107 protein-coding genes, 7 tRNA genes and 3 pseudogenes (2 of these 117 cut by a window edge) are annotated in these 115,343 nt (G+C 38.0%); 49 read left to right on the plus strand and 68 right to left on the minus strand.

Annotated features, from left to right (window positions below):
* Positions 1–936, plus strand: partial view of a valine--tRNA ligase gene (locus ACS604_RS12835; RefSeq protein ID WP_474771907.1) — the final stretch only. It extends 1,962 nt beyond the left edge of the window; the window shows 936 of its 2,898 coding nt (coding positions 1,963–2,898); its start codon lies off the left edge, out of view; the stop codon is at positions 934–936.
* A 90-nt stretch (positions 937–1,026) separates the two neighbouring features.
* The gene (locus ACS604_RS12840; RefSeq protein ID WP_474771908.1) at positions 1,027–2,796 is read left to right on the plus strand and encodes an NACHT domain-containing protein; all 1,770 of its coding nucleotides are present in this window, start codon (positions 1,027–1,029) and stop codon (positions 2,794–2,796) included.
* A gap of 80 nt (positions 2,797–2,876) precedes the next feature.
* On the opposite strand, the gene ACS604_RS12845 is transcribed toward ACS604_RS12840, so the two are convergent.
* Both ACS604_RS12845 and ACS604_RS12850 read right to left on the minus strand, forming a co-directional pair.
* Positions 2,877–3,893 carry a molecular chaperone DnaJ gene (locus tag ACS604_RS12845; protein WP_474771909.1) on the minus strand — a complete coding sequence of 339 codons (1,017 nt, stop codon included), beginning with the start codon at positions 3,891–3,893 and terminating at the stop codon, positions 2,877–2,879.
* Between the two features lie 128 nt (positions 3,894–4,021).
* Positions 4,022–4,927, minus strand: a complete 906-nt coding sequence (locus tag ACS604_RS12850; protein ID WP_474771910.1) for an AEC family transporter — start codon at positions 4,925–4,927, stop codon at positions 4,022–4,024.
* A 117-nt stretch (positions 4,928–5,044) separates the two neighbouring features.
* Between ACS604_RS12850 and ACS604_RS12855 the strand changes: the two genes are divergently transcribed.
* Complete coding sequence (locus tag ACS604_RS12855) at positions 5,045–5,929, plus strand: LysR family transcriptional regulator (protein WP_474771911.1); 885 nt, start codon at positions 5,045–5,047, stop codon at positions 5,927–5,929.
* 302 nt (positions 5,930–6,231) lie between these two features.
* Entirely contained in the window at positions 6,232–7,419 is a 1,188-nt protein-coding gene (locus ACS604_RS12860) for an ammonium transporter (RefSeq protein WP_016137075.1), read from the plus strand.
* A gap of 139 nt (positions 7,420–7,558) precedes the next feature.
* On the opposite strand, the pseudogene ACS604_RS12865 reads toward ACS604_RS12860, so the two are convergent.
* Positions 7,559–7,639 (minus strand): annotated as a pseudogene (locus tag ACS604_RS12865) (hypothetical protein); the annotation flags it as partial.
* A 79-nt stretch (positions 7,640–7,718) separates the two neighbouring features.
* Between ACS604_RS12865 and ACS604_RS12870 the strand changes: the two are divergent.
* Positions 7,719–8,427 (plus strand): annotated as a pseudogene (locus ACS604_RS12870) (phosphatase PAP2 family protein).
* Position 8,428: 1 nt separating this feature from the next.
* On the opposite strand, the gene ACS604_RS12875 reads toward ACS604_RS12870, so the two are convergent.
* From ACS604_RS12875 to ACS604_RS12900, 6 genes are all read right to left on the minus strand, one after another.
* Entirely contained in the window at positions 8,429–9,763 is a 1,335-nt protein-coding gene (locus ACS604_RS12875) for an ATP-binding protein (RefSeq protein ID WP_151964375.1), read from the minus strand.
* 30 nt (positions 9,764–9,793) lie between these two features.
* Positions 9,794–10,462 carry a DNA-binding response regulator PmrA gene (locus ACS604_RS12880; RefSeq protein ID WP_004789346.1) on the minus strand — a complete coding sequence of 223 codons (669 nt, stop codon included), beginning with the start codon at positions 10,460–10,462 and terminating at the stop codon, positions 9,794–9,796.
* Positions 10,463–10,476: 14 nt separating this feature from the next.
* Positions 10,477–12,126, minus strand: a complete 1,650-nt coding sequence (locus tag ACS604_RS12885; protein WP_238612599.1) for a phosphoethanolamine transferase — start codon at positions 12,124–12,126, stop codon at positions 10,477–10,479.
* Positions 12,127–12,306: 180 nt separating this feature from the next.
* On the minus strand, positions 12,307–13,632 hold the full coding sequence (locus ACS604_RS12890) for a DcaP family trimeric outer membrane transporter (RefSeq protein WP_474771912.1): 1,326 nt from the start codon (positions 13,630–13,632) through the stop codon (positions 12,307–12,309).
* A gap of 272 nt (positions 13,633–13,904) precedes the next feature.
* Positions 13,905–14,096 carry a hypothetical protein gene (locus ACS604_RS12895; protein WP_034591627.1) on the minus strand — a complete coding sequence of 64 codons (192 nt, stop codon included), beginning with the start codon at positions 14,094–14,096 and terminating at the stop codon, positions 13,905–13,907.
* Positions 14,097–14,169: 73 nt separating this feature from the next.
* Positions 14,170–15,429 (minus strand): MFS transporter, encoded by a 1,260-nt coding sequence (locus tag ACS604_RS12900; RefSeq protein WP_474771913.1) that lies wholly within the window; start codon positions 15,427–15,429, stop codon positions 14,170–14,172.
* 129 nt (positions 15,430–15,558) lie between these two features.
* Between ACS604_RS12900 and ACS604_RS12905 the strand changes: the two genes are divergently transcribed.
* The 4 genes from ACS604_RS12905 to ACS604_RS12920 all read left to right on the plus strand — a co-directional run bounded on the left by ACS604_RS12905 (position 15,559) and on the right by ACS604_RS12920 (position 18,617).
* Positions 15,559–16,185, plus strand: coding sequence for a lysophospholipid acyltransferase family protein (locus ACS604_RS12905; protein ID WP_474771914.1), 627 nt, complete (start codon positions 15,559–15,561; stop codon positions 16,183–16,185).
* Positions 16,186–16,251: 66 nt separating this feature from the next.
* Complete coding sequence (locus ACS604_RS12910; RefSeq protein ID WP_151964371.1) at positions 16,252–17,169, plus strand: patatin-like phospholipase family protein; 918 nt, start codon at positions 16,252–16,254, stop codon at positions 17,167–17,169.
* 104 nt (positions 17,170–17,273) lie between these two features.
* Positions 17,274–17,735: an NfeD family protein gene (locus tag ACS604_RS12915; RefSeq protein ID WP_004789340.1), complete on the plus strand. Its 462-nt coding sequence runs from the start codon at positions 17,274–17,276 to the stop codon at positions 17,733–17,735.
* A gap of 27 nt (positions 17,736–17,762) precedes the next feature.
* Positions 17,763–18,617: an SPFH domain-containing protein gene (locus ACS604_RS12920; protein ID WP_004789339.1), complete on the plus strand. Its 855-nt coding sequence runs from the start codon at positions 17,763–17,765 to the stop codon at positions 18,615–18,617.
* A gap of 74 nt (positions 18,618–18,691) precedes the next feature.
* Here the strand turns inward: ACS604_RS12920 and ACS604_RS12925 are convergent, their stop codons facing one another.
* The 3 genes from ACS604_RS12925 to prpF all read right to left on the minus strand — a co-directional run bounded on the left by ACS604_RS12925 (position 18,692) and on the right by prpF (position 21,382).
* Complete coding sequence (locus ACS604_RS12925; protein ID WP_474771915.1) at positions 18,692–19,060, minus strand: MmcQ/YjbR family DNA-binding protein; 369 nt, start codon at positions 19,058–19,060, stop codon at positions 18,692–18,694.
* Between the two features lie 59 nt (positions 19,061–19,119).
* Entirely contained in the window at positions 19,120–20,031 is a 912-nt protein-coding gene (locus tag ACS604_RS12930) for a polyprenyl synthetase family protein (protein WP_004789337.1), read from the minus strand.
* A gap of 163 nt (positions 20,032–20,194) precedes the next feature.
* Entirely contained in the window at positions 20,195–21,382 is a 1,188-nt protein-coding gene (gene prpF / locus ACS604_RS12935; protein WP_474771916.1) for a 2-methylaconitate cis-trans isomerase PrpF, read from the minus strand.
* 378 nt (positions 21,383–21,760) lie between these two features.
* Between prpF and ACS604_RS12940 the strand changes: the two genes are divergently transcribed.
* Entirely contained in the window at positions 21,761–23,140 is a 1,380-nt protein-coding gene (locus tag ACS604_RS12940; RefSeq protein WP_004789335.1) for an amino acid permease, read from the plus strand.
* Between the two features lie 80 nt (positions 23,141–23,220).
* On the opposite strand, the gene nudC is transcribed toward ACS604_RS12940, so the two are convergent.
* Entirely contained in the window at positions 23,221–24,000 is a 780-nt protein-coding gene (gene nudC / locus ACS604_RS12945; RefSeq protein WP_474771917.1) for an NAD(+) diphosphatase, read from the minus strand.
* Between the two features lie 288 nt (positions 24,001–24,288).
* Here nudC and ACS604_RS12950 point away from each other — a divergent pair, with 288 nt between their 5' ends.
* Together ACS604_RS12950 and ACS604_RS12955 are read left to right on the plus strand one after the other, a co-directional pair.
* Positions 24,289–25,812 (plus strand): cryptochrome/photolyase family protein, encoded by a 1,524-nt coding sequence (locus ACS604_RS12950; RefSeq protein WP_474771918.1) that lies wholly within the window; start codon positions 24,289–24,291, stop codon positions 25,810–25,812.
* A 4-nt stretch (positions 25,813–25,816) separates the two neighbouring features.
* A complete protein-coding gene (locus ACS604_RS12955; protein ID WP_079377804.1) occupies positions 25,817–25,957 on the plus strand; it encodes a DUF2256 domain-containing protein in 141 nt (46 codons plus the stop codon).
* A gap of 85 nt (positions 25,958–26,042) precedes the next feature.
* On the opposite strand, the gene ACS604_RS12960 is transcribed toward ACS604_RS12955, so the two are convergent.
* Positions 26,043–26,297 (minus strand): TIGR03643 family protein, encoded by a 255-nt coding sequence (locus tag ACS604_RS12960; RefSeq protein ID WP_174730585.1) that lies wholly within the window; start codon positions 26,295–26,297, stop codon positions 26,043–26,045.
* 310 nt (positions 26,298–26,607) lie between these two features.
* On the opposite strand from ACS604_RS12960, the gene ACS604_RS12965 reads away from it, so the two are divergent.
* A tRNA-Arg gene (locus tag ACS604_RS12965) sits at positions 26,608–26,680 on the plus strand.
* Positions 26,681–27,045: 365 nt separating this feature from the next.
* Here the strand turns inward: ACS604_RS12965 and ACS604_RS12970 are convergent.
* The 8 genes and pseudogenes from ACS604_RS12970 to ACS604_RS13005 all read right to left on the minus strand — a co-directional run bounded on the left by ACS604_RS12970 (position 27,046) and on the right by ACS604_RS13005 (position 33,362).
* A complete protein-coding gene (locus tag ACS604_RS12970; RefSeq protein ID WP_474771919.1) occupies positions 27,046–27,477 on the minus strand; it encodes a hypothetical protein in 432 nt (143 codons plus the stop codon).
* 211 nt (positions 27,478–27,688) lie between these two features.
* Positions 27,689–28,188, minus strand: a pseudogene (locus ACS604_RS12975) (hypothetical protein).
* A 43-nt stretch (positions 28,189–28,231) separates the two neighbouring features.
* The gene (locus ACS604_RS12980) at positions 28,232–28,684 is read right to left on the minus strand and encodes a hypothetical protein (protein WP_474771920.1); all 453 of its coding nucleotides are present in this window, start codon (positions 28,682–28,684) and stop codon (positions 28,232–28,234) included.
* A gap of 19 nt (positions 28,685–28,703) precedes the next feature.
* Positions 28,704–29,228 carry a hypothetical protein gene (locus ACS604_RS12985; protein ID WP_474771921.1) on the minus strand — a complete coding sequence of 175 codons (525 nt, stop codon included), beginning with the start codon at positions 29,226–29,228 and terminating at the stop codon, positions 28,704–28,706.
* A gap of 134 nt (positions 29,229–29,362) precedes the next feature.
* On the minus strand, positions 29,363–30,238 hold the full coding sequence (hchA, locus tag ACS604_RS12990; protein WP_013196940.1) for a glyoxalase III HchA: 876 nt from the start codon (positions 30,236–30,238) through the stop codon (positions 29,363–29,365).
* 208 nt (positions 30,239–30,446) lie between these two features.
* A complete protein-coding gene (locus ACS604_RS12995; protein WP_474771922.1) occupies positions 30,447–31,457 on the minus strand; it encodes an NAD(P)H-quinone oxidoreductase in 1,011 nt (336 codons plus the stop codon).
* 32 nt (positions 31,458–31,489) lie between these two features.
* Positions 31,490–32,386 carry an AraC family transcriptional regulator gene (locus ACS604_RS13000; protein WP_474771923.1) on the minus strand — a complete coding sequence of 299 codons (897 nt, stop codon included), beginning with the start codon at positions 32,384–32,386 and terminating at the stop codon, positions 31,490–31,492.
* Between the two features lie 157 nt (positions 32,387–32,543).
* Positions 32,544–33,362, minus strand: a complete 819-nt coding sequence (locus tag ACS604_RS13005) for an undecaprenyl-diphosphate phosphatase (RefSeq protein WP_016137097.1) — start codon at positions 33,360–33,362, stop codon at positions 32,544–32,546.
* 347 nt (positions 33,363–33,709) lie between these two features.
* Here ACS604_RS13005 and ACS604_RS13010 point away from each other — a divergent pair, with 347 nt between their 5' ends.
* Both ACS604_RS13010 and ACS604_RS13015 read left to right on the plus strand, forming a co-directional pair.
* Positions 33,710–34,510: a PaaX family transcriptional regulator C-terminal domain-containing protein gene (locus tag ACS604_RS13010; RefSeq protein ID WP_474771924.1), complete on the plus strand. Its 801-nt coding sequence runs from the start codon at positions 33,710–33,712 to the stop codon at positions 34,508–34,510.
* Positions 34,511–34,615: 105 nt separating this feature from the next.
* On the plus strand, positions 34,616–35,608 hold the full coding sequence (locus tag ACS604_RS13015; protein WP_474771925.1) for a fatty acid desaturase family protein: 993 nt from the start codon (positions 34,616–34,618) through the stop codon (positions 35,606–35,608).
* 42 nt (positions 35,609–35,650) lie between these two features.
* On the opposite strand, the gene ACS604_RS13020 is transcribed toward ACS604_RS13015, so the two are convergent.
* Positions 35,651–36,676: an AraC family transcriptional regulator gene (locus ACS604_RS13020; protein ID WP_474771926.1), complete on the minus strand. Its 1,026-nt coding sequence runs from the start codon at positions 36,674–36,676 to the stop codon at positions 35,651–35,653.
* A gap of 156 nt (positions 36,677–36,832) precedes the next feature.
* On the opposite strand from ACS604_RS13020, the gene ACS604_RS13025 reads away from it, so the two are divergent.
* Together ACS604_RS13025 and ACS604_RS13030 are read left to right on the plus strand one after the other, a co-directional pair.
* The gene (locus ACS604_RS13025; protein ID WP_474771927.1) at positions 36,833–37,531 is read left to right on the plus strand and encodes an NAD(P)H-dependent oxidoreductase; all 699 of its coding nucleotides are present in this window, start codon (positions 36,833–36,835) and stop codon (positions 37,529–37,531) included.
* 598 nt (positions 37,532–38,129) lie between these two features.
* The gene (locus ACS604_RS13030; protein WP_312824338.1) at positions 38,130–39,452 is read left to right on the plus strand and encodes an OmpP1/FadL family transporter; all 1,323 of its coding nucleotides are present in this window, start codon (positions 38,130–38,132) and stop codon (positions 39,450–39,452) included.
* 58 nt (positions 39,453–39,510) lie between these two features.
* Here the strand turns inward: ACS604_RS13030 and thrH are convergent, their stop codons facing one another.
* Positions 39,511–40,128 (minus strand): bifunctional phosphoserine phosphatase/homoserine phosphotransferase ThrH, encoded by a 618-nt coding sequence (gene thrH / locus ACS604_RS13035; RefSeq protein WP_003655338.1) that lies wholly within the window; start codon positions 40,126–40,128, stop codon positions 39,511–39,513.
* Between the two features lie 184 nt (positions 40,129–40,312).
* Here thrH and ACS604_RS13040 point away from each other — a divergent pair, with 184 nt between their 5' ends.
* On the plus strand, positions 40,313–41,047 hold the full coding sequence (locus ACS604_RS13040; protein ID WP_312824341.1) for a phosphoadenylyl-sulfate reductase: 735 nt from the start codon (positions 40,313–40,315) through the stop codon (positions 41,045–41,047).
* 171 nt (positions 41,048–41,218) lie between these two features.
* A complete protein-coding gene (locus ACS604_RS13045) occupies positions 41,219–42,604 on the plus strand; it encodes a WS/DGAT/MGAT family O-acyltransferase (RefSeq protein ID WP_005309889.1) in 1,386 nt (461 codons plus the stop codon).
* 27 nt (positions 42,605–42,631) lie between these two features.
* Here ACS604_RS13045 and ACS604_RS13050 read toward each other — a convergent pair whose 3' ends face one another.
* The 6 genes from ACS604_RS13050 to ACS604_RS13075 all read right to left on the minus strand — a co-directional run bounded on the left by ACS604_RS13050 (position 42,632) and on the right by ACS604_RS13075 (position 47,447).
* On the minus strand, positions 42,632–42,805 hold the full coding sequence (locus ACS604_RS13050) for a PA1571 family protein (protein ID WP_002116397.1): 174 nt from the start codon (positions 42,803–42,805) through the stop codon (positions 42,632–42,634).
* 139 nt (positions 42,806–42,944) lie between these two features.
* Positions 42,945–44,399: a ribonuclease G gene (gene rng / locus ACS604_RS13055; protein WP_004789319.1), complete on the minus strand. Its 1,455-nt coding sequence runs from the start codon at positions 44,397–44,399 to the stop codon at positions 42,945–42,947.
* Positions 44,400–44,506: 107 nt separating this feature from the next.
* The gene (locus ACS604_RS13060) at positions 44,507–45,067 is read right to left on the minus strand and encodes a Maf-like protein (RefSeq protein WP_474771928.1); all 561 of its coding nucleotides are present in this window, start codon (positions 45,065–45,067) and stop codon (positions 44,507–44,509) included.
* A complete protein-coding gene (gene mreD / locus ACS604_RS13065) occupies positions 45,055–45,546 on the minus strand; it encodes a rod shape-determining protein MreD (RefSeq protein ID WP_004789317.1) in 492 nt (163 codons plus the stop codon). Before mreD ends, ACS604_RS13060 begins: the two co-directional genes overlap by 13 nt.
* Positions 45,533–46,390 (minus strand): rod shape-determining protein MreC, encoded by an 858-nt coding sequence (gene mreC / locus ACS604_RS13070; RefSeq protein ID WP_252061251.1) that lies wholly within the window; start codon positions 46,388–46,390, stop codon positions 45,533–45,535. The genes mreD and mreC overlap by 14 nt, the downstream gene beginning before the upstream one ends.
* A 16-nt stretch (positions 46,391–46,406) precedes the next feature.
* Positions 46,407–47,447 carry a rod shape-determining protein gene (locus tag ACS604_RS13075; RefSeq protein ID WP_004789315.1) on the minus strand — a complete coding sequence of 347 codons (1,041 nt, stop codon included), beginning with the start codon at positions 47,445–47,447 and terminating at the stop codon, positions 46,407–46,409.
* Between the two features lie 133 nt (positions 47,448–47,580).
* Between ACS604_RS13075 and gatC the strand changes: the two genes are divergently transcribed.
* The 4 genes from gatC (at position 47,581) to ACS604_RS13095 (ending at position 51,643) form a co-directional block, all read left to right on the plus strand.
* Positions 47,581–47,895, plus strand: coding sequence for an Asp-tRNA(Asn)/Glu-tRNA(Gln) amidotransferase subunit GatC (gene gatC, locus ACS604_RS13080; protein ID WP_000107699.1), 315 nt, complete (start codon positions 47,581–47,583; stop codon positions 47,893–47,895).
* A 53-nt stretch (positions 47,896–47,948) separates the two neighbouring features.
* On the plus strand, positions 47,949–49,427 hold the full coding sequence (gene gatA, locus ACS604_RS13085; protein WP_224972432.1) for an Asp-tRNA(Asn)/Glu-tRNA(Gln) amidotransferase subunit GatA: 1,479 nt from the start codon (positions 47,949–47,951) through the stop codon (positions 49,425–49,427).
* Positions 49,427–50,896 carry an Asp-tRNA(Asn)/Glu-tRNA(Gln) amidotransferase subunit GatB gene (gene gatB / locus ACS604_RS13090; RefSeq protein ID WP_474771929.1) on the plus strand — a complete coding sequence of 490 codons (1,470 nt, stop codon included), beginning with the start codon at positions 49,427–49,429 and terminating at the stop codon, positions 50,894–50,896. Before gatA ends, gatB begins: the two co-directional genes overlap by 1 nt.
* Positions 50,897–51,064: 168 nt before the next feature.
* Positions 51,065–51,643 (plus strand): DJ-1/PfpI family protein, encoded by a 579-nt coding sequence (locus ACS604_RS13095; protein WP_474771930.1) that lies wholly within the window; start codon positions 51,065–51,067, stop codon positions 51,641–51,643.
* An 80-nt stretch (positions 51,644–51,723) separates the two neighbouring features.
* On the opposite strand, the gene ACS604_RS13100 is transcribed toward ACS604_RS13095, so the two are convergent.
* The 3 genes from ACS604_RS13100 to ACS604_RS13110 form a co-directional block, all read right to left on the minus strand.
* Positions 51,724–52,242: a hypothetical protein gene (locus ACS604_RS13100; protein ID WP_004789310.1), complete on the minus strand. Its 519-nt coding sequence runs from the start codon at positions 52,240–52,242 to the stop codon at positions 51,724–51,726.
* A 110-nt stretch (positions 52,243–52,352) separates the two neighbouring features.
* Positions 52,353–53,096 carry a hypothetical protein gene (locus ACS604_RS13105; RefSeq protein ID WP_474771992.1) on the minus strand — a complete coding sequence of 248 codons (744 nt, stop codon included), beginning with the start codon at positions 53,094–53,096 and terminating at the stop codon, positions 52,353–52,355.
* A 63-nt stretch (positions 53,097–53,159) separates the two neighbouring features.
* Complete coding sequence (locus ACS604_RS13110) at positions 53,160–54,224, minus strand: DUF1176 domain-containing protein (RefSeq protein ID WP_474771931.1); 1,065 nt, start codon at positions 54,222–54,224, stop codon at positions 53,160–53,162.
* Between the two features lie 121 nt (positions 54,225–54,345).
* Between ACS604_RS13110 and ACS604_RS13115 the strand changes: the two genes are divergently transcribed.
* Positions 54,346–55,095 (plus strand): DUF4850 domain-containing protein, encoded by a 750-nt coding sequence (locus ACS604_RS13115; RefSeq protein WP_474771932.1) that lies wholly within the window; start codon positions 54,346–54,348, stop codon positions 55,093–55,095.
* Between the two features lie 40 nt (positions 55,096–55,135).
* Here ACS604_RS13115 and sbmA read toward each other — a convergent pair whose 3' ends face one another.
* The 6 genes from sbmA to ACS604_RS13145 all read right to left on the minus strand — a co-directional run bounded on the left by sbmA (position 55,136) and on the right by ACS604_RS13145 (position 61,256).
* Entirely contained in the window at positions 55,136–56,332 is a 1,197-nt protein-coding gene (gene sbmA, locus ACS604_RS13120; protein WP_474771933.1) for a peptide antibiotic transporter SbmA, read from the minus strand.
* A gap of 237 nt (positions 56,333–56,569) precedes the next feature.
* Positions 56,570–57,805 carry a threonine ammonia-lyase gene (locus ACS604_RS13125; RefSeq protein ID WP_474771934.1) on the minus strand — a complete coding sequence of 412 codons (1,236 nt, stop codon included), beginning with the start codon at positions 57,803–57,805 and terminating at the stop codon, positions 56,570–56,572.
* A 204-nt stretch (positions 57,806–58,009) separates the two neighbouring features.
* Entirely contained in the window at positions 58,010–58,984 is a 975-nt protein-coding gene (locus ACS604_RS13130) for a patatin-like phospholipase family protein (protein WP_004789304.1), read from the minus strand.
* A gap of 168 nt (positions 58,985–59,152) precedes the next feature.
* Positions 59,153–60,628 (minus strand): alanine/glycine:cation symporter family protein, encoded by a 1,476-nt coding sequence (locus ACS604_RS13135; protein WP_151964350.1) that lies wholly within the window; start codon positions 60,626–60,628, stop codon positions 59,153–59,155.
* A 99-nt stretch (positions 60,629–60,727) separates the two neighbouring features.
* Entirely contained in the window at positions 60,728–60,895 is a 168-nt protein-coding gene (locus tag ACS604_RS13140) for a hypothetical protein (RefSeq protein WP_151823308.1), read from the minus strand.
* A gap of 157 nt (positions 60,896–61,052) precedes the next feature.
* Entirely contained in the window at positions 61,053–61,256 is a 204-nt protein-coding gene (locus ACS604_RS13145) for a hypothetical protein (protein WP_004789301.1), read from the minus strand.
* Positions 61,257–61,764: 508 nt separating this feature from the next.
* Between ACS604_RS13145 and ACS604_RS13150 the strand changes: the two genes are divergently transcribed.
* Positions 61,765–62,472, plus strand: coding sequence for a nitroreductase (locus ACS604_RS13150; protein ID WP_004789299.1), 708 nt, complete (start codon positions 61,765–61,767; stop codon positions 62,470–62,472).
* A gap of 25 nt (positions 62,473–62,497) precedes the next feature.
* Here ACS604_RS13150 and ACS604_RS13155 read toward each other — a convergent pair whose 3' ends face one another.
* Positions 62,498–63,712: a multidrug effflux MFS transporter gene (locus ACS604_RS13155; protein ID WP_474771935.1), complete on the minus strand. Its 1,215-nt coding sequence runs from the start codon at positions 63,710–63,712 to the stop codon at positions 62,498–62,500.
* A 127-nt stretch (positions 63,713–63,839) separates the two neighbouring features.
* Here ACS604_RS13155 and yccS point away from each other — a divergent pair, with 127 nt between their 5' ends.
* From yccS to ACS604_RS13175, 4 genes are all read left to right on the plus strand, one after another.
* On the plus strand, positions 63,840–66,014 hold the full coding sequence (yccS, locus tag ACS604_RS13160) for a YccS family putative transporter (protein WP_034596023.1): 2,175 nt from the start codon (positions 63,840–63,842) through the stop codon (positions 66,012–66,014).
* Positions 66,015–66,114: 100 nt separating this feature from the next.
* The gene (locus tag ACS604_RS13165; protein ID WP_004789292.1) at positions 66,115–66,690 is read left to right on the plus strand and encodes an SdpI family protein; all 576 of its coding nucleotides are present in this window, start codon (positions 66,115–66,117) and stop codon (positions 66,688–66,690) included.
* 155 nt (positions 66,691–66,845) lie between these two features.
* The gene (locus ACS604_RS13170) at positions 66,846–69,428 is read left to right on the plus strand and encodes a PepSY domain-containing protein (protein ID WP_474771936.1); all 2,583 of its coding nucleotides are present in this window, start codon (positions 66,846–66,848) and stop codon (positions 69,426–69,428) included.
* A gap of 115 nt (positions 69,429–69,543) precedes the next feature.
* Positions 69,544–70,329 (plus strand): YdcF family protein, encoded by a 786-nt coding sequence (locus tag ACS604_RS13175; protein WP_174729323.1) that lies wholly within the window; start codon positions 69,544–69,546, stop codon positions 70,327–70,329.
* A 367-nt stretch (positions 70,330–70,696) separates the two neighbouring features.
* On the opposite strand, the gene ACS604_RS13180 is transcribed toward ACS604_RS13175, so the two are convergent.
* From ACS604_RS13180 to ACS604_RS13215, 8 genes are all read right to left on the minus strand, one after another.
* A tRNA-Val gene (locus ACS604_RS13180) sits at positions 70,697–70,772 on the minus strand.
* Positions 70,773–70,838: 66 nt separating this feature from the next.
* Positions 70,839–70,915 (minus strand) — tRNA-Asp (locus ACS604_RS13185).
* 36 nt (positions 70,916–70,951) lie between these two features.
* Positions 70,952–71,027 (minus strand) — tRNA-Val (locus ACS604_RS13190).
* Between the two features lie 86 nt (positions 71,028–71,113).
* Positions 71,114–71,190: transfer RNA gene (locus ACS604_RS13195), tRNA-Asp, on the minus strand.
* Between the two features lie 47 nt (positions 71,191–71,237).
* Positions 71,238–71,314, minus strand: a tRNA-Asp gene (locus tag ACS604_RS13200).
* A gap of 24 nt (positions 71,315–71,338) precedes the next feature.
* A tRNA-Val gene (locus ACS604_RS13205) sits at positions 71,339–71,414 on the minus strand.
* Positions 71,415–71,620: 206 nt separating this feature from the next.
* Positions 71,621–72,124, minus strand: a complete 504-nt coding sequence (gene elsL / locus ACS604_RS13210; protein WP_004789284.1) for a cell wall-recycling L,D-carboxypeptidase ElsL — start codon at positions 72,122–72,124, stop codon at positions 71,621–71,623.
* A gap of 277 nt (positions 72,125–72,401) precedes the next feature.
* Positions 72,402–72,761 carry a YbaN family protein gene (locus ACS604_RS13215; protein WP_005309821.1) on the minus strand — a complete coding sequence of 120 codons (360 nt, stop codon included), beginning with the start codon at positions 72,759–72,761 and terminating at the stop codon, positions 72,402–72,404.
* Positions 72,762–72,864: 103 nt separating this feature from the next.
* On the opposite strand from ACS604_RS13215, the gene ACS604_RS13220 reads away from it, so the two are divergent.
* From ACS604_RS13220 to dapE, 3 genes are all read left to right on the plus strand, one after another.
* The gene (locus ACS604_RS13220; RefSeq protein WP_474771937.1) at positions 72,865–73,746 is read left to right on the plus strand and encodes a DUF1853 family protein; all 882 of its coding nucleotides are present in this window, start codon (positions 72,865–72,867) and stop codon (positions 73,744–73,746) included.
* Between the two features lie 122 nt (positions 73,747–73,868).
* The gene (locus ACS604_RS13225) at positions 73,869–74,012 is read left to right on the plus strand and encodes an entericidin A/B family lipoprotein (RefSeq protein ID WP_003655297.1); all 144 of its coding nucleotides are present in this window, start codon (positions 73,869–73,871) and stop codon (positions 74,010–74,012) included.
* Between the two features lie 125 nt (positions 74,013–74,137).
* Positions 74,138–75,274, plus strand: coding sequence for a succinyl-diaminopimelate desuccinylase (gene dapE / locus ACS604_RS13230; protein ID WP_474771938.1), 1,137 nt, complete (start codon positions 74,138–74,140; stop codon positions 75,272–75,274).
* A gap of 33 nt (positions 75,275–75,307) precedes the next feature.
* On the opposite strand, the gene ACS604_RS13235 is transcribed toward dapE, so the two are convergent.
* The 6 genes from ACS604_RS13235 to pilG form a co-directional block, all read right to left on the minus strand.
* Entirely contained in the window at positions 75,308–75,775 is a 468-nt protein-coding gene (locus tag ACS604_RS13235; RefSeq protein ID WP_004789275.1) for a hypothetical protein, read from the minus strand.
* Positions 75,775–80,277 carry an Hpt domain-containing protein gene (locus tag ACS604_RS13240; protein ID WP_474771939.1) on the minus strand — a complete coding sequence of 1,501 codons (4,503 nt, stop codon included), beginning with the start codon at positions 80,275–80,277 and terminating at the stop codon, positions 75,775–75,777. Before ACS604_RS13240 ends, ACS604_RS13235 begins: the two co-directional genes overlap by 1 nt.
* 147 nt (positions 80,278–80,424) lie before the next feature.
* A complete protein-coding gene (locus tag ACS604_RS13245) occupies positions 80,425–82,506 on the minus strand; it encodes a methyl-accepting chemotaxis protein (RefSeq protein ID WP_004789270.1) in 2,082 nt (693 codons plus the stop codon).
* 43 nt (positions 82,507–82,549) lie between these two features.
* On the minus strand, positions 82,550–83,086 hold the full coding sequence (locus tag ACS604_RS13250) for a chemotaxis protein CheW (RefSeq protein WP_005309806.1): 537 nt from the start codon (positions 83,084–83,086) through the stop codon (positions 82,550–82,552).
* A 59-nt stretch (positions 83,087–83,145) separates the two neighbouring features.
* Positions 83,146–83,508, minus strand: a complete 363-nt coding sequence (locus ACS604_RS13255; RefSeq protein ID WP_004789266.1) for a response regulator — start codon at positions 83,506–83,508, stop codon at positions 83,146–83,148.
* Positions 83,509–83,531: 23 nt separating this feature from the next.
* Positions 83,532–83,915 carry a twitching motility response regulator PilG gene (gene pilG / locus ACS604_RS13260; protein ID WP_000389061.1) on the minus strand — a complete coding sequence of 128 codons (384 nt, stop codon included), beginning with the start codon at positions 83,913–83,915 and terminating at the stop codon, positions 83,532–83,534.
* A 285-nt stretch (positions 83,916–84,200) separates the two neighbouring features.
* On the opposite strand from pilG, the gene ACS604_RS13265 reads away from it, so the two are divergent.
* From ACS604_RS13265 to ACS604_RS13280, 4 genes are all read left to right on the plus strand, one after another.
* On the plus strand, positions 84,201–84,836 hold the full coding sequence (locus ACS604_RS13265) for a hypothetical protein (protein WP_174740889.1): 636 nt from the start codon (positions 84,201–84,203) through the stop codon (positions 84,834–84,836).
* Between the two features lie 68 nt (positions 84,837–84,904).
* Positions 84,905–86,014, plus strand: coding sequence for an efflux RND transporter periplasmic adaptor subunit (locus ACS604_RS13270; protein ID WP_474771994.1), 1,110 nt, complete (start codon positions 84,905–84,907; stop codon positions 86,012–86,014).
* 15 nt (positions 86,015–86,029) lie between these two features.
* Complete coding sequence (locus tag ACS604_RS13275) at positions 86,030–89,128, plus strand: efflux RND transporter permease subunit (RefSeq protein ID WP_474771940.1); 3,099 nt, start codon at positions 86,030–86,032, stop codon at positions 89,126–89,128.
* Between the two features lie 59 nt (positions 89,129–89,187).
* Complete coding sequence (locus ACS604_RS13280; RefSeq protein WP_474771941.1) at positions 89,188–90,903, plus strand: proline--tRNA ligase; 1,716 nt, start codon at positions 89,188–89,190, stop codon at positions 90,901–90,903.
* A 54-nt stretch (positions 90,904–90,957) separates the two neighbouring features.
* Here ACS604_RS13280 and ACS604_RS13285 read toward each other — a convergent pair whose 3' ends face one another.
* The 4 genes from ACS604_RS13285 to ACS604_RS13300 all read right to left on the minus strand — a co-directional run bounded on the left by ACS604_RS13285 (position 90,958) and on the right by ACS604_RS13300 (position 92,863).
* On the minus strand, positions 90,958–91,299 hold the full coding sequence (locus tag ACS604_RS13285) for a YegP family protein (protein WP_132071626.1): 342 nt from the start codon (positions 91,297–91,299) through the stop codon (positions 90,958–90,960).
* A gap of 211 nt (positions 91,300–91,510) precedes the next feature.
* Positions 91,511–91,855: a zinc ribbon domain-containing protein YjdM gene (locus ACS604_RS13290; RefSeq protein ID WP_016137144.1), complete on the minus strand. Its 345-nt coding sequence runs from the start codon at positions 91,853–91,855 to the stop codon at positions 91,511–91,513.
* A gap of 91 nt (positions 91,856–91,946) precedes the next feature.
* Entirely contained in the window at positions 91,947–92,303 is a 357-nt protein-coding gene (locus tag ACS604_RS13295; RefSeq protein ID WP_353155972.1) for a DUF488 domain-containing protein, read from the minus strand.
* A 107-nt stretch (positions 92,304–92,410) separates the two neighbouring features.
* Complete coding sequence (locus tag ACS604_RS13300) at positions 92,411–92,863, minus strand: SRPBCC family protein (protein ID WP_312823448.1); 453 nt, start codon at positions 92,861–92,863, stop codon at positions 92,411–92,413.
* A gap of 214 nt (positions 92,864–93,077) precedes the next feature.
* Between ACS604_RS13300 and ygfZ the strand changes: the two genes are divergently transcribed.
* The 3 genes from ygfZ to ACS604_RS13315 all read left to right on the plus strand — a co-directional run bounded on the left by ygfZ (position 93,078) and on the right by ACS604_RS13315 (position 95,666).
* Positions 93,078–93,800, plus strand: a complete 723-nt coding sequence (gene ygfZ / locus ACS604_RS13305) for a CAF17-like 4Fe-4S cluster assembly/insertion protein YgfZ (protein ID WP_312823450.1) — start codon at positions 93,078–93,080, stop codon at positions 93,798–93,800.
* Between the two features lie 146 nt (positions 93,801–93,946).
* Positions 93,947–94,657 carry a DsbC family protein gene (locus tag ACS604_RS13310; RefSeq protein WP_005309781.1) on the plus strand — a complete coding sequence of 237 codons (711 nt, stop codon included), beginning with the start codon at positions 93,947–93,949 and terminating at the stop codon, positions 94,655–94,657.
* A 184-nt stretch (positions 94,658–94,841) separates the two neighbouring features.
* Positions 94,842–95,666: a tetratricopeptide repeat protein gene (locus tag ACS604_RS13315; protein WP_312823455.1), complete on the plus strand. Its 825-nt coding sequence runs from the start codon at positions 94,842–94,844 to the stop codon at positions 95,664–95,666.
* Between the two features lie 31 nt (positions 95,667–95,697).
* On the opposite strand, the gene ACS604_RS13320 is transcribed toward ACS604_RS13315, so the two are convergent.
* The 4 genes from ACS604_RS13320 to ACS604_RS13335 all read right to left on the minus strand — a co-directional run bounded on the left by ACS604_RS13320 (position 95,698) and on the right by ACS604_RS13335 (position 100,671).
* Complete coding sequence (locus tag ACS604_RS13320) at positions 95,698–96,621, minus strand: AEC family transporter (RefSeq protein WP_312823457.1); 924 nt, start codon at positions 96,619–96,621, stop codon at positions 95,698–95,700.
* Between the two features lie 55 nt (positions 96,622–96,676).
* Positions 96,677–97,786 carry an NADH:flavin oxidoreductase/NADH oxidase gene (locus ACS604_RS13325; protein WP_474771942.1) on the minus strand — a complete coding sequence of 370 codons (1,110 nt, stop codon included), beginning with the start codon at positions 97,784–97,786 and terminating at the stop codon, positions 96,677–96,679.
* A 9-nt stretch (positions 97,787–97,795) separates the two neighbouring features.
* Positions 97,796–99,970: a TonB-dependent receptor family protein gene (locus ACS604_RS13330; protein ID WP_474771943.1), complete on the minus strand. Its 2,175-nt coding sequence runs from the start codon at positions 99,968–99,970 to the stop codon at positions 97,796–97,798.
* A 134-nt stretch (positions 99,971–100,104) separates the two neighbouring features.
* Positions 100,105–100,671, minus strand: a complete 567-nt coding sequence (locus tag ACS604_RS13335) for a DNA-3-methyladenine glycosylase (RefSeq protein ID WP_474771944.1) — start codon at positions 100,669–100,671, stop codon at positions 100,105–100,107.
* 75 nt (positions 100,672–100,746) lie between these two features.
* Between ACS604_RS13335 and mutM the strand changes: the two genes are divergently transcribed.
* Together mutM and ACS604_RS13345 are read left to right on the plus strand one after the other, a co-directional pair.
* Positions 100,747–101,571, plus strand: coding sequence for a bifunctional DNA-formamidopyrimidine glycosylase/DNA-(apurinic or apyrimidinic site) lyase (gene mutM, locus ACS604_RS13340; RefSeq protein WP_032056688.1), 825 nt, complete (start codon positions 100,747–100,749; stop codon positions 101,569–101,571).
* A 19-nt stretch (positions 101,572–101,590) separates the two neighbouring features.
* Entirely contained in the window at positions 101,591–101,881 is a 291-nt protein-coding gene (locus ACS604_RS13345; protein ID WP_005309756.1) for a peptidylprolyl isomerase, read from the plus strand.
* Between the two features lie 10 nt (positions 101,882–101,891).
* Here ACS604_RS13345 and ACS604_RS13350 read toward each other — a convergent pair whose 3' ends face one another.
* The 3 genes from ACS604_RS13350 to typA form a co-directional block, all read right to left on the minus strand.
* Complete coding sequence (locus ACS604_RS13350) at positions 101,892–102,245, minus strand: gamma-glutamylcyclotransferase (protein ID WP_312823466.1); 354 nt, start codon at positions 102,243–102,245, stop codon at positions 101,892–101,894.
* 138 nt (positions 102,246–102,383) lie between these two features.
* Positions 102,384–102,815 carry a large conductance mechanosensitive channel protein MscL gene (gene mscL, locus ACS604_RS13355; protein WP_004789231.1) on the minus strand — a complete coding sequence of 144 codons (432 nt, stop codon included), beginning with the start codon at positions 102,813–102,815 and terminating at the stop codon, positions 102,384–102,386.
* A gap of 258 nt (positions 102,816–103,073) precedes the next feature.
* Complete coding sequence (typA, locus tag ACS604_RS13360) at positions 103,074–104,903, minus strand: translational GTPase TypA (RefSeq protein ID WP_004789229.1); 1,830 nt, start codon at positions 104,901–104,903, stop codon at positions 103,074–103,076.
* 176 nt (positions 104,904–105,079) lie between these two features.
* Between typA and ACS604_RS13365 the strand changes: the two genes are divergently transcribed.
* From ACS604_RS13365 to ACS604_RS13385, 5 genes are all read left to right on the plus strand, one after another.
* A complete protein-coding gene (locus tag ACS604_RS13365; RefSeq protein WP_474771945.1) occupies positions 105,080–106,438 on the plus strand; it encodes a uracil-xanthine permease family protein in 1,359 nt (452 codons plus the stop codon).
* Positions 106,439–106,501: 63 nt separating this feature from the next.
* Complete coding sequence (locus ACS604_RS13370) at positions 106,502–107,515, plus strand: methyltransferase (protein ID WP_013196891.1); 1,014 nt, start codon at positions 106,502–106,504, stop codon at positions 107,513–107,515.
* A gap of 21 nt (positions 107,516–107,536) precedes the next feature.
* A complete protein-coding gene (locus ACS604_RS13375) occupies positions 107,537–108,997 on the plus strand; it encodes an amino acid permease (RefSeq protein WP_004789223.1) in 1,461 nt (486 codons plus the stop codon).
* A gap of 266 nt (positions 108,998–109,263) precedes the next feature.
* Positions 109,264–110,469 (plus strand): RtcB family protein, encoded by a 1,206-nt coding sequence (locus tag ACS604_RS13380; protein ID WP_474771946.1) that lies wholly within the window; start codon positions 109,264–109,266, stop codon positions 110,467–110,469.
* A 3-nt stretch (positions 110,470–110,472) separates the two neighbouring features.
* Positions 110,473–110,631, plus strand: a complete 159-nt coding sequence (locus ACS604_RS13385) for a hypothetical protein (protein ID WP_474771947.1) — start codon at positions 110,473–110,475, stop codon at positions 110,629–110,631.
* Positions 110,632–110,756: 125 nt separating this feature from the next.
* Here ACS604_RS13385 and omp38 read toward each other — a convergent pair whose 3' ends face one another.
* Positions 110,757–111,827, minus strand: coding sequence for an outer membrane protein Omp38 (gene omp38, locus ACS604_RS13390; RefSeq protein ID WP_031949255.1), 1,071 nt, complete (start codon positions 111,825–111,827; stop codon positions 110,757–110,759).
* Positions 111,828–112,206: 379 nt separating this feature from the next.
* On the opposite strand from omp38, the gene ACS604_RS13395 reads away from it, so the two are divergent.
* The 3 genes from ACS604_RS13395 to ACS604_RS13405 all read left to right on the plus strand — a co-directional run bounded on the left by ACS604_RS13395 (position 112,207) and on the right by ACS604_RS13405 (position 114,580).
* Entirely contained in the window at positions 112,207–112,722 is a 516-nt protein-coding gene (locus ACS604_RS13395) for a GspH/FimT family pseudopilin (RefSeq protein WP_474771948.1), read from the plus strand.
* Between the two features lie 108 nt (positions 112,723–112,830).
* Positions 112,831–114,006: a thiolase family protein gene (locus ACS604_RS13400; protein ID WP_004789212.1), complete on the plus strand. Its 1,176-nt coding sequence runs from the start codon at positions 112,831–112,833 to the stop codon at positions 114,004–114,006.
* 130 nt (positions 114,007–114,136) lie between these two features.
* Positions 114,137–114,580 (plus strand): VOC family protein, encoded by a 444-nt coding sequence (locus ACS604_RS13405; RefSeq protein WP_009389331.1) that lies wholly within the window; start codon positions 114,137–114,139, stop codon positions 114,578–114,580.
* A 51-nt stretch (positions 114,581–114,631) separates the two neighbouring features.
* Here ACS604_RS13405 and ACS604_RS13410 read toward each other — a convergent pair whose 3' ends face one another.
* Complete coding sequence (locus ACS604_RS13410; protein ID WP_474771949.1) at positions 114,632–115,120, minus strand: DUF934 domain-containing protein; 489 nt, start codon at positions 115,118–115,120, stop codon at positions 114,632–114,634.
* A protein-coding gene (locus ACS604_RS13415) for a nitrite/sulfite reductase (protein ID WP_004789205.1) crosses the window boundary here: on the minus strand, positions 115,113–115,343 show its end. Its footprint extends 1,413 nt past the window's final position; the window shows 231 of its 1,644 coding nt (coding positions 1,414–1,644); the start codon falls outside the window, past its right edge; its stop codon occupies positions 115,113–115,115. Before ACS604_RS13415 ends, ACS604_RS13410 begins: the two co-directional genes overlap by 8 nt.

Genomic DNA, 115,343 nt, shown 5'->3' on the forward strand with positions numbered 1-115,343 from the left:
AACAAAATCTGGAACGCAACTCGTTTCGTTCTGATGAATGTTGAAGGTCAAACTGTTGGTCAAGAAGCTCGCCCTGATCTTTGGGAACTTCCAGAACAATGGATTATGAGCCGTCTGCAAAAAGCTGAAGCTGCTGTACATCAAGCGTTTGCAACGTATCGTTTAGACCTTGCTGCTCAAGCGATTTACGACTTTATTTGGAATGAATACTGTGACTGGTACGTTGAGTTAACTAAACCAGTTCTAAACGATGCAGAAGTTTCAGAAGAGCGTAAAGCTGAAGTACGCCGTGTATTGCTTGCTGTAATGGAAGCTTCTTTACGTTTGGCTCATCCGTTAATGCCATATTTGACAGAAGAAATCTGGCAAACGCTTGCACCAATGCTTGGTCAAGGTGGCCCAACGATTATGACTGCTCAGTACCCTATTCCTGAGCAAGCAAAAATCAATGAACAAGCTGAAGCAGATATGCAATGGCTTCAAGGTTTGATTGGTGCAGTACGCAACATTCGTGGTGAGTTAGGCTTAGGTAATGCGCGCTTGTTACCAGTATTACTTCAAAATACCTCTGACGCTGAACGTGAACAAATCATTCGTATTGAAGCATTGTTCAAAGCATTGGCTAAAGTTGAAAGCATTGAGTTCTTGAATAAAGACCAAGAGCCACCTTTGTCTTGCTCTAGCGTTGTTAGCCATGCATCGGTATTTGTACCAATGAAAGGTTTAATCGACCCTAAAGCTGAGCTTGCTCGTTTGCAAAAAGACTTGGATAAAATCCAAAAGCAACACGACCAAATCGCGGGCAAACTTGCAAACGAAGGCTTTGTGTCTAAAGCACCAGCAGCGGTTGTTGAAGGTGAAAAAGCGAAGCTTGCTGAGTTTGCTGCTCAGTTAGAAAAAGTTAAAGCGAATATGGAGCAGATTGCTGCGCTTTAATGCAGTAATTTGATTCAAAAAATCCCCTCAAATGAGGGGATTTTTATAGTATAAATATAAACAATTAAAACACTAATGGATCAATATATTATGGCTGAACCTGTCTCAATGGCATATGGAGCTCTAATCCTTAGACCACTCATTACAGAAATATGTAAAGACTTATATAGTTTGAGTACAACAAAAGGGAGATCTTTTCTAGCTTCTATCAACATAGAAACAGCATCTGACAAAATATTTTATAAAATTAATAAAATTTTAATGATCCGTACAATTTATGACTGTAAAAAACCACAACATATTTCGGAGTTTTATTACCCAGCAAAAGTAATACTACCTGATGAAACTATAAAAACCTTCAATAATATTAGAGAGGTTAATATTCAAGAAAATATTATTATTGAAGGAACTGTTGGACATGGTAAATCCATGCTAATGAGACATTTGACTCTAAGTGAAATTATATCAAAATATTCTCTGCCTATTTTTATTGAATTAAGAGCTATCCAAAAAACAGAAAGTTTAACAGAAGTTCTATGCACATATCTTAGTGATATTTTAGAAATTAATATTACAAAATCAAACTTTGATGATCTTGCTCAAAGTGGCAAAATTTCTTTATTTTTAGATGGATTTGATGAATTAAATAAAGAAATTATACCAAGCGTAATTACCCAACTGGAACAATGGTCAATTAAGTTTCCAAAAATGAAAATAATTTGTTCTAGTCGCCCATATAATGCACTTCAACATAGCCCTCATTTTTTATCTCTTACGCTAGCTCCTTACGATGAACAAGATAAATCCGGATTTATTCAAAAATTAACTAATGATTTAGATATATCAAAACAGCTAGTACAAAAAATTAATGAAAGTGCTGTTGGTTTAAGAGAACTTCTTAAAACACCGCTTATGATTACTTTATTTGTCATGACATATCAGACAAAGCTTCAAATAGCCTTATCAATATCTGAGTTTTATAGAGATATTTTTGATGTTTTAATGAATAGACATGATTATTTAAAACTACCATTTGAAAGATCAAGATATGTTGAAGCCACCCAATCAGAATTAGAAGATATATTTCAGGAATTTTGTTTTTATACGAAAAATAATGGCAATAAGATCTCTTTCGATAAGCAATATTTTGCAGAAGGACTTAGTGAAGCTTGTAAATTATTGGAATTAAAGTTTGACTATAATGATATTATTTCTGAACTCACGAAAAATATTTGCTTGATTTTAAAAGATGGAAATGAATATAGTTTTATTCACAAAAGTATACAAGAATTCTTTGTTGCCAATTTATTAAAAAGTTTCGCTCCTGAATTTTTAGAAAAATTTTATAAAGATATGTTTAACTATGAAAACTATAGTAAATTTGAAGTAGAGCTTAAATTTTTAAGTGAATTAGATAAATTAAACTATTATAAATTTCTTGTAACCCCGTCAATTATCAATTTTTTTGACGATATTAAATATAAAGAAAAAGGAATACAAAGCTTTTTACAAAGTATCTATATAGTAAATGATAAAGAACCAAATACCAATAAAATTATCATTTTACTTGATTTCAACTATGATAAAAATCATGCGTATGTTCATAATTTAATTATTCAATATTTGTTTCTTCTAATGATCCATAAAACTGATAATGTATCATCTTTAGAAGTTTTATGTAGTGACCAATTTTCTATTTCTGATTTTGAAATTGATGATTCATTAACTATGCAAGTTAGACAAGTAATGCTTTCTGAAAACCTTTTAGAAAAATCTTTCAAAGCTTTGGAAATCAAACTTCAAGAAGCAAATAGTTATATTAAATCAAAAACTCAACGCTCTTATAAAATAGCTAGATAAACACTATTTTAATTTCGTTCTCAAATTAGTATTTAGCCAATAAAATTCCCTTCTCCTTAAAAAGAGAAGGGGATAAAGTTTTAAAGCACCCCATGTCCCAACAATATCTCTACCCCACTCACTTTTTTCATATGCTTTAAGCGTTCCTTCTCCCACTTCAACTGCTGCTTTAGCTCAGCACAATCAGCATCTACAGCTTTATAAACATCACTAATATGTACATGCTCTGCTTTCAAATTCTTCGCTAGCTGAAAAGAATCTAAAATCTCATCAATTTGGCTTTCAAGCTGCTGACTTTGTGCATCTAAAGCCAGTTTATAAAACCGCAACTGCTCAGCAGATAGCTCTTTAGCACCTAGCCCTTTATTCTGTTCAAGCTGTAACTGGAGTTTGAGTAAATAAAACAAATCCTGCTTTTCATAGGCCTGACTTGCCTGTTGGAATAACTCAGTTTTTTCTTCTTTTTTTGTTTCATCTCGCTCACGGTCTGGGTGAATCATCGCGGCAATTTTTAAATAGACTGTTTTGAGTGACTGCGCTGCCATTTGCTCGGCTTGTTCACGTTTTTGTTGCTGTCTTTGCTGTTTGGCTTGTTCTCGCGCTTGTTGTTGCTCGGCCGCATATTGTTCAAAGTCTTCTTCAAGTTCTGCACTTTGCTCAGCACTTTCTTCATACTCAGATTTTATTGGCTGCACTTTTTTATTCTTTTTTACTAACTCTTGTGTATGTTGCTGATAAAAGGTATCGATTTGCTTCACTAACTCCAACTGTTCAGCAGATAGCATTTTGGAGCGCTTCAACATTTGTGCAAGCTGGGCAATTTTTTCATCTAGTTGTTGCATATCCGCTTTGGAAAACTCATGGCTATGCAACATATTCCAAAGTTGATCCAACTGCTGAAATAAAACCTCATGCAAATCGCCATACACAGGCATCAGTTTTTGCCGTATGTGCTGTTGAATCTCAGCTTGTGCATTTTGCCATGTACTCAGGCTAACTTTTTGCTGCTCTATTTTATCAATCAGGCGATTCAGTTTTTTCTGCTGTGCAGACGGTTCAGACCTTTGCCGCAAGCTGACTTTGAGATCAAAGGACATATTCATCCACCTGAAAAAGAAAAAAGTGTAGCAATAATCAGATGAGGAAGGTAGCAAAGGATTCCTTAAGTCAGAATCAGCTTATTAATTTTCAGAAAATAGAATGCGACTTAACTAAAGTTTATATCTTAAGAAATCCACCAAATCACTAATGGTAAAGTCACGGCGGCGCATAAGGTTTGAAAGCTAATTACGGCTGCCATGAGCTGACTATCGCCCCCCAAAACTTTGGTTAAAATGTATGAAGCAGAAGCAGTCGGTAGCGCAAAGAAAATGACTAAAATTTGTGTTTGCAAACTTGGTAAATCAAACCACATGCAGACCATATAAGCCAAAGCAGGTACTGCTAAAAGTCGAGCAAAAGTATCTGCCGCCAATACCACAATGTCTTTTTTAATTTGCATAAACTGTAAAGCTGCGCCAACACATAACAATCCTAGTGGCAAACTTGACACTGAAAAAAGCTTAATAAACTGAGTAAAGCCTTCCCAAATTGGGATATGAAGTGCATTGACTGCTGCCCCGACCACACACGATGCAATTAAAGGGTTTTTAAGAAGAGCAATCAAAACAGGTTTAATTGCCATGTGTTCTTTAGAGGTTAGAGCGAGCACTGAAATAATATTCACAAGTGGAATGCAAAGCGCCAATAAAATTGCCAGAATTGCCATTCCTTCACTTTTAAAAAGTGAAGTCACTAAAGCCAAACCAATATAGGTATTAAAGCGAACCATACTTTGTACATGCACACCAAAACGTGCAGGTGGTATGTGCCAAAACATTCGAAGTATGTATAAAAAGGCAGTCACTGCAAAAACCACAATCAACATCGCAATAATGGCTGTACTCAAACTTTGTAAGTCAATTTTCGCGGTCGATAGCGTACTGAAAAGCAAAGCGGGAAATAAAATATAGTAATTCAGCTTCTCTGCCCCCGCCCAAAACTCATTGCTAAAAAAACGATATTTTTTAAACAGGTATCCTGATGCAATTAATGCAACTAAAGGAAAAAGAGATAAAACAATGCTATTCATTTCTTTACTCGAGTTTTGTTGAGGCTTGCTTTTTTCGGCAATGACCTTGGCTTACTCATATATTAAAGTTAATGAAAACTCATGATAAAATGAGTTTTTACTCATAACAAATACAACATGACATTTACCCAGCTTGAAATTTTTGCACTCATTGCTGAACTAAAAAGCTTTACTGCTACAGCAGAAAAGCTGGGAATTTCACAGTCGGCTGTTTCTCATGCGCTTAAATCATTAGAACAACAATGGGGCATTAACCTAATTTCAAGATCCCAGAGTAATATTGAGCTGACTATGACAGGTCAGCAGCTTCTTACGCATGTAAAAGAGTTATTGAGTATTTCCGATACCTTAGAAAAAGAAGTGGCTGCAATCCACGGTTTAAATGAAGGCACATTACGTATCGGATCTTTTGGGGCTTCATCCTCTATTTATTTATTGCCTGAAATCTTAGAAACCTTTCGGCAACGCTACCCTAAAATCGAAATTTATATTGATGAAGGTGAAGATAAAGAAGTTGCTCAATGGTTATTAGAACGGCGCATAGAAGTTGGTTTTTTGATTATGCCAGATGAGCGTTTTGATACATTCCCCTTAATTGAAGACCGTTTTGTTGCCCTAATTCCAAATAGTTACCCACTCGCAGAGCAGCTCTACATTGATCCAGCACAGCTAGAAAACTGCCCTTTTATTATGACGATGGCTGGTAGTCGACATCAGGTCGAATTAATTTTAAAAAACTTTAATGTGAAACCAGACATCAAATTTTATGTTTCACAAATTCTGAGTATCGTCAGCATGGTTCACAATCAATTAGGGGTGTCTATTGTGTCTGATATGGTGATTACCAAAGAGTTACTTTCACTTTATCCAAATGTAATTAAGCGCCCTTTTAAACCGAACCTTAAACGTTCTATTGGTCTTGCAGTAAAAAACAAAAAACACATCAGTCCAGCCGTAAAGGCATTTATTGAAGTTGCCCAATCGGTTTGGTCAGATTATTAAATGATTAGGGATAATTTTTAAGAATTCGATAACGAACTTTTTCAGGTCAATTTTTAAGCGCATTAGATGACTTTTAACGTAAAAAGCGCTATTACTGCCCCATACTGACCAAATCGGCGCACCATTTATCGCCAAAAACCACTTTTCTAATTCAAATTGGTGCACTTATTGCATATTCACTTTTATGCAATTGAGTTTGTTTCGACAAACTTAGGTTTTTAGATTCCTTAAATCTATTTTGGTGCAATTTACAGACCCAGATTTGTTCCAAAATGGAATTTAGCACTTTTTTCGAGCATGCTATGCAAAATGTAGATCTATTTTTCTTATTACTTGGTGCAGTTTTGGTTCTTGCCATGCACGCAGGTTTTGCATTCTTGGAACTTGGTACGGTTCGCCATAAAAATCAGGTGAACGCACTGAGTAAAATTCTGACTGACTTTGCCCTCTCTGCAATCGCATATTTCTTTGTTGGCTACTACATTTCCTATGGTCAGCATTTCTTCCATGATGGTACAAGCCTCGCAAGTGATCATGGCTACAACTTAATGCGTTGCTTCTTTTTACTGACGTTTGCTGCGGCAATTCCTGCCATTATTTCGGGAGGTATTGCTGAACGCGCCAAAATGCGTTCACAAGCAATTGCGACACTCGCTCTAGTCGCGCTGGTTTATCCATTTTTTGAAGGCATGGTCTGGAATGGTAACTACGGTTTGCAAAAATGGTTAGAAGCAACTTTTGGTGCAGCTTTTCATGACTTTGCAGGTTCAGTCGTAGTGCATGCTATGGGTGGTTGGATTGCACTTGCTGCCGTGATTTTATTGGGTGCACGTTCTGGTCGTTATAAGAAGGATGGTCGTGTAAGTGCTCATCCGCCATCTTCTATTCCATTTTTGGCGCTTGGTTCATGGATTTTAATTGTAGGCTGGTTTGGCTTTAACGTGATGAGTGCGCAACGTGTTGATGCAATTTCTGGTCTAGTTGCCATTAACTCCCTCATGGCAATGGTCGGCGGCACCATTACAGCAAATGCGATTGGGAAAAATGACCCTGGTTTCTTACACAACGGCCCACTTGCAGGCTTAGTTGCAATCTGTGCGGGTTCTGACATTGTTCATCCAGTCAGTGCGCTTGTTATTGGTGGTGCAGCTGGTGCAATGTTTGTGTACCTATTTACCTACACACAAAACAAGCTTAAGGTTGATGATGTGTTGGGTGTATGGCCTTTACATGGCGTATGCGGCGCATTTGGTGGTATTGCAGTGGGTTTATTTGGTCAAAAATGGCTTGGTGGTTTAGGCGGTGTATCTTTTGCTTCACAGCTCATTGGTACAGTACTTGCGATTGCTATTGCGCTCGCTGGCGGCTTTATTGTTTATGGTTTACTTAAAGCAACTATTGGCATTCGTTTATCTCAAGAAGATGAGTTTAGGGGTGCAGATTTATCCATTCACAAAATTTCTGCAAACTCTGAAGAAGGTATGTTTTAATTCTGTGTAGGCATGACAGAGTCTTTTCCTCTGTAATAGCAAATAATATCAGTCAATTACGTTACTTTTGTTTCGGCATGAGTAGCGTCTAAAGCTACGCAAGACCAAAACCATTTCCATTCACAAAACCTGTTCCCTATTGATTACTATCCAAATAATTTGCAAAAACTTTAAACTTCTTATGCTCAACAGGTTGTGAATGGATATATCCATTCATCATTTTGATCACGAAATTAAATTTAGTTTAAGAACAATTTAAGTTTTATTTTATGTAATGCCTTCAACTCACATTCAAATTGATGTTGCATGGCAATGAATCAACAAAAACAATTTTTTCAACTTCAGCTTATTTTTCTTGCCCTTAGTTTTTTTATACTTTTATTCATATTTCCAGTGGGTGGGAACATTGATATGTACTTCATTCACCCTTGGATGGATTCAACGGGTCATTTCTTTAATCGAGACAATTGGTACCTTGTCAGGGTTAACCATGAAATCTTAAAACAAATCATTACCACTGTTTATGTGATCTTTTTATTTCTGTGGATCGCGTCATTCAAAGTAGAAAAATTGAAGCTTTATCGCTGGCAATATGGCTATATGTTTTTTGTGAGCATGATTGGTAGCGGTATAGTTGGCTTATTAAAATCACAATCTGCTCATGCTTGCCCTTGGAATATGGTTCATCCGACTGCTTTAAGTTATGTGTGGGACTTTACCTCTACGCATGGTCATTGCTTTCCAGGTGGTCACGCAAGTGCAGGCTTTATTTTAATGACAGGCTTTTTTGTTTATCGCCTTGAGCAACCTAAACGTGCCTATTTTTATCTCATCGCGGGTATTATCTTAGGCTTTCTAATGGGCTGGGGACAAATGATGCGTGGCGCCCATTTCCTTAGCCACAATTTATGGACTGGTTGGGTGGTTTGGGCAGTGAATATCTTATTTTATAGAATTTGTATTCACCGCTTTGAATTTGAAAAACGAATCAAACAAGAACTTGCTTAAATCAAGTTCTTGCTTCATGAATATGTAGAGCTTTTGGCAGTTTAACTAAAACAGAGAGTCCACCAAGCTCTAAGCTTCGATCTAGCGTCAAAGTTCCACCTAAACGCTGAGTCGCTCGGTCAACAATTGATAAACCTAAGCCACTACCCACTTCAAGGTGGTGGTGTACACGATAAAAACGTTTTAAAACTTTATCGTAATGTTCAGGGTCAATCCCTGCACCGCTATCTTCAATTTGTATACATGCATCGCCATCTGTAGCATTAAAGACTGAAATATTAATCATTCCTTCATGAGGCGTGTATTTGATTGCATTATCAATTAAGTTAAAAATAATTGAGTGTACTGTTGGCTCAATACTATGCATTTCAATTGGTTCATTACGGACAAAACCTAGGTCAATATCTTTTTGCATAGCTAAATTAACCAGCTGTTCAACACAATTTAAAGCGACATCATTAAGCTGAAAAGTTTTGGTCGGTTCAATCACACTTAAAGAGACATCTTGCTTAGCCAAAGCCAAGAGCTGTGTGACCAAATGCTGAATACGTGCTAATCCTTTACTCAAATTTTGCAAAGACTCGTGTTCAGGAAGCTGACTAATTAGAATTTTCGTTTGCAAATTTAGAGCTGTAACTGGGGTTCGAAGTTCATGTGCAGCATCGGCAATAAACTGTTTCTGTTCCATTTGAGCCTTTGATATACGCTCAAATAAACGGTTCATTTCATCAATAGTTGGCAATAACTCTTGAGGGTAGTCTGCAACTTCAATGGGTGTCAGTTCTTCCGAATCACGATGAGTTAGTTCATTTTTAAAGTCATCTATTGGCTTTAGCCCTCGACGGATAATTGCTGCTAGAGCAAAAATCGCAAATGGCAAAATAATTAAATATGGAATGAACATACTTCCAGCAAGTTCCCAAGCAAAAGCTTCACGAACCCGCTCTTGTTGACTGACCTGAATCTGGTAATCTTTTAAAGGTAAAATATAAGTTCGCACTACACCTTGGCTGGTTTTATGTGAATAAAAACCAGCTTGTGTAACTGGTGCAACCAACAGATGTAAATGGTGAGATAAATGAGCCTGATCTTTATAGGCCCAAATATCTACAAATAGATCTTCTTCATGATAAGTCTTATGAAAATCAAACTTACTACTTACCGTTTTCAATGGGTATTCAGCTGTTCGTTCTGCTAAATACTGCATTTGAGTATCTAAAATTTCATCAACTTCTTGAAGTGCAACCTTATAAGCACTAAAAATTAATATACAACCTAAGATGACACTGAAAATTGAGGTGCCCCAAATCAGTCGTTTTTTTAATGAATAATGCACTTTTATAAAGTTCCAAAATTGAAGCGAGGATTACCCTAAACGGTAACCCAACCCTCGAATAGTTCGAATAAAGTCTTTTCCAAGTTTAGCTCTCAAGTGATGCACATATACTTCAATCGTATTACTGGTCACTTCACTATCAAAATCATATAACTTATCTTCAAGATTTGCTTTAGAAAAGATTTTATTTGGGTGGCTCATTAAAGGAATAAGAATTGCCCATTCACGGTTCGACAAATCAATCCGCTGACCTTTAAAGGTTGCAATATGTTGTTCAACATTTAAAACCAGATCGCCATTTTGTAAAAGTTGCTCATGGTTCGTAAGCTGAGCTTCTACTCCTGTACGGCGCAATAGTGCATGAATACGGGCAAGTAACTCATCGAACTCGTATGGTTTAATTAAGTAATCATCTGCCCCGTGGTTTAATCCATCTACACGGTTTTGTAACTGGTCTCGTGCCGAAATAATTAAAACCGGAGTGACAGCTCTTTGACGGATTTGCTTTAAAACCTGCATGCCATCCATCATGGGCAAACCTAAGTCTAATAAAATGATATCAAACTTATTCTTGGCCAATTGAGCCAGACCATCTAAGCCATTATTGACCCACTCCACCTCAAATTGATGATATTGCAGCAACGTTATTGTTGACTCTGCAATCATAAAATCATCTTCAATCATCAAGATTTTTGTCATGTTCTAGGCTCGCTTTAATTCACATGGGCACAAGAGTGCAGCATATCCAGTTGAGGGTTGATGACCTGAGTTTTTACATCTAACAAACTTAATAAGCTTGGGAATAAATTATCCTGACTTAACTTTTGTTTCGTTTGTTGGCCTAAACAACTCACTTGTGCAAGATTGTGCTGCTTCCATTTATCAGAGAACCACATAATCATTGGTACATGTGTTTGTTGACTCGGTGCGATTGCATAAGGTGAACCATGTAAATATAAACCATGTTCACCAGTTGATTCACCATGATCAGATAAATACCATAAACCTGTTTGATATTTCGATACTTCTTTTAAATTATTAATCATCTGACTTAACACATGATCTGTATACACAATCGTGTCATCATAACTATTTAATAACTCTGTTTGAGAGCAGCCCTGTATCGCATTAGTATCACAAGTCGGTTTAAATGGTTGATATGCATCAGGTGCACGCTTGTAATAAGCTGGGCCATGACTTCCGACTTGATGTAAAACAATTAAACGTGGACGTGTATCTTCTTTAGGGATAGTAGCTAAATATTCATTTAAGCTATCAATTAAAATATCATCAAAGCATTCGCCATCTTTACACCATTTTTGCTTTAACTTTTCTGAAATTTGATATTGCTCAACCCGATCACATGCGCCTTTACAACCAGAATTGTTATCAATCCAAGTCACCTGATAACCCGCACGCTTTGCAATATCAAGTAACCCTTCACGATGACTTGCTAATTGCTCATCATAGTCAACACGTGGCATGCCAGAGAACATACATGGAACTGAAACAGCGGTTGCTGTACCACATGAACTTACTTGAGAAAAATTCAAAATATCTTGTTTAGAAAGCTCTGGATTCGTATTTTTGGCATAACCATTGAGTGAAAAACTTTCCGCACGAGCTGTCTCACCAACAACCAGCACCATTAATTTAGGCAGGTTCTTTTGTACTGCCTGAACTTGATGAGCATCTTCACCATATTTCACAAGAGGAAGATTTTTCTTAGGTGCCTTTTTATGATAATAAGACATTAAAGAAGAAATAGTGTTTTGAGGAGAAATCATGCCTTTTAAATCACGATGCTCTCTAAATATTGCTGCAAAATCCACATAATATGTAAAAAGCAGAATACCAACAATTGCAAAAGAAGCGATAATTGAACCGACTTTTTTCAACAATAAATGGGATACTTTTTCTCTTTTAAGCTTTACTTGAGTAATTAAAATAATAGGTAAAACAACAAAGAAAACGGTCCAAAGTCCAAAGCGTAATGAAACTAAATCAGAAACTTCAGATACATCTGTTTGTATCATATTTTGAATCTGATCAGGCGAGATGATTACACCTAAAGTATTTACAAAATAAGAGCTAAAACCACCAATGAAGACCAGCAAAATTGCAAAAAGTTTGGCCGTCCATTTCCAGTTTAAAATTTGTAAAAGCGCATAATACGCAGCAACGACAATAATCACTGTAGCAGCTAAAAATAGAATAGCCTTTACTCCAAAATATGGAGTTAAAAGATGTACTTTGTTATAAAAACCAATATTTAAAACTGCACCTAACCAAATGGCTATAATGAAATTAAACATAAACAGTGAAATCTGTTTATTTTTTAAGGTAGAAAAAAAATTCAGCATCTTGGGGGAACTACAATCTTTTTATGATGCTTTACTGTAGAAATTGAAACTTAAAAATGACTTAAATAAAAAATGATCTAATACATAAATCTTAAAAAATACTTATTTCAAAATTTTTCTAATAAAAAGAAGAGGTTAAATTTAACCTCGTCTTTTTTGATTTTTAACTAAATATTGTTCTTAGAAACTATATTTAGCCATTAAACCAACACGGTTATCTTTGTAAGACTTACCATCAAATGTATCACGCTTACCGTTAACGTATTCAACACCTAAATCAATTGGTTTAACTGGTGTATAAATCACGTTAAGCCATGCTTGTTGAACTTTTTCATTCCCTGCTGCATAGGCTTTAGCATAATCAGTACCATCATCAGCGAATTGAGCACCATATGCTAGTGTAGAACGCAAGTTAGGTAAGATCTTATATGTTCCACCCACTTGTACTGCTACAAATTTATTTTGCTCGATATCACCATCTACTACGGTATAAGCCTTGTTGCTACCATATAAATAATTACTATTACCTACAACATAAGATGCATCAGCAAAGAGTTTTAAAGGATCTGATACTTTAAAGTCAGTACCAACCGCAACACCCCAACCTGTTTGGTTGTCACTACCAGCTTTAGATTTATAGTTTTCAACTAATGCACGAGCTGAAGCAGAACCCTTACCATCTGCATAACCTTGAGTAATTTTAGCAGTTAGTACTGGTAAGCTATATTTAATACTGTCATTTACCCAAGCACCATCTGCATCTTTTTTACCAGTAAGACCAGTGCTATCACCTTTTTCAGCAGCTACAAACAATTGTGTTGTTGGTCCTAGTTTGTAGTTATAGCGTACTTGTGGAACACGAGTTGTACCACCACCAATGTTTGTCGAGAAATCGATCATTTCTGGTGCATGATTAGCCAAGAAGTTTGAAGTCGTTTGACCAAATAACCAGTTATTATATGTTACATAAGCATGGCGAACACGCAATGAACCGTTTGAGTCTGTTGTTGAACCAGCAAAGTCGACTTCGAGTTTACCACCGACTTTGGCATCATTTACTGGAGCAGTAAAATCTAAACCAAGACGTGTTGTTTTAGCAGTTGCACGAATTTTATCAGTTGCTTCGCCTTTTGATTCAGCTACTTTACCAAAGTCGTTATCCGCACCTTCAATAATATAGTTAGCATCGCCACGAACAAAACCATATAGGTTCACATCAGCGCCAGCTTTAGATTTAAATCCTGCTAAAGGTGAAACTGGTGCAGCAATTGGTTGCGCCTTAACTTCAGCGAGTTGAACTTGTTGTTGTTGCTGTACTTGCTGCTGTTGTTGCTGCACTTGGCTTTGTTGTTGAATTAAAGCTTTTAAAGCCTCAACTTCTTTACGAAGCTGTTGAATTTCCGCTTTGTCGGAAGTCGCAGCATGTGCCCCACTCATCATTAAAGCTGTAACTGTAAGCGCTAAACTTTTAACAACGAAAGATTTACGATTAAGGAATAGATCCATCAAAAACTCCAAAAATATATTTTATGTTGCCTATCCATGCCAAGTTGATTTACGCCATTAAATTAAGGGGCTAAAAAATCAACTCTCCTCCACTTTGGTTACATTAATTTTATTACCGCAACCAAAACCAATTTCAACGTTATGCAAGACCAAAACCAATAACCAAAGACATAAAAAACATACTTTGACTTACAGATTTTTACCCTAACTTCATGTTGTAACGAATCCTACACAACTCTCTTATCTTATAGAATGATTAAATCGTTATTTCATTATTCTTTTTTAGACTTTAGGCTAATATCCAATCTACTTGAACATTTTTCTACCCATTTTAATTGATTCACATGATTTTTCTTGTTAACGAAATCCATTTTTACTCCAGTTAGCTTCCATTTGCTACCCAAACAAGATGGCACAATTAATAGAGCATTTAAATAGCTAAAAACATACATTTTTAGAAACATAGACAAAGGTAGTAGATAATGACTAGATCATTCCTTAATCGATATTAAATTTCTTTATTTCATTTAGTTAACATTATTTTTCTTGTAGTTTTGCATGTTTCCAGAGAGAAATAGGGAGCAAAGTAACAGTGCCAATAATGACAATAGCTATCAAATAATAGAAATAACCGAAGGCATCTCCAAACACACCACTTAAGCTATAAAGCCCCCCACTCACAGTCGCCATGACTGAAACCTGAAAGGTGAAATCTGTACCTGCATATTCTTTTCGACTGTAGTGCATGACTAAGGTCAACATAACCACCAACAACATTGCCGAGAATGCATCCTCTAAAGCATTGATTGTATAGATAGCCCAGACATTGAGTTGAATTTTCTGCTCGTAAGCATAAGCTAAATAGGCATAAGCCGCTAAACTCATGATTTTAAATATTGAAAAAATAATTAAAGTGGTAGATCTCGAAAAGTATTTAAGCACTCCACCAGCTATTGCTGCCCCTGCCAGTGCTGCTACTGCACCGAGCATGGTGATATAAACACCAATTTGAGTAAAGCTTAGCCCCATATCGACCATTAAAGGTTTAAGTAATGGTCCAGCTAAACCATCTGCTACTTTAAAAGTAATAAGTACAACTAACCAAGAACGAAGCTCTTTATTTTGAGAGAAATAGCTCAAGTAGGCTTTAATTTTTATGACTAAATTTTGCTGGCTAGGTTTAAGTTGATGAACTGAATAAGCTGCATGTTTAGGTTCTTTAAATAATAAAACGGGTAAAGTATTTAAAAACACCAAGACCGCTAATAGTAAAAAAGTGGGTTGCCATGTTAACCAGTCTAAACACCAGAGTACGGCACCTCCCCCGACAATAAAACCGAGTCGGGAACCAATCACCTGAAATGTATTTCCCCAATGTTGTTGGTCATGCTGTAACAAATTGACGGCCAAAGCATCGGTCGCAATATCTTGTGTTGCTCCTGTTAAATTCATTAAAAGAAGCGAAATAAAAAAGGCGAATAAATAAAAAGGCTGATCTAAAGCCTGAATGGGGGAAAAAGACAAAATACACAGCACACCTACCGTCAAAAACTGCGTAGGTAAAATCCAACTACGATAGTGCCCTAAACGGGAAAGTGCATGTCGGTCAACCCACGGCGCCCAAAAGATCTTAATTGACCAAGGCAACATTAATAGACCAAAACCACCAATATGAGCGAGTGACACACCTTGCGCCCTTAAAATAACAGGTAAAGCATGCGTCATAAAACCGACAGGTAGCCCTTGTGCCCAATATAAGGAAAATAGCAAAAGATAAAGATTTTGCTGCCGAAACATATATACCTACTTTTTTATTTCTTTAATGAGGAATAACATCAAATGTCATGTTGTTCTTACATTTTGCCAATGAAGCATATATTTCAAAAGACTAAGATAAAACAAGGACAAGTTAAAATTTAAAAAAATATGGACCAATATTTCCCTAATTTACCTGATTTGGTACCCCAACGTGGTACTGCTTTAAGCCGAGCACTATTTAAAAAACTTTTTTTAGCGCAAGGTTGGACAATTGAAGGCGAAGTTCCTAATTTTCCAAAAGCAGTCGCGATTATTTCACCCCATACTTCCAATATTGATGGATGGTATGGCTTTCTTGCAATTTTCGGATTAGGTATCCAAATTACAGTATTAGGTAAAGATGCCCTTTTTAAACCACCATTTAAACGAGCTTTAGATTGGGCCGGAGTCATTCCGGTTAAACGTGATACAGCAAATGGACTGACTGAACAAGTTGTTTCTACTATTCAAAAATATGACAAAATCTGGATTGGAATGGCACCCGAAGGCACACGTAAAAAAGCAAAAAAAATGAAAAGTGGTTTTTATCATATTGCTGCAAAGGCTAATATTCCTATTGTCATGTTTTCTTTTGATTATGATCATAAAACGATTTATTGCTTAGGCCATTTGGACCCAAGTGGAAATTATGATGAAGATCTACAAAAGATTTTTGATCGCTATGAAGGGAAAATCTCCCCAAAAAACCGTAATTGGCTTGCGGAACCTTTACAAAATCTAGTGAAAAAAACCTAGCAAAAATTGATCGAATCTGGTCTTATGACCCCTCTTAATTTATCTCGACATAGATTATTTTTAAAGATGAAAATTGCTCAATTTGCCAGTATTGGATTTATCTCTCTAGCACTCTTTGGCTGTGATAAATTTAGCAAAACACCAACGCCGACTACCTCAATTAAAGCCCGTGAACCTGTAATTGCGCTTGCTTTAGGTGGCGGTGGAGCAAAAGGATTTTCACATATTGGTGTGATCAAGGTTTTAGAGTCTCATGGAATTAAGCCTAAAATTGTAACAGGTACCAGCGCTGGTAGCTTTGTTGGAAGTATTTACGCGAGTGGACAAACACCTTATCAATTGCAAAGTCTGGCTCTGAAATTACAAGAGTCTGATATCCGTGATTTAACGCTTAACCGTCAAGGCATTATTCTCGGGCAAAAGTTACAAGACTACGTTAACCGTAATGTTGGCAATAAACCGATTGAGAAATTCCCAATCCGTTTTGCGGCTGTGGCAACTCGTCTTGATAATGGTCAAAAGGCAGACTTTATTAAAGGTAATGCAGGCCAAGCAGTACGCGCCTCTTGCAGTATTCCAAATGTGTTTGTACCAGCAACTATTGGTAATCAAAAATATGTAGATGGCGGATTGGTGAGTCCAATTCCTGTTAAAACAGCTCGTGATATGGGAGCTGATATTGTGATTGCGGTTGATATTTCTGCGCGTCCGGCAGGTAATCGCCCAGCCAATATGTGGGGATTACTAGATCAAACCATTAATATTATGGGTCAACAAAGTATTAATGAAGAACTCAAGCAAGCCAATGTTGTGATTCAGCCTAAAGTGGGTCATTTAGGTACACTTGACCTCAAATCAAGTAATCAGGCAATTTTGGAAGGTGAAAAAGCTGCTCAAGCTCAAATTCGCCAAATTGAGAGTGCGATTGCAACCTTCAAAAAATCTCCAGCAGCATTTAAGCCAGCACCACGCTCTAAATTCTAATTGGGGTGGTTTTTTTCTATCCACATTTCCCATCATCTGCTACAGTGGTAAAAGTGATATTGAGTCACTTTTACTCACATAAATATATATAAAAGAGCAGATCTATGGAGTTCGTTGTACAACCTTGGCATTGGTTTGTATTGGGTATCTTACTTATTCTTTCTGAACTGATCCTCCCTGCCTTTGCTGCACTCTGGTTTGGTATTGCCGCCATTATGGTGTGCATTCTCTATTGGTTATTTCCAGATATTAGCCTCACAACACAAATTGTATTGTGGATAATACTATCAGTGCTATGCACCATTCTTTGGTTCAAATTTATTAAACCCTTATCGATTGATAAAACTAAAGCGGGATTACCCCGTGAAGCAACGATTGGTCAAATTGGAATGGTGATTCAAACTGGTCTAGACCATGATCAAATTATTGTTCGCTTTCCAATGCCTATTTTAGGGGCCGATGAGTGGAATTGTCGGAGCACCACTCCTGTTAAAGTGGGCGATCGAGTTAGAGTTATTGATATTTCGGGTAATGACTTAATTGTTCAAACCCACGGTACTTCATAAACATTAAAGATAAAGAGAGGGTATTTTATGCCAGTCGGTACTATTATTGTTTTAGCCTTTTTGGCTTTTGTTGCTGTTACCATTTTTAAAGGGGTCCGTATTGTTCCTCAGGGCTATAAATGGATTGTTCAGCGTTTAGGTAAGTACCATTCTACGCTAAATCCAGGGCTTAATTTTGTTATTCCCTATGTAGATGAAGTGGCTTATAAAATTACCACGAAAGATATTGTGCTCGATATTCCATCACAGGAAGTCATTACACGTGATAACGCTGTATTGCTTATGAATGCTGTAGCCTATATTAATTTAACTACACCGGAAAAAGCAGTATATGGTATTGAAAACTATACATGGGCTATTCAAAACCTTGTACAAACCTCATTACGCTCTATTGTTGGTGAAATGGATCTAGATGATGCATTGTCTTCACGCGATCATATTAAAGCTAAATTAAAAGCCGCTATTTCTGATGATATTTCGGATTGGGGCATCACCTTAAAAACAGTTGAAATTCAGGACATCCAACCTTCTCATACCATGCAAGCTGCTATGGAAGAACAGGCTGCTGCAGAACGTCAACGTCGTGCGGCTGTCACTAAAGCAGATGGTGAAAAACAGGCTGCTATTTTAAGTGCAGAAGGTCGTTTAGAAGCATCACGTCGTGACGCAGAAGCTCAAGTTGTTTTAGCTGAAGCATCTCAAAAAGCGATTTCAATGGTGACCAGCGCAGTCGGTGATAAAGAGATTCCAGTTGCTTACCTTTTGGGTGAACAATATGTTAAAGCAATGCAAGATATGGCGAAATCAAGTAATGCCAAAACTGTGGTTTTACCTGCTGATGTCTTGAATACAATTCGCGGTATTATGGGAAAGCATAATTAATTTCATTACTTCAAATAGGTAATTGAAATCAAAACGGTGACTATTATAATGTCGCCGTTTTTTTATGTTTTATATTATTTGTTTTTTAGTCTTTTCTGATCTTTCAATGGTAGCTTCTTTACGACCAAATCATAAGAATCATGAATTAAGTCTTGAAGTAAATCGCTTGTTAAATTCCTATGCGGCGTAATCGAAATCCAGTGTTTTTTATTCATGTGATAACCCGGAATAATAAATGAATAAAGCTCCTGATATTCCTGACTTTTATAAGGGTCACATTTGACATTAATCATTTTGACGCCTGCCACTTCCGTTGTCAGGATGAATATTTTTTCTAAGATTTTAAAAACTTCATACTCTGGCCCAAATGGGTGGGTCTGTTGGCTGAATGGAAGATTTCTCGCAATTTCAATTGCTTTTTGATGGAGTTGGTCACCATTCATTCTTATCTCCTTTATTCATTGAATATGAATATAAGCAGGATTATTAATTTAATTTTTTATTAGTTGGTACGTGCTAAAAGGAATTGTGAGATATCAACCAATTCTTTTGCATTGTCACCAAAATGAGCTAAGGCTTCAAAAGCTTGATCATGCAATTCTTTAGCATAAATCTGTGCTTGCTCAAGCCCCATTAAAGCTGGGTATGTTGATTTTTGAACTTGCTCATCTTTACCAGCAGTTTTACCCAAAGCTTCAGTACTCGAAGTAATATCGAGAATATCGTCTAATACTTGAAAAGCCAGTCCAATGGTCTGCCCATATTGGCGCAATTTTGGAATTGCTTGATCTGTTCCAGAGAAAATAGTGACTGCACCCATCATAATTGCAGCCTGAATAAGCGCACCAGTTTTATTACGATGGATATTTTCAAGTTCGTCTTGAGTAATTTGCTTGCCTTCAGATTGTAAATCTAAAACCTGTCCAGAGACCATTTTAGAAGTAGCTGTAGCTAAAATCTGAATTTGTTTTAATACAATTGCAGCATCGGTGCCCTGCCCTTGCTCATCGAACAAACGACTACCTAAAACCTCAAAAGCCATTGATTGTAAAATATCGCCTGCGAGTAAAGCAGTATCTTCACCAAATGCAACATGACACGTCGGCTGACCACGACGCAATAAATCATTGTCCATACAAGGTAAGTCATCGTGCGCTAGCGAATAACAATGAATTAACTCTACAGCAACCGCCGCACGGCGAGCCGCCGCAAAATTTGGATTTGGCTGTAAAGAAGCAGTGGCATAACACAAAGCTGGACGCACACGTTTTCCACCAAGCATGACTGCATGGTGTACTGCACTTTTTAAAGGCTCTGGAATTGAGAACGCGGCCAGTGTCGTCAATAAGTCTTGTTGAATACGTTGTTGAGCTTGTTTTAAAACATCCGCATTAACTTGAGAGAGTGATGACACAGTCGCCTCGATAAAATCAGTAGAGAAATTTTATTGAATGTAATGAAGCATTCATGCGCTACATCATACACGATTCACTGTGAAAAGTGGGTGATGAGTTTTTGAAGGCAAACGTAAAAAAAGCCTCTACATGATTGAGAGGCTTTTTCTTATTTAACGACTTTTAGAAGCTGTCACCTGGGACGCGTACCCAACCTTCCATTAACACACGTGCGCTACGGCTCATAATGGCTTTTTTAACGACCCATTGATCGTTAATAAGTTCCGCTTGAGCACCAACACGTAATGTTCCAGATGGATGACCAAAACGTACCGCTTCACGCTCACCACCGCCCGCAGCTAAATTTACTAAAGTACCCGGAATAGCGGCTGCCGTGCCAATCGCCACGGCCGCTGTTCCCATCATCGCATGGTGTAGTTTACCCATCGACAAAGCACGAACCAATAAATCAACATCACTCTCTGAAACACTCTTACCGCTCGATGCCGTGTAGTTTTTCGGTTTAGAAACAAAAGCAATTTTTGGTGTGTGCTGACGTGCAACCGCTTCTGAAATATCTTTAATTAAACCCATCTGTACCGCACCATACGCACGAATTTTTTCAAAGCGTGCCAGTGCAGCTGCATCACTATTAATATGATCTTGTAATTCAGTACCTTGATAACCCAAATCTTCTGCATTTAAGAAAATGGTTGGAATTCCGGCATTAATAAAAGTCGCTTGGAAACGACCAAGATCAGGAACATCTAATTCATCAACAATATTCCCTGTCGGGAACATATCGCCGCCTTCTTCGCCATCATCGGCTGGATCTAAAAACTCAATTTGAACTTCAGCAGCAGGAAATGTCACGCCATCGAGTTCGAAATCACCAGTTTCTTGAACTTGACCATTGGTGATAGGTACATGTGCAATAATGGTTTTTTGAATATTTTTTTGCCAGATTCGAACCGTGCATAAGCCATTTTCTGGAATACGATCTGCATCTACCAAGCCATTTGAAATCGCAAAAGAACCAACCGCAGCAGTCAAATTTCCGCAGTTACCACTCCAGTCTACAAAAGCCTGATCAATTGAAACCTGACCAAACAAATAATCAACATCATGATCTGGCTGAGTACTTTTAGCGAGAATAACTGTTTTGCTGGTACTCGAAGTGGCTCCGCCCATCCCATCAATTTGTTTTCCATAAGGGTCTGGGCTACCAATAACACGTAGTAAGAGCTGATCTCTTGCTTGTCCTGCAACTTGGGCTTTTTCTGGCAAATCATCAAGCTTAAAAAAGACACCTTTACTAGTTCCACCACGCATATAAGTTGCTGGAATTTTAATTTGCGGTACTGAGCTCATATCAACTGTTATCCTTACTATTATGTTCTTCTATATCAAAACAAGCATTCTTGTTTACCCTTCTCTGCATCTTAAATTGTTTTAAGGCCAAGAGATAGTAATCTGCTTTATACATCAATCGTATTGACGCGAGCATATTTTGAGAATTTAGCAATATGCTTGCAATGACTTAATCTAAGCAAAATCTATGAAAAAAAGTCTATATGAAATTATATTTTTTAGAGCACTTTTCACTCTATATTGAAATATTAAAAGTAAACCAATGATTTTAAATATATTTTAATATTACTTTTCAGTCACAGCTTATTAATTTGTAGTCTAGGCTAAAATAACTCCATCTATTAGAATAATTTACTTATTCATTGTGAGTGAAGACCTTTGACCAACGAATCTTCTACACTGCAACGAGGACTAAAAAATCGACATATCCAATTAATTGCTATGGGTGGAGCAATTGGTACCGGATTATTTTTAGGCTCGGCGCAAGTGATTCAATCTGCGGGACCATCCATTATTTTAGGATATGCCATTGGCGGCTTAATCGCGTTTTTGATTATGCGTCACTTGGGAGAAATGATTGTTGAAGAACCTGTTGCAGGATCGTTCAGCCATTTTGCGTATAAATATTGGGGGAAATTTCCCGGATTTTTAACCGGATGGAACTATTGGATACTCTACGTTCTGGTGGCGATGAGTGAGCTCACCGCGGTAGCCAAATATATTAATTATTGGTGGCCTCATATTCCAGCGTGGACTTCTGTCTTATTTTTCTTTGTCGTAATTACGGCAATTAACTTAACCAACGTCAAATTTTATGGAGAGTCCGAATTCTGGCTCGCTATTATTAAAGTTGCTGCGGTTATCTCTATGATTGTGTTTGGGCTTTATTTGCTATTTACAGCAGATGTAGGTTCAAGCATTTCATTTAGTAACCTTTGGTCTCATGGTGGATTTTTTCCAAATGGCTTTAGTGGCCTGTTCTATATGTTGGCTTTCTTGATGTTCGCCTTTGGTGGTATTGAGCTGATTGGTATGGCCGCAGCAGAAGCGAAAGATCCGAAAAAAACCATTCCAAAAGCAATTAACCAAGTCGTTTTCCGTATCTTGATTTTCTATATCGGTTCATTGGCAATCTTACTTTCATTAGTGCCATGGAACCAATTAGATCTTGGCGGTCTCGACAAAAGTCCATTTGTTATGATTTTTAGCCAAATGGGAATTGGTTGGGCTGCACACTTACTGAACTTTATTATCTTAACTGCTGCCCTCTCTGTTTATAACAGTGGGATGTTTGCAAATAGCCGTATGCTCTACAGTCTCGCTCAACAAGGGAATGCACCAAAAGTTTTTGCAAAAACCAATAAACAGGGGGTTCCTATTCCCGCTGTTCTGCTTTCTGCTTTATTAATCTTTGGTTGTGTTCTTTTAAACTACTTTGTACCTGAAGATGCCCTTGGACATCTTATGTATGTTGTGGTTGGTGCACTTGTTCTAAACTGGGCAATGATATCAATTACACATTTGAAGTATAGACGCTTTGTTAAGCACGCGAATATTAAGACATCTTTTCCAGCGTTATGGTCGCCATTTAGTAATTATTTAGTTTTAGCGTTTATTGCTGTGGTTCTCTATATTATGTGGACTCAAGGCTTCAAAGAGTCAGTAATGATGATCCCTATTTGGATTACGGCAATGCTCGTACTTTTTGACTATTTAAATCCTAAAAAGTTAGATTCCATTGAGAATCCTGAAGAATAAATAAATAAAAAAAGCCATTGTCTAGACAGTGGCTTTTTTTATTTAAGACTATAAGGTTAAAATCATACCTGGATGTCTGTTTAGAGCCACTGTTTCGTATCATCAGCTACAGGCTTGCCATGAATAATGTGCATTATCATTGCATGAGCAATACTGCCCTTAAATGGAATTTCAGGTAATTGATCAAATTTGAAAAACTGAGCATCGCTAAGTTCTTTCTCCTGAATTTCAATTTCGCCCGCTTCATATTCGGCTTTAAAGGCCAACATTAAGTTACTCGGAAATGGCCATGGTTGGCTCGCTAAATATTGAATATTCTTAATTTTCAATCCGACTTCTTCTAATGTTTCACGTCGAACAGCATCTTCTAGTGTTTCCCCTACCTCTACAAAGCCTGCGATTAAACTATACATCTGGGTTGTATTTCTGGCATTTTTAGCCAGCAAAATCTCGTTCTCTCCACGCGTAATGATAGTAATCACACAAGGGTTAACTCTAGGATATTGACTAAAATTACATGCTGGACAAGTCATAGAATATTCAGTCTTATGCTGCTGGGTTTTATGTCCGCAACGGCTACAAAACTGATGATTACGACGCCACTCTAGTAACTGAAAAGCACGACTTGCCTGTTCAAACTGCGGTTTAGTCCAATACTGCAAGAGTTGGCGAATAGGTATGAACTGATATCCATTTGGTATAGGTTCACCTTCTTGGAAATCTCTTGCTATTACTTGAGGATCTGATTGTATATGTAAATCATGTTCCTGCTGTTTAAGGTAAGGTAGATTAAAATCTGCATCAACCAAAAGTTGTTGTTGCTGAAAAATATAAGCAATAGGAAGGTTGTTGGTATCCATTTATATACTCGAGTGAAGAACCTTTCGACGGCCTCTATAGCTTCTTCAAAAGGATCAGACTTAAAACATATTTTTCAAAAATCTTACGCATATTAGCAAACACCTTCAATTTATTTAATTTGTATCTTTTTGATTAAAATCACATTTTATTCACACTCGTTATGCTTTTAAGTTATATCTATGATTTTATAGTTAAGTGACTATTGATGAACTTAGAAGCACTGCTTCACATAAAATTGATCTCTGAAAATTTAGACTAGTTTTAGTTCCATCTCATGAAGCAAAAATATGCGATTTGGTTTAATTCTAGGTGATCAATTAAATCACCAACTCGCAACGCTCAAATATTTAAACCAAAATGAAGACATTATTTTGATGGCTGAAGTACTTGAGGAAACATCTTATGTTGCTCATCATCCACAAAAAATAGTGCTGATTTTTAGTGCAATGCGACACTTTGCAAAAGAATTAAAAGCACAGGGCTGGAAAATCCTTTATCACACATTTAAGCGCGAAAGTCATATAAAAAAGTTAGTCGACTTTATTGCTTTGCAGCAGCAACACTTCTTCGCGAATGCTCTCGTCGTTACCCAATGTGGTGAGTATCGCTTACAGCATGAAATCGATACTTCATGGTCTAACTCACTAAAACTACCTGTTATTTGTTTAGAAGATGATCGCTTCTTTTGTGCCGTAGAACAATTCAAGCAATGGGCAAACAAATATAAAACGCTAAGGATGGAATACTTTTACCGAGAAATGCGCAAGCAAACTCACTATTTAATGCATGACCAACAACCCGTAGGCGGGCAATGGAACTTTGATCAAGCCAATCGAAAAGCGTGGTCAGGCAATCCACCTTTGCCAGCAAAATTAACCTTTAAGCATGATCAAATTGATATAGATGTTATTCAACTGGTCAAGAAAGAATTTTCTCAACATATCGGCAATCTCAATTCCTTTCTATGGGCAACAACCCGTCAAAATGCCTTACTTGCTTTAGACCATTTTATTTCTAACAACCTACCCCACTTTGGCGATTATCAAGATGCTATGGTTTATGGATCAGATTTTATGTTTCATAGTCTGCTCTCGCCTTATTTAAATTGTGGATTGTTATTGCCACAAGAGGTGTGCAACGCTGCTCAAACAGCCTATTACAACGGACAGGCCCCCTTAAATGCAGTAGAAGGATTTATTCGTCAGATATTAGGATGGCGGGAATATGTGCGTGGAATCTATTGGTTGTGTATGCCTGACTATAGCGATCAAAATACCCTTCATGCCACCACGCCGCTGCCACAATATTACTGGACGGGTGATACAAAAATGGCATGTATGGCCGAGTGTTTCAGAAATACCTTTGAACATGGCTATGCTCACCATATTCAGCGTTTAATGATTACAGGCAACTTTGCGCTTTTAGCAGGAGTAAACCCATCAGAAATTTGCGAATGGTATTTAGCTGTCTATGTAGATGCTTATGAATGGGTCGAATTACCAAATACATTAGGCATGGCCATGTATGCTGATGGCGGCATCATGGCAAGTAAACCCTATGCTGCATCAGGTAATTACATACATAAAATGTCAAATTATTGTCAGCACTGTACATATAACGTCAAAACCAAAACTGAATCAGACAGTTGTCCATTTAACAGCTTGTATTGGTATTTTATGAGCCAGCATGAGGCCATATTTCGTCAGAATCCGAGAATGGCTATGGTCTACAAAAACCTTGATCGTATGAAAGATAAAGCTTCTGTCATGAAGCATGCAAAGTTACTTATTCATCAACTTGATGAGCTTTAAGATCATGAAAAAACAGCATCTACCCCAGAAAATATGTGTCTATTGTCAACGCCCTTTTAACTGGCGAAAGAAATGGGAGCGTTGCTGGGAAGAAGTAAAATATTGCTCTGAAAGATGTAAACGACAGGCTCGCTCAAATAAGTAAATATTTCACGCGATTGTTTTAACTGATTCAACACTACTCTTCATTGTTGAATCAGTTGTATTTCAGTTGATTATATTTGATTGTCTTAAGCATATTTATACTGACGAGAACAGTAAGCTCGTTCAACTTCTGGTGAACGTAATTGCTGATGCTTGGTTTTACGCCCTGCCATACGTTTGCGCCAGAGTTTAAAACTATTAGTTTTCAGGTTGTATCTCATTAAACGAATAATTTCGCTTTCACTTAAGCCATACTCTCGCTCAATTGCTTCAAATGGGGTTCGATCTTCCCATGCCATTTCAATAATTCTAGATAAGTCCTGCTCATCAATTTTTTTCATGTTATGCCCTTTTAAATTATGCTGTAGCCAAATCTGATTCTTTAACAAACAACCTTTCGGTAATAGCTTCACTTACCCGATTGCTTGCCTTGAATGTTTTCGTGTTTTGCTTCAGATCATAGAAAGATCAACATGAATTTTTTGTGATTTTTTAGCTTTCTAAACTGTTTTTCTACAGATATAAGTGTTTGAAACCGTTGAATGGTTCAACTTTATCTTTATTGGCCACTCTGGCAAAAGTTTTATTAACTAAAACGTAAAAAAGCCATTGCCTTCACAATAGCTTTTTTGTTTATAATCATAAAATTATGCGCCCTTAGCTTAACTGGATAGAGCAGTTGCCTCCTAAGTGACCGACGTGGGTTCGAGTCCCGCAGGGCGCACATATAATCTACCAAATAGATATGCTAGTAATGATTATAGAAAAGGATCAATTAAAGTATACACATAGAACAAAGAGCTAAAAAGAATTACCCACCATCTTCTATAAACCTCGCCTGTACTACTATTAACATCTATAGCAAATACAAAGGTAAAAGTTCCATTAAACCAAGCATATAAGCAAAAAAAAGTTGATGAAACTATAACTAAAACAGAAGATATAGATAAAACTTCGTTGATATATTGCAAAAATAATCCAAAAGCAGAAATTAAGGTATATACCGTAAATATTAGTAATTTATATCTTGTATATATTAAAAGATAAGTTTCTTTCACTTCCTACCTCTTGCCCTACTACTAAATTTATTTAGCAGCTCTTACTATTTATAACCATTTTGTTCTCATTTAAATAAAAACAACCAGAACCATGATAGCCTCCCCCACCATCAATCGAATAATAATATTGAGTATTTAACTTTAGCTGCTTGGGTTTTATAATCTCTTTAAATCCACTTGGTTTAACTCCATAAGTCCATTTATAGGCATAATCATTTTTAAAATTAAACCAACTTATTTCCCTGCTTATCTTAATCTCCCACACTGTTTCTTTCAATACACCAGCAGGAACAGCACTATTATCCATCACATAAAATCGAAAACCATTATCAAGCTTTTTGGCATCACTTTTAGATAGCTGAAATATAATTCCGCTATTAGCATTACCAGAAACAAGTAAATCAACTGTACCAGAGCATGCCACTAACACTGGTATAAATAGTAAGCTATACAAATTCGTCATTACCAGCCACCTCCATCACCACAGTTTTTTTATAATATTATCCCTTAATCTTAAAATTTATATTTAGTGATACTTACCACCATATTCAAAAATCTATTTATATTTATTAAATCTCCTTAATCAGAACTCCCCTTAACAATTTTAAAAATTAGTTATAGCCTATATATTTACTATAATTTTCAAAATTACTTACAGAGGCAATGATAAAAAATTAACTCTCCTCTTTAATATAAATCTTACTTGTTATAGGCAAAACACCCAATTTACTTTGAATTAAAGGATTCCAAGTATCTTTATCCTTCAACTCATCTAATATATAAAAAACAACTATTTTATTTCCTATAGAATAAAGATGACTATACTCTTTCTTCAAATTTTCATTCGTAAATACTACTCCTTCATATATCTCTTCTTCAGTATTATCTGACTCAATAGTTATCATTGTATTGTCATCAACAAAAACATTCCCTTTATTAAGATCAACTATTACCCCCTTACAATATATGTTTCAATATTACCTTTTTCAATATTATCCCACCACTCACTTGTTCCATATAAACCATACACTCCACTTAAACCACTATTAGTAGTGCTATCCAGAGTCAAAGCATGTGTAGATCTCATCTCATCCTCCCCATTTTTCTCCAACCATATTTTTAAATCAAAAATCAATTTATATCCTTGATTAATCAGTGCACAATTCTCTATCATTTTATTTAATCCTTATCCATTTTATATTTTATAACTATCTAAATTATTTATCATTTTTTAAAAAATTATTGTATAATTCCTCTCTTCCATCATAGAAAAACAAGTCATCAATTTTTTCTAATAAGTAAAAATCACCTATTATTTCTTTAAGCCCATTAAAAACAAGGCCTTTTGAATTAGATGTTAGCCCTAATGATAATTTTTCAATTAATGAAGAGTGATTTTCACAATATGAAAATATTTTAATTAAAGAATGAATTTCTTCCTTACAAGGTATATCTACAGTAAGAGTAAGCAAAAAAGCTTTCATATAAAATAAAGTGTTCTTTTCAACTTCGGGAAAGCTAACATATCCAGAAAAAACTCTCCTATTAATTCCACTTTGGTTATAAATAATATCATTTCCATTCCCATTAGCAGGAAAAATAATATCTTTATTTAATTTAATATAACCTACGTAATTATAGGCTATAATATTAATCTTATCCTCATTCATATTAAATTCCTATAATTCATTAATATAAAATATTTTCACCCCCACCCTTAATATAAACTCTATTGAGTAATGGAGAAACACCATACTTTTCCTCTACCAGCCAATTCCAAACATCATCTTCTTTTAATTTATCAAGAATATAAATGGATACTATCTCATTTCCAGCTTTGTAAAGCTCTTCACTAATATTTTTTTCTCTTTTACTAGTAAAAACTATATCTTGAAAAATTTCTTTATTAGTTCTATTTACTTTAATTGTAATCATTGTATTCCCCTCTATAAAAGGATTTTCCTCATTAATCCCAACTATTACTCCTTTAACACAATAAGTTTCTATATTGCCATTTTTGATATTTCCCCACCATTCAGCTGTTGCATATAAACCATTGTCGCCCTTAAGCCCCATAGTTGTTCCCTTATCCAAAGTAGTTTGCTGTATATTTTTGATATAATTTTCATCCATTAAGATTGAAGAAGATGACCTTAAATCAAATACCATCTTATACCCTTGCTCAAGTAGATTTATATCTTCTATTTTTATCATTTTAATATTCTCCTATTTCTTACTTAGTATGCTGATTTTACATCACTTATAATTTTTAAATTTCTACCTAACACATTATTTATTATAAAAAATAGGACTTAATAAAAAGTCCTATTTCCATAAAACCTGTGTACTCAGTCTTTCACTTCAGCCAACAATGTTTCAGCTGCAAGTTTTCCTAAATTATTAGAAGCAAGCGGACTATCACCAGTTAGCAATTTACGGTCTCTATGACATTGACCTGTAATGCCCTTATTTAAAATTTCTACACCGAGTTTTTCAAGGTTTTCACCAACTAGCCAAGGTAAAGCTCCAGGCATATAACCAATATCAATATTTGCTCCCTTGTCTAATGAATCTGGGAATACACAAATTTGATAGCCTTTAAAAATATAGTTTTCTGGCTGTTCATCTACTGCCGCAGCAAGTAATGAAGCTGGACCATGGCATAAGGTAATAATAAATTTATCTTGTTCAACCGCCCATTTAAGAACTTTTTTCACCTCAAGGCTATGTGGAATTTTAGCTAATACGCCATGCCCACCCGGAATGAATACAGCCGCATATGGTGAGTTTTCCCCTACTGCATTTTCTAAAATATCAGTTAGCTTTAATGGATTTTTTAATTTGTCTGCATATTTCTGAAAGGTGTCTAATACAACTTGTTCTTGCTTTGGCATTGCCCACATTTCAAGTTTGGCAGGGTTCCCAGAAAGTGTCGCAACATCAATTTCAAAGCCTGCATTATCTAAATGAAACATCGGTAAAAGCATTTCTACAGGATGGTTGCCTGTTGAAAAGAACTTACCGTTTTGCATCTGAATGTAACGCTCATCAGTTGCAATCATTAAAACTTTTTTATTGCCCGCATACGGCGTTGAATAAGTCGTGCCGTCGTAATCGGTTTTAGGAGCAGTATATTGACTTAGTGAATAAGGTGATGGGAAAAAGGCATTATCTTCAGCCAAATCTGGAGTAGGATTTTTATCATCAATATTTGCGGTATTCATTGTTACTATCCTTTTTCATCAGTATGGAAAGAAATAATAAGGTAAGAACCAATTTTTATTTCTTACTCAATTTATAGGTGAAGTTATGGAACTGGTGCAATCTGCCAATAGAATTTGGCAATTTTTATAGAGAAATAGGCAGAATCTAGAATTATAAAATTCAGTTTAGGCGAACCTGTCGTTCGCCCAAACTTCAATGATTACAGCGTTACGCATTCATTTCTAAAACGATCTTTCCAATATGATCACCTTGTTCCATACATGCGTGAGCACTTTGTACATCTGAAAAAGCATACGTTTTATAGATTTGCGGTAAACATTTACCTTGTGCCAAGAGCGGCCATACATGCTCATGCAAAGATTGTGCAATCTCGGCTTTTTCTTGGCTATTACGTGCTCGCATCGTTGAACCCGTAATTGTGGCACGTTTTAAAATCAGTTTTTGTAAATCAAATTCTTTTGCGATTCGACCACCCATAAAACCAATAATGACAAGTCGGCCATCACGTTTTAATAGATTTAAATTTTTCGTGAAATAAGAACCACCCACAATGTCCAAAATGACATCAACACCTTGATCTTGAGTATGTTTCAAAACTTCTTGCTCAAAATCTTGGGTTTTATAGTTAATTGCTGTGGTGAAACTAGAGAGTGCTTCAACTTTATCTTCACTACCAACCGTAGCAAAAGTTTTAATTCCTAAAGCTTGGCAAATCGCTAAAGCTGTGGTTCCAATACCACTTGCCCCACCATGAATCAGTGCGGTTTCATCTTTCTTTAAACGGCCAATATCAAATAAATTTGCCCAAACCGTAAAAAATGTTTCCGGAATAGCAGCAGCTTGAGTAAATGATAAATTTTCAGGTATTGGCAATACTTGAGTTGCAGTTACCGCACAGTACTCAGCATAACCACCGCCATTTGTTAGAGCACAAACTTTATCTCCAACCTTGAATTGATCTACTTGTTCACCTACAGCAACCACGACACCAGCGACTTCAAGTCCGGGTATTTGAGTAACACCTTTAGGCATTGGATATAAACCCATACGCTGTAAAACGTCAGGACGGTTAATTCCAGCAGCCTTTACCTCAATTAAGACTTCATTTGCTTGAGGTAATGGAAGACTAGCATCTTGAACTTTTAGAACCTCAGGTCCACCCGGAGCCGTAATTTCAATAATTTTCATGGTTGTTGGAAGGGTCATAAAATGCTCCATGTTTGATTTATATTTCAAAATACTAATCTACGTTAAATAATTGAGGACTTGGGTGGAACGCCAAACAGTCGCTTAAATTCTCGGCTAAATTGTGAAGCACTGACATAACCCACCTCATAGGCGGCTTCTGCTACACCCATTTTATTGTTCATGATTAACTCACGTGCCTTATGTAACCGAGTAATTTTGATGTACTGTAAAGGCGAATAATTCGTCACCTTTTTAAAAGTCTGATGAAAAAGCGATATGCTCATGCCCGCTTGTTTCGCCAACTCTTGAACCGTTAAGTTATGATAATAATCACGCTGAATAATTTCACAAATGGTGTAAATCACGCCATTTCGACTTGCTATAGCCGATAAACTCTCGACTAGATTGCCACCTGAGGCCTGCACCACACGATAAACCAATTCTCTTTTGACTTGCTCACCCAATATAAAAGTATCTTGTTTAGAGCGAAGTAAATTGAGCAATCTGAGAGCAACCTCAGAAATGGTGGTATTCATGTCAATCACTCTAAGCCCACAGCTTAATTTTAAATCTTCCGAGTGAGCATCTTCAGTAATCACTTGTTGCTGTTTATCCATTTTAGTAATGAGATCAGCCATCATTTGTGGTTCAAATTTTATTGCAATCGCCAACATGGGTTCATTATTTTCAACAACAGTATCGCAATCAAAAGGTATTGCAATTGAGATGAATAAGCACTGCCCTTGTTGAAATTGAAAGATTTCTTTACCAATATATCCTCGCTTTAATCCCTGTATCACTAAAACAATTGAGGGTTCTTGCAGCACGGCAACAGGTGGTGTGGAATGATCTACACGCATCAAAGTGATGTTAGAGATAAAAGTAGGATAGAGTCCTTCTGCTGGAGCCAAGTGCAAAAATGCATCGACCAAATGTTCTGTAAGATGTTTTTGCGGCATAGTTTTATTGTGAGAAGTAATCTAATAATCAATATAACAATGAACCTAAAATGAAAACATCTGTCTTACGTTTACTTTGTATAAATAGGCAATTCAAATCAATTTTTAGGCATAAAAAAACCTAGAACATTCTAGGTTTTTCACTTCATCAGATTATTTAAGCCGATAAATTAAAGAACATTGCTGCAATTAAAATAATTACACCGAGTGCAATTCGATACCAAGCAAATACGCGTAACGTATGACGCTCTACAAATAGAACCAATGCTTTTACAACAAACAACGCGGCAATAAAAGCAGCAACAAAACCTACCCCAATATTAATCATATTATCGGCGGTCAGTACATCAGCATTTTTAACCAAGTCAAAAGTTGCAGCACCCAACATGGTTGGCATAGCAAGGAAGAAAGAGAATTCTGTAGCAGCTTTACGTGACAAGCCAGCAAACATTCCGCCCACAATTGTTGCACCTGAACGTGAAGTTCCTGGAATCATGGCAACACATTGAGCAAGTCCGACTAAAAGTGCTTGTTTAAAAGTAATTTTGGTTGCATCGAGTGTCTTATGTTCAAATTGTCTAGATTCAACCCAGAAAATAATAAGAGCACCGACAATTAAAGCAATCGCCACCACAATTGGACTGAATAAAACACTTTTAATAAAGTCTACTGCCAAAACCCCAATAATAACTGCGGGGAAGAAAGCAATAAGCACACTAATAGCAAAATGACGTGATTCCACATCACCACTAAAGAAGCCTTTAATCAAGTTAACAATTTTTTGTCGGTATAACCAGCACACTGCCAAAATAGCACCCAACTGGATTACGACCTCAAATACACGACCGCCGTCTGAATGGAAATCGATAATATGACCAAATAAAATTAAATGGCCTGTACTCGAGATTGGTAAAAATTCAGTTAAGCCTTCGACAAAGCCTAAAAACAGTGCTTTTATAACTTCAAAATTTTCCATCACTTGCTCAAAAAGTTAATCACCAGAAAAGTCTAAAAATTTGTTTTATATCATGTATAAACCATAATTTTGGCCTAGTTCATGCCCAATATCAGATCATTTCTAGCATTTGTGGTTATTGCCCTTAGCAAAAGGCGGTTTATTTAAAGGGGAATAATGTATCACATCATCATGACAATCTTAGGTTAACTATCGTAAAAAGATGAACTTGCTTAAGAACTACAAAATTTCTCATTCTATAGCTAAGATTTTTACGCTTATTGACTCTAAAAATGATCTTAAAAAGACATTACAAAAACATGATATTATTTTTATTACATGCAACTCATATCAAAAATTCTATCTGAATGAAAAATACCAAAATTAATGCACGTCATCTTATTATCGATTTATTTCTTTCCTCCGCTTATCCTCAGCTCACCATTAAACAAATATTGATCGCCGCTAAACTTTTTAATATGAGTGACAACGGTATTCGTGTTGCTACGACTCGGCTATTAAATGAAGGCATGATAGAAAGCGTCGAGCGCGGTATTTATCAACTTTCGCCATCAACCAAAGACTGGGCAAAAGTCATTTTGAATCGTAAAAATGGCATTAAACAGACCAAAGAATGGCAACAGCATTATCTGGCAGTATTTACGGGGACATTAGGGCGTATAGATCGGACTGCTTTAAAAAAGAGAGAACACGCTTTACATCAATTTGGCTTTAGAGAGCTCGAAACTGGTATTTATATACGCCCAGACAATTTAGCCTATAGTTTTGAAAAAACATGTGAAGAACTCACTTTAGCGGGCCTTGAAAATGAAGCCAAAATTTCTATTATTCAAAAATTTGACTCAAAAACAGTTTCGTTAATTCCTTCTTTATGGGATACCAAGCAGCTTGAAGAAAATTATGAGATGTATAGTCAAGATATCCAAGAATGGCTTTTGAATTATAAAAATTTATCCTTAAACGAGGCCGCCACTCAAGCTTTATTATTAGGACGTGAAACGATTACCTTACTCATGAATGATCCGCTGCTGCCCCCTCCATTTGTTAACGAACATGCCCGCAATCAGTTTGCTCAAAATGTTCAGCAGCTCGATTCGATTGGACAAAAACTTTGGCAGAAACTTTATGAAAATGAATTAGCCCATTAAAGAGCGATTTATTTTTTTACAAATAAATATTACACTTTTTAAAATTTTATGATTATATTGGTAATATAAAATATGGATACCAAAATCTGATTTGGGAGAATAAAAATGAATGCACAAGTCAGTGTGACCGATCTCTTTAGCAGAGAAGAAATACAGGAACTCACACAACCCTCAGATGCATATGGTGCTTGGGCTGTTGCAAGTACATGGGCTGTTATTGGCGGAACATTTGCTAGTTTAATCATGATGTGGGATTACTTACCTAGCTGGGGCAAATTACTTGCTTGTATGCTTGCCTTAGCAATATTGGCGGGTCGCCAGTTATGCCTAGCGATTTTGATGCATGATGCATCGCATAAAAGCTTGTTCAAAAATAAAAAAATAAATGACTTTGTAGGTGAATGGCTATGCGCCCGTCCCATCTGGAATGATCTACAAAAATATCGCGTACATCATGTTCGTCATCATGCAAAAACGTCTACTCCAGATGACCCAGACCTTTCTTTAGTTTCTGGTTTTCCAGTAAGTAAAAAATCTCTTGCTCGTAAATTCTTACGCGACTTAACGGGTATGACAGGATTAAAGTTTAGCTTTGGTCGAGTGTTAATGGATCTCGATTTAATGAAATGGACCGTTGCAAATGATCAGGTTTGGTTAGATCGAAGCAATAAAGATTTCGTTGACTATGCCGAAAGTCTTATCAAAAATAGTAGCGGCGCCATTGCAACAAATGTTGCTCTTTATGGTGTTTTAAAGGCGTTTGGGCAGCAACGTTTTTATTGGTTATGGCCTTTAGCGTATTTAACACCATTTCCATTATTTTTAAGAATTCGCTCAATGGCCGAACACGCAGGGATGCAAACGAGCAATACCGCTTTAACTAATACCCGTACAACACGTGCAGGTTGGATTGCTAGAAGCTTTGTAGCCCCTATTCATGTCAATTACCATATGGAACACCACCTAATGGCTTCGGTGCCCTACTTCAAATTGCCGCGCATGCATCGACTATTAAGAGACCGCGGTCATGTTCCGGCACCACCTAGCTATTTTGAAGTAATTGAATCACTATCATCTAAGCCAGCACAATCTACTTAATTAATTCATATGATAAATAAAAGGCCATAAATTTATGGCCTTTTAACTTAAAACATCCATCTTATGTTTGGTTTGGAAATATTTAGGCGTAACACCCATCCAGCGCTTAAATGCACGGGTAAAGTGAGAAGTCTCGGCATAACCCAGCATTAAAGCCACTTTTTCAATCGACATGTTATTTTGAGCTAAAAGTTTCTGAGCATGCTCTTTTTTCAGTGAGTCCACCAAAAAGGTAAAACTAGTGTGATCAAGAGCTAAATAGCGTTGCAGGGTTCGCTCTGACATATTCATGATTTGAGCAACTTGCCCAACTTTCAATGCCTTAATCTCCCCATTCAAAAGCAATTTTTCAGCAACTTCTTTGACTTGCCCTTTCCAGCCACTTTTTAACTTTAATTTCTCTATATCCCGCTTACATTGTGCATTTAACAACGGCGCTAGCATTGAGTCCGCCGTTAATACAGGTTGTGCTAAATACTCTTTTGGAAATATCCAGCGATTACCCTTTTGATTAAATAAACAAGTGACCGCCAGTTGATGACTTATTTCGGCAAAACCTATCAGTTCTGGTATTTGTAATTCAACTTTTCCTAAATGAGAAAGTCCTGTTAATTTTTTTGCAATTTGAACAAAACCAACTAACAAAAAAATGTTGGCATTTGAACTCAACTGAAATGCATCAACTGGCTGATGAATTGACCAACATGCATTATTATTTTCTTGTTTTAATTCCGGTTTAAAAACCTTACAACGTGAACCAATGAATTGTTCAAGTATTTTCAGTGCTTCTCCTAAATTTGGAGAAACTATGGCGGCCATTCCGACTGAACCATAACATGAAGCCGTCATGCTTAAAGCTAAATACCCTGCTAGTGCTGGCTCTTTGCATAACTCAATGGCCCGTTCAATAAGCTGATTTAAGATGTTGAACTCAACATACCAATAAGGCTTTTTTAATTGGTCTAAAGCTATTCCACTTCCATCTAAAAGTTGCTCACCAGAGACACCCCATCGCTTAACAGTCTCGACTAATAAGTTAATATAAGTTCCGGGTAATTCTGGATTCATAAGCAACCCAATGAGCAAAATAAAATGGCGTGAAATGGTAAAAACTGTCAGTTCATGAACTATGCCATGCTTTTAAATTGATGCATAGTTATTCAAAACAAAATCTGCTGAATTGCACGAGACAGCACAATTTCTGAAAAGAACACAGGTCGCCTTATGAACATTCTGATTATCCATGCTCATCCAGAACCACAGTCTTTTACCACTGCTCTAAAAAGTACAGCCAAGCAAACCTTAGAAAAATTAGGGCACACAGTAGAGGTTTCAGATTTATATGCAATGCAATTTAACCCCGTTGCATCCAAACAGGATTTTTTGGAGCTTAACCAACCTGATTATTTTAACTACGCATTAGAGCAAAGAAATGCCAGCAAAAATCAACTTCTAGCTCCTGATATTCAAGCAGAAATTGAAAAAGTAAAAAAAGCTGATTTAGTTATTTTAAATTTCCCCCTTTATTGGACATCTGTTCCAGCAATTTTAAAGGGCTGGATTGATCGTGTTTTCGTCTCTGGACTTTTTTATGGGGGTAAGCGGTTTTATAACCATGGGGGAATGTCTGGAAAAAAAGCGATGTTATGCTTAACACTCGGTGGTAGAACACACATGTTTGGAGAGAACTCAATTCACGGCCCAATTGAAAATTATTTATCACCGATTCAACGTGGTACTTTGGCATATGCCGGTTTTGAAGTTTTACCGCCATTCATTGCCTACCATGTACCCTACATTAGTCAAGAAGCACGAGAAAGCGTTCTTGAAGACTATGAGATTTATCTCTCGCACTTGGACCAGCTTGAACCACTAAAATTTCCTAAGCTTGAGCAATTTGATGAAAAATTATATCCACTCTAATACTATGTTTGAGCTCTAAAAATTAAATAACCGAATTTAGCTTATTATTTTCGGTTATTTTCTTGCTCATAACTTTCAAATAGAAATCTAAATTCGTTTAAAAAATAGATCAAATGGTAAAAAAATTAAGCTAAACTTTTTTATAAAATTAAGAATATAAAAGTTAATCAATAATATACAGATGTAGAGAAACTAGACTTATCAACTAAAAATGACAACTATTACTCATTTCATAATCGATTAATTCATATTTTTACAAAAAAATCTTTGACCATTTTTCTTGGATTTGTGACAAAAAGGTCACTAAAATAAATGCCTTTACTAATATATAAAAAATATAAATATCAATTAATTAAAATAATTTAACAATAAAAATATTCCTTCATATTTCATCCATTATTGGCACAATTTGTATAAAAAGTGAGTACTCCTCAGTTCATATAACAGATTTACTCTTATTGTAATTATGCTATTTTTGTTACATGGAGTTATCAAAGCTTTTATAAGTTGTAATTAGAAGCTTTGAAGGCAACACAGTTTAAACGGTTTAACTCTGTTACTTTTAAAAAAATGTCTTGAAGTTCAAGGAAAGATTAAAATGAAATTAAAACATCTGAGCACTGCAATGATTTTAGCAACGCTGCCTGCAACTGGGGTTTTTGCAGCAGCATTGGATCGCTCTGGACAATCAATGTCTGCATTTTTGCAGCCTGGTAACTACTTTGAAGCTGGTATTTCCGCTTTAGATCCTGATGTATCAGGTAAAGATACTTCTGGAAATGCAACAGGAGATATGGCAAATGACTACTATTTCCCTAGCGCAGCATTAAAACTACAACTCACTGATAAATTCTCTTTTGGTTTACTTTACGATCAACCATTCGGATCTGACTCAGAATATAGTGGTAAAAATAATTTTGTAGCAAATCCAAATGACCGTTTACTACCTTCACCTTTAAGTCCAACATTAGGTCAAGCTGGCTTAGGTAATACTATTACTGGCGGCACATCTGTAGAAGTTGATACTCAGAATCTTGCATTAGTTTTTGGTTATCAACCAACAGTAAATTGGAATATTTATGGTGGTGGTGTATACCAAACTATTAAAGGAAATGTTCATTTAAGAGGTTCAGCTTATAGCTTATATAATGGCTATGATGCGGACATTAAAGAAACTGGTGGAGCTGGATGGTTAGCAGGTGTTGCTTATCAGATTCCAGAAATTGCTCTTAAAGCTTCTTTAACTTATCGTTCTGAAATTGATCATGATGTAAATATCAAAGAGAACATTCCTATTGTAAACTTAGTTGCTGCCAACCCAGCACTTCTATTTGGTGCTTTAGGAATTACTGATCCTGCAACTCAAGCCGCTATTGGCAAACAACTTGCATCACTTCAAACTGATGGCAAAACTACGATCACAACACCACAGTCTGTAAATCTCGATTTCCAAACAGGTATTATGGCAAATACAGTCGCATTCGCCAATGTACGCTGGGTAAACTGGAAAGACTTTTCAGTTCAACCATATAAATTTGGAATTGTTTCAAAAGCAGCTGGTCAATTATTACCTCAATTAGGTAAACCTAATGGTTTTAATTTAGTAGATTACTCAGAAGACCAGTGGTCTGTCACTGCTGGTGTAGGCCGTAAACTTACCGACAAATGGGCAGGTAACGTTTCTGTAGGTTGGGACTCTGGCGCAGGTAACCCAGTAACAACTTTAGGACCAACTGAAGGTTACTGGAACGTAGGCTTAGGTGTTCAATACAGTCCTACTCCACAAACATTTATTGCAGGTGGCGTAAAATATTTCTGGTTAGGTGATGCAGATGCTGTTACAGGTGCTCATTCAGCTGCTGGTTCATTTGATGATAACAACGCAATCGCTTATGGTTTAAAACTTGGTTATAAATTCTAAGTTCAAAACTCATTCATATAAAAAAGGCGCTTAAAGCGCCTTTTTTATTATTTATCTCTTATGCTGGAATGCTACGCTTTGAAACTGAACGGATTGCTTCTTTTAATGCATCATAGCCATGGATAGCTGGAAACTGCGGGAACTCAGCAATCACATTTGCAGGTGCATCAAATAAGAAACCATGGTCCGCTTCACCCAACATGGTTGTATCGTTATACGAGTCGCCAGCTGCGATTACTCGGAAATTTAAGCCATGCAGTGCTTTAACCGATTCGCGTTTTTGATCGGGTTGACGTAATTTATAAGCCGTAATCATTCCTTCTTCATCTGTCTCTAATTTATGACAGAAAATGGTTGGCCAACCCAATTGCTTCATCAAAGGATGAGCAAACTCATAGAAAGTATCTGACAAGATCACGAGTTGAAAATGAGTGCTCACCCATTCAACAAACTCTTTTGCACCTGGTAATGGCCCCATCTCAGCGATGACTTCTTGAATGTCATTTAAGCCTAAACCGTGTTGTTTTAAGATATTAAGGCGCTGAGTCATTAAAACATCATAATCCGGAATATCACGAGTTGTCGCCTCGAGTTCTTTAATCCCTGTTTTTTTAGCGAAATTGATCCAGATTTCAGGAACTAAAACCCCTTCAAGATCTAGGCATACGATTTCCATGAATGCTTCCAACGTTGGTTAAAAATTGCTGTATCATACCATTAAGATTTTCAGTTTTGCGTTGTTATTGATCAAATCAATTTTATTCATAAGGATCGAAATTAAAGTGCTAAGCACTTTATTCACTATCGATTAGAATATTTTTCATAACTCAATGCGCCCAAGCCTTTTGCCAGGAACACACATGACCGTTATTCCGACTATTGATATCGTAGATGCTCTTGCTGCTGAATATGCAACCAAAAGCCCTCGAGAAATTTTAGAACTTGCCTTAAGCCAACAAGGTGAAATCGCAATTTCTTTTTCGGGAGCAGAAGATGTTGTCTTAATTGATATTGCTTCACGTTTGGGTAAGCCGTTCCGTGTCTTTAGTCTCGACACTGGTCGCCTACATGCCGAAACTTATCAATTTATTGAAACTGTCCGTAAACACTACAATATTAATATCGAAATTTGTTTCCCTGAATCTGAAGCTGTCCAAAGTATGGTCAACGAAAAAGGTTTATTCAGCTTTTTTACAGATGGGCATCAGGAATGTTGTGGTATCCGTAAAGTTCAGCCTTTACGTAAAAAACTTGCGACTTTAGACGGTTGGATTACGGGTCAACGTAAAGATCAAAGCCCTGGTACGCGTACAGAAATTCCAGTCGTACAAGCTGATGCAGGTTTCTCTGGTCCAGGTAAGCAACTCATTAAATATAATCCTTTAGCAAACTGGACAAGTGCTGAAGTATGGAGCTACATCCGTATGATGGAGATTCCATATAACCCTCTTCACGAACGTGGTTTTGTTTCTATTGGCTGTGAACCATGTACACGTGCTGTATTACCAAACCAACATGAGCGTGAAGGGCGCTGGTGGTGGGAAGAAGCGACTCAAAAAGAGTGTGGATTACACGCAGGTAATATGAAAAAGTAATTTGTTATCAAAAAACCACTGCTAAATCAGTGGTTTTTTTTATGTCATGTTCCGTACACAAAGTCATATTTTATCTACTCTAAACGCTATATACTTAATTTTACGGTTCTATAATTCTAATAAGAGCTCAGATAAGGGCTTCTTAGAAAAATGCATGAGGCACAATGATTTATGCGTCCATTACACCCAATTGATTTCATTTTTCTGTCACTTGAAAAAAGACAGCAACCCATGCATGTCGGTGGATTATTTTTATTTGAAATTCCTGAAAATGCACCTGAAACTTTTGTACATGATTTAGTTGAAGATATTAAACGCTCAAAAAGCATTCCTATCCCACCCTTCAATAACCGTTTAAATGGCTTATTTTGGGATGAAGATGAAGAGTTTGATATCGATCATCACTTTCGCCACATTGCTCTGCCTCATCCTGGCCGTATTCGTGAACTTCTGGTTTATATTTCACAACAACATAGTTCATTAATTGATCGTGCAAAGCCTCTTTGGACTTGTGACATTATTGAAGGAATCGAAGGCAATCGCTTTGCCATGTATTTTAAAATCCATCATGCAATGGTCGACGGCGTTGCAGGTATGCGTTTAATTGAGAAATCACTTTCAAAGACACCAGAAGAAAAACATGTTGTTCCTTTATGGTGTGTTGAGAGTAAAAGAACTAAACGACTAAAAGTACCGACTCCAAGCACAAGTAAAATTAAGAGTATTTTAGGCGGTATTAAGTCTCAACTCGATATCGCTCCTAAAGTCATGCAAGAGCTATCTCAGACTATATTTAAAGAAATGGGCAAAAATCCTGATTATGTTTCTACTTTTCAGGCGCCAGTGTCGATTTTGAATCAAAGAGTGAGTGCTTCACGTCGTTTTGCAGCCCAATCATTTGAACTGAGTCGTCTTAGAAAGATTTCAAAAGTGTTAGGCGTAACAATTAATGATGTTGTACTCGCAGTATGTTCTGGTGCTTTACGTGAATATTTGATTAGTCAAAATAGCTTACCTAAAAAACCACTTATTGCCATGGTGCCAGCTTCATTACGCACTGATGATTCTGATATGAGTAACCGAATTACCATGATTCTGGCAAATTTAGGAACTCATAAAGACCAACCGTTAGAACGTCTAGAAATTATTCGTCGCAGCATGCAAAATTCAAAGCAACGCTTTAGCCGTATGACTGCGAATGAAATTTTAAACTATAGTGCGGTTGTTTATGGTCCAGCAGGTTTAAACATCATGTCAGGAATGCTTCCTAAGCGTCAGGCATTCAATTTAGTCATTTCCAATGTACCAGGACCACGTGAGCCGCTCTATTGGAATGGCGCGAAATTAGATGCTCTCTACCCTGCTTCAATTGTCATGGATGGACAAGCTCTAAATATTACTATGACGAGTTATTTAGATAAGCTTGAAGTTGGATTAACAGCTTGTCGAAATGCCTTGCCAAAAATGCAAAACCTTTTGACTCACTTAGAAGATGAGATTCAACGGTTTGAAGAAATTATTGCAGAAAAGCAGCTGAAACATCATTCAGCAAGTTAGAAAACTAAGGGGCTTTAAATTGGCCCCTTATTTTTTGATTGTGCGGCACTGGTTAAGCAACTGATGACATACTGAACGAATCATTGCAGTTGTGATCGGTACTTCTTTACCTTGGTCATTCAACATATAGCAGCTATTTACTGGCGTGCTTTCTAAAACATGTTTAAGACCGTTGCTAATTAAGTTTTCACTTACATTCATGGGTTATACCTCTTATTGTTTGCTAAGACGTTAAATAGGGAGAACGTCTACGGCTACTGTATGTAAGTAGTATTTAAAATTCATGAATGAAAGTAAAATTTCAGTTGTAACAAGGATTAAGCGATATCTTGTTACAACTTTAACTTAAAATGATATCGTATTGCTCTTGCGTATATAAATTTTCGACCTGAAATTTAATAACACGGTTGATGAAATGCTCTAAATCAGCCACTGCTGGCGCTTCTGCTGTTAATAATCGGTCAATCACAGAAGGATGGGCAACAACAGTAAAGCCACTCGTTGACTCAAATGCACGGGTATATCGTAATATCTCACGAAATATTTCGTAACACACTGTCTCTGCTGTTTTGACAAAACCACGTCCTTGACAGGTTGGACATGACTCACACAGCAAATGTTCTAACGATTCACGTGTTCGTTTACGCGTCATTTCAACCAAACCAAGTTCTGACACTTGAGTAATTTTGGTCTTGGCATGATCGCGCTCAAGCATTTTTTCAAACTGTCGCATCACCTCTTCACGGTGAATTGCCTCTTGCATGTCAATAAAATCAATAATGAGAATACCACCCAAATTACGCAGTCTAAGTTGACGCGCGATAACTTGAGTCGCTTCCATATTGGTTTTAAAAACGGTGTCCTCAAGACTACGACCACCGACATATGAACCCGTATTAACGTCAATCGTGGTCATGGCTTCAGTCTGATCGATCATCAAATAGCCGCCTGACTTCAAAGCTACGCGGGTTTGTAAGGCTTTTTGAATATCCTCTTCGACATTATAAAGATCAAATAGTGGTCGCTCACCCGGATAATGAATGAGTCGACTCTGCATATTCGGGACAAATTCTTCAACAAACTCAAGAAGCTTGGCGTGAATCTCTCTCGAATCGACATAAATCTTTGCAGTTTCGTCGCTAGCCAAATCTCGAATAATACGTTGAGGTAATGGAAGCTCTTCAAAAATTAAGGAAGGGACAGCAACATCAATTTGTTTACGTTGAATGTATTCCCATAATTTACTCAGATAGCACATATCCTGTGCAATTTCTGCTTCATCGACACCTTCAGCAGCTGTGCGTACAATCACGCTACCCGGCAAATTATGTTCAGATTGAATACCTTCAATAATATTACGTAGTCGCTCTCGTTCTTCTTCAGACTCAATACGCTGAGATACACCAATATGATTTCCATATGGCATGAGAACCAGATAACGAGAAGGGATTGAAAGGTCAGTACTCAAACGTGCGCCTTTTGTTCCCAACATATCTTTCATTACCTGGACAGTAAGCGTTTGCCCGGGATGTAAGAGTTCAAAAACATTTGGGGTAGGCTGTGAACGAGGCCAAACCATATCATTGATATGTAAAAAGGCTGTTCGAGACAAACCAATATCAACGAAGGCAGCTTGCATGCCTGGAAGCACCCGCACGACTTTACCCTTGTAAATATTGCCGACTAGACCACGTTTGACTGTACGTTCGACATACAGCTCATTAACAGTTCCATTTTCGATTAATGCCACCCGACACTCCATAGGCGTGACATTAATAAGTAATTCTTCTGACATACATAAACTCAAAGCATTATAAAATTTTTATTAAAGAGTCAGAGAAGCTGTTAACTTTGCCTAGTGTTCATCGACAATGCTATTCAATTAAGAATGATAACAACCTCTTATGTCTTTACTCTTTTTAATAACTGTGCAAATTCGTATAAAGGAAGTCCTACCACATTACTATAACTTCCTTGAATTTGGGGAATATATTGAGAAGCAATCCCTTGAATTGCATATCCACCGGCCTTCCCCACAGGCTCACCTGTAGCCCAATAATCTTCCATATCTTGCGTAGTCAGACGCTGAAACTCAACTTGAGTTTGCACCACCTGACTTAACATTTTTTGTTGCGTAGCAATACATAATCCAGAAAACACATCATGCCAACGTCCAGATAATTGTTTCCAGATTTCAAAGGCATGATTTTTTGATTGAGGCTTACCAATAATTTGGCCATCAAGCCCAAGACTTGTATCGGCAGCAATAACGATTGCGTCTGGAAAAAGTTTCAATACAGTTTGTGCTTTTTCTCTAGCCAACCGTTCAACATAATGGTGAACCAGCTCATTTTCATGAACGGACTCATCAATATCTGGACTATAGATTTCAAAATCTAAACCCAGTTGCTGCAATAGCTCCTTCCGACGAGGAGAGCTAGATGCTAAAACTATATGCGCCATTTTGCCAAACAATAATAGACGATTGGCCAAGTGATGATACTTGTCATCAATGGTTGCCAATGTCTAGCAATCGAAAAATGAATTCCACCCATGGTCTGCGTTACCCACATAAACGCTAAATGAGCAATAATGACCAGAGTTGCAATTGTCCATAAATTACCAAAGGTTAAAATACGGCGCTCACGAATTAAAAAACGGGTAAGAAAAGTCACAATTACAAAACTTAAAGCATTGAGGCCTAAAGGTGCATCAAGCAATAAATCCGTAAAAATTCCCATTCCAAATGCAAACCAGACCCCACACCATGTTGGCTGACATACTACCCAAAATAGCATAATCATTAACATGAATAATGGGCGCCAACCTGAAATATCGTAGGATAGCGGGTAAACCATGAGCACGGAGCCGACAATTACAGAGAGGATAATTCCCCATAATGGATCATTTCGTTTTTCTCGTTTCAATTTAGCGATCGGCATATGGTTGCTCCTTCGCTAAAGAATCAGAGAAAAGTACGACTACATGATGCCCTGTAGCTAATTGTGCGGCTGGTGTAACATCAATTTCTGCAAACTCGCCAGAATTATGACGTCTTATTTTGGCAACTGTACCCACTGCGTACCCTGCTGGGAAATGTTCACCCAAACCTGAGCTAAACACTTTATCACCCACTTGAATATTCGCACTCGTCGGGACATATTCCATTTTCAAACGGCCCAAATCACCAGTACCAGAAACAATCGCCCGCATTCCAGTGCGCTCAAGACGTACTGAAAGTGAATGTTCTTTATCTGATAACAACATTACACGTGAGCTGTGAGGATATACATTAATGATCTGCCCCATAATACCCTTATCATCCAGAACCGTTTGACCAACCTTTAAATGGTCCATAGAACCACGGTTAACAATGATGATATGGCGCAATGGATCTGCATCTGTCCCAATTACTTCGGCAATCTCCATACGCCCATCAATAATTAATGGGGTATCAAGCAGACCTCGCAAACGGGTGTTTTCAGCTGACAATTCAGAAAGCTTCTGTAAGCGAACTTGAGCTTGTAAAAGCTCAGCCTGCATCGCAGTATTTTCACGACGCAGTTGTGCTTCAGATTTTGTTTGTTGATTCAGCCATTCTCTCGACAGTACTGGATAACTAGCCAATGCATAAATTGGGTTATATGCAGCGTACAAGACATCCCTTGCTGGCTGAATTACATACGGCATGCGCCAATCAAAAAATAGCACAACCAAGCATGTAATGACCGCAATAACGAACGAGCGGAAAGATGGCGGCTGTCTTGAAAAAATATTCGGTTGCACCGCCTAATCCTTAAACTTAACCAACAAAAAGCATGTCATGGTTCGGATTGTCAAAGAATTCCAATACTTTGCCGCCACCACGGGTAACACAAGTAAGAGGATCTTCAGCAACCACCACTGGTAAACCAGTTTCTTGAGCTAATAATTTATCGAGGTTACGAAGTAATGCACCACCACCTGTCAACACAATACCGCGCTCGGCAATATCAGAAGAAAGTTCTGGAGGAGTTTGCTCAAGTGCTGATTTTACTGCGCTTACAATGTTTTGTAATGGATCAGAGATTGCTTGAGTAATTTCGTCAGAAGTTACAGTAATTGCACGAGGCACACCTTCTGCAAGGTTACGTCCGCGTACTTCAATTTCTAATGTTGTGCCATCAGAAACAGCCATACCTACTTCTTTTTTAATGATTTCTGCTGTGGTTTCACCAATCACGCAACCATGAGCTTTGCGAACATAATTGATGATTTGCTCATCAAAAACATCGCCACCGATGCGTAAAGAGTCAGCATAGACACAACCTTGCAATGAAATAATTGCAATTTCAGTTGTACCACCACCAACATCCACAACCATAGAACCACATGCTTGTTCAACTGGCATACCTGCGCCAATTGCAGCAGCCATAGGTTCTTCAATGAGACGAACATCACGGGCACCAGCATTAAATACTGCTTCGCGAATCGCACGACGCTCGACCAAAGTTGATTTACATGGTACACATACAACTACACGAGGTGCAGGTGGGAACAAACGTTTTTCGTGAACTTTACCAATAAACTGATTCAACATGGTTTCAGTCACTTCAAAATCCGCAATTACACCGTCTTTCATTGGACGAATTGCAGAAATATTCGCAGGCGTACGGCCCAGCATTTGCTTAGCATCTAGACCTACAGCAGCAACAATTTTTTGTGAACCACTGTGACGAATTGCCACAACTGTTGGTTCATTTAATATAATGCCGCGGCCTGGTGCATAAATAAGTGTATTTGCTGTACCTAAATCAATGGCTAGATCCGGCGAAAACAAGCCAATTAGTCGTTTTAGAATCACGGTTCGTTCTCAGTTAAACTTTCATGTGGATGCAAGGTGGCAACTTTAAACTAAATGTGATGATTTGAACAAGTCAATCGCTTATTATAACGCACGATATTTTGAAAATTTTTAATACTGATTAGGTGATGTTATGTCTACATCGGATGCACAGCATTCAGCAGATTTAAATGCACAAACAGTTTCAGCAATCGCCAATCTTGCTCGATTGTCGCTCAATGATACGCAATCTGCTGAATATGCTCAAAGTCTAAATAAAATTTTAGGCATGATGGAAACCTTAAAAGGCATTGATACGGAAGGCGTAGAACCTTTGAAAAGTCCTTTTGACAATCCTCAACCTTTACGTGCTGATGTGGTAACGGAAAGCAATCATCGAGATGAATACCAAGCAGTTGCACCTGCAACTCAAGATGGTTTGTATCTTGTTCCTCGCGTGATTGAATAACTTTTACTCAATTAACCCATCTTCCCTATTTTGAATGTAAAGAAATTTTACTCATGACTGATTTACATCGCTTATCAATTCGTGAACTTGCTGAGGGCTTAAGCCAAGCGAAGTTTTCATCTCGCGAACTGACTGAACATTATTTGCAACGTATTGCTAAAATTGACCCATTGGTAAAAAGCTATGTGACGGTTACACCTGAGCAAGCGCTTTTAGAAGCTGACGCTGCCGATGCTGCTTTAAAAGCAGGTAATGCAACTGCTCTAACGGGTATTCCTCTGGCACACAAAGATATTTTTTGTACCAAAGGCATTAAAACAACTGCTGGTTCAAAAATACTAGACAACTTCATCTCTCCTTACGATGCAACTGTTGTTGAAAAAACTAAAGCAGCTGGTCTTGTCACTTTAGGTAAAGTGAACATGGACGAGTTTGCGATGGGTTCAACTTCTGAAAGCTCATATGTTGGTGCAACGAGCAACCCATGGGCGCTTGACCACGTTCCTGGTGGCTCATCAGGTGGTTCTGCTGCGGCTGTAGCGGCTGATTTAGCACCTTTTGCTACAGGTACTGATACAGGTGGCTCAATTCGTCAACCTGCTTCTTTCTGTGGCTTAACAGGCTTAAAACCAACCTATGGTCGTGTATCTCGCTTCGGTATCATTGCTTACGCATCATCTTTAGACCAAGCAGGTCCAATGGCACGCTCTGCTGAAGACTGTGCTTACCTGATGAATGTAATTGCAGGTCATGATGCAAAAGACTCGACTTCGGTTAAAAAAGAAGTTGATGACTACGTTGCGAACTTAAATGGCACATCTGTAAAAGGCTTACGTATTGGTATTCCTAAACAGTACTTTAACGTTGCAGGATTAGATGCAGACGTAAAAGCGCGTGTCGAAGAATCATTGAAAAAGCTTGAAGAAATGGGCGCAACCCTTGTTGAGATTGACCTCAACATGACTGAAGCCTATGTACCAACGTATTACCTGATTGCGCCAGCAGAAGCATCTTCTAACTTGTCTCGTTATGACGGCGTTCGTTACGGCTACCGCTGTGAAAACCCAGCTGACTTGATGGATCTTTACAAGCGTTCACGTTCAGAAGGTTTTGGTCCAGAAGTTCAACGCCGTATCCTCATTGGTACTTACGCGCTTTCTGCGGGTTATTACGATGCTTACTATGTGAAAGCTCAAAAAGTACGTCGTTTAATTCAACAAGACTTCTTAAAAGCATTTGAAAATGTAGACGTGATTGCGGCTCCTTCTGCACCCACAACTGCTTATAAAATTGGCGCAAACTTAAGTCCAACTGAAATGTATTTAGGCGATATCTATACACTTGCAGTGAACTTAGCAGGCTTACCAGCGATTAATGCTCCTGTTGGTTTTGATAAAGACAGCTTACCTGTAGGCTTACAATTAATTGGTAACTACTGGTCAGAATCACAATTGTTGTCGATTGTTCATCAATACCAACAAAACACCGATTTCCATACTCAACGTGCGGCAATTGCTGAGGAGAATGCATAATGGCTGAAGCTCAAAAGTTGAAATTGATTGACGGTTGGGAAGTCGTTATTGGTATCGAGATTCACACTCAGCTTGCGACCAACTCTAAAATTTTCTCAGGTTCATCGACTGAATTTGGTCAAGACCCAAATACACAAGCGAGCCTTGTCGACTTGGCAATGCCGGGTGTACTCCCTGTTTTAAATGAAAAAGTAGTTGATCTTGCAATTCGATTTGGTTTGGGTATCGATGCCTACATTGACCAAGCTTCTGTGTTTGCACGTAAAAACTACTTTTACCCTGACTCACCAAAAGGCTATCAAATTAGCCAAATGGATAATCCAATTGTTGGCTTGGGTCATATCGACATTCAACTTGAAGATGGCACAACAAAACGCATTGGCGTAACTCGTGCTCACCTTGAAGAAGATGCAGGTAAATCGATTCATGACCAATTTGAAGGCATGTCTGGCATTGACTTAAACCGTGCTGGCACACCTTTACTTGAAATCGTTTCTGAACCTGACATGCGTTCAGTTGAAGAAGCAGTGGCATATATCAAATCAATTCACACCCTTGTGCGTTGGTTAGGTATTTCTGACGGTAACATGGCTGAAGGTTCATTCCGTGCGGACTGTAACGTATCTTTACGTCGTCCGGGTCAACCGTTTGGTACGCGCTGTGAGCTTAAAAACCTCAACTCATTCCGTTTCATTGAACAAGCGATCAATGTTGAAATTGAACGCCAAATGGAAATTTTGGAATACGGTGGAAGCATCGACCAAGAAACTCGTTTGTTCGATCCAAACAAAATGGAAACGCGTTCAATGCGTTCTAAAGAAGAAGCGAACGATTACCGCTACTTCCCAGATCCAGACTTGTTACCTGTGATTATTGCAGATGAGCAAATTGAAGCTGCTCGCGCTGCACTTCCAGAGCTCCCTGCTGCACGCCGTGCACGTTTTATCGCAGACTTTGGTGTAACTGAGTACGATGCACATGTACTTACGCTCTCACGCGAAATGGCAGACTTCTTTGAAGCTGTTGTGGCTGCTGCGGGCGGTGCTGCACAAGGTAAAGTATCGGCAAACTGGGTAATGGGCGAATTCTCAGGTGCTTTAAACAAAGCTAATCTAGATTTGGCTGACTCACCTGTTTCTGCTGAACAGTTAGGCGGGATGATTGCACGTATTATTGACAACACCATTAGCGGTAAAATTGCTAAACAAGTCTTTGGCTTTATGTGGGAATCGGAAGGTAAATCTGCCGATGACATCATTGCTGAAAAAGGCTTAAAGCAAGAAACTGATACTGGTGCAATTGAAGCAATCATTAAAGAAGTACTTGCAGCCAATGAAAAAATGGTTGAAGAGTACAAGTCTGGTAAAGAAAAAGCTTTTAACGGTCTTGTTGGTCAAGTCATGAAAGCTTCTAAGGGTAAAGCCAACCCTGCTCAAGTCAATGAATTAATGAAAAAATTGATTGGTTAATTTCATTAGCCAACTCAACAAAAGCCTCGATTTATCGGGGCTTTTTTATATCCGTCTAAAACACCCTTCGACTAAAGAATGCACTTTTTTCCTAAAGAATTACTCAGTGACTGTGCTAATTTAAATTAAGAATTTAGATAACTTATATTTTAAAAAGAGAGATAAATCATGTCTAAAAAGATTTTAATGTTAGTCGGTGACTATGCAGAAGACTATGAAACCATGGTTCCTTTTCAGTTCTTAACTGGTTTAGGTTATACCGTCCATGCTGTTTGCCCAAATAAAAAGAACGGCGACCATATTGCGACTGCTATTCATGATTTTGAAGGTGAACAAACTTATAGCGAAAAACGTGGCCACAACTTCGCCATTAACTATGATTTTGATGCCATTAATACTGAAGATTATGTAGGTCTCGTTATTCCGGGTGGCCGAGCACCGGAGTACTTGCGCATGAATGACCGTGTTGTCGAAATTGTACGTGAGTTCGATAGGGTGAAAAAACCAATAGCAGCCGTATGCCATGGTGCTCAGTTACTCGCTGCGGCAGATGTATTACAAGGTCGCCTCTGCTCAGCTTATCCAGCATGTGCTGCCGAAGTAAAATTGGCAGGTGGACAATACGCAGATATTGCTGTGACTGAAGCAGTTACAGATGGTCATTTGGTGACTGCCCCAGCTTGGCCTGCACATCCAGCTTGGTTAGCACAATTTGTAAAAGTTTTAGGCGCTAAGATTACGCTCTAAATAGACCTCTTCATCCTAATTAAAATAAAGCCTGCTGATTAAATAGCAGGCTTTATTACTAAAATAGAAAAAAAGATTTTTTATCTTGTGATTCCCAACTTATTCCAAATCTCTGGTGTTAAAAACGTTGTCACCAATTTATTTAAATCGATATAGCGCAATGTGCCCTGCAACTGCTGTTTAACCGCGGGGTCTTTAACAATATCTTCGCCAGCACTTTGGCCTAACTGCTGGAAAGCCTCCCCAACTGCCTTCACACCTTCAGCCTGAATCACAGCTTTAGTTTGGGTAGAACATTGCTCCACAATCACACGTTGTAAAACCTGCGCCAGTTTCTGATCTAACTGATCCTTTTGCTCAGGCGTTACATTACTAAATGCTTTTAAATCAGGATGGGCAGCTAAAGCCGTAAATGTCCATTGAAGCACCGTGGTCTTGTCTGAAGCCGTTGTAGCCTTAACTAAACAGTCACTTAACTGATCAACCGTTGGTCCCGCCATCGCAATTTGTGTTGTACCCAGGACAGCAACTGCCATACAAACTGAACGGCTCAAATGTGAAAACTTACGGCGGGCAATCGCATAAACTTGACGTGACATAGGTCTAGCTCCAATAAACAATCTGTTCTTTGTATCACAGAGCTAGTGGTGTTACCTGTTATGACTCTGTAAATCGTCTATTTCTTCAAATTTAACAACTACTTTAATAATTAGCCCATTCCGGCATAATTCCATGCTTCTGGAATATTGGGCTGTTCTGGTGCTTTATTTAAATCAATATTTAAGTTTCTAGTGCCCTGATAAGATTTTTCACCTGAATCTGAGGCAGGTGATACGCTTAAACTATAACGATAGCGGAATTGCCACAACATAGGTTTAACTGGACGAATATCCAAACTTAAAGAATCCTCATCATGACAATTTCCTTTAGAACTTTCATAATCCTGCTCAGAAAAACATGCCCGAATCATCCGATTGAAACTAAAGGGATAATTTTTAATAAAGGAACGTTCATTACCTGACTCTTGTAACTCATAAAAGCTAGCCCGTTCAATTCCTGCTCCACCACCTGAGTACATTTCAGAAAACTGATCAATTATTGCAATTGCATAACGCTGTTGAGTGAGGGGAAAAAGCTTAGGAAATATATATTGTTTATGAAAGTCATCTTCGCTTCCTGTTGTCACAATATTCCATTTGCTGACTAATTTAAAACCTGTAGATGTAGGTTTAAACTGTGCGATATCATTACGGCTCGATAATATCCATAAATTTTGGTCTGGAGTTTTTAGACTACGCCATTGCGCGCCTTGCTGGCATAAATCTTTTATTTGTTCACACAATTGACTTTGCTCTGTTGAACTCAATTGCCCTTTCTTAAATTCCAAAATTTGTAATGGCGCAGCAAAAACGGATATGGCCGAACAACTTAATACAGCTGCTAAAGCAACCATTTTTAAATTAATTTTATAATTCAAAATCTTATTTCCTTAGACTATTCTTATATATTCAATGCATTATTTTACAATAGCTTCAATTCGATCAAGCTCCCACACCCCACCTGCTGCCAAGCCTTTGCACATCCCTGTCCACATATCCTTAGTATGTACAAAACTCTTGCCGTCCCAGACCCATTCTTCACTTGCCCAGCAATCGCCGATGCCTCTTCCCTTTTGAGCACTACTAATAATACCACTATCGAAATCAGAAGCTGTTTCTGTCACAAACGTTGCTTTACCAGTCAAAGACTCATCGAGCACCCATGCCCCATACCCTTCGTTATAAGCACCTCTCCAACACAACGTAGTCGCCAAAACTTTCTTATTGGTTAGTTTATATAGCTCGATTTCTTGTGGCTCAGCTCCATCACTATTACCGCCATAAATTCCTTCACAAAAGTCTGCTTTAGGATTCTGATTAGCTGCCATCAAGCTACGGTGTATTGCTTGATACTGCTTGCTTTTCGGCTGTAGCGTTAAATAAGGTTTAGTTGTCGTTTTAATATGTTTAACAACCAGTTTTGACTCAGGCATAAGTACTTTAGCTTCATTGGCACTCCCCTTTTTAACTAAAGCACCAACAGTCCCAATACGCTTCTGAAAATCATCCATTTTTAATAACACAGCAGTCATTCCTGCATCGGAAATTTTCCATTGATGCTGCGCATTTTTAAATACAATTTCAGTTTTTTGTTTAGACTGTTGTAGTACAGCGTTGACTTGTGAATTATTCAATTCCCCCATCAAGGGTAAATCGGTACCATCAATAGTCACAGCACCTAAATCTTTGCCATTTATATAAAAATGAATATTTTTAAGCTGATTGGCTGGCAAGCTTTGCTCATAGGCTGATAAAGCAAATTCAGCTTGCACAGGTTGTTTTGGCCCTGCTTTACGCACCAATAAAAGCGATGCTGGATTATCGCCATTTTCTTCATTTTGATAGCCTGCGGCTTTACATGTACCCGTATTGCTACACGAGATTTCCCACTCTTGATGTGAAAATGAAATACCTTTTATTTCTTGAGCAAAACTATAAGAACTCATTACCGTTAAACAGCAAATTGAAAGCATTTTTTTCATTTTTCATGTCTCTGCTGGTCTGTTTTATTATTAAGTTAAAACAGTTTAAAATTTTGGACTAACATCTAGTTTAAAAGAATATGCTAGGTTTATATAAAATTTAAATGATTACTTTTTAAAAATGAAAAAACTGAATTTGTTATTATGCACAATATTAGTCAGTATCACTTCAAGTGCCTATGCAGAAGTAAAAAGCTTTACACCTCATTTCCCCCAATTTTATAGCTCTGCTGCCACCCACAAAGCAGATAATCAATTCTACGCTCTAGGAGAGGCAAAGTTTTTAAACGGCGTTACAGTCCCGTTTTATGGTGTTACAGCACAAAGCCCAACAGAGAATGGTTTACTTAAAGATTTTGAAATCTGTACACCTAAAAGCTGCCGTTTTAATTTTAAACTCGATGCTCAACATGCAAAACAACTCAAACTTCTTGCATTACCTGAAACAGGTTTAGTACTCGTTCCAAGAAATTGGCAAGATGTGCAAGCAAATGCAGGTGCTAACGGGACTGGCTTTGCGCTAATAATGAGTACGGATCAAAAACAAGCAATAGAACTTTATGATTCTTCATTTTGTGTTGGCTGTGGACTACCAAATGCAACACTTTATTTTCCTGAGCTGCTAAAAGAAAGTCTTGAAAATGAATTCGGTGGTTATAACGACCCTAAAAAACTAATCAATATTGTTCATCCTTCTAAGAAAGTGGCTTTTTTTAGTTATCAAATTCCACAAGTGAACAATAAAACGCATGGTATTGCTAAATACCATGATGAAGACACTTTTAACTATAAAGAGATTCAAGTCACCTTAGATAAATCGCAACAGGCATTGGTTGGCCCTATTCTCAATTTTTATAACGCGACTCATTAATCCAATGCTTATAAAAAAACCCGCTTTCGCGGGTTTTCTTTTATTTATGTAGTATCGATTCAAAAGCTTTTAAACGCTTATAAATTGAAAGCAGTTCAATAATTGTTTTCCATGAAGTAATTAAATATTGGAAGGATTCACGGACCTTATCAAACACATTGCTTATTTGTGTAATTAAGCCTAATGTCATTTTACCCGCTGCAATAGATGGGAATAAAACAACTAAGCTATATAAAATATCTAATTGCAGATACCAGATACTGACCAGATTAAAATAAGAATAATGCAAATATAATCTAAAATAATTGAGCTTAACACTCGAGAAAAGTTCTTTTAGTGTTTTTGGTTGTGCTCTTTCCTCATGATCTTCGCCATAAACCAATTCTTTACGGTAAGCAGCTTCTACTTTTTGATTATTAAATTGTAGACCAGGCAATTTAATACCAACCACCATTAATAGAACTGTACCAAAAACAGCCCATACTATTGCCGCCCACACCAATGAATGGTCAATTTCTCCTACCAGAGGAAGTACCTTAACTTGCTTAGAAAGCTCAAACAAAATAGGTAAAAATGCAATTAATACCATAATTGCCTTTATAAAATTTATCCCTAAATCCTCTAAAACAGATGCGAAACGCATGGTATCTTCTTGTACACGTTGTGAAGCACCTTCTACATGACGCAGCTTATTCCAATGCTCTGTGTAGTATTCGTTCATTGCTGTACGCCAACGGAATACATAATGGCTAGCAAAAAATGAATTAATTACAGCTAAAGTCACACCAACCATAGCAATTAAAAGAAATGTAACTGTTCCGGTATAAAGTTTATTAATATCACCGCCACCATGATCTAACATAGTTTGAATAAGGTTATAAAAAGGTGCATACCAAGCATTAATCGCAACACTGATCTGAACGCTAAACCAGATATTAAATAAAATAAATGCCGAACCCCAAACTGACCAACGCTGCCATGGATTATTAGAAATAACTTTCCAAAAGCCAGCAAAAAGAGCAGTAGAGACTAAAAACCAGATATAAAACCATAAAAAAGTTGGAGACCAGAAACGACTGACACCTATCGGCAATTGAGCACTATGGTAACCTTGATGAAAGCCAATGAAAGTACCCCATGTATTTCCGCCCGAATACCAGAGCACCATATTTAGTACAATCCAAATAACCGCAGATATGAAAAAATACCGTGGTGATGGAAAAAATGATTTGAACATTGAGCGTGGATATCCTTATATTTCTTCAAATTTACAATGAAAGGAATACTAAAACCTAAACCTTAAAATTGTGAAGGGTAAAGTTTAGAGAATTGTCAATTTTTCCCATTTCATTGAAGGATTTGATCGTTTTTTTGTAAATTCATCCCTTTTTGGCAATTTAATCCATTTAAATTACCTTGTATATGACTCTTGATAGAGCCATATACGGCTTTTATAACACAGCAATATCAGAGATTAAATCTCTTCTTTACGAACAATATAACCTTCCAACTGCATTGCCTGAATCAGCAAATCTAGGTCTGATGCGCTTTTAAGCTCAACATCAACACTCACAGCGCTTTCTTTAGCACGACTTGTCGCTGCAAAGCGTTCATGACGCAATTCATAAATATTACCGCCTTGCTCAGCAATAATTGCAGTTAAACGAGCTAAAGCACCTGGGTTATCTGGTAGTTCAACACGAATACGAACCATACGCCCTGTACGCGTTAAATGACGTTGCAATACAGAGACCATAACGCGTGTATCAATATTGCCACCAGAAAGCACTACACCAAGCTTATGACCTAAAAATAGATCAGGACGAGACATAATTGCGGCAATACCTGTTGCACCTGCCCCTTCACATACTGTTTTCTCAATATTGAGTAACAGCGCAATTGCCTCTTCAATCATGTCTTCAGTGACAACAACAATGTCATCAACATATTCTTTAGCAACTTGAGTTGTAAGCTCACCCGGAGTTTTTACCGCAATACCTTCTGCAACTGTAGAGCCCATTGAAACGGCATGCTGATAATTGCAAAGAAGTTTCGCCATACTTGGATATACAACCGATTGCACCCCAATCACTTTAATTTTGGGATTGATAGCTTTAGCAGCAATCGCAATACCAGAAATTAGACCACCACCACCAATTGGCACAACTAGAATGTCTAGTTCAGGAACAGCTGCAAGCATTTCGAGGGCAATGGTTCCCTGACCTGCAATAATTTCTGCATCGTCAAATGGATGAATAATTGTTAAAGATTCTTCTTGTGCAACACGGTGCATTTCGGCAGCAGCTTCTGAAAAGTCTTGTCCATGTAAAATGACACGTGCCCCATATTCACGCACTCGTTGTACTTTTACATTAGGTGTAGATTTAGGCATCACAATAGTTGCTGTTACGCCTGTGCGTTGAGCATGATACGCTACGCCTTGCGCATGATTACCTGCCGAAGCTGCAATAACACCATGTTGCTTTTCTTGCTCAGACAAACACAACAGTTTATTCAGTGCACCCCGTTCTTTAAAAGAAGCTGTAAATTGTAAGTTTTCAAATTTCAGCCACATCTCAGCCCCTAAGGTTTTAGAAATGGTTTCTGAGAAAACAAAAGGAGTTTTTACGACTAAACCTTCTAAACGCTCTGCGGCAGCATGAACATCATCTAATGTTGGAAACCCATTTTTAACCTGTTGCTGTATCATTTATCTAGTCAGCCTCAATACATTACAAATCAATTATTTTTTAAAAATGACATCAATATTTTATATTGGTCATCCGAGTTTTCAGCATATCCAACATATACCTAATATACAAAAATTTTTATTCCAAAAATTAAGGATTTAAACTCTCATAAAAAAAAGCCCTATTCAGGCTTTTTAATTAATTTTCAAATAATTAACGTCAAATTATTGAGTTTGTGCACTTAATCCTTCAGTAGACATATTCTGTTCAGCTATTTTTTCATCGATAGCAAACTGAATATCGGAAAGTTTAGCATTGGCTGCATCGATGCCAGATTTCATGGTGGCTTCACGGCCTTTCACATCAAAAATATGCGCTTTTTCTCTTAAATCTGGTTGAATAACAACATCCGCATATTGTAATTCTTCTGCCGCCAAACGACCTTGCATAATATTAATATTCTGGTTAAACAGTCCCCAGACATTCGAAGTTTCTGTGTAAATAGGCTGAGCTAAAATATCAACTGCAATAATCACATCAGCACCTAAATCTCGTGCGACTTCAACAGGTACTGGACTGACTAACCCACCATCGACATATTCAGATTTACCAATTTTAGTGGGTACAAACATACTTGGAATTGAAGCAGATGCTCTTACGGCTTGCCCAGTATTACCATAGTTAAATACGGTTTTAGTGCCATGCTTTAATTCAGTTGCAACCACATACATTGGGATTTTCATTTTTTCGAGTGGCATGTTGTTTACTTGCTGGTTAACGTAGTTTTCTACTTTTTTACCATCAAAAAAACCTTTTAGCCCGATACTAATATCACGCACATCACCAGCTTTCATTTTTAAAGCAGTATCACGTAATTGAGCAGGACTTTTACCACTGGCATAAAGTGCTCCAACAATACTACCAGCACTAGTACCTACAATAAAATCTGGTCGAATACCATGTTGTTCCAAAACCTCAATAACACCGATATGAGCATAACCTCGTGCTCCACCGCTGCCCAATACAAGCGCAACAACTGGACGCTTTTGCTGTTTTTTAATTCGTGCAAATGGCTGTTCAACAGAGCGAGCATAAGCTTCCGTTGTTTGCGGTTTTAGAGCAGCGGACAAGTGTGTAGTGGTCTGGCATCCTGCCAACACTATAGAGAGTCCGAGAACCCACAATTTAAGCTGTTTCATGGCCTATATTCGCACTATGAGGTTTAAGTTCGGATTGCAATTTTAGTTGCTAGTATCGTTAAAAGCTGTATTGAATTTATTTAATTTGTCATGTTTAAAATTTAGACTCAAGTATTTTATCTATCCCCTATGAAAAAGGCCCCTTATTTATAAGAGGCCTTTTGTAACTTACCAGATATCTGAATCAACTTTTTTCTTCAACTCTGGATACTTATCAATTTTAAACTCAGGCTCTTTAATGCCTTTTTTCAATTGTTCACGGTAATCTTTTAACAATGTGCGTGCCATCGGTGTTAATAGTACGATTGCAATCAAGTTAATGGTTGCCATGATACCCATAAACAAGTCAGCCATAGACCAAACGAGTGGAACACTACCAATTGCACCGAAGTACACCATCACCAATACAAAAATACGGAAGATGAACATGACTTTCGGATTGTTATTAATAAACTGCACATTACCTTCAGCATAGGCATAGTTACCTAATACAGCTGAATAACAGAACAAGAATAATAGAACAGCAAGGAAGTCCGATCCCCAATGCCCAACTTGAGTTTCTAAAGCACGTTGAGTTAATTCAACACCGACAAAACCTGCATCTTGGTAAACACCAGAAACCAAAATAATGATTGCAGTACTTGTACATACAATGAAAGTATCTACAAATACACCGAGCATTTGTACCAAACCTTGGTTTACAGGATGTTTTACATCAGACGCAGCTGCTGCGTTTGGTGCAGAACCCATACCAGCTTCGTTAGAGAACAAGCCACGCTTAATCCCTTGCATCATTGCCATTGATACTGCCGCACCAAAGAAACCACCTGCTGCAGAATTAAAGTTGAAAGCTTCAGTCACAATCAGCTTTAAAATATCAGGCAAAATCGCATAGTTACTGATAGCAATATAGAGAGCAACAGATAGATAAAGACCTGCTTTTAAAGGTACAAACATCTCTGCAAATTTAGCGATACGCTTAATACCACCAAAAATTGCCAATGCAACCATAACGACAAGCGCAATACCAACCCATGAAATTTCTAGATCAACGCCACCTAAATGAGCAATAACATTGGCTTTATCCCAACCCCAAGCATGTGAAGATGCATTAGCAATCGCGTTGATTTGAACTGAGTTAAATACAAAACCGTAGGTAAAGATCAATGCAAGTGCGAAGACCACACCAAAGGTTTTACTGCGCAAACCTTGAGTAATATAGTAGGCTGGTCCACCGCGGAACTGTTTAGTCTTACTATCTCTAACTTTAAATAGCTGAGCAAGCGTAGACTCAATAAAAGCAGAGCTCATACCAAGAATAGCAGTCACCCACATCCAGAACACTGCACCAGGACCACCAATTGCGATAGCAATTGCTACACCAGCAATATTACCTACCCCAACACGGCTCGCAAGACCTGTTACAAACGCCTGAAAAGGTGTAAGACCATGCTCATCTTCGCCTTCTGTACGACTGCTTCTCATCACTCGGATACTTTGCAAGAACATGCGAATTTGCACTGCTCCAGTTAAGACCGTATAAAAAATACCGACAGCCAGCAAGAAAATAACTAAAAAATCCCATAAAGGATCATTAAAAAATTGTACCCACGACATCAGTGTGGCATTGAGTTGTTCATTCATACTCGGTCCGCTTACATTCCTTGCTAATGTGCTAAGTGCACATGCCAAAATACTGCAATAAACAAAAAAGCCCCTAGAAACCGGGACTTTTCAGTAAATTCAATAAAAAAATTTTAATGTCAATTGAATAGCAATTACCGTCACAAGTTTAAGCAACATCATGCCCAACACTAAGCCTTTGAAGGTTGCATGAGAGAAAGCGACCTTCAGATAAAAGAATATCATTGCACTACTGAATTTTTCCGCTTTCGGAAAAACAGTATGCATCGACTCAGCTACAAACTTGGAGACTAACAAATGACCACCGCTAAATAAACTCGTCTAATGATTCCCATCAGTTAAACGAGTTTTACAAAATCTGGATTTAAGCCAATAAGCATATTTACATATACTTTTGAACAAATGTCTAAACTGGATATAAATTTCAAAGACTGTAACGAGCCATCGCTATAACGCGATTATCTGCGCCCTTTTCTCCATGATCAAAGAAGAGTGCGTTTAGACCTGTACTAAGCTGTTGTATTTTTTGTGACTCAGTAGCTGCTTGAGTTACGTTCATTTTCATGGTTGCAATGGTAATCGCCAATCCTTGTTTCATGAACTGCTTGTTGATGAGTGGTAAACTCATGTAAAGCTCCTATACCTCGTGTATTTCTCCATTTCTGCATTTAAATCCTTTTTGTAAAAGGATTTTGTTTGCAGCCACTATTTCCTAACGTGAGTATGGAGAAATCATACCTGCGTAAAAAAGTCGGTATTATGCAGAAATTTAAAGTTTTGTGTATATTTTTCATTAAAATTTTATATAAAAAATGGTCATATTTTATATAAAACTATCCGTTTTGTACTGTTTTTAAACATATTATACCTTTATTTCAATTGAATATTTTTCACCCACTCCCTGTTATGCTTTTATTTTTTATAACCGACAAAATCACACTATTTTGTCTATTTAAATCTAAAGTGGCATATTCGAATTATAATTAATCAGACAATATGTCTAAACTAATTAAATTATCATACCTGTAAGGATATCTCTTTTCTAATATTTTTTGCTTATAAATGAAGTACTTTCAAAGCATGAAATTAAGCTTCAAAAAGTATGAAATATTTAAGAAAAAGATATAGGAGTACTCATGAATCTGGAACAAGTTCGTTTCGTTGATGAAGCTATCACTTCTCGACATTCTGTCCGCGCTTTTTTAAATACTCCAATTGAGTCAGAAGTCATTAAAGATATATTACAAGTCGCAAGTCGAGCACCTTCTGGAACAAATACTCAACCATGGAAAGTCTATGTAGTAACAGGCAACAAGCGTGATGAAATGGTAGAGCGTGTTTGTGCAGCACAAATTGAAGTTTCAAAAAACCCAGAACTTGCAGAAAAATATAAAGAAACCTTTGCCTATTATCCTGAAAAATGGATATCGCCGTTTATTGATCGCCGCCGTGAAAATGGTTGGGGGCTCTATGGCCTACTCGAAATCAAAAAAGGCGAAAAAGAAAAAATGGCGGAACAGCAGTTACGTAATTTCAAACTGTTCGATGCTCCAGTCGGCCTTTTCTTTACTGTAAATAAAACAATGGGAATCGGGTCTAAAATGGATATTGCAATGATGATCCAGAACGTGATGGTCGCTGCTAAGGCACGTGGTTTAGATACATGCCCACAAGCAGCTTGGAACCATTTTCACCCTGTTGTTTTAGATATCTTGGGTGCATCAGATGAAGAAGAGCTTGTATGTGCAATTGCGTTAGGTCATGCTGATCCTAACCACATTGTAAATACCTTTATTACCCCTAGAGAACCAGTTGAAAATTTCGCAGTTTTTCTAGACGAATAATATATAAATGGCCATTCTCTTAAAACTATGAGAATGGCTTTATTGTTACCTGTTTCGTCGCTTTTAATACGACAATAAAACCGCTTAGTGTAAATAACACCATCATCACACCCATATTAAGCGATGCAGACCAAATAAGAAAATTAAGTAATACACCACCTAAAAGACCACAAGCGAACTGCATACTTCCCATGATCGCACTCGCTGTCCCTGCGCGAGCCCCCTGTTTAGACATTGCCAGCGCCATTGCATTCGGTCCTGTTAAACCAATGCCTGAAATAGCTAAAAATAGCCCTAACATAACAAGCCATAAAGGCGCTGCTGGGATTAAACCCGCAATAAATACAATAATCGCTCCAGTTACTTGGACGAGCGAACCCGCCTTTAACCGTTTCGTGATTTCAACACGTGATGTTAAATGCTTATTTAAAGATGACATCAACATAATGCCAAAAGCATTTAGTCCAAATACATAAGCAAACTCTTGTTGATTGAGTCCGTACTGATCCATAAAAACTGCTGGGGCTGAGCTGATATAACAAAATAGCGCTGCTCCTGTTAAACACCCTGCAAACATAGGTAAACGGAAGCTCGTATCTTTGAAAATAGCCCCATAGAGGGTCACTACTTGATAGAGCGATAGCTTAAGCCTTTTATCGGTTGCTAGGGTCTCTTTAAAGAAGAAATGTACACACAACCAACATATGACGCCGACAATTGAAAGGGCAATAAAAATAGCTTGCCAAGGGAACCAGATTAAAATCCATGCCCCGATCATCGGTGCCAAAATTGGTGCAAGCCCCATTACAATCATCATGCTTGAAAAAGCTTGTGCCGAGCCTTGAACATCTAATTTATCGCGTATGGCTGCACGAGCCATTACCACACCGACACAGCCGCCTAAAGCTTGCAAAATACGAGCAGCAATTAAACCCCATTCATTTGTCGCCAATACGCAAAATAAGCTTGCGACTGCATAAAGCGCGAGGCCAAAGTAAAGTGGTTTTTTTCTACCAATACGGTCGCTTAGAGGACCATAAACCAATTGCCCAACAGCTAAGCCAAAAAAGTAAGCTGGTAATGTATTTGCCACCATTTGCGTACTCACCCCGAAATCATGAGCCATTTGTGGCAAAGCAGGTAAGTACATATCGATGGATAATGGCCCTAAAGCCGTAAGCAAAGCGAGCAGCATAATCCAGCCAATAGAGTATTGACGCTGGGCTGTTTGTTCAGACATAACGATATTTCATTTTTCAATCATTTGCATACAGACAAGCTTACACTGTCTATCGTATGATTTGTGCAACATTGGTGTAGAAATACACAAATCCTTTACCACTCAGGTTGATCAGCAAGGACTTCCTTTGAAATCTTGGTTTAAACGCCTAAAAAGAGCGACTTATAACACAACATTTATGTATAACGTGCGAATGCTGATAGCCTTTTCAGGAACTGCTTTCGTGCCTTATTTTTTAGGCTATCAATTAGCAACCATTCCACTCACTTTAGGTGTAGTCGCAGCAGGTTTAAGCGATATTGATGATCGCTTTTCCGTGCGAATCATGAACCTGATTTATACTTATATTGGGTTCTTCGTTACCGCTGCTTCCGTACAACTACTTTTTCCCTATCCAATGGCTTTTGCTTTAGGGTTAATTGCATCATGTATTGGCTGGATTTTACTCGGTTCATTAGGACGTCGTTACGCAACCATCTCTTATGGCTGTTTAGTTGTTTCAGTCTATACCATGCTAGGTGTTCACCTTTTTGATCATTGGTATATTCAACCAGCCCTTTTAGTTGCAGGTGCTGCATGGTATGGCCTCATTGCTACTATTAGCTTTTTATTATTTCCGGTTCGACAATTACAAGACAAACTGGCTGCATCTTATGCATCCCTAGGCGATTTTCTTTTTGCAAAATCAAATTTGTTTGATGTAGATATGACTCCTGCTAGCTATCAGCAAAGCATGATCGAATTGTCATTAGAAAACGGTAAGTTAATTACGATTTTTAATGACTTAAAAACAGCTTTATTGACTCGTTTAAAAGGTGACCGTGGACAAAAAGATACACGGCGAAGCCTACATTATTATTTTGTTGCTCAAGATATTCATGAACGTGCTGACTCCGCCCATATTGACTATCAAAAATTAGCCAAAATTTTTCAACACAGTGATATTTTATTTAGATTCCAACGAATTTTGGCGGTTCAAGGTAAAGCTTGCCAAGAGTTAAATGAATGTATTTTGCAACGTAAACCTTATAATCATAATAAAAGGTTTAAACAAAGTTTTGAAAACCTACGCCTCTCATTAGAAAAGCTAAGACGCGATCAGCATTATGACCTTTTATGGGTAAATGCTCTTTTCGCTTTATACCAAAATTTAAAGTCTATCGACTCCCAATTACTCAACTTGGAAACTGAACAACACATTCAATCTGACAAAGTTAAACAAGCTGAAAACCAGCTAAAAGACGATGATTTACAAGGATGGAATGATATTGTCATCCGAATAAAACAGAATTTAACTCCCGAATCTGTACTCTTCCGCCATGCAATTCGCGTCTCGATTGTTTTGTTTATCGGATATGTCTTTATTCAAATGACTCATATTGAGTATGGTTATTGGATTATGCTTACAGCTTTATTTGTAAGCCAACCCAACTTTAACGCGACTAAACGCCGCTTACGCCTACGAATTGTTGGGACATTAGTTGGTATTGTCGTTGGACTTGCAATCATCTTCTTAATTCCTTCGACCGAAGGACAACTATTCATGTTGATATTAAGTGGAGTCCTGTTTTTTGAGTTACGAAGTAAGCAATATGCACAGGCAACTGCCTTTATTACCATTTTGGCATTAATTAACTTTAATCTAGACGGTTCAGCGATGGCTGCTGCTATACCCCGATTTGTTGATACTTTAATGGGATGTGCCTTAGCTTGGTTTGGTGTGACATTTATCTGGCCTGACTGGAAATTCAGACGTTTGCCTCGCAATATTAGACGCTCCCTACAAGCGCAATGTAATTATTTAGCTGAAGTCGTCAAACAATATCATGAAGGCCGTAATCATGCGCTAAATTACCGAATTGTACGTCGAGCTGCACATAATACAGATGCTGAAGTTGCTTCACTTATTTCAACTTTAGCAACTGAACCAGACTTTGACCCGACTCGTAAATCCGATATTTTTGAATTTTTATGTTTAAACCATACATTTTTAAGTTATATCGCGGCACTTGGGGCACATCGAGAAAACATTCAAGATCAAGCTGTCCTTAAACTATTAGACCAAGCCCTTGATGATATTCAAGGTGCTCTATTAAGAGACGAAATGCCTGATCTTACAGCACAAAATATGCTCCAAACGATACGTCAACGTTTAAGCCAAAATGATGAAGACGACCAAAAATCACTCATTATTTTACAACAGCTTTCGCTCATGCTTGGTGTATTGAACCGATTTAGTATGTTAAAACAACGGTTAAGTCATGATCTTGATAATGATGCCAGTGAGCTTGCATCATTATAAATTTGCCTCGGAATTTAGTATTAAATTGGCATAATATCCTTTCCTGACTTATGCCAATTAGTGCTAAACTTAAAACAGTTTACAATTTGTTATTTGCACTATGACCGCGAAAACTTTATACGCTTATACGCTTCAGCCTGTTCCATATGATGTGTCAGAAGCTGAGCAACGTAATGCACAGCTTCTTATCTGGCGCAGCACTAATAAAATCAGCACAAAAATTTGGGCAATTATGGGTGTCGTTTTAGCCCTAGCTATATTAGGTCTTATTTTTATTAAGAACTACTCTACTGTTTTTTGCTGGGTTGCTATTGTCGCTGTAGTACTTTACTACCTAGGTCGTAAATACGGATTAGAATGGTACGTTAAACGCAAAATGAATGAATTTCCGGTACAGGAAATCAAAGGTATTCGTTTAGGTGTACAACCTCATGGCATCGTGATGCGTCAGCAAATGGGCCATCAAGAAGGCGTTGGTACAATTGGATGGAAAAATATCTACGAATGGTACAATGCACCTGATTTCATTTTGGTCAATTTCAAAGTAAAAGATCCAAAAGGTCAAGAGCAGCAAGGTGCTTACATTCTACCTAAACGAATGGATTCTAAGAACTTTTCTTTCAATACGATTCGCACTCACTTAAAAGAATCTGTAGGTGAACCAAAAACCTTGTAATTCTCTATTCTATAAAAAGCCTCCTCAGGGAGGTTTTTTAATAAGCTAAAAATAAATGATAATGAAAATTAATATTATCTACAAAATCCATATTATCTCCCCAATCTTCGGCTATACTTCGTTACAAGATCTCCATCATATTTACATTTTCGACCATGTTTAAAAAAATTTTATTTCAAATTCATTGGTTTCTGGGTATTACTGCTGGCCTCATCTTATCCATTATGGGTGTAACAGGTGCAATTTATTCTTATGATCAACAAATTTTAAAATGGGTGAATTCTGATAGTTATGTTGTTCAAGCTGAAAACACTCCAAAATTAACTCCTGCTCAGCTATATCAACATTTCAATACAACTCAGCCTGAAATTAAAATTAATAGCATTACGATTGCCAAGGACCCCACCTCTTCTTCTGTTGTGAATATTGAAAAAGAAGGTGAACATCGTGGCTATAATATGATGGTGAACCCTTATAATGCTCAGGTGCTGCCCGATGTAAAAGGGCGAAAGTTGTTGTTACTCATACAACAAATTCATCGTAATTTAACCGCTGGTGAAGTTGGTAAACAAATTACTGGTGCATGCGCACTCATGTTAATTTACTTCGTGCTCAGTGGGTTATATTTACGCTGGCCTAAAAAGCATTCTGCTCGTCAATGGCTCGCTGTTAAGCCGAAGTTGAAAGGCCGAAATTTTATTTGGGATCTACATGCTGTTGTGGGTACATGGGTCATTGTTTTTTATCTTCTTTTCGCTTGTACAGGTCTATATTGGTCTTATGACTGGTGGCGTAGTGGCATGTTCAAAGTGATGGGCGTTGAGCAACCTAAACCACAAGGTCATGGCGCTACTCCTCAAAATCGTGGAATGCAACAAGGCAAACGATCTGACCGTAATAATGATAAAAAATCAGAGCCTCAATTAGATAATACTCAGCTCATTACAGCACTTAATCAAACATGGAGTGGCTTCAATAGTCAGGTCGGGCGTGATTATTCGACACTAACATTGAGCTTACCGAAAAAAGATGATGGAAAAGTTGAGTTAAGCTTTGTCGATGCTACGCCGCAACATGAGCGTGCACGTAACCAAGCCATCTATAATTATCAAACTGGTAATATCGAAAAGATGGAGCTTTACGAAGATAAAAAGCTTAATCAAAAGATCATGAGCAGCATGTTACCAGTGCATCGTGGTAGTTTCTTTGGACCAATTTATCAATTTGTTGCAATGCTTGCTTCACTGGCAATGCCTTTGTTCTTGGTTACAGGATGGATGCTTTATCTTAAACGCCGTAAACAGAAAAAATTAACACAGGCGGCTCGTCAGTCTTTAGCTGGACAATACATTGATCCAAATGCGAAACCTTGGCTTATTACCTATGCAACTCAAACAGGTGTAGCCGAACAACTTGCGTGGAGTACAGCAACAAGTTTACAAGAAGCTCATCAACCTGTTCAGGTTAAACCAGTACAACAGCTCACACAGTCTGATTTAGAGCAGCATGAGCAGGTTTTATTTGTAATCAGTACTTATGGTACTGGTGATGCACCTGATCTCGCCACAAGCTTTGCTAAAAAGCTTTTAAAAGCAAATCTAGATCTTAAACACATTAACTATGCTGTTTTGGCGTTAGGTTCTAAAGAATATCCTGATACTTATTGTAGCTTTGGACATGCGGTAGACCTCTGGCTTAAAACTAATGGTGCTCATGCCCTTTTTAGTACAATTGAAGTTGATAATGCAAACTTAGCGGATATTCAAAACTGGAATCAGGCACTCGCGAAAGCAACTAAATTAGATTTGCATGCTGTAAATTTAGAAAAAGTATTTGATACATGGGTACTGCAACAACGTGACCTACTCAATCCAAATAGCTTAGGTCAACCTGCTTATAATATTGAGCTTAATGCAAAGCACGAAGCACTATGGCAAGCGGGTGATATTGCTGAAGTTCAACCTGGTAATAGCCCTGAACGTATTCACGACTTTTTGCAGAAGCATCATATTCTTAAAAATACAAAAGTTGATTCTTTACAGATTCCGATCGAAAAAGCCCTTTGGAATAAAGATTTAACTGGAGAAATTGAACCATTTGCGAATCTTGACCATTTATTAGAACAGCTTCCTAACTTACCAACGCGAGAGTATTCGATTGCGAGTATTCCTTCTCAGCAAGTGCTTCGTTTGGTTGTTCGTCAACAATATGACGCGTCTGGTAACCTGGGTTTAGGTTCAGGTTGGCTCACTCAACATACGCAAGTTAATAATGAAATTGCTTTACGTATTCGTACCAATGAATCATTCCATCTTATTGATGACAACCGCCCTATTATTTGTATTGGTAATGGAACTGGTATTGCTGGCTTAATGAGCCTACTACACACACGTACTCGTCATGATTACACTGAAAACTGGTTAATCTTTGGTGAGCGTCAAAGAGCATGTGATTTCTTCTATGCATCAACTATTGAGGCATGGCAAACAACAGGAATGTTAAAACGCCTTGATTTAGCATTTTCAAGAGATCAAGAAAAACGTATGTATGTTCAGGATGTAATCCGTCAGAATGCAGCAGAATTAGTAAGCTGGATAGAACGCGGTGCGGTTCTTTATGTATGCGGTAGTATTGATGGTATGGCAAGTGGAGTCGATCAAGCACTTATTGAAATTCTTGGTGAAGAACAGGTAGATGAGTTAAGACAACAAGGCCGTTACCGCCGAGATGTTTATTAAAGATCAATAAAAACAAAAACCGAGTAACAGCTTAAATGCTTTACTCGGTTTTTTTATTGCATTCAGAATGATTTTGCATACACTGTCTGCAATTTAAATTGCAACTCTAAGCACAATGCAAGTCACAAAGTGGGTCCGTATTTTTTTAGCCACCATTGGTTCTATTTTAATTCTAGATGGATTATTTTTAATTTTCCTAAATAAAATCCATGTCGGTACAATTATTCCTTTAATTCTAGGAACGTTCTTCTGCCTCTATTCTTTATTTTATTATCATTTTGAGCGTTTTTTCTTCTATCACTATCGTTTACACACGCTTTGGCGTTTTGGGTGGTTATGCTTCTGGATATGGCTAATTGGCTTAGGCTATTTCTTTAACTTTATTAAAGAAAATAAAGATACTTCAGATAATATTCCTCCAGTAAAAGCAATTATCGTCTTAGGAAGCGGTGTCGAAAATGGTCAACCATCTACAATTCTTGCAAAACGTTTAGATACAGCTGCCCCTTTAGCGCTTAAACAACAGCACGCAAAAGTTGTTTTAACAGGCGGTTTAGACTTTTCTGAAAAAGAAAGCGAAGCATTAGTTATGTCTCGTTATCTTCAGCAAAAGTATCATATTGCAAAAGAACGAATGATTCTTGAAGATAAAAGTACTAGTACTGAACTTAATTTAAAAAATAGTAAACCACTATTAGCACAGCAGCACATTAACTTAAACCAACCAATTGCTATTGTTACAAGTGATTTTCATATTCCTAGAGCAAAAGCAATTGCAAAGAAACAGGGCTATACCCAAGTTTATGGAGTAGCGGCCGAGACCCCATTAGCTACTCGCTATAATGCATGGTTACGTGAATATTTTGCGTATGCGAGTGGATGGCTTCTAAACGAATATTAAAAGTAATTTAGTCGAAAAACTGCTATTCAAAAAATAGCAGTTTTTTATTTGCCAAAATATTAGCAATCAGTACAAATATAAAGTCGATCTAAGCTGAAGATAATAAATTACAGATTAAATTCTTATATTTGGTCTCGAATGAAACAAATTTAATGAGGATCAGGAACCCATCGAAGGCATAAGTATAGAAGTACTAAAGTTAAAAAATTGAAATCAATAGAAAAATAACATAAAGGAGTAAAACTTTATTCTTTTAGAATAGAAAATTTGAACCCATACTTAATCACATAATAAATAATTTTATATGCAAACATAAGATATTTATGGAAGAATTAATTTAGGAAATTAAATTTTCTGAAAGAAATAATGGTGGGCGCTGACGGGATCGAACCGCCGACATTCTGCTTGTAAGGCAGACGCTCTACCAACTGAGCTAAGCGCCCTTAATGAGAAAAGATAGCGAATGTATCTTTATACTCTACATTCTCTAGACAAGGGAATCAAGAGAATGGCGCAGCGGACGGGGCTCGAACCCGCGACCCCCGGCGTGACAGGCCGGTATTCTAACCAACTGAACTACCGCTGCACTACAATACTTTAAAATAAAGTATGGTCACATATATGGTGGGCGCTGACGGGATCGAACCGCCGACATTCTGCTTGTAAGGCAGACGCTCTACCAACTGAGCTAAGCGCCCTAGAAGAAAACTAATTATTCATTAATTTTTTGATTTAAAATTTTTACATTTCAAATCTTCTTCCAAACACAACCCGAACTGAAAAGTGGCGCAGCGGACGGGGCTCGAACCCGCGACCCCCGGCGTGACAGGCCGGTATTCTAACCAACTGAACTACCGCTGCACTTTCACAATATCGAAATTGTGGGGTAAACGATGTTAAGTCTTAAGTGGCGCAGCGGACGGGGCTCGAACCCGCGACCCCCGGCGTGACAGGCCGGTATTCTAACCAACTGAACTACCGCTGCACTTGAGAGCTTAACGTAAAGGCTTGGTGGGCGCTGACGGGATCGAACCGCCGACATTCTGCTTGTAAGGCAGACGCTCTACCAACTGAGCTAAGCGCCCTTAACGTCTTCATCGTTTGTGAGGTGCATTATAGAGAATCTTTAACAGGTGTCAAACGCTTTTCGACTTCTTTTTAAAAAAATGCGAATGAATGATTAAAAATAAGTCATTATTAAGTAAAAAACAATTTTTTGTATTTTATTTAAACACTTATTTCAATATTTACTACATTTACACAGCTCATCAAGATTAGATAAAACTTGCTCTCAGGTTAAAGATTGTTCAGATAAATAAACTAATGCATCTTCAGCAACTAAATCAAATAGCTCAATGATTTCTTCATTACGCATTCGAACGCAGCCATGTGACATTGGCACACCCATTGGTTGCGTGTCTGGAGTTCCATGAATGTAAATGTAACGCTGCATGGTGTCATGGCCTTCGCCTTTATTAAAACCTTCTTCTAGGCCATCTAACCAAAGAATACGGGAAAGTATCCAGTCTCGTTCAGGATGTTGGGTAGCTAACTCAGTGCTATAAACCTCCCCTGTTGGCTTACGTGCAATAAAAACCGCATTCTGTGGAGACTCCGCACCAATTTTCTTGGCTACTCTATGCCATCCGCGCGGTGTTCTACCCGTGTTTTCCTGCTCACCAATTCCATTCTTTCCTGTAGAAATGACATAAAACTTATTATGTTTAGGCAAAGTTAATGTTTGGTTTGCTAAATCGATAAGAACATCCGCATCTTCGAGCTTAAATTGAGACATTGAACTTATTCTCTTATATCAACTCAAATACATTGAGTTTAATTAAAAATTGTTGTAAGAGCTTGTCTTGCATTGGAAATAAAAGATTATCAATCTTCTTTTATCTACGCGCAGTTTCACTGCTTGTCTTGCGCCAAAATAAAAGATTATCAATCTTCTTTTATCTACGCGCAGTTTCACTGCTTGTCTTACGCCAAAATAAAAGATTATCAATCTTCTTTTATCTACGCGCAGTTTCACTGCTTGTCTTACGCCAAAATAAAAGATTATCAATCTTTTATTTTGGCTCAGGGCGTAGCCATAACCAAACTGCAACGATGAACATAGTAAGATCAGTAAAAACCTTGACTAAAAGTGGTGCTGAAGTGAATAGCATGATAATTCCGCTAATCGCCATCATTATGCTTGCAATCCACTTCGCTTTACGAGGCACTGTGCCATTAGCTCGCCAATCACGTAGCGTTGGACCATATTTAGGATGATTTAACAACCAATTATCCATTTGTGGCCAGCCTTTTGACGCAGCCCAAGCAGCCAGAATCAAAAACACTGTTGTTGGCATACCTGGTAAAATTGCTCCAATAATGCCTAGCGTGATAAAAATCACGACTAAAGAGCGCCAGAACAATGTTCGCATATATAAACCTTAACCTGCTGTTAGCGTTAGTATAAAGTGTTTTTCTAATATTTTTTGTTGATCCGTTATGAAATTAGGATGAATTACTTCGAGTATTAAATGTATGAATATTGCCTCAGTTAAAACGTCCTATTTCGAGCCATGGCTTCAATTTCAGCATCCTATAGTTAGACAGCTCGCTTTTTGTATTGCTAGTCCAAATTTACTTTGTCAAATACCAAAAAGTCTATGTATACAACATCTTTTTAAGCTACATACAAGTGAGTTTTGGGAAGTTCATTTTCAAAACTATTTGCCGCGTTTGAAAGAGCTTGATCAAACTCCAGAGCCTTTAATTCGGTTTTTATCTCAGCTTAAAAGTACACGCTTAGGTTTACGCTTTGAGCATTTACTCTGGTTTTGGTTGCAAGAGGATCAGTATCACTCCTATCAACTATTAGGACATAGCATTCAAAAAATTGAGGGAGCAAAAACTTTAGGAGAACTAGATTTTTTGATTTTAAATAAAGAAACTCAAGAAATTGAACACTGGGAAGTAGCCTTAAAATATTATCTCGGTGAGGCAGATTTACATTTAGAACAATGGATTGGCTTAAACCGTCAGGATACTTTAAGTAAAAAGCTTTATCACTTTACGAACAAACAATTTCAGTTTCCGGAAGCCTTAAACTTCGAAATTCAACAACGTTTTTCGGTTTTAAAGGGTCAGCTTTATCTTCCTCTAGATTTAAATTTACAACAGCCCCTACCTGAATGGATAAATTTACAGCGTCGTTTAGGGTATTGGGGCACCACAATTCCTCATTCTTCTTTTTATCGATTAGAAAGACACGAATGGCTGTGTCCAAATAAACAACCTAGTTCTGCCCCAGCACATTGGTGGACAGACGGTTTATATTGTAAAAATAGTCCGGAAATTCGGTTTTACATGTTTAGACATCCTACATACTTAAAATTTAAGTCCAACTTGCAGAAATTTAAATAATTAACAAGAAATTTAAGTTTCTAGAAACATTTTATAACGTTTTTACTATTAAACAGTCATGTTTCTTTTTCCGATTGTTTTTTAATCTAAATTTACTTCATTATTAAATTTAAACGGAGAAAATGATGAAAAAAGTTTTAGCTGCTTCTGTCATGATTGCTGTTGTTTTAACAGGCTGTAATACGTTTAAGGGTTTCGGTAAAGATGTTTCTAAAGCAGGTGATGCTGTAACAAATACTGCTGAAAAAACGCAAGATAAAATGTAAGTTAGAGTTATCACTAAAAAACCTTATCGTTCCGATAAGGTTTTTTTATTTTTACGTACCCATCACGTAGAGATTCGCCTATTATATCGGACTATATTTCACCTGATCAGCACGCAATTTCCGGTATGAACCATTCAGATACTCTCTCGCTTAGCCTAGAACTTTTACAACAACCTTCTGTTACTCCAATTGATCATACTTGCCAGACCATCATGGCAGACCGTTTAAGCCAAGTTGGTTTTCATATTGAACCAATGCGTTTTGGTGATGTAGATAATCTCTGGGCACGTCGCGGAACTGAAGAGCCTGTATTTTGTTTTGCAGGCCATACTGATGTCGTTCCGACAGGTAAATTAGAATCGTGGAATTCAGATCCATTTGCACCTGAAATCCGCGATGGAAAACTATATGGCCGTGGTTCGGCAGATATGAAAACAGCTTTGGCAGCTATGGTTGTCGCATCTGAACGTTTTGTAGCAAAACATCCAAACCATAAAGGTTCTATCGCATTTCTGATTACTTCAGATGAGGAAGGTCCTGCTGTTAATGGTACGGTCAAGGTTATTGAGACTCTCGAAGAACGTAACGAAAAAATTAAATGGTGTTTGGTAGGTGAACCCTCAAGTACTCATAAATTAGGTGATATTGTTAAAAATGGGCGTCGTGGTTCGCTTAATGCAGTATTAAAGGTCCAAGGCAAACAAGGCCATGTTGCTTATCCACATTTAGCACTTAACCCAATTCATGAGGCATCAGTTGCTTTAACAGAGCTATGCCAAACTGTTTGGGATAATGGAAATGAATATTTCCCAGCAACATCATTTCAGATTTCAAATATTCATGCTGGAACTGGTGCAACCAACGTAATTCCGGGTACGTTAGAAGTTACTTTTAACTTCCGTTATTCAACAGAAGTGACAGCTGAACAGCTTAAACAACGTGTTCATGAGATTTTAGATAAACACGGTTTAAAATATGAAATCGTTTGGAATTTGTCTGGTTTACCTTTCCTGACTCCAATCGGTGAACTCGTTAATGCCGCTCAAACTTCTATTTTAAATGTAACTGGCACTGAAACTGAGCTTTCAACAAGTGGTGGTACTTCTGACGGACGTTTTATTGCTCCGACAGGTGCACAGGTCTTGGAGCTAGGGGTTCTTAACGCAACAATTCATCAAATTAATGAACATGTTGATGTGCATGACCTCGATCCCCTAACTGATATTTATGAGCAAATTTTAGAAAATTTATTAGCTAAATAGAAATTAAAAAGGAACTCAAATGAGTTCCTTTTTTTATAGATGAATTGTGTTTTGTATATATTGCAAATTAGGCACGTGGTAGCGTTGATTCTCCATACGCACATATTTAAATACACTTGGATTCTGTAAAGTATCTTGTATATCTTCATTTTCATCTACGACTTCAGAAATACGTAAACGAACTGAAGCTGGCATCGATTTACAGATGAGGGCAAAACGTTGGCTGATATCTTCACTTTCAATAACCAATGCCACCGCTCGCGAGTCAACTTCATTATGCAATGAATAGACCGGAAGCTTTACGTCATGCCACTCAATATGCTTAATACCATTTTTAACATCCATCGCTGATAACACGATGTTTTGTGGCAATAGCATCGGCACTTGCTGATCACATTCAATAATATATGCATCAATAAAACCAGTTGAAACAGTGATTAAGTGTTGAAGTTCTTGCTGATCCATTTCATTAATTAATGATGTACTTATCTGATTTTTCATTAGGCAAGTTCCTCTTCACGTGTCGTGAAAAAAGCATCAATGTTGTGCAGTAAGTCTTCTTCTTGGAAAGGTTTACCCATGTATTGGTTAACCCCTAAAGCAAATGCTCGTTCACGGTGTTTTTCACCAGTTCTTGATGTAATCATAATAACTGGCATATGTTGATGTAGATCATGATGTCGTACGAGGTTAAGTACCTCAAAACCATCCATTCGTGGCATTTCGATATCAAGCAACATCAGATCTGGTTTAATATTTTCCAACTGCTCAATTGCATCAATACCATCTTTAGCAGTGACTACGTCATAGCCTTGACGTTCGAGTAAACGAGTCGTTACCTTACGGACTGTAACAGAGTCATCTACAATCATAATGAGACGGCGTTCATCAGACTCGCGTTGTCTATAGACAGTCTCATTGAGCGGCTTATGTCGACGAGTAGACTGAATTTGGCGAGCAATATTTTGTCCATCTAAAATTAGACAAACTTGACCATCACCTAAAATAGTTGCACCTGCAATCGCACCAATACTAGAGAACTGCTGCCCGATTGGCTTAACTACAATCTGCGCTCGTGAACCAATAAGCTGATCAACCAATAATGCAATTGTTTGCCCATTATTGGCCTTAATCATTAATACTGGTAGCGAATACATCATCCCACTTAAACGTGGAATCGGCTGATTACCAACAAACTCAGATAAATAGCGTAATGGATAGCGTTTATTTTCAAATTCAAAGAACTCTTGTGCACTTCCAAAATACTGTTCTAATGATGTTGGTGAAACTCGAACAATTCGATCAATTTGAGCTAACGGAATTGCAAATTGTTGATCAGCAACTTTAACCATTAAGGCATCACTAACAGCTACTGTGGTTGGAACACGTATGGTAAAGATTGTTCCTTGTCCATAAACAGAGTCAACACTTACATGTCCGCCCAAAGCTTTAATATCACTTTGTACAACATCAAGTCCTACACCACGACCTGAAATCTGAGTGACTTGATCGGCTGTACTTAACCCAGGATGGAAAATCAACTGCAAAATATCTTGATGTTCTAATACTTGTTCAGAATTAATCAAACCAGATAAGAGGGCCTTTTGACGGACTTTCTCGATATCAATACCTCGACCATCATCTTTAAACGTAACAATAACATCCGTACCTTGACGGTGAATATTTAGTTCAATACGTCCAGTTTCTGGTTTTTTTGCTTGTTCGCGTTGCACACGATCTTCTAGACCGTGGTCAATTGCATTTCGAAGCATGTGCTCAAGCGGTGTAACTAAACGCTCTAGCATTGTCCGGTCTAGCTCACCTTCGGTATTATTAACAAAAAGCTCTGCTGGTCGATCTAATGCAGTAGAAGTCTGTCTTACAATTCGTTGTAAACGAGGTAGCAATCGAGAGAATGGCACTAAACGTGTTCGCATTAGCCCTTCTTGAATTTCAGCCTGAATACGTGATTGCTGTACCAATAAACTTTCGGTATCTCTGATTTTTTCCGATAAAGTATTTTTGAAATCCACTAAGTCCGATGCAGATTCGGCAAGTGATTTCGATAATTGATTCAATGAAGAATATTGATCCATCTCTAGAGGATCAAATTCGGTATAACGAGAGTGCTCAATACCGTGTTTTGCAATAATCTGGGTTTCTAATTCGCCTTCCATTCGACGTAACTGGTCTGCAAGTCGTTGAATGGCTAATTCCATTTCCACAAGCGTATGACCAAATTGGCTAAGATCCATTTCAATGCGTGAACGGTTAATCGAATTTTCACCAGACAAATCAATCATTTTCTCAATTAAGTCTGCTGAAACACGGATCATCTCATTATTTTGTTCAAGATGCTGGGTTTGTTCCCATGCACCCATCATTGGCGGTGGTTCTGTACCATCACCTTGCACAAAACTCATTACAGGTTCCGTGCCAAATAGATCAGTTCTAGTCAATTTACTCGGAATTTGAATTGCCGTTTCAATAAACTGAATATTTTCTAAACTATGCTGCAAGCCATCGAAGTGTTGATAATTTTGCTTAAAAATTGCCTCTTTTAGCCAGACAATTGCACTCTCTAATAAGTTGTCATAAATATTTGAGCTAAAATGATAAAGCGCAAATTTTTCAAAAGCATTCTCAAGTTGATAAGCAATTGCTTGCACAGTTTCTAGTCCCAACATACGGGAACCACCCTTCAAACTGTGCACTGCTCTTTGTAGCTGAAGTAAGATACTACGATTGGTACGCTGCTCAAACCACTGCTTTAATAGATGATCGGCCATCTCTAAAAGCTCGGCCGCTTCCTCCATAAATGTCTGCTCGACAACAGAATCAATATCCTGATCTTGGATACTGTCTGTGTAGCCTTCTGCATCAAAAACTTGTAATTCTGTGTGCTCAACAAGTCGAGTATTAGACTCAACAATCTGCTCAAAATTAGAAGTTAACTCATCGAGATTTAAAGCAGTATCATGTATAGCTTCTTGCTGTAATACTTCAACATTTAATTCTGATACAACATCTGTTTCAGACTCAACTTGCATCTCTTTAACAACAGAACCAAGTGACTCATATAACTTACCGGCATTCTTAAGCGCTTGAATTGTATAAGAAGCCGCATAATCTAGGTGCTGCTCACGTACTATTTGTAGACGGTCAGCTAAATCATCTTGAACCAGACGGATAAAATCAATAAGAGCAGATGAAGCAACCAATTGTCTTTGAATTATGCGCTCATAAATACTTTCTAATTCATGTGCAATTAAACCAATATAATTTGCCTGAATCATATTTGCTCCACCTTTTAAGGTATGCAAATAACGCATCAGATTATTAAGAGCAGCGAAGTTCTCTTGATCATTAACCCAAATATTAAGATCTGTATCCATTCCTTCAAGCAACTCATCGGCTTCTTCAAGAAAAATATCTAACAGTTCTGGATCAAAATAACGATTTACGTGCTCAGTAGACATGAACTGGCGATCTAAATGCATACTCTGACTCATTGTTACATGATCAGTTAATACACTTTCGATAGATGCTGGAGATTGATGTGATGTTTGCTCTACATCAACACTAAATAATGTCTCAATAACATCCTGATTATCTAATGGTTCAGAATTAAGGCTTGGAATATGTTGGGTATATAGTTTTAGCTCTTCCAAAACATTTTGGTGTTGCTCAATAATACTAACTCGTTGACCCGCAGCTAATGCGTCAAATAACTGAATTAATTGTTGATGTGCTTTCTGATAAATTTCAAAAACATAATCTGATTGCAATAAATCAGGTCGATCAAGCAATACGTCATAGCTATCTTTCAACTGGTTCGTATATTCATATAAACCAACCATGGCCTGAGACTGAGTATGTTGCAGTAACAAGTTAGCTTGTTCACTTAATCGTTCAAGATAGTGAGGAAACTCAGAACGAATTCCCTTTTCAAAATCTAACTCTGCATCAAGTAATTCTGAAACATTGAGCTGTAACAGCTGAGATACCAGACCATGTGGAGGCATGAGTGGGCTTGAATGCTCCCCATGCTGCTCCATATACGCATCCCAAACCTGATTGAATTGTTTCAGGTCAGAATCTAATTGGTCATTAGAGCAGTGTGCAGCTAATAGATCTAAACAATTTCGAATAAACTTTCTGTAATCACGGAGTAATAATATCTCTTCTGAATGAGAAGAAAGTTCTTCTTGTAATAAGATTTTGAATAAATGCTCAACCTTCGTACTAGCATCAAAAATTGCTTCTACCTGAGCCATTGCCGAGCTACCGCGCAATGTATGTAACGCACGTATGAGCGCATTATAACTTTCGTGCTGATGTATTTCTTGTTCTAAAAATTGATCAATGGTCGCTAAGTGCTCTTCCGCTTCTTCCATAAATAAAACTAAGGTTTCAGCAAGATTATGTTCACTTTCTATCGTGGTTTCTAGAATTAAATTATCTGACACCGGCTCTAAATCATTCACCTCTAAACCAGTTTTAGTTTCCGCAGTGAGAGTATCAGACAATAATAAAAGTTCTTCTAAAGCAGGCTCTAAACTTTGCTGTTGTTGTAATTGTTGTCCCAATAAAATAAGAGGTCTAAAATCTACTGCATGTTCCTTTTTAGACTTAAAGTCATCTACTAATTTAAAGAAATAGAACTTAAATACCAACTGAACATATTGTTGGATGTTGGGAGTTAATGTGAGACTCTCATTGATGATCCGATTAAGCGTATCTTCTACAGTCCAAGCAAGCTCAGCAGAGGATTTCGCTGCAATCATTCGCCCTGAACCTTTCAAGGTATGAAAATGGCGACGGATCTCAGTCAGCGTAGCAACATTTTTAGATTGCATCCATTCATGAATCAAAGATTGCAATTCAACAAAAATTTCTTCAATTTCTTCAACGAAGATATCAAGAAATTCAGCATCTTGTTGAGAATAGCTATCTTCCGGTAGCATCATTGCTTCAGTTAAAGTTTTTAATATTTCTTTCATAGCAAAGGCTTCTTTTGCTTGTCTCCTAAATGGAGAAAAACGACAGAGTCAACACTAGATAAATAGCTGTGTCCCCAATATTTACCTAGCGTTGTTAATACTTTTAAAAGGATAGCTATTATAGAAACAGCTATCCTCGTCCCCAATTTAATCAGGTAATTTAAAGTCCGTTACCGATTCACGTAATGACTCTGCCATATTTGCTAATTCAGAAACCGAACGTGCTGTATCGAATGTTGCAGTTGTCGTTTGCGAAGTAATTTCTTGTACGACGGTCATGGTTGTCGCAATATGACTCGCAGATGCAGACTGAAGTTTTGCTGCATCAGAAATGCTGGCCATTAAGTTTGCCAAGTCACCAGATACTTTTTGAATCTCGTCCAAGGCAATACCCGCATCTTTTGCCAAGTTCGCTCCGCGTACAACCTCAGTTGTTGTTTGTTCCATTGAAATAACAGCTTCGTTAGTATCGGTCTGAATTGTTTTAACCAGAGTTTCGATCTGTTTAGTTGCCGATGCTGAACGTTCAGCAAGACGCTGTACTTCATCTGCAACCACGGCAAAACCACGTCCTGCCTCACCTGCCATAGATGCTTGAATTGCTGCATTTAATGCAAGAATGTTTGTTTGGTCCGCAATGTCGTTAATTAACGATACGATGTTACCAATTTCTTGTGAAGACTCACCCAAACGTTTAATACGTTTAGAGGTTTCTTGAATCTGTTCACGAATCGTGTCCATACCTTCAATTGAACGGTTTACCACTTGTGCGCCATTAGAAGCAATTTGTACCGAACGTTCTGCTACCTCGGTAGACTCCGATGCATTTGAAGATACTTGGTCAATTGATTGCGCCATTTCATTCATTGCAGTTGATGCGCCAGCAATCTCTTGTGCCTGATGCTCTGATGCTTCTGCCAACTGGTTAGTAATATTCTGTGTATCATGCGTATAGCGGGCAACTTCCTGAGAAGTTTCATGAATTCGGGATACAAGATCACGTAATTGGTCAATCGCAAAGTTAATCGAGTCGGCAATCGCTCCCGTAAAGTCTTCAGATACCGTTGCATATGAACGCAAGTCACCGTCTGCCAAGTCAGCGATTTCATCTAGTAAACGTAAAATCGCGTTTTGGTTACGGTCATATTCTTCTTGCAAGGTAGCTACACGTTGTTTATCTGCTTTACTACGAAGTGATAAAAGCTTTAAGACTGAACTAATTAAACCAAGAAGTGATAATGTGAGAAGAGCAACTAAAGCAAAGGCCTTCCAACCATATTGTGTTTTCTCAGAAAGATCACCTAATACAGATAACATTTCATCAGATTCCGACAAAATCTCGCCTGATGACTGACGTACGTTTACAATCTGATCTGTATGTTTAAGAACTGATGCCGCTGCAGATTTTAAAACTTTATCATATTCAGATTTAATACCTTCCAAAGACTCACGTACTTCCGGAGACTCAACTCTAGCAACACCCAATTCAGCATTTCCGTTTAACTGTGCATTTAAATACACACCAAACGTCTCAATATCCACACCAAAGTCATGTGCTGAGGTCTGAGAGTTTTCAGTACCAACCAAAACAGTGTTAATAGAGCGTAAAATACGTTCTGCAATAAATACTTGGTTCTTAGCAATAATCACCTGACTACTTGGGGCTTTTTCGCGAACCATCTTATCAACCATCAAGTTATATTCAGCCTGAATCTCTGGAATAGAATCACTAATCGAGATATTCATGTTATATAACTGATTAATTACGTCTTGATGTGACGAGATCAAGTTAATGTCATACGACAAAGCTTTCCACAGAACTGCAACCTTTTTGTATTCTTTTGAAGATGTACCATGAATATTTTCAACATCTTTGATATTTTCTGCAAAAAGTTTATTTGATTCCGCTAACTCTTTCATAGCTTTAGGTGAACCAGAAGCCGTTGCCTCAGTAGCCTGTCTAGAAATTGTTTGTGACAATAAACGCAACTCACCTAAACTACGTGTTAATTCGTTATGTCGAGGTACGCTATAAAATAAATAAACGAGCGAAGTTAAAGCAAATACCAAACATAACAACGCTACATAAAGGATAGGCTTGGACTTTTCACTTTCCCCAAATAAACTGGCGTATTGCTCAATTCCTGACTGGATTTTTGCAATAAAATTGAGACCCGATTTTTCGGACGCAACACGATTGCCGCCTTTCTTTTTAAGCTTAAAGCCCATAGCTTCTCCCCAGAAAATACTCTGTTTTTCACAGCGTAAAAAATTAGTTTATAAATTTTGTCGATGCATTCATGTAATGTGGGTTTTGCAATAAACGACTAAATAAAAAGACATGCCAATGCTGGTTATGTTGATGAAAATAACCTTGGCAATAATCTTTTAGGTTTTCCTCTAAGTCTAAGCTTTGAGAAAAAAAACTTTTTTTATTAAAGTGCTGAATCCCCAAGACCTGATCCACAACCAACCCCACATACTGGTCGTGATGGCTAATACATAACACTTTTTGGGCAGACGAAAATGTACTTCGTTGCCCTGAAATAAAATGAGCCAAATCAGAAACTGAAAGCAACCTTCCCCGAATGTTCGCTAAACCTTTTACCCAACTTTGAGCATTTGGAACTGGCGTATATTTCGGTGGATAGATAACTTCTGACACTTCCCCAAGTGGTGCGACGAAGTATTGCCCTCTCATTTCAAAAGCAATCCCTGACCATCGCTGTGCTTCATTTTGAACTGAAGCGTAATTCTTATTACCCCGTTTAGACAAACGAAGTAACTCGATAAATCCATTCGCTGCCATACTCGATCCTATAAAACGGGCACACAATCCCGTTATTTATGTTTTTATGGATGGATGAGTTAATTTAGAAATTGTTTAATTACATCAATCAATTGCTTTTCTTCGATAGGTTTAATCAAATAATCGATTGCACCTTGACGCTTACCCCATACTCGGTCAGTTGCCTGATCTTTAGTACTCACAATAACAACAGGAATATGCTTAGTGTCTTCATCGCGGGTAATCTGGCGTGTTGCCTGAAAACCATTTACACCAGGCATAACAACATCCATTAACACTAGGTCAGGCTGTTCAGCTTTTGCTAAAGTTACACCATCTGCGCCATTAGATGCTTCAAGTACGTCATAGCCGTGCTTGGTTAGAATTTCTCTAAAACGATAAGTTTCTGTTGGTGAATCATCAACAATAAGAATACGTGCCATTTCTTTGCCCTTAAATTACTTAATTATGAACTTACATGATTACGAATCGCGTTTAACAATTCGTCTTTGCTAAAAGGTTTCGTCAAGTATTCATCTGAACCTACCACACGCCCTTTTGCCTGATCAAATAAACCATCTTTACTAGAGAGCATGATAACGGGAATGTTCTGATAATTTTGAGAGTTTTTAATCAAAGCGCAAGTTTGATAACCGTCTAAACGAGGCATCATGATATCGACAAAAACAATATCTGGATTTGCTTCTGCAATTTTGGACAAAGCTTCAAATCCATCCACCGCAGTAATCACTTCACAGCCTTCTCGCTGTAATAAAGTTTCGGCTGTTCGGCGAATGGTTTTTGAGTCATCAATTACCATTACTTTCAGATTTTGGAATGCATCTTCCATTTAATCTTCCATCCCCATAAATATAAAATATAAATGCAATTTAACTTAAATTTGTTTTTACGCATTTATACGCATTTTTAACATATCTCACAGTCTATTTTCAATGAGGCATTTTTGTCTACTTTCTCATTTATAAACAATAACTTTTAACCTCATCACACTTTAATTAAAATTATCATTTTTTTTATAATGACTATATTTTTATTCAGCTAAATAATAACTAATATATTAAAGATTAATTATTTAAAAATAAGCAAATTAGCTTTCTTTTCTTGGGGATATTCAATGAATAATCGGATGAAATATGCCTTTTATAGGAACTGCTTGTCTGTATCTATAGGCATTATTTCCTTCGGTTCACTCTGTTTTTCAACAACCTTGGCTCTAGCGGATAATTCTAAAGTGGTCTGGTATCGTTATTATGATCAACACGGTACGGCCAATATCAGTACATCTGTCACTCCTGCTCACATTCGTTATGGTTATGAAGTTCTAGATCAAAATATGCAGGTGATTAAAAGAAACCACTCTTATAGTGCCGAGGCTGATTTAAATCAATCAGGACAACGAGCATTATCGGCACGGCATAGAGAACTAGATATCAAATTAAAAAATGCTTATAGCAATAGTAAGACAGCCATGCTTAAAAGAGATCAAGCATTACTTGCTATAAAGAAGCAAATTAACTATCAAGAGGAACAACTCGACCAGTTACAACAAGACAAAATTTTATTTAAGCGTCAAGAAATGGAATATTTCAGAAAGAGAGAAGTCATTCCTCAGCGACATAAGACTTTGATTGAAAACAATCTAAATAATATTTACAGAGTCAAACAGACACTTGAAACACTTTCCAAGAATTATAAACGTACCAATAGCGAGTATGAAAACATTATCGAACGTTTAAAAAAGCTTGAATAACTGTAAAGGTTTATCAAGAATAGGGGCAAAATAAAATTTGAATTATAGGATGATGCTGTATGCACAAGATGCATCTCACCCCTTCCACTATTTTTAAACTGAGTATTATTAGTTTATGTTTGATTTTAGCTGCATGTAATCAGCAAGAAACCAATAAAACAACGGCATCAGCCCCAGCAAAAATTGAACTCATTCCTCAAGACCTGATTGCAGTTAAAGAAGGAGCACTTGACTCTCAAACTGCATTTACAGGAACCATCCGTGCGGTTCAGCAAAGTTCAATTCAGGCTCAAGTGAGTGCCACGGCGGCGACTGTAACTACAAATGTTGGTCAACAGGTGCAAAAAGGCCAAGTTTTAGTAAGATTGAATAATCAGGACAATGTTGCACGATTAGCACAAGCGCGCGCTAACCTCGCATCAGCTCAGTCGCAAGCTGAACTTGCACGCAATTTAATGAACCGAAAGCAACGACTTTTTAATCAGGGGTTTATTGCTCGTGTCGAGTTTGAACAGAGTCAGGTTGACTATAAAGGGCAACTTGAAAGTGTAAAGGCTCAACAAGCGAATGTTGATATTGCTCGTAAGGCTGATCAAGACGGTATTATTACCAGCCCAATTTCAGGCGTCATTACTAAACGACAAGTCGAACCTGGTCAGACTGTATCAGTTGGTCAAACATTATTTGAAATCGTAAATCCAGACCAACTTGAAATACAAGCCAAGTTACCAATTGAACAGCAGTCTGCTCTTAAAGTCGGTAGCAGCATTCAATATCAGATTCAGGGAAATTCAAAACAGTTGAATGCGACTCTTACACGTATTTCACCTGTTGCAGATCAAGATAGCCGACAAATCGAATTTTTTGCCGCTCCTAAAGAAAAAATTGATTCGTTAAGCATTGGCGCTTTCATTAATGGAAATATTCTCCGCAATGACACTCAGCAAGGCCAAACGATTCCTTTAGACAGCATTCAAAATATGCAACATGATCCTTTTGTATGGGTGGTACGTAATCACACCATTCAAAAAGTTAAAATTCGTGTGATTGAACAGCGCTATAACGACAATATTGCTTTAGTTGATGGCCTACAACGCACAGATCTAGTGAGCCGTATTCAATTTGAAGATTCCGACATTAATAAAAAAGTGACGGTTACAACCGAAAAAAATAAATAAGGTAGCAAATAGCATATGTGGTTTACTCGAATCAGTGTGAAATACCCCGTTTTTACTATTATGATGATGCTCAGCTTAATGGTACTCGGGTTAGCTTCTTGGAAACGTATGACGGTGGAAGAGTTTCCGAACGTCGATTTCCCATTCGTAGTAGTGACTACGCAATATGCTGGTGCTTCACCTGAAGCTGTCGAATCAGATATTACAAAAAAACTCGAAGATCAGATCAATACAATTTCAGGGATTAAACAAATCACTTCACGCTCAAGTGAAGGCTTTTCAATGATTGTGGCTGAGTTTAATCTCGACACTTCATCGGCCCTTGCAGCACAAGATGTTCGTGACAAAATTGCTCCGGTCACAGCCCAATTTCGTGATGAAATTGATACACCGATTGTACAACGTTACGATCCCTCTTCTAGCCCGATCATGTCAGTTGTATTTGAATCAAATAGCATGAGTCTGGCTCAACTAAGTTCATATGTAGATAAACGTATTGTGCCGCAGCTTAAAACCGTGTCTGGTGTCGGTAATGTGAATTTATTGGGGGATGCCAAACGGCAAATACGAATAAAAATTCTTCCTGAGCAATTGCAAAGTTACGGAATTGGGATTGATCAGGTCATTAATACGCTAAAAAATGAAAATATTGAAGTTCCCGCAGGAACCTTACAACAAAAGAATTCTGAACTGGTTGTACAGATTCAATCAAAGGTTATTCATCCACTTGCTTTTGGTGATTTGGTGATTGCCAATAAAAATGGTTCACCAATTTTTCTAAAGCAAGTTGCAACGATTGAAGATACTCAAGCCGAACTACAATCAAGCGCATTTTATAATGGAAGAACAGCGGTCTCTGTCGATATTTTAAAGAGTTCCGATGCCAATGTAATTCAGGTTGTTGATAAGACCTACCAAACTTTAGAGAAATTAAAAATACAAATGCCTGCGGGTTTAAACTACAAAGTTGTGGCCGATAGTTCTAAAGGAATTCGTGCTTCAATTAAAGATGTGACCCGTACCATTATTGAAGGTGCTGCCTTAGCAGTTTTAATTGTTCTATTATTTTTAGGCTCTTTCCGCTCTACCGTTATTACAGGCTTAACCTTACCGATTACTTTGCTAGGAACCTTAACGTTCATTTGGGCTTTTGGTTTCAGCATTAATATGATGACGTTATTAGCCCTATCGCTCAGTATTGGCCTCTTAATTGATGATGCGATTGTGGTTCGGGAAAACATTGTAAGACATACTGAACTTGGCAAAGATCATGTGACTGCTGCCCTAGAAGGCACAAAAGAAATTGGTTTAGCTGTACTCGCAACCACGCTTACCATTGTAGCCGTATTTTTACCTGTCGCCTTCATGGGTGGGTTGATTGGACGTTTCTTTTATCAGTTTGGCGTAACGGTGAGTACAGCCGTTTTAATTTCAATGTTTATTAGTTTTACGCTCGATCCAATGCTCTCTGCTCACTGGAAAGATCCGGTTAAGAAAAAAGATAATTGGCTACAACGCTTTTTTAACCATATTTCTAATGTGTTAGATCGACTTACTCATGTTTATGAAAAGCTCTTAAAGCTGGCTTTACGTTTCCGTTTCATCACAGTCATTATTGCAATTGTTTCATTATTTGCTGCACTAGGACTGTCTAAACTAATTGGAACTGAGTTTGTACCTACCCCAGATAAAGGTGAAGTTCGTATTCAGTTTGAAACTCCTGTAGATGCTTCTTTGGAATATACCCAAGCGAAATTACATCAAGTCGATCAAATTATTAGACAGTTCCCCGATGTGGTTTCTACTTATGGCGTGGTCAACAGTGAAGTAGACTCTGGTAAAAACCATGCAGGTTTAGGCGTGACCTTAAAGCCAAAACAAGAACGTAGCTCAGATTTGAATACACTCAACAATGAGTTCCGTGATCGTTTGCAAAGTGTAGCGGGTATTCGAGTGACTTCTGTTGCAGCAGCGCAAGATTCTGTCTCTGGCGGACAAAAGCCAATCATGATCTCTATTAAAGGAACTGACCTAAATGAGCTACAGAAAATTTCAGATCGTTTTATTGCTGAAATGGAAAAAATTAAAGGTGTAGTTGATTTAGAAAGCTCATTGAAAGAACCAAAGCCGACTCTAGGTGTCCATATTAATCGTGTACTGGCAAGTGACTTAGGCTTATCTGTTTCTCAGATTGCCAACGCTATTCGCCCATTAATTGCGGGTGATAATGTCACAACTTGGGAAGATCGCGATGGCGAAAATTATGATGTGAATGTACGTTTAAATGAAAATAAACGTATGCTTCCACAAGATGTGCAGAATCTATATCTCAATTCCAATAAGACCAATGCGACTGGGCAAAATATATTAGTTCCACTTAGCGCAGTTGCAACAACCGAAGAAAAACTCGGTGCTTCACAAATTAACCGACGTGATCTTGAGCGTGAAGTACTGATTGAAGCAAATACTTCAGGACGACCTAGTGGCGACATTGGCCAAGACATAGATAAAATGCAAAAGGCATTTAAACTACCTGCTGGATATACATTTGATACTCAAGGGGCAAATGCCGACATGGCTGAATCTGCTGGATATGCATTAACAGCCATTACCCTTTCAATTGTGTTTATCTATATTGTTTTAGGTTCTCAGTTTAATAGCTTTATTCATCCTGCTGCAATTATGACCTCTTTACCATTGTCACTCATTGGTGTTTTTCTTGCCCTATTCTTGTTCAAAAGTACCCTAAACCTATTTTCGATTATCGGTATTATCATGTTGATGGGGCTCGTTACCAAAAATGCGATTTTGCTTATCGACTTTATTAAGAAAGCAATGGATCAGGGGACGAGCCGCTATGATGCTATTTTACAAGCGGGGAAAACCCGTTTACGTCCAATTTTAATGACGACAAGTGCCATGGTGATGGGGATGGTTCCTCTAGCTTTGGGTCTTGGCGAAGGCGGTGAGCAAAGCGCACCAATGGCTCACGCTGTGATTGGGGGAGTAATTACCTCTACCCTATTGACTCTTGTGGTTGTACCCGTCATTTTCACTTATCTAGATGACTTGAAAAACTTTATGCTGCGTCAAACTCGACGATTCATGTCATAATGCAGCGATTATCGTATAATCTGCGTTTTATATAACGCTTAACTTTTAGGACTTTTTCCATGCGCGCAAGCCGCTTTTTATTTGCAACGTTGAGAGAAACCCCAAATGATGCTGAAGTGATTTCACACCAGCTCATGTTACGTGCGGGGATGATTCGTAAATTGGCATCTGGTTTATATACATGGCTGCCGATGGGAACACGTGTGCTTAAAAAAGTAGATGCGATTGTTCGTGAAGAAATGAACCGTTCAGGCGCTATGGAAGTATTCATGCCCGTGACTCAACCCGCGAGTCTTTGGGAAGAATCGGGTCGATATGAACAATATGGTCCTGAATTATTACGTTTTAAAGATCGTCATATGAACCCATTTGTACTTGGGCCAACGCATGAAGAAGTTATTACAGACATGGCGCGTAACGAACTCAAAAGTTATAAGCAGCTTCCTGTAAATTTCTATCAAATTCAAACCAAATTCCGTGATGAAATTCGTCCACGTTTTGGTGTAATGCGTTCACGTGAGTTCATCATGAAAGATGCTTATTCTTTCCATGCAACTCAAGAGTCATTACAAGAAACTTATGACGTGATGTACGACACTTATAGCCGTATTTTCACTCGCTTAGGCTTAGACTTCCGTCCAGTACAAGCCGACACAGGTTCTATTGGTGGTTCAGCTTCACACGAATTCCATGTATTGGCTGCTAGTGGTGAAGATGACATCGCATTTTCAACCGAATCTGATTATGCAGCAAACGTTGAAATGGCTGAGGCTGTTTTAGTGGGTGAACGTGTAGCTCCGACACAAGAATTCAAATTGGTTGAAACACCAAACCAGAAAACGATTGATGATGTATGTCAGTTCTTAAATGCTGACCCTAAGCAATCTGTTAAAGCTTTATTGGTTCAAGGTGTTGCTGACGAAAAAGGTAATGTTCCTGTCGTTGCTCTATTTGTACGTGGTGACCACGAACTGAATGAGATTAAAGCTGAGAAGCATCCTTTAGTTGCAGCTCCTCTTACATTCGCAACTGAAGAACAACTTCAAGCATTTGGTTTAACTGCTGGCTTTACAGGTCCACAAGGTTTAGTCGAAAAAGGCTTAACTGTAATTGTTGACCGTGCTGCATCTGTGCTTTCTGACTTCGTTGCTGGTGCAAATGAAACTGATAAACATGCTGTTGGCGTAAACTGGGAACGTGATGCGCAAATTAGCGAAGTTTTTGACTTACGTAATGTAGTTGAAGGCGACCCATCTCCAGATGGCAAAGGTACACTACAAATTAAACGCGGTATTGAAGTAGGTCATATTTTCCAACTTGGTACTAAATACTCTGAAGCTTTAGGCTGTAAAGTTCTAGGTGAAGATGGCAAACCATTTACAGTAACCATGGGATGCTACGGTATTGGTGTAACACGTGTTGTTGCAGCAGCAATTGAACAAAACTACGATGACAAAGGAATTATGTGGCCACAAGCCATTGCACCTTTTGAAGTTGCCATTGTTCCAATGAATGCACACAAATCACCACGTACTCTTGAAGCAGCAGAAGCACTTTATGCAGAACTTCAAGCTCAAGGTTTTGATGTATTACTTGATGATCGTAACGAACGTCCGGGCGTTAAGTTCTCTGATCTTGAGTTGATGGGTATTCCACACCGTATTGTGATTGGTGAAAAAGGTCTTGATGCGGGTACTTTTGAATATAAAGGCCGCCGCGATGCTGAAGCGAGCAATTTAACGAAAGAAGAACTTTTAGCTAAGTTAGCGCGTTAATAAATACCTAAATAAAAAAGCAGCTTTTAGAAGCTGCTTTTTTTAACTCAATTTTTATACCTGAACCGTTAAATCTTTAATAGTTGTCGATGAACCATTGGTTTTAACAGATTCAATTCCTTTATCTCGTGAAGCTTCGCTCGCATAGAATTGACTTGTGCCAATAATTTGATGATTTGCAGCTTTTAAATTGAAATAAGGTTTCCCATTCTTTGCAGTTAAACGCTCATATCGTGCGTCATCACCACTATTTTTCTGAATTGATTCAATACCATTTACCGCAGAAGCTTTAGCCTTATATAGCTCACTATTTAGAATAGGTTCACCATTTCCTGCCTTTAAAATAAAGCGGTATTGTCCATCACTCGCTAGTGAAATTTCGTACCATCCTGCCATAAAAACCTCATTTTTTTGTTGGTGTGGGTATGACTTTCGTTATTATTCTGGACGAAAGTTATTTGTTATTTATGACAATATAAATGGACAATTATTCCTTGAATAGCCTATTTTTTATACTTTTTCGTAATAAAATTATAATGATGATAGAAATTTAAAAAGTAGAGATATAAGTGCATATCTCTACTGAAATGTAATTAAAATTAACAATTTAAGCTTTTTTTACAAATTCAGATTTTAACTTCATCTGACCAATACCATCAATTTTGCAATCGATATTGTGGCCATCACTTGCATCTGGAACTAAACGAATCGTTTTTACTTTCGTGCCTACTTTTACAACTGAAGATGAACCTTTAATTTTTAAGTCTTTAATGACAGTTACACTATCACCATCTGCCAAGACATTACCATTCGCATCTTTAATAATTTCTTGTTCTTCAGTAAGCGATGCATCCCCTTCTTTCCACTCATTTGAGCATTCAGGACAAATCAATAAGTCGCCATCTTGGTAAGTATATTCTGATTGGCATTTTGGGCAGTTTGGCAAAGACATGAAAAAAATCTCAAAAAGTATATTATGCGAGATATGACTCATTTTTTAAAGTTTTAAATAAAAGACTTTTACCAAAAAAAAATTTATACATTCATTTTGAGTTTTTACTTAATAAATATTCTTTCAAAATAATTGCATGGTTATTTTCAATATCTTTTGCTGAATATAAAAGCGTAACTGTATGCTCTACTGCGATGTGTTGTAACTCTTCAACTGCGGAGTTGGTTTCAAGCTCTTTTAAATAACGCTGCTTGAACTCTTCCCAATGATCTGGCGTTGCTGCATGGAACCACTTGCGAAGTTCAGTTGAAGGCGCCACTTCTTTTAGCCATAAATCTAAATGAGCATTTTCCTTACTAATTCCTCTACTCCATAGGCGGTCAACCAAAATTCGCTTCCCATCACTAGGCTCAGCATTTTCATAAATTCTTTTAATGTGTATATCCATCATCTTTCTCCGTGCAAGGTTTATATTTTAGATAGGTCTTATAAAAGAAAAGTGAGCAGATTTAGCTCCACTCACCTTTTAAAGATTTCATTAAAATTTTAGAGAGTTTACTGATCAGGGATATCCGCTTCGATTAATAAAGTCAGTAAAGATAAAGATTCTTGCCATCCCAAATAACAAGCTTCCTCAGGAATAACTTCTGGTATACCTTCTTGCGTAATATGTACTTCCGTACCTACCAATACGCTTTTTAACGTAATGGTAACTTGCATGGTGCCGGGCAAATTTGGGTCATCGAATTGATCGTTATATCGAATTAATTCATTTGGAACTAATTCAACATATGTTCCACCAAAAGCGTGTGTTGAACCTGTCGAAAAATTGGTAAAACTCATTTTGTATGAGCCCCCAACATTTGCATCAAAGCTATGGACCTTTGCAGTAAAGCCGTGCGGTGGTAACCACTTTACTAAAGCATCTGGATCTAAAAATGCACGGTACACTCGCTCGGCTGGAGCCTTAAATACGCGATGAAATTTTACTGTTCCTGTTGCCATCATATTCTCCTTATTTTAACTTCTTTTAGATTATCGAAATTATGCTTATTAGGTTAAACCTTCCGCTTTATCCGAACGTATATTTTTGGTTTTTTTTTAAACTAAAAATCGATATGCAGCACAAAATCAAATTACGAAAACTAGGGCTGATTTTTTAGTAAAAATGGAGCAAAATAGTCAGCAATCATAAAGAAACATATTGAATTTGAGATTAATCATGAGTCTGCTCGCTTTCTCCTCATATGCTTTAAACGGTGTAGATGCACAAAAGTTTTTACAAGGCCAAGTTACTGTAGATACTGAACGTTTAGCTGAAAATCAAACTCGCTATACAGCCATTTGTGATCTTAAAGGTCGTATTCACTTTGGCTTGTGGCTAAAGAAGATTAATCCTGAAAGTTTTGAAATTGTAGTTGCTCAAGATCAAGCTGAAGAGTTTGCCAAACATGTTAAAAAATTTGGTGCTTTTTCGAAAATGACCTTGAGTGAACAAGGCCCTGCTTTTCCAACGATTTCAGGTCATCAAACTGAATTTTCAGCACTAGAAACTGATATTTCTGAATGGCAAAAACAAGCTATTATGACTGGTCAAGCGTGGATTACTCAGACTACTGAACATGTATTCCAACCACAGGAATTACGTTTACATCAACGTGAAGGCGTTAATTACGATAAAGGTTGTTACCTAGGTCAGGAAATTGTGGCGCGTCTTTGGTTTAAAGCAAAACCAAAACACTGGTTACATCTGGTCCAAGGTACAGGCGAGGCGCCTGCTTCAGCAACTCAATTAAATAACGATGTCGAAGTCGTTAATAGTATTGCAAATGATGCTGGCTATCTGGCTTTAGTTGTTGCTAAACCTGCTGCTCTACAAGAGTTAGGGCTTCAAGTTCTTGATTTACCCGAAGCTTTAAGTGGCGATGTTGCAAGACCACAATAATAACTTTTATTAGTTCAAACAGCCCACTGCTAAGTTAGTGGGCTTTTTTATAGATACAAAACACTAATGATTTCATTAGATTAGAATATCAAATTTTTAAGTTTTATATGCAATCATTAGCCCTGTTGAAATTAAAGAGAAAAAAGATGAAAACTAAACTTGCTACACTCATGTTGAGTCTGGCTATTTTCGGTTCTGCTCATGCTGACGTTAAAGCACTTGAACAAAATCTTAAAACGAATTATCCAGATTTGCCTGTAAAAGGTGTTTATCAGTCGCCAGTTCAAGGCATTTATGAAGTGTATACAAGCGGCCGCATTGTTTATACAAACCAAGATGCCAAGTACTTTTTTGTTGGTAACTTAGTCGACATCAAACAACAAAAAAATATGACTGAAGAACGTATTGCCGAACTGGGTAAAATTGACGTTAAAAGTTTGCCATTAAATCAGGCCATTAAATATGTAAAAGGTAAAGGTGAACGTACGATCTATGTCTTTAGTGACCCAGATTGCCCATATTGCCAGCGCCTAGAACAAAATATGGTTGGGGTTGATAACGTAACGGTATATGTGTTCCTTTATCCTCTCACTAGTTTGCATCCAAATGCTGAAAAAGTTTCAAATCAAATCTGGTGTTCAAAAAATCCGGCAGAGGCTTGGACAAACTATATGCTTAATCGCAAATTACCGACTAATAGCAAAAGTTGCTCAAGCCCAATTCAGAAAAATATCGCTTTAGGTCAAAAATTAAATATTGATGGAACACCTACCCTGTTCTTGCAAGATGGCCAAAGACTCTCTGGTGTTCCAAGTGACGCCAAGCAAATTGAAGCATTACTTCAATCAGCAAAATAATAATATTACCCACTCCGTTATATGAATGTGAGTGGGTCTTTTTTCTCCACAATTTGCCCAAAGTGCAGCGCTTTATATACAAATCGGCTGTTTACTTTCAGCAATCAATATTTATGATGAGAAATTGAAACTATTTAATGCATCAATGGAATGATGTAGCTACGAAGTAAAAGGTTAAAAAGAAATGAAGAAATTACTAATTGCAAGCCTAATCACCCTTTCAAGTGCATCAATTTATGCAGCTGATAACACAGCAACTGCTGCTAAAACAGATGTTTTCAAACAAGCTGAACAACTCTACGCAGCAAAAAATTACTCTGCTGCATTTCAAGAAATGCAACGCCTTGCCCAAACAGGTAATGCCCAAGCCATCTATAACTTAGGCTATATGACTCAAATGGGCCAAGGTACAGCAAAAGACTCTTCTAAAGCCCTTAAATATTATGAAGATGCTTCAAATAAAGGCTACGCCCAAGCAAGTTACACGCTTGCACAAACTTATGAGACTGGCGAATTAGGCGTTGCCAAAGATAGCAACAAATTCAGTCAATATATTCAAAAGGCATCGGCTCAAGGTTCTGATGATGCAACTGTGAAAATTGCGACGATTTTATTTGCACAGAAAAAACCGCAGTCACATCAAATTGCCCTACAAAAATTGGCACCTTTAATTCGAAAAGGCAACTATCCAGCGATTCAGGTCAAAGCACTCTATGACATTAGCCAAGGCGTTGAAAATAAAAATCCGTTAATGAAACGTCAAGGTATCGAGGCTTTACAGTCAATTGCACAAAAAGGCTATGCCCCTGCTTCTATGGCTTTAGCAACCATGATGGCGAATGGCAATATCATTCCGCAAAATCTACCACAAGCAAAAAAGATTTTTACTGAACTTGCCAATCAAAATGTTCCGAACGCTAGAGAGTCTTTAGCTTCAGTTGATAAAATCATTGCAGAAAAGAGCAAACAGGCTGCCAATGCTCCAACACAGCCAGCACCGAAAAAATAATGAATGATGAGCCCCTCTTATGGGGCTTTTTTTACCACCACAAAGCAATCAGCCCGCTAACACCAATAAAACCAACAATCGTACTAATCATAAGCGGTGTTAATGCTTTTTCATTTAGACCGTAGGCTTGTCCAAAAATTCCAAAAGCAATCGGCATTGGTAGAGCAGCAATTAATGTTCCGGCATAAAGCATTTCACGACTTACATTGGGAGTGATCAAAAAGAGTGAAAAAATCACGGATGGCATGAGGATAACTTTCAATATCGCCAAAAAAACACTTTCTGTATTTACTGTTGTGATTCCGATACCGACTAGACTTCCACCAATGGCAAACAAAGCTAAGGGCGAAGCTGTACGCCCAAGTAACTCTAAAGACTGATCAAGCGTTGTAGGAAGATTAACATCGAAAAGAATGCATCCCATCCCAACCAAAATAGCGATAATTACAGGATTCTTGAGTAAATTTAAAAAAGTCTGTTTTAAAAGCGGTAAAAGATTTTGTTGTTGATGTAAACCAGCTTCGGCCAAAATCAGCATGAGCGCCACAATCAATAAATTTTCAATAATAAGTGTTAAAGAAATATAGATCGCTGCGTGATTACCTATCAACATGGTTAAAATAGCTGTTCCCATAAATCCAGTATTAGACATAGATGCGCCCATCGAGATGACGGCGCTGTGGGTTAAGCTATTTTTAAAATATTTTCGATAGAGAACAAAAGCCAAGAAAAATAAAATTAAGGACCCTCCGCCATAAGCAATAAAATAAGCGGGGTGCCAAATATCTTGTAAATTTTTATTCGCCAATGAGTGAATTAAAAATGCGGGTAAGGAGATTTTAATTACGAATGCGCTAAGAGCCCTGATCTGTTCAGGTGTTACCAATTTGATGAGGACACAAATATAGCCCATCAATAGCAATATCAAGATAGGTAAAATAACCTGAAAAACCACTGACCATCCTCACTTAGCGAAAGAAAATGGGCAAAGATGACTTTGCCCAATACAATTAAAAAGAGTTAAAAAGCTGCTTTAATCCATGAGGTTGGCAACGTAAATATTGAGGCGCAATTTTAACTTCTGCCCCTAAAGCCGCTGCTGCATGCCAAGGCCATCTTGGGTCATACAACATTGCACGAGCAAGACCAATAGCATCAGCTTGCTGGTTTTCCAAAATTTGTTCGGCATGTTCTGGCTCAGTAATTAACCCTACAGCAATGACTGGAATAGACACATGCTTTTTGACTTGTTCAGCAAATGGAACTTGGTAACCTGCCCCAATCGTAATAGATTGATGCTCGTGCAAACCACCACTAGACACATGCACATAGGCTGCGCCCAATTGCTCTAAAGCTTTTGATAAACCCACTGTAGATTCAACATCCCAGTGCTCGATACTCTCTAACCAATCGGTTGCAGACAGTCTAACACCAACAGGATAACCTTCTGGTACAGCGAGTTTAATTGCCTGAAGGACCTCAAGGGTCATACGCATACGGTTTTCTAAAGAACCACCATATTCATCAGTACGCTGATTGGCAATTGGCGATAAGAATTGATGTAGTAAATAACCATGTGCAGCATGAACTTCAATCAACTCAAACCCAGCTTCTACAGCACGTTTTGCAGCTACTGCAAAGTCTTGTTGAACTTGTTTAATCTCAGCAATGGTCAAAGCATGGGGCGCTGCATCATGAACAGAAAAAGTACTTTCACTTGGTGCAACCGTTTGCCAACCATGAGGCTGACCTTTTGCAATCTGACCTTTACCTAACCATGGCTTTTCAGTAGATGCTTTACGCCCTGCATGTGCTAACTGAATTCCAAATGGCATTGGTGAAAGTGTATGAACCTTAGCTAACAACGCTTTGATTTGGTCACGTTGCTGATCATTCCAGAGCCCAAGGTCAGCATAGCTAATCCGACCTTCAGGTTGTACGGCAGTCGCCTCTACAATGCAAAGTCCTGCACCAGATAATGCATAATTTGCCCATTGCTGTTCATGCCAATAGGTAATTTCACCATCATCTGTTGCCGAATATTGGCACATCGGAGCAATTACAATTCTATTGACCAGTTGTAGTGAACCAAAGTTAACCGTTTCAAATAATTTTGCCATTTTTAATTCCTAGAATTGCTTAATTACACGTAAACCTGCACTCCAGTTACGTCCATCCGCTGGTTCAAAGTAGCGTTTAGCAGGTATCATCTGACCGTTTACTCTAATTTGTGTGCTGTCATTTACGATGACTGAACCTGCATAGTTTTTATCAAAAAGATTATCTACACGAGCAAAACTAATTATTTTCCAATCATTCACCACCCATGCATAACCAACATTAGCTGAGGTTACACTGTAGCTTGGAGCTACGTCACTGTTGGTATCATTCACGTATACTTTATCCATATACTGTACATCTACCCCGCCATATAGACCGTGCGATGGTTGCCAAGCTAAAGAGGCATAAGCTTGGTTTTTAGCAATTCCAGGAATGGCATTGCCTGAAGGAATTGCTGAAGCGAGAACTTTGTCGTCTCGATCAAGCTTTTCAGGAACGTTTGCATCAAAAGTCGCGTCTAAATATGTATAGCTAGCAGTCGCTGTTAAGTCTCGCCACAACTTTTTATTCCATGCGAGCTCTACACCTTCACGTAAGGTTTTATCTGCATTACGGAATGTTGATCGGCCATTTGAGTTCCCTGCCGAAACGATGTCATCTTTGGTTTTAGTCTGGAACACAGCTAAAGTAAAATCACCTAAACGGCTTTGTGATTTTAAGCCTATTTCATAGGTATCACTTGTAGATGGTTTTAAATCAAAGTTAAAACCTGACTTTGAGTTATCAGCCTGATAAGCCATTTCAGTAAATGTCGGTGTTTCAAATCCTTTGGCATAACTCACATAGCCCATCAGTTCAGGTAAAATTTGCCAGCTTAAAGCAGCAGAAGGTAAAACTTTATCGTAATCAGTCTTACCACTATCGTCGCCATTACTTAAATAGTTATCTTTAGATTTGTAATGGACATTGCTATAGCGTACACCCGTATCTAAACGCCACGTTGGTAAGAACTGCCATGACGCTTGTAAATATGGGTCGATATTCCACAAAGTATTGTCTTCATCACGGCGTAACTTACCTTTTACACCATAAATACCATCTGAATTAAAATTTTCAAAACCTTTACGATCTTCATCCATTGCATCAAGTGCAACACCGACACTTAAAGTAGTATTTGGAAGTAACTCTTTGCCCGTCCAGCGGAAATCAGCACCATAATAATCACGCTCAAAATCAATGACTCCCCCAGCCTGATTATCATTAGACTCTTGTGTTGATTTAGGAATAGATTGATATTGAGTGACTTGGCGATTACCTAAGTATGCCATGGCATAGAGTTCATTTTTATCATTAATCGGTTTAGACCACGTCACACCCGTTTGAGTTTGCTCAATGTCTTTGCGAACTTTATAAGTATTATCCGCATCGTTAACTTGTTTAGGATTAGTTTTCCACTGTGCATATGATAAACCCTGTGGGTCGTCTGCATGGATTTTCACATAATTGGTTATCCAGTTGATTTTGCTACCATCATCAAGGTCCCAACTGAGCTTTGCATTATTTAATACTTTTTCTGCACCGCTATGTTCTCGGTAACCATCCGTATCGAAATATGATGAACTAATAACATAACTTGGTTCATTCGCGCCCTTTGCCCCGCCTTGTAGCACGAGTCCTGCTCTGCTTTTATCGTGGCTGCCTCCCGAATAGCTCAACTCAATTGAGTCCTTCCCTTGCCCTTCTTTAGTCGTTGTTAAAATTGTCCCGCCAGATGAGTTTCCATATAGCGATGAAAAAGGTCCCGTTAGAACTTCAACATGATCCAAACTACTTAAATCGATATTAGACGTTTGACCCTGTCCATCTGGCATCGTAGCAGGAATACCGTCCACATACAGGCGAATGCCTCGAACACCAAAAGTTGAACGTGCACCAAAACCACGCATAGATAACTGTAAATCTTGTGCATAATTTTCACGATTGCGAAGCTGTAAACTCGGTATACCCTTTACAACTTCGGTTAAATTTACTTGTGAAGAAGTATCGACTTGAGGTGCATCTATTCGAAAAACCGAAGCCGGCGTCTGCAAATAGGTGGTATCAGTACGCGTTGCTTCCACATGTAACGTTGGCAATACAGTCATGTCTTGGGTTAAGTCTTCTGCCCAAACAAGTGGGCTAGAAATGCAGCCCATACTCATCAAAATACAGTAATGAAGTCGGTCTAAGCGTAATAAGGACATGCTTATTTCCTTTATTTATATTGTAGTTATCATAACAAAAAGCGGTGTCTTGTCTGGATATAGAATTCGGTCTGTATTGTTGTAAACCTAGAACACTCTTCATCGATATCTAAAAATTGATTTCCAGATTAGAATTATCGACTCAAAGATGGATGGTCTTTCCAGCAATATCGTTCAGGCCAATCTTTTGCTTCTTCGGCATAATCAATTCCAATCCGTGGCGTCAATACCACTTCTGGCTGTATTGAAGCTGCTTCAATCCACAGTCCCGTTTCTTCACCTAAAGTCTGGCCTTTTAAAGATCGATCAATACCTAAATAACGTGTCAATTTGCCGGGTCCAGCTAGAAGCTTATATTCTTTTTTTGTTGAAGCACCACTTAAAAATGCAGAACGAATCATTACCCCTTCAGGAATACCTTCTGTCTGAGTAATCAGATTGAGCATTTCATACATGCCATAAATTAAGTAGACATAAATCGTACCGCCAGAGCGATACATTACCTCTGTTCGTGCTGTGCGCTTGTCATTGTAGCTGTGGCAAGCTTTATCACGAACACCCAAATAAGCTTCTGTTTCACTAATTGTGCAACGGATGACTTGACCATCAGGTTGTCGCTTACATAATACGCAGCCAATTAAGTCATAAGCTACTTCTGAGGTTTCACGTTGAAACCAGCTTAATGGTAAAATATCTGACATAGTAATCTCTGAAATATTACATACCACACGTTATACTTGATTAATCCAGTATATCTGTTAATTCTGCGAGTTGGCATGCCTGAGTTACCCGAAGTCGAAACAACCAAAACCAGTTTATTTCCTCTATTGAATCAAAAAGTTCTAAGTGTTGAAGTACGTAATCCGAGCTTACGTTGGCCTATCCCCGATGATGTTCAAAAACTCGTTGGGCAACGCCTCATTGGGTTAAATCGACGTTCAAAATATATTTTGGCAGAGTTTGAACAAGATCAAATGCTCTGGCATTTAGGCATGTCAGGAAGTTTTCGTCTGACCGAGCCAAATGATGAACTAAGAAAGCATGATCATCTGATTATTCAATTTGAAGATCAGCAATTACGCTACCATGACCCACGTCGTTTCGGTTGCATCCTTTGGCTTAACCCTGAAACTCAAGGCAAACTCATAGATACTTTGGGACCTGAACCTCTAAGTACTGACTTTCATGCAGAATATTTAGCTTCTAAGCTCAAGAATAAATCTGTCGGCATAAAAATTGCACTTATGGATAATCATGTAGTGGTTGGTGTAGGCAATATCTATGCAACTGAAAGCTTATTTAATGTTGGCATTCACCCAGCACAACCTGCTGGTGATTTAAGCATGCAACAGATTGAGAAATTGGTTGTCGAAATTAAACGAATTCTAAAGTCAGCAATTGATTTAGGTGGTTCGACTTTACGCGACTACAGCAATGCCATGGGTGAAAATGGTTATTTCCAGCAAACATTACTTGCTTATGGTCGTGCTGGAGAAATGTGCGTTAACTGTGAAACCACATTAGAAAACTTAAAACTTGGTCAGCGTGCCAGCGTATTTTGCCCACAGTGCCAACCACTTAAAAAGTTGAGAAAGCCTTAATTTTTTGGAGAAAGACAACATGCAAACAGCAATTGTCCGACATATTTTAGTCAAAGATAAAGACTTAGCTGAGCAGCTAAAAAAGAAGTTACAAAATGGTGCCGACTTCGCAAAAATTGCCAAGCAATACTCTACCTGTAATTCGGCAAAACGCGGTGGAGAACTAGGCGAAGTCAAAAAAGGACAACTTGTGCCAGTGATCGACAAAGTTGTTTTTACAGCTGCTGAACGTGTGTTACAAGGCCCAATCAAAAGCCAATTTGGCTATCATCTTTTAGAAGTTAAATTCCGAATGGGCAGCTTGCGTTAATTCGATTAATTTAAGTATTTTCTTCAGAAGTTTGAGCCTGTGCATTCAGTTGATATGTCCAGGCTTTAACGCATTCACCCGATTCTAATTTCACATCCGCGATAACACGCTGGTATTGAAAACCCTCAAAGTCATCAAGCATTTGCCAGTTTTCAGCAAGTTTTTCCGTACTAAACAAATAACCCTCTACCCAATCCGCTTGCGAATCTAACTCAAGCGCTTTTAAGCCTTTATCTGGTCCCCAATCTAAAATATGAATCACACCGCGTACACTAGCTTTTTCCCAGCTTCCACCAATCTGCTCTAAAATATGAGCATTTGCTTTATTTGGGCATAAGGTTCCATACACAAAAAGCTGATTCATTTATTTATATCCTTTTTACAATCTAGGTAGTTGAGCCTATCGGTAGCCTGTCTATTTTATCAATATCTTTAGTCCAGTATAAAATACTAAGTAATAAAAAACGGCACTCTCGGTACCGTTTCTTAATTCAGAATATTGTTAAGCTTGCTTTTTCAACTCATCGCGAATTTCACGCAATAACTGAATATCTTCAGGAGTTGCAGCTGGAGCTTCTGGCTCATTCTTATCACGGCGAAGTCTATTTAATAATTTCACCATTAAGAAAACGACCCAAGCCAAAATTAGGAAGTTAATTAAAATGGTGAGGAAATTACCATAAGTTAAAACATTGATACCTGCTTTTTGCAAAGCATCTAAAGATTGCAGATTGGTCGGGTTGGCTCCTAGCACAATAAATTTCTGCGAAAAATCAACACCACCACCAGTAATCACACTGATAATTGGCATGATAATATCTTTTACTAAAGAGTCCACGATTTTGCCAAAAGCACCACCAATAATCACACCAATGGCTAAATCCATCATATTGCCTTTAATGGCAAATTCTTTAAATTCTTGAATAATACTCATCTAAACATCTCCAGATGTCGGGGGCCGAAACACGTCATATTTTTCTTTTTCAATGGCATCTTATCGATTTAGATAGTACTCGCCATGATATTGATAATTTAATATTTTTATCAAAAAAAAGAAAACTATCTCACACTTTAACAACATATTCGCTTACAAGAAAAATATGATTTTAAGCTTAGTTTAATTCTAAATAGAACGATTAAAAAAACCGCTGATCTAAATCAGCGGTTTTTATCATCCGAAGATAAGAATAACTTATTTGTTACGCTTACGTTCGTTTTCAGTCAACCAGCGCTTACGGATACGGATTGACTTAGGTGTTACTTCAACTAATTCATCATCTTCAATGAACTCAAGCGCTTGTTCAAGCGTATATTCAATTGCAGGTACTAAAGTTAAAGCATCATCTGTACCAGAAGCACGTACGTTAGTTAACTGTTTAGCTTTAGTTGGGTTCACCACCATATCGTCTGAACGTGAGTTAATCCCTACGATCATACCTTCGTAAACTTCTAACTGTGGTTTAGCGAATAGACGACCACGGTCTTGCAAGCTGAACAATGCATAGCCAAGGCAAGTACCTTGAACCATAGAAATCAACACACCGTTTTGACGCTTCGCAACAGTACCTTGTTTCATCGGACCGTAGTGAGAGAAGCTTGAAGTCATGATTCCTGTACCAGAAGTCATAGTCAAGAACTCTGAACGGAAACCAATTAAGCCACGTGAAGGTACAGTTGCTTCAATACGGATACGGCCTTTACCGTCAACTTCCATATTTGTCATTTCACCTTTACGGTTACCCATTTGTTCCATTACAGAACCTTGGTGCTGTTCTTCAACGTCAAATGTAACGTTTTCGTAAGGTTCTTGTTTTTCACCGTCAACTTCTTTCAAGATTACTTGTGGACGAGATACGCCCATTTCGAAACCTTCGCGACGCATGTTTTCAATTAAAACTGAAAGGTGAAGTTCACCACGACCAGATACTTTAAAACGGTCTGGACTGTCAGTGTCTTCTACACGTAATGCTACGTTGTGAATTAATTCGCGGTCTAAACGCTCACGGATGTTACGTGAAGTAACGAATTTACCTTCTTTTCCTGCAAACGGCGAGTTGTTTACTTGGAAAGTCATTGTTACTGTAGGTTCATCTACAGATAATGGTGGTAAAGCTTCAACATTTTTCGGATCACAAATCGTGTCAGAAATATGAAGTTCATCAATACCTGTAATACATACGATATCGCCTGCTTGAGCAGAATCAACATCAACACGCTCTAGACCGTGGTAACCCATAATTTTTAAGATACGGCCGTTACGTGTCTTACCATCTTTATCAATGACAGTTACAGGTGTATTTAAACCAATTGAACCACGTTGAATACGACCAACACCGATAACACCTACGAAGCTGTTATAGTCAAGTGAAGAGATCTGCATTTGGAATGGACCATCAGCATCAACTGCTGGTGGTTCAACAATGTCAACGATTGTTTGGAATAATGGCGTCATGTCGTCAGCCAATTCTTCTGGAGAAGGACCAGCAACACCACGTAAGCCAGATGCATAAACAACTGGGAAGTCTAGCTGTTCGTCAGAACCGCCAAGGTTGTCGAACAAGTCAAATACTTGGTCAATCACCCAGTCTGGACGCGCGCTTGGCTTGTCAACTTTGTTGATAATTACGATTGGTTTTAAACCACGAGCAAACGCTTTTTGAGTTACAAAGCGAGTTTGTGGCATTGGACCTTCTTGAGAGTCAACCAATAACAATACACAGTCAACCATCGACATTACACGTTCAACTTCACCACCGAAGTCGGCGTGTCCCGGGGTGTCGACGATATTAATACGGTATTCTGTATTCGTACGAGCATCGGTCCATTTAATTGCAGTGTTCTTTGCAAGAATGGTAATACCACGTTCACTTTCAATAGCGCCCGAATCCATGACACGCTCAATCTCACCAGCGCGATCACCAAGAGCACCTGATTGTTGAAGTAATTTATCGACAAGTGTGGTTTTCCCGTGGTCGACGTGGGCAATAATTGCAATATTGCGGAGATTTTTGATATCTGACATAGAATTCGATAAGCCTGAAACTTGAGGGCAAATTATACAGAAAAATTATAGATTTTAGTAGTGACAGTTTATTGACATTGACAAAAAAATTTCCAATACCCTGTATTTCGTTTTGTAAAGATAGTTATCTCGATTAGAATAGCGCCAATTTGCAAAATTGCGGCAGACCTACACCCATGTCCAATCAACACTCTCAAGACCATTTAGACCTTGTTTATGGTTTAAATGATCGACCAAAACCTTTGATCGCTTTTTTAGCAGCTTTCCAGCATTTGCTTGCGATTATTGTACCAATTGTTACACCTGGCCTTTTAATTTGCTTAGCTTTAGGCGTTTCACGCACCGAAACCAACATGATTTTATCGATGTCTTTGGTAATTTCAGGTATTGCTACATTTCTACAATGTAAAAAAGTTGGTCCGTTTGGTGCAGGTCTTCTTATTGTTCAAGGCACAAGTTTTAACTTTATTGGCCCTATTATTGGTATTGGTAGTGCAATGGTGGCTGCAGGAACATCAGTCAACCAAGTTATGGCTGCAATTTTCGGTGTAGTAATTGCTGGCTCCTTTATTGAAATGGGTGTTTCGCAAATTCTTCCATGGGTAAAAAGACTAATTACTCCTTTGGTGACTGGTATTGTTGTTTTATTAATTGGCTTAACGCTTATTAAAGAAGGCTTGATTAGTATGGGTGGTGGCTACCAAGCCATGCAAGATCATACTTTTGCAAGTGCAGACAACCTTATTATGTCATGTACCGTACTTGCGATTATTATTGTACTCAATCGTATTCGAGTGGTTTGGATTAAAAGCTCAGCTATTTTAATCGCGCTAGTGATTGGTTACATTCTTGCTGGATTTATGGGACATCTAGATTTCTCTAGTATTAAAGATGCGCCCCTCGTACAAATTCCAACACCAATGCACTTTGGTTTGAGCTTCTCATGGGGCTTATTCATTCCAATGGCATTCATTTATTTAGTGACCTCTTTAGAAGCCATTGGTGATGTGACAGCAACCAGTAAACTTTCTAACCAACCTGTTAATGGTCCTGAATGGATGAAACGCATTAAAGGTGGTGTATTAGTAAATGGTGCAAACTCTTTACTCGCTGGATTATTTAATACTTTCCCAAGTTCTGTTTTCGCTCAAAATAATGGTGTAATTCAACTCACTGGGGTAGCTAGCCGCTATGTAGGTATCTGGATTGCTGGATTACTTATTTTATTAGGTCTATTTCCTGCGGTAGCTGGTGTTATACAAGCAGTACCTCAAGCAGTTTTAGGTGGCGCTGTTATGGTGATGTTCGGTGCCGTGGCTGCATCAGGCATTAATATTCTTTCATCTATTCACCTTGATCGCCGAGCATTATTAATTATTGCCATCTCACTTGCATTAGGTTTGGGTGTTGCTCAAGTTCCCCAAATTTTAGAGCATCTTCCAGAATTATTTAAAAATATTTTTAGCTCTGGCGTGGCAACAGGTGGTATAGCAGCATTAATTTTAAATGTTGTGCTTCCTGAAACGCATAAATAACTAACTTTTAATTTTGATTACTGCCCAGCTCCCACTGGGCATTCTTCTTCATGAGAGATGTACATGGATCCTAGAAGTGAAGTGGTATTAAGACAGCAAGACTATTTGAAAGGTAGTATCTTGTTAATTAATGCACCGAATGATGCCTTAGTCAGTCAATTACCAGCTGGAACTGATGCGTCAGTCTGGACATGGAACCATGCCGACTATCAAGGATTTATAAATAGTGGAACGAAAGCTCACTTCTCAGTTGAGTTTCCCTCCCAAGAATTCGACCAAGCAATTATTTTTGTTCCAAAATCAAAAGAACTCTTAAATTACATATTACATGTAGTGATGAGCCATCTTAAAACCAATCAATCGGTTTTTTTAGTCGGTGAAAAAAAAGGTGGCGTAGAAAGAGCTGCCAAACAATTACAAAGCTTTGGCAAAGTACTAAAACTTGATAGTGCACGTCACTGTCAACTATGGCACTTAAAGATTGAGAAAACAGAACAAATTAAACCTCTAGAAAAATGGCTTAAAACCTATACTGTTCAGGTTAATGAACAAGAGCTTACGATTTGCGCCCTTCCCGGTGTTTTTAGCCAAAATCATCTAGATGTCGGAACTGCTGTTTTACTCCCTTATCTTAATCAGGTGAAATCAGGTAGAATTGCCGACTTCGGGTGTGGTGCTGGAATTATCAGTTGCTATTTGGCAAAAATAAATTCAAGTAATATTATTCATGCCCTAGATATTGATGCTTTCGCTTTACGGTCAACGGAAATGACTTTTAGTCGAAATGGAATAGGTTCAGACCAGTTGAGATTGCAGCCTGTCATAGGTATTGCAGACGCTCCAACAGAACTCGATGCCATTGTCAGTAACCCTCCTTTCCATCAAGGTATTCATACCAACTATGATGCAAGTGAAGGACTCTGCCAAAACGCTAAAAAACATTTAAAGGCATCAGGTGAGCTATGGATTGTAGCAAACCGTTTTTTAAACTATCCGATCTTAATTGAGAAGCACTTTGGTCAGTGCCAGATTAAAACTGATCTTCAAGGCTTTAAGGTGTTATATGCCTGTGCATAACAAACTATGTAAGGAATCTCCATGAGCGAAACACATGCTCCTGAAAAACTCCAGCGTAAGCTTGGGGCTCGTCATCTGAATATGATCGCCATTGGTGGTTCCATTGGTACAGGCCTCTTCCTTGCTTCTGGATCGACCATTGCAAATGCTGGCCCAGGTGGAGCGCTACTCGCCTATTCGCTTATTGGTATTATGATTTACTTCTTAATGACCAGTTTAGGTGAACTTGCAACCCATAATCCAACTTCTGGGGCTTTTTTTACATATGGTAGTCGTTATGTCGAAGAAGGCTTTGGCTTCGCTTTAGGTTGGAACTATTGGTATAACTGGGCAATCACAGTTGCATTCGAACTTGTAGCAGTTCAGTTTATTATGAAGTTCTGGTTCCCTGATATTCCAGGGTTCTATTGGAGTGCCCTGTTCCTTATCGTAATTTTTGCAATCAATGCCATGACAGTAAAAGGATTCGGCGAAAGCGAATTCTGGTTCTCAATGGTAAAAGTGATTGCGATTGTAGCGTTTATTATCATTGGCTTAGCCATGATCATTAAGATTATGCTGACTCCAGGTGTCGCAGCTTTTGGAAACTGGACCTATAAAGAAGCACCTTTTGTTGGTGGTTTACAGGCCATGATCGGTGTAGCAATGATTGCCGGATTCTCTTTCCAAGGGACTGAAATGGTAGGGGTTGCTGCTGGTGAATCTAAAGATCCAAAGAAAACGATTCCACTTGCAATCAAGCAGATTTTCTGGCGAATCTTATTATTTTATATCTTATGTATATTCATTATCGGCACGCTAATTGCCTATGATGACCCAAATTTATTGCAAGCTGCTACCACTGAAAATGTTGCACTTTCTCCATTTACATTGCTCTATGAGAGAGTTGGCTTTGCTTTTGCAGCTGGTTTAATGAATGCTGTCATTCTTACTGCTATTTTGTCTGCAGGTAACTCAGGCATGTATTCATCAACTCGTATGTTATTTAAAATGGCTCAGGAAGGTCGTGCACCAAAGTGGTTTGCAAAACTTGATGGTCGTGGCGTTCCGATGAATGCACTATATGCCACCACATTTATCGCCGCTTTTTGTTTCTTGACAACGTTTATTGGTGAAAAACAAGTCTTTAACTGGCTACTGAATATGTCAGGGATGTGTGGTTTTATTGTCTGGCTGGGCATTGCGATTTCACACTATCGTTTCCGTAAAGGCTATATTGCTCAAGGGTATAAATTAGAAGATTTAGCTTACCGTGCCAAATTTTTCCCATTTGCTCCTTGGTTTGCCTTTATTCTCTGTTCAATCATCATCTTAGGGCAGAACTATCAAGCCATTTTAGGTGGAAAAATTGACTGGTTAGGCCTACTTTCAACTTATATTAGTTTGCCATTATTCTTAATTATTTGGTTAGGCTATAAGTGGAAAAATAAAACTAAACTGATCGCTTATGATCAAATGAATGTGAAGCCAGAGCAAGACTAAGAATCGGTAATTAAAAGTAAATCAAAGATCAAAAGCTTGATCTTTGATTAAAAAAGCGTAAAATGCCGTTCAGATTTTCAACAGCGCTTTTAAATAAGGAGGACATCATGCCAACACTACAAGGTAAAACAGATTAAATAATTTGGCACGATGTCAGCTCACGGACAAGTGTACAAATTCACTTCACTTGTCCGAATGCTCAAATTTAAGACCTAGCATTCGCTAGGTTTTTTTATGCCTGCTCGGACAAAAATAAGAGAAAAATTATGGGCATACAAAAAATATTAAATGAGGAAGCACTTTACGGTGTTCCCGTTAAAATTTTCACTCAAGATATAGATAGTGAAAGTATCGAACAACTCAAGAAAATGGCTCAACTGCAATTTATATACTCACATATTGCTGTTATGCCAGATGTTCACGTAGGAAAAGGCGCGACTGTAGGCAGTGTTATTCCAACCAAACATGCCATTATTCCAGCTGCTGTAGGAGTTGACATTGGCTGTGGAATGAATGCAATTCGCTTGAGTTTAAAGGCTTCACAATTACCTGATAACTTAAGTCGTTTGCGTGATGCGATCGAACGTAAAGTACCAGTTGGCTTTGCTTTGCATAAACAAGTTAAAGCAAAAGCTTCTAGCATTATTCCACTTGAAAAACGCTTAGAACCCATTATCAAAAAGCATCCTGGACTTGTTCGAATGCTTCGACAGTTTGATGCAACATGGCAAAAGCAACTTGGTACTTTAGGCGGCGGCAATCACTTTATAGAATTATGTATTGATGAAAATCAAGACGTATGGGTGATGCTACATTCAGGTAGCAGAGGGCTGGGTAATGTCATTGGTACTTATTTTATTGAGTTAGCCAAGAAAGAAGCTCAGCATCGCTTTGGCCACGTACCTGATAAAGACTTAAGCTATTTTGCCGAAGGATCAACCAGTTTTGATGATTATGTAGAAGCTGTAGAGTGGGCTCAAGAATATGCTTTTGAAAATCGCAAAGAAATGATGCGATTAATATTAGAAGCAATTCGCCCTCTTCTACCCTCTTTTCAAATGACAAAAGAAGCAATTAATTGTCACCATAACTATGTAAGCCGTGAAACACATTTCGGTGAAAGTTTATTGATCACCCGAAAAGGTGCAATTCGAGCAGGCTTAGATGAATTAGGTATTATTCCAGGTTCAATGGGAGCACGCTCTTATATCGTCAGAGGTAAAGCAAACCCTGAGTCATTTTGTTCTTGTTCTCATGGAGCAGGTCGCAAGATGAGTCGAAGCAAGGCAAAAAATCTTTTTAACCAGCAAGATCTTATTGAACAAACCCAAGGTATTGAATGCCGTAAAGACAGTGGTGTTGTTGATGAAATCCCAAGTGCTTATAAAGATATTGATGAAGTCATGGCAAATCAGGCTGACCTCATTGAAGTTGTTCACACACTTAAACAAGTTTTATGTATTAAAGGTTAAAACATGAAAATTAAAGAAATGCCAAAAATCAAAGTCCGTAATCAAGTGGCTCTTTCCCCTTTACTTCACAAAGGTGGAATGCATGAAACAGAGAAACCTCGTGCTCAACATCGTAGAGATAGACAAGATGCTAAACAGCAATTGAGAAAAGGTGAGTGGTAAATAATTTAGACCAAGATCGAAAGTAATTATTTATTAAGGAGACATAGAAATGACTAAGTATTTTAAAAATCGCAATAAAAAAAGCGACTCTAACGAGTCGCTTTTTTACTGTTCAAGAACTCAAATTATTGAGCTGCTGCAGGAGCTGCCGCTTCTTGACCAGGTTGAACAACTACAGTACGGCTACCAGTGATTGTCGCGAATACACGACGGTTCATAGCACGACCTTCTTTAGTTTTGTTGTCAGCAATCGGTTGATCCCAAGCGAAACCTTGAGTAGACAAACGAGATGCATCAACGTTGTATTCGTTTACAAGAGCTGATTTAACAGAGTTAGCACGAGCTAAAGATAAACGTTCGTTTAACTTACGTGGACCAGTGTTATCTGTGTGACCTTCGATACGTGCAGTAGCGTTAGGGTATTCAGTTAACTTCTCAGCAACTTTAGCAATTTCTGGCTTGTATTGGTCTTTGATGTTTGATTTGTTAGTATCAAAGAACACACGAAGTTCCATGTTAAGGTCTTCAGTTAACTCTTGTGGTTGTGGAGCAACTGGAGTTGGTTCAACTGGAGCAACTTCTACTACAGGAGCAGCAGGCTTCAAGTGACCACCAAGAACTACGTTTAAACCAGCAAGAGCTGTATAGTTCCAGAACTCTTCATCAGCGTTATAAGTAGCACGAGCTTCTGTACGAAGAGATAAAGCGTCGTTTAAGCGCCAGAAAGCACCTACACCAGCGTTACCTAAAGTACCTTCTTCTGAATTACCACGTGTACCACGGTTTACGCCATCAAAGTCGTATTTGTAGTGACCAGCACCTAACAATACATACGGCTTAATTTTGCTGTCGTAGTTTTTAGTGATTAAATCAGAAGTAACATAGAAGTTACCGTTGATTTGTTTTTGTTTGTATTCAGCACCAGCAGCAGCGCCGTCTACGTCACCTTTAACTTGGTTATATTCAGCTTCGAAACCTAACCATGGTGTTAACTCGATACCAAGAGCTGCACCAACGAATAAATCGTCTTGTAACTCAGGACCGTTTGTTAAGTTACCATCTTTACCGCCATTATTGTGTTGGCTGTCTTGGAAAGTGTAACCAAGCAATAATGGAGTAACTGTTACGCCAGCATTAGCAGCAGCTAATGGAGCAGCAACAAGCATAGTAGCAAGTGCAATACGACTCAATTTCATGGATATCCTCCAGAGATAACAATTGTTGTTCAAGCTCAGCCTAAATTTATTGGCCCCTGAGATATTTTCACCCCAGTATTATTTTTAAGCTATTCACATTTGAATCATACAAACACTTGATAGACTTTCCAAGTGCTTGATAATTTTAATCAAGTAAATTATTGACAAAATTACTTACAATTTCCGTTGTAATTCGGTAATTTTTTACTCAACTAGCAAATATGAACAACTTCTTTCTTTCGCTTAGGGTGATTTTACCAGTATTCTAGCGTCCTGATAACCTTTATTTAATTTTGTGTTTCCTCATTATAAAAAGTCATATAAATCATTGATAGAACGCATAAAATCAAAATATTTCTTTATATATTAAGGAATTTTAATGTTTAAATCTCCCGGTTTCACATTGATGGAACTCATTATAACGCTCGCAATTCTTATGATTACGTTCACCCTAGCCCTTCCTTTATACCACCAATTTATGGCTTCAATGGAATTTAAAAGCACACCTCGACTACTCACAATTCATATACAAAAAGCCAAATACGACGCAATTCTACGACATAAGAGTGTCGTACTTTGCCCAAGTGTTGATTTGTCTATATGTAATAGTAATTGGGATACAAGGCTTATAAGCTTTGTAGACACAAATCATAATCTACAAAGAGAAAGCGACGAAGAAATATTAACCAATATTGAACTTAATCATCGTTATGGCTCTTTGAAATTTCAAAAATTCGGCAAAAATTTAAATAGTATCGTATTTCAGGGAGATACCGGACTTCCACGAGAGTCTAACGGCAGTTTTACTTATTGTTCTTATAATCAGCTTAAAAATTTTAAATTAGTTCTTAGCAAAATGGGGCATGTACGCTTAGAAGAACTTCAAAATTGTTAGAACTCTACAGTCTAATACAGAATCCAAGCCCTCCCCCATTTTGCAATATACTGCTTAAGTTTTAATGTTTTCTTAATTTGAGATAAAGAACAATCGGAGATTACAACAATGACTGATATCGTAATTGTTAATGGTGCTCGTACTGCCATGGGTGGTTTTCAAGGATCACTATCAGGACTTACAGCGCCTGAATTAGGTGCTGTAACGATTAAAGAAGCAATCGCACGAGCAGGTTTACAACCTACTGATGTCGAAGAAGTCATTATGGGTTGTGTTCTTCCTGCGGGTTTAAAACAAGGCCCTGCTCGTCAAGCAATGCGCAAAGCTGGTTTACCTGATTCTACAGGTGCTGTGACTATTAATAAGCTTTGTGGCTCTGGTATGAAAGCCGTGATGCAAGCAACCGACATGATTAAAGCAGGCAGTGCTGACATTGTTGTTGCTGGCGGCATGGAGTCTATGACAAATGCACCTTATGTTTTACCAAAAGCACGTGCTGGCTACCGCATGGGTCATGGTGAAATTAAGGATCACATGTTTCTTGATGGACTTGAAGATGCTGAAACTGGTCGTTTAATGGGTTCTTTTGCTCAAGATATGGCAAATACTCGTGGCTATACGCGCGAACAAATGGATGACTTTGCGATTCGCTCTTTGAAACGTGCTCAAACAGCAATTACTGAAGGGTATTTCAAAGATGAAATTGTTTCGGTTACCGTACCTAGTCGCAAAGGTGATGTCGTTGTTGATCAAGATGAACAACCTCTAAATGCAAAAATCGACAAAATTCCTTCGCTTAAACCAGCTTTTGCAAAAGACGGTACAATTACCGCAGCAAACGCAAGCTCTATTTCGGATGGTGCATCTGCCTTAGTATTAACTTCAAGTGAAGTTGCAGCACAGCGCGGTTTACAACCACTTGCGAAAATTATCGCGACAGCGTCAAACTCTCAGCATCCTTCAGAATTTACGATCGCTCCTGTCGGTGCTATCGAAAAAGTTCTTAAAAAAGCGGGATGGAATGCTCAAGACGTTGATCTTTGGGAAATTAACGAAGCTTTTGCTATGGTTACTATGTGTCCAATTGATGATTTCAAACTTGATGCTGAAAAAGTCAATATCAATGGTGGTGCTTGTGCCCTAGGTCATCCAGTAGGTTCTACAGGTTCTCGTATTATTCTTACGTTGATTCATGCACTGAAACGTACTGGCGGTAAAAAAGGTATTGCAGCACTTTGTATTGGCGGTGGTGAAGCAACAGCCGTTGCGATTGAACTTATTTAATTAAAATTAACTATTTTAAAATCCCACTTCGGTGGGATTTTTTTATGAAAAAACTACAAAAAAAGACCCACAAAATCACTTTTAAGTTTTAACTTATTCTTTTAAACGAAAACAACAATGGACAATAACAATGCAACTCAATCACTATCTCAATTTCCAAGGTCAAGCAGAACAAGCCTTTAATTTTTATAAATCAGTTTTTGGTGGCGAGTTCGCCATGTTGAGTCGCTATGGTGATATGCCACCGTCAGAAGGTGTGACATTATCTGAAGCAAACAAAAATCTGGTTCTTCACGTTTCTCTACCTATCAATGAATATACTGTACTTATGGCATCAGATACAAATGATCAGTTCTGTGCGCCTAACAGTGTTTTTACCCAAGGCAATAATCACTACATCGCAATTAACCTTGAAAAGGACGAGCAAGAAAAGGCTAAACAACTTTTTGATGCGTTGTCTGTAAATGGTCAAATTGAAATGCCTCTAGAAAAAACCTTCTGGGGTGCATTATACGGAGCATTTACCGATCAATTTGGTATAAAGTGGATGGTTAACTGCCAACTTGATACATAATTTTCAATATAAAAAAATCCCGCAAATTGCGGGATTTTTTTATTTCAAGATTTATTGAGCACCTGTTTGATAACTCGCTTCTGGCACACCAGTTGAAGCTTGATACGGATTGGTAAAGTCTTGCAAACCTGCCGCAGCTTCTTGTACGTCTTTGCCTTCTTTTACAACAAAGCTATCAAAACCAGAACGCTTTAAATAGTTTAAAACATCCTTAAACACATCACCTGTTGCACGTAACTCACCTTGGAAACCTTGACGGCGCAATAGTGCAGCAAATGAATAACCACGACCATCACCAAAACCTGCAAACTCAATGAAGATTGCATCAAGTTCACTTAATGGAAATGTGTGCTCTTCAGGTGAATCATTTACCGTCACATACAAAGCTTTTTTGCCTTGAACGTTAGTTAATTGGTCAAGTTGAGCTGTCGTTACCACAACGTCACCTTGAGGAATCACACCATCTTCACCAATAATTTGATAAGTATTATCTGCAATCGTGCCATCTTTATAAAGCACTGGTAGAGCTGTATTAAGCATATGCACGCTCCTTAAATGGTTGAATTCCTACACGGCGATATGTATCAACAAAACGCTCACCTTCTGTACGCAAATCAAGATAAGTATTTAATACTTCCTCAATTACATCAGGCACAGCATCTGCTGCAAATGATGGCCCTAAGATGTCACCGATTGATGCATCATGGTCAGAATTACCACCTAGTGTAATTTGGTAGAATTCAGCGCCTTTTTTATCTACACC

The organism is Acinetobacter sp. Li1LvA2 (genome assembly GCF_056156705.1).

Excerpts from the sequence above, each read along its gene's own strand:
- ACS604_RS13270 (WP_474771994.1), top strand. The coding sequence starts at position 84,905 with ATGCATCTCACCCCTTCCACTATTTTTAAACTGAGTATTATTAGTTTA.
- ACS604_RS12985 (WP_474771921.1), bottom strand. The coding sequence starts at position 29,228 with ATGATAAAAATAGAAGATATAAATCTACTTGAGCAAGGGTATAAGATG.
- ACS604_RS13020 (WP_474771926.1), bottom strand. The coding sequence starts at position 36,676 with ATGAATCCAGAATTACCCGGAACTTATATTAACTTATTAGTCGAGACT.
- ACS604_RS13410 (WP_474771949.1), bottom strand. The coding sequence starts at position 115,120 with ATGCTTAATACAGCTCTACCAGTGCTTTATAAAGATGGCACGATTGCA.
- ACS604_RS13395 (WP_474771948.1), top strand. The coding sequence starts at position 112,207 with ATGTTTAAATCTCCCGGTTTCACATTGATGGAACTCATTATAACGCTC.
- ACS604_RS12910 (WP_151964371.1), top strand. The coding sequence starts at position 16,252 with ATGAAAATTGCTCAATTTGCCAGTATTGGATTTATCTCTCTAGCACTC.
- ACS604_RS12885 (WP_238612599.1), bottom strand. The coding sequence starts at position 12,126 with ATGCTGAATTTTTTTTCTACCTTAAAAAATAAACAGATTTCACTGTTT.
- dapE (WP_474771938.1), top strand. The coding sequence starts at position 74,138 with ATGAACCATTCAGATACTCTCTCGCTTAGCCTAGAACTTTTACAACAA.
- ACS604_RS13135 (WP_151964350.1), bottom strand. The coding sequence starts at position 60,628 with ATGAATGAACAACTCAATGCCACACTGATGTCGTGGGTACAATTTTTT.
- elsL (WP_004789284.1), bottom strand. The coding sequence starts at position 72,124 with ATGTCTCAATTTAAGCTCGAAGATGCGGATGTTCTTATCGATTTAGCA.
- ACS604_RS13400 (WP_004789212.1), top strand. The coding sequence starts at position 112,831 with ATGACTGATATCGTAATTGTTAATGGTGCTCGTACTGCCATGGGTGGT.
- ACS604_RS13060 (WP_474771928.1), bottom strand. The coding sequence starts at position 45,067 with ATGGCGCATATAGTTTTAGCATCTAGCTCTCCTCGTCGGAAGGAGCTA.
- ACS604_RS13290 (WP_016137144.1), bottom strand. The coding sequence starts at position 91,855 with ATGTCTTTGCCAAACTGCCCAAAATGCCAATCAGAATATACTTACCAA.
- ACS604_RS13255 (WP_004789266.1), bottom strand. The coding sequence starts at position 83,508 with ATGGCACGTATTCTTATTGTTGATGATTCACCAACAGAAACTTATCGT.
- ACS604_RS12980 (WP_474771920.1), bottom strand. The coding sequence starts at position 28,684 with ATGAATGAGGATAAGATTAATATTATAGCCTATAATTACGTAGGTTAT.
- rng (WP_004789319.1), bottom strand. The coding sequence starts at position 44,399 with ATGTCAGAAGAATTACTTATTAATGTCACGCCTATGGAGTGTCGGGTG.
- ACS604_RS13285 (WP_132071626.1), bottom strand. The coding sequence starts at position 91,299 with ATGGCAGGATGGTACGAAATTTCACTAGCGAGTGATGGACAATACCGC.
- ACS604_RS12850 (WP_474771910.1), bottom strand. The coding sequence starts at position 4,927 with ATGAATAGCATTGTTTTATCTCTTTTTCCTTTAGTTGCATTAATTGCA.
- ACS604_RS13005 (WP_016137097.1), bottom strand. The coding sequence starts at position 33,362 with ATGGAAAATTTTGAAGTTATAAAAGCACTGTTTTTAGGCTTTGTCGAA.
- ACS604_RS12925 (WP_474771915.1), bottom strand. The coding sequence starts at position 19,060 with ATGAATGGTGACCAACTCCATCAAAAAGCAATTGAAATTGCGAGAAAT.
- ACS604_RS13115 (WP_474771932.1), top strand. The coding sequence starts at position 54,346 with ATGAAAAAACTGAATTTGTTATTATGCACAATATTAGTCAGTATCACT.
- ACS604_RS12920 (WP_004789339.1), top strand. The coding sequence starts at position 17,763 with ATGCCAGTCGGTACTATTATTGTTTTAGCCTTTTTGGCTTTTGTTGCT.
- ACS604_RS13130 (WP_004789304.1), bottom strand. The coding sequence starts at position 58,984 with ATGAAACAGCTTAAATTGTGGGTTCTCGGACTCTCTATAGTGTTGGCA.
- ACS604_RS13110 (WP_474771931.1), bottom strand. The coding sequence starts at position 54,224 with ATGAAAAAAATGCTTTCAATTTGCTGTTTAACGGTAATGAGTTCTTAT.
- ACS604_RS12840 (WP_474771908.1), top strand. The coding sequence starts at position 1,027 with ATGGCTGAACCTGTCTCAATGGCATATGGAGCTCTAATCCTTAGACCA.
- ACS604_RS13265 (WP_174740889.1), top strand. The coding sequence starts at position 84,201 with ATGAATAATCGGATGAAATATGCCTTTTATAGGAACTGCTTGTCTGTA.
- ACS604_RS12855 (WP_474771911.1), top strand. The coding sequence starts at position 5,045 with ATGACATTTACCCAGCTTGAAATTTTTGCACTCATTGCTGAACTAAAA.
- omp38 (WP_031949255.1), bottom strand. The coding sequence starts at position 111,827 with ATGAAATTGAGTCGTATTGCACTTGCTACTATGCTTGTTGCTGCTCCA.
- mscL (WP_004789231.1), bottom strand. The coding sequence starts at position 102,815 with ATGAGTATTATTCAAGAATTTAAAGAATTTGCCATTAAAGGCAATATG.
- ACS604_RS13375 (WP_004789223.1), top strand. The coding sequence starts at position 107,537 with ATGAGCGAAACACATGCTCCTGAAAAACTCCAGCGTAAGCTTGGGGCT.
- prpF (WP_474771916.1), bottom strand. The coding sequence starts at position 21,382 with ATGAGCTCAGTACCGCAAATTAAAATTCCAGCAACTTATATGCGTGGT.
- ACS604_RS12970 (WP_474771919.1), bottom strand. The coding sequence starts at position 27,477 with ATGACGAATTTGTATAGCTTACTATTTATACCAGTGTTAGTGGCATGC.
- ACS604_RS12955 (WP_079377804.1), top strand. The coding sequence starts at position 25,817 with ATGAAAAAACAGCATCTACCCCAGAAAATATGTGTCTATTGTCAACGC.
- ACS604_RS13010 (WP_474771924.1), top strand. The coding sequence starts at position 33,710 with ATGAAAAATACCAAAATTAATGCACGTCATCTTATTATCGATTTATTT.
- sbmA (WP_474771933.1), bottom strand. The coding sequence starts at position 56,332 with ATGTTCAAATCATTTTTTCCATCACCACGGTATTTTTTCATATCTGCG.
- ACS604_RS13150 (WP_004789299.1), top strand. The coding sequence starts at position 61,765 with ATGAATCTGGAACAAGTTCGTTTCGTTGATGAAGCTATCACTTCTCGA.
- ACS604_RS13165 (WP_004789292.1), top strand. The coding sequence starts at position 66,115 with ATGACCGCGAAAACTTTATACGCTTATACGCTTCAGCCTGTTCCATAT.
- ACS604_RS13365 (WP_474771945.1), top strand. The coding sequence starts at position 105,080 with ATGTCCAATCAACACTCTCAAGACCATTTAGACCTTGTTTATGGTTTA.
- ACS604_RS12895 (WP_034591627.1), bottom strand. The coding sequence starts at position 14,096 with ATGTTTCTAAAAATGTATGTTTTTAGCTATTTAAATGCTCTATTAATT.
- ACS604_RS13350 (WP_312823466.1), bottom strand. The coding sequence starts at position 102,245 with ATGAATCAGCTTTTTGTGTATGGAACCTTATGCCCAAATAAAGCAAAT.
- gatA (WP_224972432.1), top strand. The coding sequence starts at position 47,949 with ATGACTGATTTACATCGCTTATCAATTCGTGAACTTGCTGAGGGCTTA.
- ACS604_RS12890 (WP_474771912.1), bottom strand. The coding sequence starts at position 13,632 with ATGGATCTATTCCTTAATCGTAAATCTTTCGTTGTTAAAAGTTTAGCG.
- ACS604_RS13100 (WP_004789310.1), bottom strand. The coding sequence starts at position 52,242 with ATGTCACGTCAAGTTTATGCGATTGCCCGCCGTAAGTTTTCACATTTG.
- ACS604_RS13025 (WP_474771927.1), top strand. The coding sequence starts at position 36,833 with ATGAACATTCTGATTATCCATGCTCATCCAGAACCACAGTCTTTTACC.
- gatC (WP_000107699.1), top strand. The coding sequence starts at position 47,581 with ATGTCTACATCGGATGCACAGCATTCAGCAGATTTAAATGCACAAACA.
- mutM (WP_032056688.1), top strand. The coding sequence starts at position 100,747 with ATGCCTGAGTTACCCGAAGTCGAAACAACCAAAACCAGTTTATTTCCT.
- ACS604_RS13155 (WP_474771935.1), bottom strand. The coding sequence starts at position 63,712 with ATGTCTGAACAAACAGCCCAGCGTCAATACTCTATTGGCTGGATTATG.
- ACS604_RS12880 (WP_004789346.1), bottom strand. The coding sequence starts at position 10,462 with ATGACAAAAATCTTGATGATTGAAGATGATTTTATGATTGCAGAGTCA.
- typA (WP_004789229.1), bottom strand. The coding sequence starts at position 104,903 with ATGTCAGATATCAAAAATCTCCGCAATATTGCAATTATTGCCCACGTC.
- nudC (WP_474771917.1), bottom strand. The coding sequence starts at position 24,000 with ATGGATACCAACAACCTTCCTATTGCTTATATTTTTCAGCAACAACAA.
- ACS604_RS12860 (WP_016137075.1), top strand. The coding sequence starts at position 6,232 with ATGCAAAATGTAGATCTATTTTTCTTATTACTTGGTGCAGTTTTGGTT.
- ACS604_RS13250 (WP_005309806.1), bottom strand. The coding sequence starts at position 83,086 with ATGGCAGCGAATGGATTTATCGAGTTACTTCGTTTGTCTAAACGGGGT.
- ACS604_RS13225 (WP_003655297.1), top strand. The coding sequence starts at position 73,869 with ATGATGAAAAAAGTTTTAGCTGCTTCTGTCATGATTGCTGTTGTTTTA.
- ACS604_RS13245 (WP_004789270.1), bottom strand. The coding sequence starts at position 82,506 with ATGGGCTTTAAGCTTAAAAAGAAAGGCGGCAATCGTGTTGCGTCCGAA.
- ACS604_RS13370 (WP_013196891.1), top strand. The coding sequence starts at position 106,502 with ATGGATCCTAGAAGTGAAGTGGTATTAAGACAGCAAGACTATTTGAAA.
- ACS604_RS12905 (WP_474771914.1), top strand. The coding sequence starts at position 15,559 with ATGGACCAATATTTCCCTAATTTACCTGATTTGGTACCCCAACGTGGT.
- ACS604_RS13050 (WP_002116397.1), bottom strand. The coding sequence starts at position 42,805 with ATGAATGTAAGTGAAAACTTAATTAGCAACGGTCTTAAACATGTTTTA.
- hchA (WP_013196940.1), bottom strand. The coding sequence starts at position 30,238 with ATGAATACCGCAAATATTGATGATAAAAATCCTACTCCAGATTTGGCT.
- ACS604_RS13235 (WP_004789275.1), bottom strand. The coding sequence starts at position 75,775 with ATGAAAAATCAGATAAGTACATCATTAATTAATGAAATGGATCAGCAA.
- ygfZ (WP_312823450.1), top strand. The coding sequence starts at position 93,078 with ATGAGTCTGCTCGCTTTCTCCTCATATGCTTTAAACGGTGTAGATGCA.
- ACS604_RS13105 (WP_474771992.1), bottom strand. The coding sequence starts at position 53,096 with ATGGTTGCTTTAGCAGCTGTATTAAGTTGTTCGGCCATATCCGTTTTT.
- ACS604_RS13140 (WP_151823308.1), bottom strand. The coding sequence starts at position 60,895 with ATGCATACTGTTTTTCCGAAAGCGGAAAAATTCAGTAGTGCAATGATA.
- ACS604_RS13215 (WP_005309821.1), bottom strand. The coding sequence starts at position 72,761 with ATGCGAACATTGTTCTGGCGCTCTTTAGTCGTGATTTTTATCACGCTA.
- ACS604_RS12900 (WP_474771913.1), bottom strand. The coding sequence starts at position 15,429 with ATGTTTCGGCAGCAAAATCTTTATCTTTTGCTATTTTCCTTATATTGG.
- ACS604_RS13345 (WP_005309756.1), top strand. The coding sequence starts at position 101,591 with ATGCAAACAGCAATTGTCCGACATATTTTAGTCAAAGATAAAGACTTA.
- ACS604_RS13045 (WP_005309889.1), top strand. The coding sequence starts at position 41,219 with ATGCGTCCATTACACCCAATTGATTTCATTTTTCTGTCACTTGAAAAA.
- pilG (WP_000389061.1), bottom strand. The coding sequence starts at position 83,915 with ATGGAAGATGCATTCCAAAATCTGAAAGTAATGGTAATTGATGACTCA.
- ACS604_RS12960 (WP_174730585.1), bottom strand. The coding sequence starts at position 26,297 with ATGAAAAAAATTGATGAGCAGGACTTATCTAGAATTATTGAAATGGCA.
- ACS604_RS13030 (WP_312824338.1), top strand. The coding sequence starts at position 38,130 with ATGAAATTAAAACATCTGAGCACTGCAATGATTTTAGCAACGCTGCCT.
- ACS604_RS13310 (WP_005309781.1), top strand. The coding sequence starts at position 93,947 with ATGAAAACTAAACTTGCTACACTCATGTTGAGTCTGGCTATTTTCGGT.
- gatB (WP_474771929.1), top strand. The coding sequence starts at position 49,427 with ATGGCTGAAGCTCAAAAGTTGAAATTGATTGACGGTTGGGAAGTCGTT.
- ACS604_RS13330 (WP_474771943.1), bottom strand. The coding sequence starts at position 99,970 with ATGTCCTTATTACGCTTAGACCGACTTCATTACTGTATTTTGATGAGT.
- ACS604_RS13405 (WP_009389331.1), top strand. The coding sequence starts at position 114,137 with ATGCAACTCAATCACTATCTCAATTTCCAAGGTCAAGCAGAACAAGCC.
- ACS604_RS12995 (WP_474771922.1), bottom strand. The coding sequence starts at position 31,457 with ATGGAGCATTTTATGACCCTTCCAACAACCATGAAAATTATTGAAATT.
- ACS604_RS12845 (WP_474771909.1), bottom strand. The coding sequence starts at position 3,893 with ATGTCCTTTGATCTCAAAGTCAGCTTGCGGCAAAGGTCTGAACCGTCT.
- ACS604_RS13385 (WP_474771947.1), top strand. The coding sequence starts at position 110,473 with ATGAAAATTAAAGAAATGCCAAAAATCAAAGTCCGTAATCAAGTGGCT.
- ACS604_RS13040 (WP_312824341.1), top strand. The coding sequence starts at position 40,313 with ATGACCGTTATTCCGACTATTGATATCGTAGATGCTCTTGCTGCTGAA.
- mreD (WP_004789317.1), bottom strand. The coding sequence starts at position 45,546 with ATGCCGATCGCTAAATTGAAACGAGAAAAACGAAATGATCCATTATGG.
- ACS604_RS13275 (WP_474771940.1), top strand. The coding sequence starts at position 86,030 with ATGTGGTTTACTCGAATCAGTGTGAAATACCCCGTTTTTACTATTATG.
- ACS604_RS13240 (WP_474771939.1), bottom strand. The coding sequence starts at position 80,277 with ATGAAAGAAATATTAAAAACTTTAACTGAAGCAATGATGCTACCGGAA.
- ACS604_RS13295 (WP_353155972.1), bottom strand. The coding sequence starts at position 92,303 with ATGGATATACACATTAAAAGAATTTATGAAAATGCTGAGCCTAGTGAT.
- ACS604_RS13145 (WP_004789301.1), bottom strand. The coding sequence starts at position 61,256 with ATGAGTTTACCACTCATCAACAAGCAGTTCATGAAACAAGGATTGGCG.
- ACS604_RS13220 (WP_474771937.1), top strand. The coding sequence starts at position 72,865 with ATGAATATTGCCTCAGTTAAAACGTCCTATTTCGAGCCATGGCTTCAA.
- ACS604_RS12915 (WP_004789340.1), top strand. The coding sequence starts at position 17,274 with ATGGAGTTCGTTGTACAACCTTGGCATTGGTTTGTATTGGGTATCTTA.
- ACS604_RS13300 (WP_312823448.1), bottom strand. The coding sequence starts at position 92,863 with ATGATGGCAACAGGAACAGTAAAATTTCATCGCGTATTTAAGGCTCCA.
- ACS604_RS13095 (WP_474771930.1), top strand. The coding sequence starts at position 51,065 with ATGTCTAAAAAGATTTTAATGTTAGTCGGTGACTATGCAGAAGACTAT.
- ACS604_RS13280 (WP_474771941.1), top strand. The coding sequence starts at position 89,188 with ATGCGCGCAAGCCGCTTTTTATTTGCAACGTTGAGAGAAACCCCAAAT.
- ACS604_RS13125 (WP_474771934.1), bottom strand. The coding sequence starts at position 57,805 with ATGATACAGCAACAGGTTAAAAATGGGTTTCCAACATTAGATGATGTT.
- thrH (WP_003655338.1), bottom strand. The coding sequence starts at position 40,128 with ATGGAAATCGTATGCCTAGATCTTGAAGGGGTTTTAGTTCCTGAAATC.
- ACS604_RS13335 (WP_474771944.1), bottom strand. The coding sequence starts at position 100,671 with ATGTCAGATATTTTACCATTAAGCTGGTTTCAACGTGAAACCTCAGAA.
- ACS604_RS13000 (WP_474771923.1), bottom strand. The coding sequence starts at position 32,386 with ATGCCGCAAAAACATCTTACAGAACATTTGGTCGATGCATTTTTGCAC.
- ACS604_RS13325 (WP_474771942.1), bottom strand. The coding sequence starts at position 97,786 with ATGGCAAAATTATTTGAAACGGTTAACTTTGGTTCACTACAACTGGTC.
- ACS604_RS13315 (WP_312823455.1), top strand. The coding sequence starts at position 94,842 with ATGAAGAAATTACTAATTGCAAGCCTAATCACCCTTTCAAGTGCATCA.
- ACS604_RS13175 (WP_174729323.1), top strand. The coding sequence starts at position 69,544 with ATGCAAGTCACAAAGTGGGTCCGTATTTTTTTAGCCACCATTGGTTCT.
- ACS604_RS12950 (WP_474771918.1), top strand. The coding sequence starts at position 24,289 with ATGCGATTTGGTTTAATTCTAGGTGATCAATTAAATCACCAACTCGCA.
- ACS604_RS13380 (WP_474771946.1), top strand. The coding sequence starts at position 109,264 with ATGGGCATACAAAAAATATTAAATGAGGAAGCACTTTACGGTGTTCCC.
- ACS604_RS13015 (WP_474771925.1), top strand. The coding sequence starts at position 34,616 with ATGAATGCACAAGTCAGTGTGACCGATCTCTTTAGCAGAGAAGAAATA.
- ACS604_RS13170 (WP_474771936.1), top strand. The coding sequence starts at position 66,846 with ATGTTTAAAAAAATTTTATTTCAAATTCATTGGTTTCTGGGTATTACT.